This is a genomic window from Alloyangia pacifica (assembly GCF_020524285.1).
Lineage (GTDB): Bacteria > Pseudomonadota > Alphaproteobacteria > Rhodobacterales > Rhodobacteraceae > Salipiger > Salipiger pacificus_B.
On record NZ_JAIVKX010000007.1, the window covers coordinates 227,441 to 321,641 of the forward strand.

97 protein-coding genes (1 of these 97 only partly in view) are annotated in these 94,201 nt (G+C 68.1%); 54 read left to right on the plus strand and 43 right to left on the minus strand.

Annotated elements, in window-relative coordinates; all coding sequences use genetic code 11:
- Together aspS and LC039_RS11180 are read left to right on the plus strand one after the other, a co-directional pair.
- Positions 1-561 carry the 3' end of an aspartate--tRNA ligase gene (gene aspS, locus LC039_RS11175; protein WP_226624153.1) on the plus strand. The gene continues 1,221 nt to the left of window position 1, outside the view, so the window shows 561 of its 1,782 coding nt (coding positions 1,222-1,782); its start codon lies beyond the left edge, outside the window; its stop codon occupies positions 559-561.
- 17 nt (positions 562-578) lie between these two features.
- Positions 579-1,310, plus strand: a complete 732-nt coding sequence (locus tag LC039_RS11180) for a BglII/BstYI family type II restriction endonuclease (RefSeq protein WP_226624155.1) — start codon at positions 579-581, stop codon at positions 1,308-1,310.
- Positions 1,311-1,522: 212 nt separating this feature from the next.
- On the opposite strand, the gene LC039_RS11185 is transcribed toward LC039_RS11180, so the two are convergent.
- The 3 genes from LC039_RS11185 to LC039_RS11195 form a co-directional block, all read right to left on the minus strand.
- Positions 1,523-2,155 carry an MT-A70 family methyltransferase gene (locus LC039_RS11185; protein ID WP_226624157.1) on the minus strand — a complete coding sequence of 211 codons (633 nt, stop codon included), beginning with the start codon at positions 2,153-2,155 and terminating at the stop codon, positions 1,523-1,525.
- A gap of 256 nt (positions 2,156-2,411) precedes the next feature.
- A complete protein-coding gene (locus LC039_RS11190) occupies positions 2,412-2,888 on the minus strand; it encodes a hemerythrin domain-containing protein (protein ID WP_226624159.1) in 477 nt (158 codons plus the stop codon).
- Between the two features lie 86 nt (positions 2,889-2,974).
- The gene (locus tag LC039_RS11195; RefSeq protein WP_226624160.1) at positions 2,975-3,709 is read right to left on the minus strand and encodes a response regulator; all 735 of its coding nucleotides are present in this window, start codon (positions 3,707-3,709) and stop codon (positions 2,975-2,977) included.
- Between the two features lie 281 nt (positions 3,710-3,990).
- On the opposite strand from LC039_RS11195, the gene mce reads away from it, so the two are divergent.
- Positions 3,991-4,395 (plus strand): methylmalonyl-CoA epimerase, encoded by a 405-nt coding sequence (mce, locus tag LC039_RS11200; protein ID WP_226624162.1) that lies wholly within the window; start codon positions 3,991-3,993, stop codon positions 4,393-4,395.
- A 9-nt stretch (positions 4,396-4,404) separates the two neighbouring features.
- Positions 4,405-4,698, plus strand: a complete 294-nt coding sequence (locus tag LC039_RS11205) for a DUF1467 family protein (protein ID WP_226624171.1) — start codon at positions 4,405-4,407, stop codon at positions 4,696-4,698.
- A 19-nt stretch (positions 4,699-4,717) separates the two neighbouring features.
- Here the strand turns inward: LC039_RS11205 and LC039_RS11210 are convergent, their stop codons facing one another.
- Positions 4,718-5,419 (minus strand): EI24 domain-containing protein, encoded by a 702-nt coding sequence (locus tag LC039_RS11210; protein WP_226624179.1) that lies wholly within the window; start codon positions 5,417-5,419, stop codon positions 4,718-4,720.
- Positions 5,416-5,994, minus strand: coding sequence for a nitroreductase family protein (locus LC039_RS11215; protein ID WP_226624181.1), 579 nt, complete (start codon positions 5,992-5,994; stop codon positions 5,416-5,418). The genes LC039_RS11210 and LC039_RS11215 overlap by 4 nt, the downstream gene beginning before the upstream one ends.
- A gap of 258 nt (positions 5,995-6,252) precedes the next feature.
- Here LC039_RS11215 and LC039_RS11220 point away from each other — a divergent pair, with 258 nt between their 5' ends.
- Positions 6,253-6,510 carry a DUF167 domain-containing protein gene (locus LC039_RS11220; protein ID WP_226624183.1) on the plus strand — a complete coding sequence of 86 codons (258 nt, stop codon included), beginning with the start codon at positions 6,253-6,255 and terminating at the stop codon, positions 6,508-6,510.
- Here the strand turns inward: LC039_RS11220 and LC039_RS11225 are convergent, their stop codons facing one another.
- Complete coding sequence (locus tag LC039_RS11225) at positions 6,511-6,756, minus strand: hypothetical protein (protein ID WP_226624185.1); 246 nt, start codon at positions 6,754-6,756, stop codon at positions 6,511-6,513. It abuts the gene before it with no gap.
- A gap of 178 nt (positions 6,757-6,934) precedes the next feature.
- Here LC039_RS11225 and LC039_RS11230 point away from each other — a divergent pair, with 178 nt between their 5' ends.
- From LC039_RS11230 to LC039_RS11285, 12 genes are all read left to right on the plus strand, one after another.
- Complete coding sequence (locus LC039_RS11230; RefSeq protein ID WP_226624187.1) at positions 6,935-7,660, plus strand: M48 family metallopeptidase; 726 nt, start codon at positions 6,935-6,937, stop codon at positions 7,658-7,660.
- A 90-nt stretch (positions 7,661-7,750) separates the two neighbouring features.
- Complete coding sequence (locus LC039_RS11235) at positions 7,751-8,008, plus strand: DUF6455 family protein (RefSeq protein WP_226624189.1); 258 nt, start codon at positions 7,751-7,753, stop codon at positions 8,006-8,008.
- Between the two features lie 4 nt (positions 8,009-8,012).
- Positions 8,013-8,336, plus strand: coding sequence for a DUF6455 family protein (locus LC039_RS11240; protein ID WP_226624191.1), 324 nt, complete (start codon positions 8,013-8,015; stop codon positions 8,334-8,336).
- Between the two features lie 3 nt (positions 8,337-8,339).
- Positions 8,340-8,594: a DUF6455 family protein gene (locus LC039_RS11245; protein WP_226624193.1), complete on the plus strand. Its 255-nt coding sequence runs from the start codon at positions 8,340-8,342 to the stop codon at positions 8,592-8,594.
- Positions 8,595-8,837: 243 nt separating this feature from the next.
- Positions 8,838-9,842, plus strand: a complete 1,005-nt coding sequence (locus LC039_RS11250; RefSeq protein WP_226624194.1) for a TRAP transporter substrate-binding protein — start codon at positions 8,838-8,840, stop codon at positions 9,840-9,842.
- 101 nt (positions 9,843-9,943) lie between these two features.
- Positions 9,944-10,441 (plus strand): TRAP transporter small permease, encoded by a 498-nt coding sequence (locus LC039_RS11255; protein WP_226624195.1) that lies wholly within the window; start codon positions 9,944-9,946, stop codon positions 10,439-10,441.
- A complete protein-coding gene (locus tag LC039_RS11260) occupies positions 10,441-11,721 on the plus strand; it encodes a TRAP transporter large permease (RefSeq protein WP_226624196.1) in 1,281 nt (426 codons plus the stop codon). Before LC039_RS11255 ends, LC039_RS11260 begins: the two co-directional genes overlap by 1 nt.
- A gap of 82 nt (positions 11,722-11,803) precedes the next feature.
- Positions 11,804-13,321 (plus strand): 2,3-bisphosphoglycerate-independent phosphoglycerate mutase, encoded by a 1,518-nt coding sequence (gene gpmI / locus LC039_RS11265; RefSeq protein WP_226624197.1) that lies wholly within the window; start codon positions 11,804-11,806, stop codon positions 13,319-13,321.
- The gene (locus LC039_RS11270; RefSeq protein WP_226624198.1) at positions 13,318-14,430 is read left to right on the plus strand and encodes a murein hydrolase activator EnvC family protein; all 1,113 of its coding nucleotides are present in this window, start codon (positions 13,318-13,320) and stop codon (positions 14,428-14,430) included. The genes gpmI and LC039_RS11270 overlap by 4 nt, the downstream gene beginning before the upstream one ends.
- A 7-nt stretch (positions 14,431-14,437) precedes the next feature.
- Positions 14,438-15,802: a S41 family peptidase gene (locus tag LC039_RS11275; protein WP_226624199.1), complete on the plus strand. Its 1,365-nt coding sequence runs from the start codon at positions 14,438-14,440 to the stop codon at positions 15,800-15,802.
- Between the two features lie 305 nt (positions 15,803-16,107).
- On the plus strand, positions 16,108-16,590 hold the full coding sequence (locus tag LC039_RS11280; RefSeq protein WP_226624346.1) for an RNA pyrophosphohydrolase: 483 nt from the start codon (positions 16,108-16,110) through the stop codon (positions 16,588-16,590).
- Positions 16,587-17,027, plus strand: a complete 441-nt coding sequence (locus tag LC039_RS11285; RefSeq protein ID WP_226624200.1) for a hypothetical protein — start codon at positions 16,587-16,589, stop codon at positions 17,025-17,027. The genes LC039_RS11280 and LC039_RS11285 overlap by 4 nt, the downstream gene beginning before the upstream one ends.
- A 1-nt stretch (position 17,028) precedes the next feature.
- Here LC039_RS11285 and LC039_RS11290 read toward each other — a convergent pair whose 3' ends face one another.
- Positions 17,029-18,309: a lytic murein transglycosylase gene (locus LC039_RS11290; RefSeq protein ID WP_226624201.1), complete on the minus strand. Its 1,281-nt coding sequence runs from the start codon at positions 18,307-18,309 to the stop codon at positions 17,029-17,031.
- Between the two features lie 163 nt (positions 18,310-18,472).
- The gene (locus LC039_RS11295; protein WP_226624203.1) at positions 18,473-19,180 is read right to left on the minus strand and encodes a helix-turn-helix transcriptional regulator; all 708 of its coding nucleotides are present in this window, start codon (positions 19,178-19,180) and stop codon (positions 18,473-18,475) included.
- A 105-nt stretch (positions 19,181-19,285) separates the two neighbouring features.
- Here LC039_RS11295 and LC039_RS11300 point away from each other — a divergent pair, with 105 nt between their 5' ends.
- Positions 19,286-19,996, plus strand: a complete 711-nt coding sequence (locus LC039_RS11300; RefSeq protein WP_226624205.1) for a glutathione S-transferase family protein — start codon at positions 19,286-19,288, stop codon at positions 19,994-19,996.
- Here LC039_RS11300 and rnr read toward each other — a convergent pair.
- Complete coding sequence (rnr, locus tag LC039_RS11305; RefSeq protein WP_226624206.1) at positions 19,968-22,316, minus strand: ribonuclease R; 2,349 nt, start codon at positions 22,314-22,316, stop codon at positions 19,968-19,970. The two genes, LC039_RS11300 and rnr, sit on opposite strands and share 29 nt — an antisense overlap.
- A gap of 290 nt (positions 22,317-22,606) precedes the next feature.
- Between rnr and dapE the strand changes: the two genes are divergently transcribed.
- The 4 genes from dapE to LC039_RS11325 all read left to right on the plus strand — a co-directional run bounded on the left by dapE (position 22,607) and on the right by LC039_RS11325 (position 29,500).
- Positions 22,607-23,749: a succinyl-diaminopimelate desuccinylase gene (gene dapE / locus LC039_RS11310; RefSeq protein WP_226624208.1), complete on the plus strand. Its 1,143-nt coding sequence runs from the start codon at positions 22,607-22,609 to the stop codon at positions 23,747-23,749.
- A gap of 290 nt (positions 23,750-24,039) precedes the next feature.
- On the plus strand, positions 24,040-25,221 hold the full coding sequence (locus LC039_RS11315) for an aminotransferase class I/II-fold pyridoxal phosphate-dependent enzyme (protein WP_226624210.1): 1,182 nt from the start codon (positions 24,040-24,042) through the stop codon (positions 25,219-25,221).
- Positions 25,222-25,242: 21 nt separating this feature from the next.
- Entirely contained in the window at positions 25,243-28,629 is a 3,387-nt protein-coding gene (locus LC039_RS11320) for a DNA translocase FtsK (RefSeq protein WP_226624212.1), read from the plus strand.
- Between the two features lie 289 nt (positions 28,630-28,918).
- On the plus strand, positions 28,919-29,500 hold the full coding sequence (locus LC039_RS11325; RefSeq protein WP_226624213.1) for a LolA family protein: 582 nt from the start codon (positions 28,919-28,921) through the stop codon (positions 29,498-29,500).
- 100 nt (positions 29,501-29,600) lie between these two features.
- Here LC039_RS11325 and LC039_RS11330 read toward each other — a convergent pair whose 3' ends face one another.
- On the minus strand, positions 29,601-30,197 hold the full coding sequence (locus LC039_RS11330; RefSeq protein WP_226624215.1) for a lytic transglycosylase: 597 nt from the start codon (positions 30,195-30,197) through the stop codon (positions 29,601-29,603).
- Between the two features lie 222 nt (positions 30,198-30,419).
- Between LC039_RS11330 and hspQ the strand changes: the two genes are divergently transcribed.
- Positions 30,420-30,746, plus strand: a complete 327-nt coding sequence (gene hspQ, locus LC039_RS11335) for a heat shock protein HspQ (RefSeq protein WP_226624217.1) — start codon at positions 30,420-30,422, stop codon at positions 30,744-30,746.
- 61 nt (positions 30,747-30,807) lie between these two features.
- Here the strand turns inward: hspQ and LC039_RS11340 are convergent, their stop codons facing one another.
- The 7 genes from LC039_RS11340 to LC039_RS11370 form a co-directional block, all read right to left on the minus strand.
- Positions 30,808-31,851, minus strand: a complete 1,044-nt coding sequence (locus LC039_RS11340; protein ID WP_226624219.1) for a threonine aldolase family protein — start codon at positions 31,849-31,851, stop codon at positions 30,808-30,810.
- Positions 31,851-32,321 (minus strand): YcgN family cysteine cluster protein, encoded by a 471-nt coding sequence (locus LC039_RS11345; RefSeq protein ID WP_226624221.1) that lies wholly within the window; start codon positions 32,319-32,321, stop codon positions 31,851-31,853. Before LC039_RS11345 ends, LC039_RS11340 begins: the two co-directional genes overlap by 1 nt.
- On the minus strand, positions 32,318-33,250 hold the full coding sequence (locus tag LC039_RS11350; protein ID WP_226624223.1) for a bifunctional riboflavin kinase/FAD synthetase: 933 nt from the start codon (positions 33,248-33,250) through the stop codon (positions 32,318-32,320). The genes LC039_RS11345 and LC039_RS11350 overlap by 4 nt, the downstream gene beginning before the upstream one ends.
- An 11-nt stretch (positions 33,251-33,261) precedes the next feature.
- A complete protein-coding gene (locus LC039_RS11355) occupies positions 33,262-34,731 on the minus strand; it encodes a PLP-dependent aminotransferase family protein (protein WP_226624225.1) in 1,470 nt (489 codons plus the stop codon).
- A 268-nt stretch (positions 34,732-34,999) separates the two neighbouring features.
- On the minus strand, positions 35,000-35,653 hold the full coding sequence (locus LC039_RS11360) for a YggS family pyridoxal phosphate-dependent enzyme (RefSeq protein ID WP_226624229.1): 654 nt from the start codon (positions 35,651-35,653) through the stop codon (positions 35,000-35,002).
- A complete protein-coding gene (locus LC039_RS11365; protein ID WP_226624230.1) occupies positions 35,644-37,110 on the minus strand; it encodes a tetratricopeptide repeat-containing sulfotransferase family protein in 1,467 nt (488 codons plus the stop codon). The genes LC039_RS11360 and LC039_RS11365 overlap by 10 nt, the downstream gene beginning before the upstream one ends.
- Positions 37,111-37,242: 132 nt before the next feature.
- Entirely contained in the window at positions 37,243-38,274 is a 1,032-nt protein-coding gene (locus LC039_RS11370; protein WP_226624231.1) for a porin, read from the minus strand.
- 420 nt (positions 38,275-38,694) lie between these two features.
- Between LC039_RS11370 and LC039_RS11375 the strand changes: the two genes are divergently transcribed.
- The gene (locus LC039_RS11375) at positions 38,695-39,075 is read left to right on the plus strand and encodes a DUF3576 domain-containing protein (protein ID WP_413463834.1); all 381 of its coding nucleotides are present in this window, start codon (positions 38,695-38,697) and stop codon (positions 39,073-39,075) included.
- 105 nt (positions 39,076-39,180) lie between these two features.
- Here LC039_RS11375 and LC039_RS11380 read toward each other — a convergent pair whose 3' ends face one another.
- Entirely contained in the window at positions 39,181-40,440 is a 1,260-nt protein-coding gene (locus LC039_RS11380) for a glycosyltransferase (protein ID WP_226624235.1), read from the minus strand.
- Positions 40,441-40,663: 223 nt separating this feature from the next.
- Here LC039_RS11380 and leuS point away from each other — a divergent pair, with 223 nt between their 5' ends.
- The 3 genes from leuS to holA are packed head-to-tail and all read left to right on the plus strand — an operon-like array spanning position 40,664 to position 44,757.
- Positions 40,664-43,234, plus strand: a complete 2,571-nt coding sequence (gene leuS / locus LC039_RS11385) for a leucine--tRNA ligase (RefSeq protein ID WP_226624236.1) — start codon at positions 40,664-40,666, stop codon at positions 43,232-43,234.
- Positions 43,221-43,718: an LPS assembly lipoprotein LptE gene (lptE, locus tag LC039_RS11390; protein WP_226624237.1), complete on the plus strand. Its 498-nt coding sequence runs from the start codon at positions 43,221-43,223 to the stop codon at positions 43,716-43,718. The genes leuS and lptE overlap by 14 nt, the downstream gene beginning before the upstream one ends.
- Positions 43,719-43,728: 10 nt before the next feature.
- Positions 43,729-44,757, plus strand: a complete 1,029-nt coding sequence (gene holA / locus LC039_RS11395; RefSeq protein ID WP_226624238.1) for a DNA polymerase III subunit delta — start codon at positions 43,729-43,731, stop codon at positions 44,755-44,757.
- On the opposite strand, the gene LC039_RS11400 is transcribed toward holA, so the two are convergent.
- The 6 genes from LC039_RS11400 to pyk form a co-directional block, all read right to left on the minus strand.
- Positions 44,754-45,038: a YrhK family protein gene (locus LC039_RS11400; RefSeq protein WP_226624243.1), complete on the minus strand. Its 285-nt coding sequence runs from the start codon at positions 45,036-45,038 to the stop codon at positions 44,754-44,756. The genes holA and LC039_RS11400 overlap by 4 nt on opposite strands.
- A gap of 103 nt (positions 45,039-45,141) precedes the next feature.
- Positions 45,142-46,212, minus strand: coding sequence for a phenylalanine--tRNA ligase subunit alpha (pheS, locus tag LC039_RS11405; protein WP_226624244.1), 1,071 nt, complete (start codon positions 46,210-46,212; stop codon positions 45,142-45,144).
- Between the two features lie 216 nt (positions 46,213-46,428).
- The gene (rplT, locus tag LC039_RS11410) at positions 46,429-46,794 is read right to left on the minus strand and encodes a 50S ribosomal protein L20 (RefSeq protein WP_066102884.1); all 366 of its coding nucleotides are present in this window, start codon (positions 46,792-46,794) and stop codon (positions 46,429-46,431) included.
- A 17-nt stretch (positions 46,795-46,811) separates the two neighbouring features.
- Positions 46,812-47,012, minus strand: a complete 201-nt coding sequence (rpmI, locus tag LC039_RS11415; RefSeq protein ID WP_092426082.1) for a 50S ribosomal protein L35 — start codon at positions 47,010-47,012, stop codon at positions 46,812-46,814.
- Between the two features lie 136 nt (positions 47,013-47,148).
- A complete protein-coding gene (locus tag LC039_RS11420) occupies positions 47,149-48,471 on the minus strand; it encodes a methyl-accepting chemotaxis protein (protein WP_226624246.1) in 1,323 nt (440 codons plus the stop codon).
- A gap of 96 nt (positions 48,472-48,567) precedes the next feature.
- The gene (pyk, locus tag LC039_RS11425) at positions 48,568-50,013 is read right to left on the minus strand and encodes a pyruvate kinase (protein ID WP_226624248.1); all 1,446 of its coding nucleotides are present in this window, start codon (positions 50,011-50,013) and stop codon (positions 48,568-48,570) included.
- 213 nt (positions 50,014-50,226) lie between these two features.
- Between pyk and LC039_RS11430 the strand changes: the two genes are divergently transcribed.
- Both LC039_RS11430 and LC039_RS11435 read left to right on the plus strand, forming a co-directional pair.
- Positions 50,227-50,964: an N-formylglutamate amidohydrolase gene (locus tag LC039_RS11430; protein WP_226624250.1), complete on the plus strand. Its 738-nt coding sequence runs from the start codon at positions 50,227-50,229 to the stop codon at positions 50,962-50,964.
- Between the two features lie 13 nt (positions 50,965-50,977).
- Positions 50,978-51,289 (plus strand): DUF1244 domain-containing protein, encoded by a 312-nt coding sequence (locus tag LC039_RS11435; RefSeq protein ID WP_226624257.1) that lies wholly within the window; start codon positions 50,978-50,980, stop codon positions 51,287-51,289.
- A gap of 76 nt (positions 51,290-51,365) precedes the next feature.
- Here the strand turns inward: LC039_RS11435 and LC039_RS11440 are convergent, their stop codons facing one another.
- Positions 51,366-52,496 carry an SRPBCC family protein gene (locus LC039_RS11440; RefSeq protein WP_226624258.1) on the minus strand — a complete coding sequence of 377 codons (1,131 nt, stop codon included), beginning with the start codon at positions 52,494-52,496 and terminating at the stop codon, positions 51,366-51,368.
- 212 nt (positions 52,497-52,708) lie between these two features.
- Here LC039_RS11440 and LC039_RS11445 point away from each other — a divergent pair, with 212 nt between their 5' ends.
- Entirely contained in the window at positions 52,709-53,326 is a 618-nt protein-coding gene (locus LC039_RS11445) for a glutathione S-transferase family protein (protein ID WP_226624260.1), read from the plus strand.
- A gap of 30 nt (positions 53,327-53,356) precedes the next feature.
- On the opposite strand, the gene LC039_RS11450 is transcribed toward LC039_RS11445, so the two are convergent.
- Positions 53,357-54,154 (minus strand): helix-turn-helix transcriptional regulator, encoded by a 798-nt coding sequence (locus tag LC039_RS11450; RefSeq protein WP_226624262.1) that lies wholly within the window; start codon positions 54,152-54,154, stop codon positions 53,357-53,359.
- Between the two features lie 205 nt (positions 54,155-54,359).
- On the opposite strand from LC039_RS11450, the gene LC039_RS11455 reads away from it, so the two are divergent.
- From LC039_RS11455 to LC039_RS11465, 3 genes are all read left to right on the plus strand, one after another.
- Positions 54,360-55,124 carry a carbon-nitrogen hydrolase family protein gene (locus LC039_RS11455; RefSeq protein ID WP_319003717.1) on the plus strand — a complete coding sequence of 255 codons (765 nt, stop codon included), beginning with the start codon at positions 54,360-54,362 and terminating at the stop codon, positions 55,122-55,124.
- Positions 55,125-55,127: 3 nt separating this feature from the next.
- On the plus strand, positions 55,128-56,492 hold the full coding sequence (locus tag LC039_RS11460; RefSeq protein WP_226624264.1) for an aminotransferase class III-fold pyridoxal phosphate-dependent enzyme: 1,365 nt from the start codon (positions 55,128-55,130) through the stop codon (positions 56,490-56,492).
- Positions 56,493-56,586: 94 nt separating this feature from the next.
- The gene (locus LC039_RS11465) at positions 56,587-57,315 is read left to right on the plus strand and encodes a phasin family protein (RefSeq protein WP_226624265.1); all 729 of its coding nucleotides are present in this window, start codon (positions 56,587-56,589) and stop codon (positions 57,313-57,315) included.
- 52 nt (positions 57,316-57,367) lie between these two features.
- On the opposite strand, the gene LC039_RS11470 is transcribed toward LC039_RS11465, so the two are convergent.
- Entirely contained in the window at positions 57,368-59,110 is a 1,743-nt protein-coding gene (locus LC039_RS11470) for a PHA/PHB synthase family protein (protein ID WP_226624266.1), read from the minus strand.
- A gap of 180 nt (positions 59,111-59,290) precedes the next feature.
- On the minus strand, positions 59,291-60,148 hold the full coding sequence (locus LC039_RS11475; protein WP_226624267.1) for a DUF6473 family protein: 858 nt from the start codon (positions 60,146-60,148) through the stop codon (positions 59,291-59,293).
- A gap of 162 nt (positions 60,149-60,310) precedes the next feature.
- Here LC039_RS11475 and LC039_RS11480 point away from each other — a divergent pair, with 162 nt between their 5' ends.
- Entirely contained in the window at positions 60,311-61,186 is an 876-nt protein-coding gene (locus LC039_RS11480; RefSeq protein WP_226624268.1) for a 3-hydroxybutyryl-CoA dehydrogenase, read from the plus strand.
- A gap of 93 nt (positions 61,187-61,279) precedes the next feature.
- Here the strand turns inward: LC039_RS11480 and LC039_RS11485 are convergent, their stop codons facing one another.
- Genes LC039_RS11485 through LC039_RS11515 form a run of 7 tightly spaced genes read right to left on the minus strand, consistent with a single transcriptional unit; the run spans position 61,280 to position 66,709 of the window.
- On the minus strand, positions 61,280-62,167 hold the full coding sequence (locus tag LC039_RS11485) for a lysophospholipid acyltransferase family protein (protein ID WP_226624269.1): 888 nt from the start codon (positions 62,165-62,167) through the stop codon (positions 61,280-61,282).
- A gap of 36 nt (positions 62,168-62,203) precedes the next feature.
- Positions 62,204-62,485: an HPr family phosphocarrier protein gene (locus LC039_RS11490; RefSeq protein ID WP_095882339.1), complete on the minus strand. Its 282-nt coding sequence runs from the start codon at positions 62,483-62,485 to the stop codon at positions 62,204-62,206.
- Between the two features lie 47 nt (positions 62,486-62,532).
- A complete protein-coding gene (locus LC039_RS11495; RefSeq protein WP_226624270.1) occupies positions 62,533-62,931 on the minus strand; it encodes a PTS sugar transporter subunit IIA in 399 nt (132 codons plus the stop codon).
- Complete coding sequence (rapZ, locus tag LC039_RS11500; protein ID WP_226624272.1) at positions 62,928-63,851, minus strand: RNase adapter RapZ; 924 nt, start codon at positions 63,849-63,851, stop codon at positions 62,928-62,930. The genes LC039_RS11495 and rapZ overlap by 4 nt, the downstream gene beginning before the upstream one ends.
- Complete coding sequence (locus tag LC039_RS11505) at positions 63,844-64,284, minus strand: HPr kinase/phosphorylase (protein ID WP_226624274.1); 441 nt, start codon at positions 64,282-64,284, stop codon at positions 63,844-63,846. The genes rapZ and LC039_RS11505 overlap by 8 nt, the downstream gene beginning before the upstream one ends.
- A gap of 4 nt (positions 64,285-64,288) precedes the next feature.
- Positions 64,289-66,004 (minus strand): sensor histidine kinase, encoded by a 1,716-nt coding sequence (locus tag LC039_RS11510; RefSeq protein ID WP_226624275.1) that lies wholly within the window; start codon positions 66,002-66,004, stop codon positions 64,289-64,291.
- Between the two features lie 3 nt (positions 66,005-66,007).
- The gene (locus tag LC039_RS11515; protein ID WP_092426129.1) at positions 66,008-66,709 is read right to left on the minus strand and encodes a response regulator transcription factor; all 702 of its coding nucleotides are present in this window, start codon (positions 66,707-66,709) and stop codon (positions 66,008-66,010) included.
- A 382-nt stretch (positions 66,710-67,091) separates the two neighbouring features.
- On the opposite strand from LC039_RS11515, the gene LC039_RS11520 reads away from it, so the two are divergent.
- The 3 genes from LC039_RS11520 to LC039_RS11530 all read left to right on the plus strand — a co-directional run bounded on the left by LC039_RS11520 (position 67,092) and on the right by LC039_RS11530 (position 70,168).
- Positions 67,092-68,690 carry a phosphoenolpyruvate carboxykinase gene (locus tag LC039_RS11520; protein ID WP_226624276.1) on the plus strand — a complete coding sequence of 533 codons (1,599 nt, stop codon included), beginning with the start codon at positions 67,092-67,094 and terminating at the stop codon, positions 68,688-68,690.
- Positions 68,690-69,223 carry a DUF3859 domain-containing protein gene (locus tag LC039_RS11525; protein WP_226624277.1) on the plus strand — a complete coding sequence of 178 codons (534 nt, stop codon included), beginning with the start codon at positions 68,690-68,692 and terminating at the stop codon, positions 69,221-69,223. Before LC039_RS11520 ends, LC039_RS11525 begins: the two co-directional genes overlap by 1 nt.
- A 444-nt stretch (positions 69,224-69,667) precedes the next feature.
- Positions 69,668-70,168 carry a YbjN domain-containing protein gene (locus tag LC039_RS11530; RefSeq protein WP_095882332.1) on the plus strand — a complete coding sequence of 167 codons (501 nt, stop codon included), beginning with the start codon at positions 69,668-69,670 and terminating at the stop codon, positions 70,166-70,168.
- Between the two features lie 50 nt (positions 70,169-70,218).
- Here the strand turns inward: LC039_RS11530 and LC039_RS11535 are convergent, their stop codons facing one another.
- Positions 70,219-71,148, minus strand: a complete 930-nt coding sequence (locus LC039_RS11535) for an L-lactate dehydrogenase (RefSeq protein ID WP_226624278.1) — start codon at positions 71,146-71,148, stop codon at positions 70,219-70,221.
- A gap of 236 nt (positions 71,149-71,384) precedes the next feature.
- Here LC039_RS11535 and purE point away from each other — a divergent pair, with 236 nt between their 5' ends.
- Both purE and LC039_RS11545 read left to right on the plus strand, forming a co-directional pair.
- The gene (gene purE, locus LC039_RS11540; protein WP_226624281.1) at positions 71,385-71,876 is read left to right on the plus strand and encodes a 5-(carboxyamino)imidazole ribonucleotide mutase; all 492 of its coding nucleotides are present in this window, start codon (positions 71,385-71,387) and stop codon (positions 71,874-71,876) included.
- Positions 71,877-72,215: 339 nt separating this feature from the next.
- Positions 72,216-73,289 carry a 5-(carboxyamino)imidazole ribonucleotide synthase gene (locus tag LC039_RS11545; protein ID WP_226624283.1) on the plus strand — a complete coding sequence of 358 codons (1,074 nt, stop codon included), beginning with the start codon at positions 72,216-72,218 and terminating at the stop codon, positions 73,287-73,289.
- Between the two features lie 87 nt (positions 73,290-73,376).
- Here LC039_RS11545 and LC039_RS11550 read toward each other — a convergent pair whose 3' ends face one another.
- The gene (locus LC039_RS11550; RefSeq protein ID WP_226624284.1) at positions 73,377-74,516 is read right to left on the minus strand and encodes an alpha-D-ribose 1-methylphosphonate 5-triphosphate diphosphatase; all 1,140 of its coding nucleotides are present in this window, start codon (positions 74,514-74,516) and stop codon (positions 73,377-73,379) included.
- Positions 74,517-74,626: 110 nt separating this feature from the next.
- Here LC039_RS11550 and LC039_RS11555 point away from each other — a divergent pair, with 110 nt between their 5' ends.
- The 7 genes from LC039_RS11555 (at position 74,627) to LC039_RS11585 (ending at position 82,027) form a co-directional block, all read left to right on the plus strand.
- On the plus strand, positions 74,627-75,070 hold the full coding sequence (locus tag LC039_RS11555; RefSeq protein ID WP_226624287.1) for an NUDIX domain-containing protein: 444 nt from the start codon (positions 74,627-74,629) through the stop codon (positions 75,068-75,070).
- Between the two features lie 40 nt (positions 75,071-75,110).
- On the plus strand, positions 75,111-76,055 hold the full coding sequence (locus tag LC039_RS11560) for an ABC transporter permease (protein ID WP_226624289.1): 945 nt from the start codon (positions 75,111-75,113) through the stop codon (positions 76,053-76,055).
- Entirely contained in the window at positions 76,052-76,867 is an 816-nt protein-coding gene (locus tag LC039_RS11565; RefSeq protein WP_226624291.1) for an ABC transporter permease, read from the plus strand. Before LC039_RS11560 ends, LC039_RS11565 begins: the two co-directional genes overlap by 4 nt.
- Positions 76,864-78,573 carry an ABC transporter ATP-binding protein gene (locus LC039_RS11570; RefSeq protein ID WP_413463832.1) on the plus strand — a complete coding sequence of 570 codons (1,710 nt, stop codon included), beginning with the start codon at positions 76,864-76,866 and terminating at the stop codon, positions 78,571-78,573. Before LC039_RS11565 ends, LC039_RS11570 begins: the two co-directional genes overlap by 4 nt.
- Complete coding sequence (locus LC039_RS11575) at positions 78,551-79,996, plus strand: aldehyde dehydrogenase family protein (RefSeq protein ID WP_226624295.1); 1,446 nt, start codon at positions 78,551-78,553, stop codon at positions 79,994-79,996. The genes LC039_RS11570 and LC039_RS11575 overlap by 23 nt, the downstream gene beginning before the upstream one ends.
- A 60-nt stretch (positions 79,997-80,056) precedes the next feature.
- Positions 80,057-80,797: an SDR family oxidoreductase gene (locus tag LC039_RS11580; RefSeq protein WP_226624297.1), complete on the plus strand. Its 741-nt coding sequence runs from the start codon at positions 80,057-80,059 to the stop codon at positions 80,795-80,797.
- Positions 80,798-81,022: 225 nt separating this feature from the next.
- A complete protein-coding gene (locus LC039_RS11585; protein ID WP_226624299.1) occupies positions 81,023-82,027 on the plus strand; it encodes a P1 family peptidase in 1,005 nt (334 codons plus the stop codon).
- A gap of 10 nt (positions 82,028-82,037) precedes the next feature.
- On the opposite strand, the gene LC039_RS11590 is transcribed toward LC039_RS11585, so the two are convergent.
- Both LC039_RS11590 and LC039_RS11595 read right to left on the minus strand, forming a co-directional pair.
- Complete coding sequence (locus LC039_RS11590; protein ID WP_226624305.1) at positions 82,038-82,826, minus strand: SseB family protein; 789 nt, start codon at positions 82,824-82,826, stop codon at positions 82,038-82,040.
- Positions 82,823-83,419: a uracil-DNA glycosylase family protein gene (locus tag LC039_RS11595; RefSeq protein WP_226624307.1), complete on the minus strand. Its 597-nt coding sequence runs from the start codon at positions 83,417-83,419 to the stop codon at positions 82,823-82,825. The genes LC039_RS11590 and LC039_RS11595 overlap by 4 nt, the downstream gene beginning before the upstream one ends.
- Before the next feature lie 194 nt (positions 83,420-83,613).
- On the opposite strand from LC039_RS11595, the gene LC039_RS11600 reads away from it, so the two are divergent.
- Entirely contained in the window at positions 83,614-84,273 is a 660-nt protein-coding gene (locus LC039_RS11600) for an ABC transporter ATP-binding protein (protein ID WP_226624315.1), read from the plus strand.
- Complete coding sequence (locus LC039_RS11605; protein ID WP_226624316.1) at positions 84,251-85,894, plus strand: capsule biosynthesis protein; 1,644 nt, start codon at positions 84,251-84,253, stop codon at positions 85,892-85,894. The genes LC039_RS11600 and LC039_RS11605 overlap by 23 nt, the downstream gene beginning before the upstream one ends.
- Before the next feature lie 82 nt (positions 85,895-85,976).
- On the opposite strand, the gene LC039_RS11610 is transcribed toward LC039_RS11605, so the two are convergent.
- The 4 genes from LC039_RS11610 to LC039_RS11625 form a co-directional block, all read right to left on the minus strand.
- Entirely contained in the window at positions 85,977-86,552 is a 576-nt protein-coding gene (locus LC039_RS11610) for an NADPH-dependent FMN reductase (RefSeq protein WP_226624318.1), read from the minus strand.
- 221 nt (positions 86,553-86,773) lie between these two features.
- Complete coding sequence (locus LC039_RS11615; protein ID WP_226624319.1) at positions 86,774-87,700, minus strand: electron transfer flavoprotein subunit alpha/FixB family protein; 927 nt, start codon at positions 87,698-87,700, stop codon at positions 86,774-86,776.
- The gene (locus LC039_RS11620) at positions 87,700-88,458 is read right to left on the minus strand and encodes an electron transfer flavoprotein subunit beta/FixA family protein (RefSeq protein ID WP_226624320.1); all 759 of its coding nucleotides are present in this window, start codon (positions 88,456-88,458) and stop codon (positions 87,700-87,702) included. Before LC039_RS11620 ends, LC039_RS11615 begins: the two co-directional genes overlap by 1 nt.
- A gap of 397 nt (positions 88,459-88,855) precedes the next feature.
- A complete protein-coding gene (locus LC039_RS11625) occupies positions 88,856-91,171 on the minus strand; it encodes a DNA topoisomerase IV subunit A (protein ID WP_226624321.1) in 2,316 nt (771 codons plus the stop codon).
- Here LC039_RS11625 and LC039_RS11630 point away from each other — a divergent pair.
- The 6 genes from LC039_RS11630 to LC039_RS11655 all read left to right on the plus strand — a co-directional run.
- Positions 91,170-91,367: a hypothetical protein gene (locus tag LC039_RS11630; RefSeq protein WP_226624322.1), complete on the plus strand. Its 198-nt coding sequence runs from the start codon at positions 91,170-91,172 to the stop codon at positions 91,365-91,367. The two genes, LC039_RS11625 and LC039_RS11630, sit on opposite strands and share 2 nt — an antisense overlap.
- Complete coding sequence (locus tag LC039_RS11635; protein WP_226624323.1) at positions 91,364-91,927, plus strand: SH3 domain-containing protein; 564 nt, start codon at positions 91,364-91,366, stop codon at positions 91,925-91,927. Before LC039_RS11630 ends, LC039_RS11635 begins: the two co-directional genes overlap by 4 nt.
- Before the next feature lie 112 nt (positions 91,928-92,039).
- Positions 92,040-92,900, plus strand: a complete 861-nt coding sequence (locus LC039_RS11640) for an SDR family NAD(P)-dependent oxidoreductase (RefSeq protein WP_226624324.1) — start codon at positions 92,040-92,042, stop codon at positions 92,898-92,900.
- A gap of 87 nt (positions 92,901-92,987) precedes the next feature.
- Positions 92,988-93,188: a twin transmembrane helix small protein gene (locus tag LC039_RS11645; RefSeq protein ID WP_226624325.1), complete on the plus strand. Its 201-nt coding sequence runs from the start codon at positions 92,988-92,990 to the stop codon at positions 93,186-93,188.
- A gap of 2 nt (positions 93,189-93,190) precedes the next feature.
- Positions 93,191-93,766: a cob(I)yrinic acid a,c-diamide adenosyltransferase gene (locus LC039_RS11650; protein WP_226624326.1), complete on the plus strand. Its 576-nt coding sequence runs from the start codon at positions 93,191-93,193 to the stop codon at positions 93,764-93,766.
- Positions 93,767-94,082: 316 nt separating this feature from the next.
- The coding region (locus LC039_RS11655) for a GTP-binding protein (protein ID WP_263620071.1) at positions 94,083-94,201 on the plus strand (119 nt) is incomplete at its 3' end.

A 94,201-nucleotide genomic window follows, 5' to 3' on the forward strand; every position in this document is an offset into this window, starting at 1 on the left:
TTCGAGCGCGTGGCGGGCAAGGCGCGCGACGTCATCGGCGCCGAGCTGGGCCTGACCGAGACCGACCGTTTCGCCTTTGCCTGGATCGTCGACTTCCCGATCTACGAGAAGGATGACGAGACCGGCGAGATCGACTTCGAGCACAACCCGTTCTCGATGCCGCAGGGCGGCATGGACGCGCTGAATGGCGATCCGCTCGACGTGCGCGGCTACCAGTACGACCTCGCATGCAACGGCTACGAGCTGGTCTCGGGCGCGATCCGGAACCACAAGCCGGACGTCATGCTCAAGGCCTTCGAAATCGCCGGCTACGGCGAGGAAGAGGTGAAGAGCCGCTTCGGCGCGCTCTACCAGGCCTTCCACTACGGCGCCCCGCCGCACGGTGGCTGCGCCGCGGGCATCGACCGGATCGTGATGCTGCTGGCGGATGAGCAGAACATCCGCGAGGTCATCATGTTCCCGATGAACCAGCGCGCCGAGGACCTGATGATGCAGGCGCCCTCCGAGCCGAGCTCGGACCAGCTGATGGAACTGTCGCTGCGGGTCATCCCGCAGGAGTGACGGCAGGAGGAGACCCGGTGCTCGAGACGCTCAGATCCCGCGGCTTCGATGTCGAAGTGCGCAACCATGCCGCGGCGATTCTGAGCGTCGACTTCCCCGAGGAGACCGCCGAGCTGGTCGAGACGCTCTCGGAGTTCAGCATTGAACTCTCGGAGCTGATCGCCGGCGGCGGCGGCGAGTCGGGGCAGACCCAGCGGCTGCGGCGGGCGCTCAGCGCCCGGGGCTGGGAGAAGCACAACTTCCTTGTTCAGACCATCGTCGACGGGGTTGAGCGCGACTCGATCTCGCATGAGATCGACCACGTCCGCCGCGCCGGGGCGGGGCGGCTGGCGCTCGAGATCGAGTGGAACAACAAGGACCCGTTCTTCGACCGCGACCTCGAGAACTTCCAGCGCCTGCACGCGCAGTCGGCGATTTCCCTGGGGATCGTGGTGACGCGTGGCTCGACATTGCAGGACCGCATGCTGCCGCGCATCCGAAGCTGGCTGGAAGCGAACGGGCTGCAGTCCGAGGAAGACCTGCAGCGGCTCGGCATCGGCGACCGCACCGCCAAGCAGCGCGCCGCGGTCGAGGCGCAGGTGGCCAAGGGCATGTCCTTCCCCGAGGCCTTCGCGCGCAAGTTCGTGGCTGACAAGTTCGGCACCGCCACCACCCATTGGTCGAAGCTGGAAGAGCGCGTGCGCCGCGGCGTCGGCAATCCGTGCCCGCTGGTGCTGATCGGCCTGCCGGACGCGATCCTGCGGGGATGAGGTCTGTGGCCGATGTCAGAATGATGCGCTGACCCGTCCGGACCCGAGCCGAAGGCGCCGGGCGAGCGCCGGCGGTCTGGCGCTTTGTCATAGAGGCGGAACCTACGATCTTCGTCCGGATTTGGCTGGCATAAAGCCCAGATCAAGATCGATGCAGCGCCATCCCGCGGGCCGGTGCTTGCCGGGCTCGCGTGGCGCTGCTTGCGCCGCGGTTACTCCGCCGCGACGCTCGAATTGTAGCTGTAGGTCTTCCAGGTGGGCTTGTAGTCGGCGTCGGCCTGGTTGCCCCAGACTGTCCAGCCCTCGCGCACGCCGCGGCCGAACATCTCGAGGTAGGGGCCCTTCGAGCAGCTCTCGATCAGAGCGTATTGTTCGTCCGGCTTGCGCGAGTGCTCGCGCTTGCGGGTCTGGATCATGTTGACCTGACGCCGGCCCGCGTCTTCGGTCCGGGCGTTCTTGCCGCGGGTGCCGAAGAGCAGCAGCTCGGTCACGTTGCGGAAGTAGAACCCAACGCCGCGCCCGTCCGAGCCGCCATCCTTGCGAATCTTGTGCCAGACGATGTTCGACTTGTACTCGAAGCCCCAGGAGCTGAGCACCTGAAGCCCCTCGGGCAACAGCGCGTTCGGCACCCAGAGATAGCAATGCGCCGTCTCCTGCAGGTGGTCGGCCACCGGCAGGGCGCAGATCTCTTCAAGAGTCATCGTGGGATAGCGCGCCAGGCGCTTGTGTTCGGGGGCGACCTTCCCGGTGCGGTTGGTGAACCGCCACGGCGGATCCGCCATCACGGTGGCGAACCGGTCTTCCCCCAGGAATTCGGACAGATGTTGCGCGGCGCTTTGTGTCATCGTCGAAATATAGCCCCCAGATCGCGCAAATGTCACGCAGCTTTCGCGCCCCGCGCGGGGCATTCGCGGTCTTTATCAGCGCGCGAACAAAAATGGAACGGGTTGCCGTGGGGAAAGGGCCGTTTTGTCCCGGCGCCGCGCGGTTTTCCTTCGCCTCTCGGGCGCTCCTCACGCAGAGGCGCGCGCCGAGCGCGGCGGGGTCGAACTGGCCCGGGGCAGCCCCGGGCCCTCGGGTCGCGGGATCAGCCCTCCGGGATCAATCCTCGAGGTGATCTTCCTTCTTTTTCTCGATCAGCCCCAGCTCCTTTTCCTTGCGGTCGAGGAAGCGCTTGCCGTAGGCGTCGTTGTCCTCTTCGCCGACCACCTTGCGGGCGCGGGTGAAGACCTCCTCTTCCTCCTCCTCCATGTGGTGCTCGTAGTCGTGCTTGAGCGTGCGGAAGCGGGTGAGCCAGCCGGGCGAGGACATGTCCATCTCGTTCAGCTCCTCGAGGATCTCGTCCATCTCGGCGTGCTCGTGGACCGAGTGGCGCGCGGCGTCCTGGCCCCAGGTGTGCTTCATCAGCTCGGCGTAGAACTCTTCCTCCTCGGCGGCGGAGTGGGACTTGATGTCGCGATAGAAGGCATCCCAGGCTTCCCGGCGTTCGGGGCTGTCGCCTTCGGTCTGGTCGATGCGATCGAGCAGGGCGCGATGGGTTTCGTGGTCCTTGGTGATGGCGTCGTAGATCGAGGTCATGGATGCTCTCCGCGTGCAGATGGCGATTGCGCAGGCAACGCGGAGAGGGGCGGCCGGGTTCCGGACCGTGCGTCTTTGCGGCGGGGTCAGATCGCCATGCGGGTCGCAAGCCGCTGGTGCAGCAGGGCCGAGAGCTGCGCGAGCGCCGGTGCGGTCGGCAGCCGGTCGGCCCGCGCCGCGGCGAGCGAGAGCGCGGCACCCTCGAGCGCGCTGTCGCCGGCGCTGCGCGCCAGCCCGCCGACGAACTGGGCGAGATAGTCGGTGAGCCCCGGCTCCCCGTCCTCCTGAAGCAGGGCCGCGGCATGGGCGATGTCGTCCTGGTAGGCCAGCGGATCGGGGTGGATCGGATCGTCCGAGACCAACCGGATGCCGCCGGGTTTGCGGTTGTCGGGCAGGGCGGCGATGATCGCGTTCTGAAACTCGAGCAGGCTGCGCAGCGGCTTTTCCAGGAAGCCGTCGGCCCCGGCCGCGCGGAGCATGTTTTCGGCAAAGGGATCGCCGCTGATCCCGAGGATCACCGGCAGCCGCGGGCTGCGCGCGACCAGCTCGGCGATCAGCCCCGCGCCGGATCCGTCGGGCAGGCCGAGGTCGACGACGGCAACCGTGGGCCGGTAGAGCGACAGGTGGCGCCGCGCCGCCTGCAGGCAGTCCGCGCGCCGGATCCGCGCGCCGCTGCGCAGGGCCATCAGCCGCAGCGCATCGCAGGCGTAGCGACTGTCTTCCACCGCGAGCACAGTCATGCCGAGCAGCGGCCTCGTGGCGGTGGGGCGGGGCGGAAAGGGCGTGTTGCGGTCGCTGTCGATCATGTCGCTGTCGGTCATGCGCGTCGTCCTCTTGGTCGTCCGTGTGGTCTGCCGTGTGGTCGTTCTCGTGCTGTATGTCGTGGTCTGGTCGTCCGTCTGCTCGGGCGATGGTCGTGCGAGCGACGTGCTGCAAGCATGATTTCTGCCAATCATGACTTCTGCCAATCAGAGCGATGCCCCCGGGCAGCTCCATTCTGTGCCCCCCTTGGCTAATGGGCGGTTAATGGACGCACCCGGCTTGCGGGGCAGGGCCTCGGCGCGCGATAACCGGGCGACGCGAGGATTCGAGGGAGAGTGTCATGATCGGTCGTCTCAACCATGTCGCCATTGCCGTGCCCGATCTGGAGGCGGCCTCGGCGATGTACCGCGACACGCTGGGCGCCAAGGTCGGCGCGCCGCAGGACGAGCCGGACCACGGCGTGACGGTGGTTTTCATCGAGCTGCCCAACACCAAGATCGAGCTGCTCTACCCGCTGGGGGACGAGTCTCCGATCAAGGGCTTTCTCGACAAGAACCCCTCGGGCGGCATTCACCACGTCTGCTACGAGGTCGACGACATCCTCGCCGCGCGCGATCACCTGAAGGCGCAGGGTGCGCGGGTTCTGGGCAACGGCGAGCCGAAGATCGGGGCCCATGGCAAGCCGGTGCTCTTCCTGCATCCCAAGGATTTCCAGGGCACGCTGGTCGAGCTGGAACAGGTCTGAGAACGCATCATGGCAATCACCTCCGGCATCGTTCTCTTCGCGGTCATCTGGTTCATGACCTTCCTGTGCGTGATCCCCGTGCGGCTGAAGACGCAGGGGGATCTGGGCGAGGTCGTCCCCGGCACCCATGCGGGCAGCCCCGAGGTGCACAACCTCAAGCGCAAGGCGTGGATCACCACCGCGATCACGGTGGTGCTCTGGGCGATCCTGGCCAGCATCATTCTGAGCGGAAAGATCTCGGTGCGGGACATCGACGGCTGGATGTTCAACCGGATGGGTCCGCCGGTGACGGCTGGCGAGTGACCCCGCCAGCCCCGGGGACTTAGCCTGCGGGGCGTTCGCCCTGCAGCCGGTGGTAGAGATGGGTGAAGGTCGCCGCCCCGAGGATCGGGATCAGCAGGTTCACCAGCGGCACCGACAGCGGCAGCGCCATCAGTACGCCCGCGATCCAGATCGTCACCAGGTGACGGCGGCGCAGCACGGCCGCCTGCTCCCGCCCGACCCGGCGCATCGCCGCGAGGGTGAAATACTCCCGACCCAGCAGGAAGCCGTTCAGCCCCCAGAAGATGAAGGGCGCGAAGGGGGCGAAGAAGATGTAGAGCACCAGCGCCACCAGGTTCGCGCCGATCATCACCCCGAGGAAGCTCAGCGTGTCGCGCAGGGCCTCGCCCCAGCTCACCTCGCTGGCCGGGCCGAGCGCGGGGTAGTGCCGGTCCTCGACCGCCTGCGCCACGTCGTCGAGGAAGAAGGAGGTGATCGCCGAGGCGACGGGCACCATCAGCACCACCGACAGCAGCATCATTAGCGGCACCGCGCCCCAGCTGATCGCCGTATCGACCCAGGTGACCTCGCCGATCCAGGGCAGCGAAACGGTGTCACCGACCAGCCAGCCGACGACGGTGACGAAGACGAAGTAGATCAGCACGAAGAGCCCGACCGTCAGGCCGAGCCCCTTGAGCAGCACCGAGCGGAAGCGCGGGTCGCCGATCTGGCCGATCGCGGCGAGGAAGGACGCCGGGATCATGCGTCCATCCAGGTGGTGATCGCTTCGAGGTCGGGGCGCGGACGCTCGGGCGGGGCCGAGGTCTCGGTGCCGATGTGCACGAAGCCCGCGACGCGCTCGTTCTCTGCCAGTCCCAGCGTCTCGGCGACGAAGGCGCGGTCGTGCGAGGCCCAGCCGGTCAGCCAGTTCGCGCCCCAGCCCGAGGCCAGCGCGGCATTGAGCAGCGCCAGGCACACGGCGCCCGCCGAATAGGTCTGTTCGAGCGGCGGGATCTTCGGGCTGTCCTTCTGCACCTCGATCACCGCGACGCAGAGCGGGCTGTCGGCAAAGGCGGCACGGGCCTTGGCGGCCTGCTCGGGCTCGATCTCGAGCGCGGCGGCGCGGGCGGTGACCGCCTCGGCCACGCGGTCGAGCGCGCCGCGCTCCAGCACGATGAAGCGCCAGGGCTCGAGCTTGCCGTGATCCGGCGTACGCGCTGCGGCGGTGAGCAGCGGCAGCAGCGCCGCGCGGTCCGGCGCCGGTCCGGTCAGGGTCTTGGCCGGGCGCGAGCGCCGGCTGAGCAGGAAGTCCATCGCCTGCGGGTTGGGGGTGGGCATCGCCGTCTCCTCATTCAGTTGCCCCCTATGTCAGGCTTTGGACAGGCGGATTCAACCGGTTGCGATGCGCAGGGCCAGTGAAGCGCGTGCAGGGGAAGCGGGGTACGCGCCAGCCCGCCGGGACGGGCAGGAGCTCGCCGGGCGGCTTCGGCTTGCTTCCGGGCGGAGGCGCCCTCGTGGTGGTACGAGCGCCGTGTGGCTCAGGGGTTGTGCTCTTTGTCCCGTTGAATGCTAGACGTGTCCGAAAGGAGCCCCGCCATGGCCAAGACAGACCTCTCCCATCTCGCCGCACCAGGCTCGGTCTTGGAGCTGCGCGTCACGCCCAAGGCCTCGCGCAACGAGATCCGCGAGGAGGAGGGGCAACTCCGCGTCTACGTCACCACCGTGCCGGAGAACGGCAAGGCGAACGCGGCGGTGGTCAAGCTGCTGTCCAAGGCGCTGGGGGTGCCGAAGTCACGGCTCACGCTGGTCCGCGGCGCGATATCGCGGGACAAGGCCTTCCGGGTCGAGGAGTGATCATTCCTCGCTGTCGCTTCCCTGCCGTGTGTAGACGCCCTCGGGCAGGCTGATCGCGGCGGCAAGATCGCGCATCTGGGTCATCGAGAGCGTGATCTTGTTCACCCTGTCGGTGCGCGGGTCGTACTGTTCGACCGTGACGCATTCCTCGAAGGTCGAGACAATCACGTCTTCCTGCAGATGCGGCTCGCCCTCGTCGACGAGGGTGACCACGGTGGCGTCGAATTCGTGCTCGATACTGAACATGAACGCAGCCTAGACCTGCCGCCCGGCGGCGCACAATCCACAAAATGTACCAGCCTCCGGCAAAACCTGCGGCGGCACGTGGAAAGCACAATGACGCCACCGGTTGCGCGCCGCACTGGCGCCGGGCCGCGCCGCCGCCTATCCTTCCGCTATTACCCGAACCGGAGCGACCCGACGCATGCGCCGACTTCTGCCTCTCTTTCTCGTCCTCGCCTCGGGCCTCGTCTCGGCCTGTACCGTGGCGCCGATCTCCTCGGTGCCCTCGGGCGGCAGCGATCCCTTCTCCGGCACCGATTCCCGCGCCGCGCGGCAATTCTCCGAAGTGGTGCACCGGGTCGAGCCGGTGGCCGAAAACCAGTGCCGCAACTTCAGCCGCGGCGGATCGAACTGCGATTTCCTGATCGTCGTCGATGACCGTCCGGACGAGACGCCCAACGCCTTCCAGACCCGTGACAGCCAGGGGCGGCCGGTTCTGGCCTTCAACCTCGCGCTGATCCGCGAGGCGCAGAACGCCGACGAGCTGGCCTTTGTCATGGGACACGAGGCCTCGCACCACATTCTCGGCCACCTCGACCGGGTGCAGGAGGATGCCGCCATCGGCGCGATCATCTTCTCCGGCATCGCGGCGATGACCGGGGCCGACGAGGCCTCGGTGCGCTCGGCCGAGGAATTCGGCGCCTCGGTGGGGGCGCGCACCTTCACCAAGAACTACGAGCTCGAAGCGGACGAGCTGGGCACGGTGATCACCCTGCGCTCCGGCTTCGATCCGATTCGCGGCGCGCGGTTCTTCGAGCGGCTGCCCGATCCGGGCAATCGCTTCCTCGGCACCCACCCGCCGAATGCCGCGCGAATCGAGACCGTGCGCCGCACCACCGAGGCCTATCGGACCGGCGGCGGGGTGTGACGTTGATGTGCATCAAGGGCAGCGCTGTCCGGCAGTGCTAGGCTCTTTCCCGAGCAAGGCCGAAAAGGCCGCCAACAAGGGAGAAGAGCCATGCCCGGAGCGAAGGATTTCAAACGCCACGCCGGTCTCGTCGACCACATGGCCGGGGCGCTCGGTGTCGACCTCGAAGAGCAGATGATGCGCGGTCGCCTGAGTTTCTCGGCGCTTGAGGACGCGGTGCTGGCCTGCACCGGCTGCCACAAGCCCGGCGACTGCGAGCATTGGCTCGCCACGCGGGACGGCACCGTCTCTGCCACCCCGACCTATTGCAGGAACGCAGACCTCTTCCGCCAGCTGTCCGGAGGGTGACGCGATGATCTCGGCCAATATGCTGCGCGGCCCGAGGCCTTTCCCGCTTGGCGACGAGCGCACCCATTACTGGCGCGTGCAGCGCATGGCCCGCGCCACCGGCGTCGATCTCGCCGAGGCGCAGCGCCGCGGGGTGCTGCCGCAGCGCGACTGGGCCGGAATGGTCGGTCGCTGCCGCGGCTGTCTCTGGGCCGAGGGCTGCGACCGCTGGCTGGGTCACCGGGCCGGGATCGCGGAGGAGACGGACGCGCCGCGCGCCTGCCCCGAGGACTGTGTGAACCGCCGCGTCTTCGCGGCATTGCAGGAAGAACTTGAGCACGAGGTGTGAATCATGCTCGGCGATCAGGCACGGCACTTCTGGATGGCGCGCAGCGTCGCGCGGGTGATGGGGCTCAACCTTGCCGACCAGATGGACAAGGGACGCCTTCGCCCCGAGGAATACCAGGTGATGGTGGCCGCCTGCCGCGGCTGCGCGCTGGTGGAGCAATGCGAGAAATGGCTGGCGACCCAGTGCGATCTGGCCAAGGCCCCGCCGCCCGGCTGCCGCATCTCAGCGCCGCTGACACGGCTCAGGCGCGCGAGCTGAGGCGCGATCCGAGATAGGTGCACTTTTTTGAGAGGGGAGTGCATCTCACTGCGACCCGTTTCCATCTGGGCGGGTCGCTTTTTTCTGACCGATTCCTGCGGCAGGGCGCTTCGGACGGCACGCCCTGCCTGCTCAATAAACAGGCCGAGGTGTCGCGGCTGCCTTTCGTATAGGCGGTTCGCTTTGACTTGCACCCCGTGCCGCCGATAGCTAGTGGCGTCGAAAATTCTGGAGAACCCCCGCATGGTCATGACCCGCTTTGCCAGCGCCGCGCTCGCGCTTGCGCTTTCCCTCGCTTCCGGAGCCGCCTCGGCGCAGGAGTTCGTGGCCAAGATCGGCCACCTCGAAAGCACCGCGCAGAGCCGCCACGTGCACCTCGAGAAGGTCGCGGAGCTGGTCAAGGAGCGCACCGAGGGCGCGGTCGAGCTGCAGATCTTCCCGCAGGGCCAACTCGGCAACCAGCGCCAGATGAACGAGGGCGTGCAGCTCGGCACCATCGAGGGCACCGTCGCCCCCGCCGCCTTCCTCGGCGGCTTCAACCCGGCGGTCTCGATCCTCGACATCCCCTACCTGCTGCCCGAGGACGCCGCCGAGGCGCAGGCGCTGCGCGACGGCCCCTTCGGCCAGGCGCTGCTCGACACCTTTGCCGACAAGGGCATGGTGGCGCTGATGCTCTGGCCGAACGGCAAGAAGCAGTTCACCTCGAACAAGCCGCTGGGCAACCTTGCCGACTTCGCCGACCAGAAGTTCCGCGTGATGGACAGCTCGATCCTCATCGAGCAGTTCAACGCGCTTGGCGCCTCGGCCATCGCGCTGCCCTTCGGCGAGCTCTACACCTCGCTGCAAACCGGCGTCGTGGACGGCGAGGAGAACCCGCTCGACACCATCAAGAACATGAAGTTCTACGAGGTGCAGGAGAACGTGGTGATCTCGGATCACGGCGCGATGGAAGACGTGGTGCTGTTCAACCCGATGTTCTGGGAGAGCCTGCCGGCCGAGTACCAGGACGTGATCACCGGCGCCTTCGCCGAGGTCATCCCCGAGCTGACCGCGCACAAGGCCGCTGCCGTCGAAGAGGCGCTGCAGGTGATCAAGGACTCCGGCACCAACGTCCGCGTCGCCTCGCCCGAAGAGCGCGCCGAGCTGCGCGAGCTGACCTGGGGCCCGGCCTCCGAGGCCTATCTCGCCAAGGCGGGTGAGGCCGGCAAGGCGCTGCTGGCGGCCTATGAAGAGGCCACCGCCGAGTAAGCCCCGTGCCTCGCACGTAGATTTTTCAAGACCTTGAAGGCGTCCGGTTCTCCGGGCGCCTCTTTGCAAGCCGCCGCCTGACAGAGACCCGGAGACCGCACATGACATTCCTCAACCTGCTGCGAAGGGTCGAGCGCACGATCCTCGTGGTGCTGTTCCTGACCATGGTGGCGCTGTTCTTCGGCTCGGTTGTGGTGCGCGAATTCGGCGGCACCATGGCCAGCCGCTTTGCTTGGATCGAAGAGGCGGTGCGGCTGATGAACCTCTTTCTGGTCTTCCTCGCGCTCGGCCTCGCGCTGGAACGGGGCAAGCACGTCGGCATCACCAACCTGCGCGACAAGCTGCCCGAGGGCGCACGGCGCTGGCTGCTGCGCCTGATCGACACGGTGGGGCTGCTGTTCTCGCTCTACGTGGCGTGGCTGGGCGTGCAGATGGTGCAATTCGTGCTCAAATCCGGCCAGACCTCGCCGACGCTGGGGATCCCCATGGGGCTGATCTACCTCGCGCCGGTCCTCGGTTTTCTGCTGCTGGCGCTGCGCTACGGGCTCAGCCTCTTCGGTGTCATCGACCGCTTCGCGGCACAGGCGGAGGCCGAGTGATGTTGATCCTGATCGTTCTGCTCGCCGTCGCCCTGCTGCTTGCAGGCTTCGAGATGCTGTTGGTGCTGGGCGTTCCGGCGCTGGCCTACAAAGAGATGTTCTACGCCCGGCTGCCCGACCCGGCGATCGTGCAGAAGATCGTCGGCGGCATCGACCACACGACGCTGCTGGCCATTCCCTTCTTCATCTTTGCCGCCAACCTCATGGGCGCCGGGCAGATCGCCGCGCAGCTGGTGAACGTGGTGAAGGCGCTTGTCGGCCACACCCGCGGCGGCATCGGACATGTGGTGGTCGGCGGCTCGATGGCCTTTGGCGCGGTCTCGGGCTCGGCTCCGGCGACGGTCGCGGCCATGGGCCGGATGGTCTACCCCGAGATGAAACGGGCGGGCTACTCCGACAAGTTCAGCCTCGGCCTGCTGGTTGCCAGCGCCGAGACCTCGCTGCTGATCCCGCCGTCGATCACCCTCATCGTCTACGGCTGGATGACCGGCACCTCCATTTCCCAGCTCTTCGCGGGCGGCCTGGCGGTGGGCATCGTGCTCGGCCTTGCCTTCGCGCTCTTCGTCTGGCTCGAGGCCGGCAAGGGCGGCGTCACCCGCGAGCCGCGCGTGCCGTGGTCCGAGCGGCTCTGCGCGATCTGGCGGGCGAAATGGGCGCTGGGGATGCCCGTCATCATCCTTGGCGGCATCTATTCCGGGTTCATCACCCCGACCGAGGCGGCTGCGGTCAGCGTGGTCTACGCGATCGTCGTCGAGGCGGTCATCCTGCGCAGCCTGACGTGGAGCGACCTCTTCAGGATCACCGAGCGCAGCGCCATCAACACCGCGATCATCTTCGTGCTGCTGGCGATGGGCGGGCTGATCTCCTTCTTCGTGACGCTGGCGCAGGTGCCCAACTCGATCATTGGCCTGCTCGAGAGTGTGGATGCGGGCTGGATCACCTTCCTGATGGTGGCCAACCTGTGTTTCTTCATCGCGGGGATGTTCATCGACCCGAACTCGGCGCTGCTGGTGCTGGTGCCGCCGCTCTTCCCGGTGGCGCAGTCGCTGGGGATCGACCCGGTGCATTTCGGCATGATCGTCACGCTGAACATCTCGCTGGGGATGATCACGCCGCCCTTTGGGCTGGATATCTTCGTGGCCTCCTCGACGCTGGGCAAGCCGGTGTCGCAGATCATCGCCGGGGTCTGGCCCTTCGTCGTGGTCAACATCCTGGTGCTGCTGCTGATCACCTACCTGCCGCAGATCTCGCTCTTCGTGCCGAAACTGATCTTCGGCTGAGCCCGGCGCGCGGCGGCTCTCCACATCGCCGCGCCGCCCTGCTACACCTGCCGCAACCTCGCGAGAAAAAGGGCGTTTGAGCATGACCACTCCGAAACCCGTTGTCCTGACCATCCTCGACGGCTGGGGCCTGCGCGACGAGACGGCGTACAACGCCCCGGCGCTGGCCAAGACCCCGACCATGGACAAGCTCTACGCCACCTGCCCGCATGCGACGCTTGTGACCTTCGGCCCCGATGTTGGCCTGCCGACCGGGCAGATGGGCAACTCGGAAGTCGGTCACACGAACATCGGCGCGGGCCGGGTGGTGGCGATGGATCTCGGCCAGATCGATCTGTCCATCGAGGACGGGTCGTTCTTCGAGAACAAGGCCATTCTCGACTTCGCCTCCAAGGTGAAGGACGCGGGCGGCCGCGCGCATCTGATGGGCGTGGTCTCGGACGGCGGCGTGCACGGCCATATCGCGCACATCAAGGCGGCGGTGAAGCTGCTGGTCGATCAGGGACTCGAGGTCGTGCTCCACGCGATCACCGACGGCCGCGACGTGGCGCCGAAGTCGGGTGAGGCCTTCGTGAAGGACCTTTCCGAAAGCCTGCCCAAGGGTGCCAGCATCGGCACGGTGATCGGCCGCTACTACGCCATGGACCGCGACAACCGCTGGGAGCGGGTGCAGACCGCCTATGATGCGATGATCAAGGGTGAGGGCGAAAGCGCGCCCGACGCCGTGACCGGGGTCAGCCAGAGCTACGCCAAGGACAAGACCGACGAGTTCATCCCCGCCACCGTCATCGACGGCTACGAAGGTATCAAGGCGGGCGACGGCTTTTTCTGCCTCAACTTCCGCGCCGACCGGGCGCGCGAAATCCTTGCCGCCATCGGCGCGCCCGACTTCGACGGCTTCGAGCGCGAAAAGCCCGAGCTCTCGGCGCTGCTCGGCATGGTCGAGTACAGCGACAAGCACAACGCCTACATGACCACGGCCTACCCAAAGCGGGTGATCGTCAACACGCTGGGCGAATGGGTGGCCAAGCACGGGCTGACGCAGTTCCGTCTCGCCGAGACCGAGAAATACCCGCATGTCACCTTCTTCCTCAACGGCGGCAAGGAGACCCCCGAGGAGGGCGAGGACCGCTTCATGCCCAAGTCGCCCAAGGTGGCGACCTATGATCTGCAGCCCGAGATGTCCGAGCCCGAGGTGGCCGAGCGCTTCGTGGGTGCGATCGAGAAGGGCTACGACCTGATCGTCACCAACTTCGCCAACCCCGACATGGTCGGCCATACCGGCGATCTCGATGCGGCTATCAAGGCCTGCGAGGCAGTGGACGAGGGGCTGGGCAAGGTGGTGGCGGCGCTCGAGAAGGTGGGCGGTGCGATGATGGTCATCGCCGACCACGGCAACTGCGAGACCATGTGGGACGATGCCACGGACGGCCCGCACACCGCGCATACGACCAACCCGGTGCCGGTGATCCTCTTCGGCGGGCCCGAGGGCGCGACGGTGCATGACGGCATCCTCGCCGATGTCGCCCCGACGCTGCTGCAGCTGATGAACCTGCCGCAGCCCGAGGAGATGACCGGGAAGAGCCTGATCGACGGATGAAAGCCGCCGCGCTTCTCTTGTGCCTGATGGCGGGTCCGGCGCTGGCGCAGGCCCCGGGCGAGGCCGCGCGGGCCGCGGCGCGGGCGCTGGAAGAGGCGTCGGTGCAGCTCGATCAGGCGGACAGCGCGCGCGACCGCGTCAAGGCGCTGACCCGCACCGTCGAGGCCTATGAGGACGGGCTTGCCGCGCTTCGGGACGGGCTGCGTGATGCCGCCGTGCGCGAGACCGAGCTCAGCCGCCGTCTGGCCGCGCAGGAAGGCGAGGTGGCGCAGCTTCTGGGGGTGCTGTCGAGTCTCGGCAGCAGCGCCGCGCCCGAGGCGCTGCTGCATCCGGCGGGGCCGGTGGGCTCGGCGCGGGCGGGGATGCTGCTGGCGGCGGTCACGCCGGGACTGGCGCAGGAAGCGCGCGATCTGCGCGCCGACCTCGACGAGGTGGCGCAGCTGCGCGCCCTGCAGGAAAGCGCCGCGCAGACCCTGCGCGAGGGGCTGGCGGGCGTTCAGGCGGCGCGCACCGACCTGAGCCAGGCGGTGGCCGACCGCACCGACCTGCCGATGCGCTTCACCGCGGATCCGGTGCGCACCGCGATCCTCATTTCGGCGACGGAGACGCTGGAGGGCTTCGCCTCGGGCCTCTCCAACATCGCGCAGGGCGAGACGCCCAGCACCCTGCCGCCGGTCGACGCGCGGCGCGGTGCGCTGCCGATGCCGGTGCGCGGGCAGGTGCTGCGCGCCGCCGGCGAGGCCGATGCCGCCGGGGTCTCGCGCCCCGGCATTGTCGTCGCCACGCTGCCGCAGGCCATCGTCACCACGCCCACCGCCGCCACCGTGCGCTACGCCGGGCCGCTGCTCGATTACGGTCTCGTGACCATCCTCGAGCCGCAGCCGGATCTGCTGATCGTGCTGGCAGGGCTCGACGAGAGCTATGCGGAAACGGGAGAAATCCTCTCCGAGGGGGCGCCCGTGGGATTGATGGGAGATGCGGCAGGGGACGGGGCGTCACCGTCACGTGAAGGTTCCGGCGCTGGACGCACGGAGACCCTGTATATAGAGGTAAGAGAGGGCGACGCGCCCGTGGACCCGCTAGAATGGTTCGCCAGCGACAAGGGATGATCTGAGGATGAACAAGTTTCTGATGGCCGCACTGGGCGGCACCGTGGCAGGCGTCGTGGCAACGACGCAGTTCGTCGGCCCGCTGCTGGCCCAGGAAGCCGAGAAGAACACCAGCGTTTACGAGCAGCTCGACCTCTTCGGCGACATCTTCGAGCGCATCCGTGCGCAGTATGTGTCGGAAGTGGATGACAAGAAGCTGATCGAGGCCGCGATCAACGGCATGCTCACCTCGCTCGACCCGCATTCGAGCTACCTGGCGCCCGATGATGCCGCCGACATGCGCGTTCAGACCCGCGGCGAGTTCGGCGGGCTCGGCATCGAGGTCACCCAGGAAGACGGCTTCGTGAAGGTTGTCTCGCCGATGGACGGCACCCCCGCCGCCGAGGCCGGTGTCGAGGCGGGCGATTTCATCACCCATGTCGACGGCGAGTCGGTGCTCGGCCTGAACCTCGACGAGGCGGTGGACAAGATGCGCGGGCCGGTCGGCTCGGAGATCGTCATCACCGTCGTCCGCGAGGGCGAGGAAGAGCCCTTCGACATCTCGATCATTCGCGACACCATCACGCTCACCGCCGTGCGCACCCGTCTCGAGGGCGACACCGTGGTGCTGCGCGTGACCACCTTCAACGACCAGACCTTCCCCAATCTCGAAGAGGGGCTGGCCGAGCAGGTCGAGGCCGCGGGCGGCATGGACAAGGTCAACGGCATCGTGCTCGACCTGCGCAACAACCCGGGCGGCCTGCTGACCCAGGCGATCAAGGTGGCGGACGCCTTCCTCGACAAGGGCGAGATCGTCTCGACCCGCGGCCGCAACGCCGCCGACGGCGAGCGCTACAATGCCTCCGAAGGGGACCTGTCGGACGGCAAGCCGATCGTCGTGCTGATCAACGGCGGCTCGGCCTCGGCGTCGGAAATCGTTGCCGGCGCGCTGAAGGATCACCGCCGCGCCGTGGTCGTCGGGACCAAGAGCTTCGGCAAGGGATCGGTGCAGACCGTCATGCCGCTGCGCGGCGACGGCGCGATGCGCCTGACCACCGCGCGCTACTACACGCCCTCGGGGCGGTCGATCCAGGCGCTCGGCGTCTCGCCCGACATCGTGGTCGAGCAGCGTCCGCCCGAGCCGGAGGACGAAGAGAACGCGGTGCCCGGCTTCAGCCGCTCCGAGGCCGATCTGCGCGGCGCGCTGGACAATGACAGCCTGACCGAGGACGAGATCCGCCAGATCGAGGAAGACCGCGCCAAGGCCGAGGAAGCCGCCAAGCTGCGCCAGGACGACTACCAGCTGGCCTATGCGATCGACATCCTCAAGGGCCTCAGCGTGCTCGGCGACGAGCAGGCGCTGATGCAGCAGGCGCAGGCTGCCGACAAGTAAGGCTTCGGGCCGACAAGACACGGAAGGCGCGTCCCGCGGGGCGCGCCTTTTGGTTTCCGGGCTCGGCGCGTCGATACGCCCGGAATCAAGGCGAAGCCGCCGGGCGGGCGCTGGCCGGTCCCGGCGGGCTGGCGCCTTGTCATCTCGCACGGCGTTCGAAAGGTTTGCGGATTTGGCCGGGATACAAAGAGGATCACAGTCGTTGCGGCGCCACCCCACGGGCCGGTGCACGCCCGGCTCCCCTTCCAAAACCGCCTTTCCGGCGCTAGCGTGCCGCCACAACCAAGGAGCCTTTGATGAAGACCATGACCCCCGAAGAGATCGCCGCGCTGCCCTACCGCCGCAACGTCGGCGTGATGCTCGTCAACGCCGCGGGGCACGTCTTTGTCGGCCAGCGGCTCGACAGCGAGGTGCCCGCCTGGCAGATGCCGCAGGGCGGGATCGACAAGGGCGAAGAGCCGCAGGAGGCCGCGCTGCGTGAACTCGAGGAAGAGATCGGCGTCAGCCCCTCGCTGGTCACCGTCGAGGCCGAAACCGAGGGCTGGCTGTCCTACGATCTGCCGCATGACATCGTGCCGCGCATCTGGAAGGGCCGCTACAAGGGGCAGGAGCAGAAGTGGTTCCTGCTGCGCTTCAACGGCGAGGATTCGCAGGTGAACATCCAGACCGAGCACCCCGAGTTCTCCGAATGGTGCTGGTTGCCGGCGGACGAGGTGCTGGGCCAGATCGTGCCCTTCAAGCGCCCGGTCTACGAGCAGGTCATCGCCGCCTTCCGGGAGAAGCTGTGATCCGTACCGCGTTTCTGTTCCTTGTTCTGTTGCTTGGTGTCGCCAGTCCGGCCTTTGCGCTGAAGTGCCTGCCGCCGGACGTGGCGCGCGACGTGCGCGCCGCGAAGGCCGAGCAGACCGAATGGATCGCGGTGAACGGCATGCTCGAAACCGGCCCGGTGCCGCGCAGCTCCGGCGAAGTGCCGGCGCGGTTCTGGGGCTGGGCGCTGGGGCAGGGCGGCTTCAGCCGCCCCTTCGATCAGCGCATCACGCTGCGCGTCTCCTGCTACGGCCCGTGGTGCGGCGAGGCCCGGACCGGCCCGATGGCGGCGCTGCTGAAGCGCGAGGAGGGCCGGCTGGTGCTGATCGCCGACCCCTGCGGCGCCAACCGCTGGCCCGGCCCCAGCGCCCGCCAGGTGAAGGCGCTGGAAAGAAGCTGCGGCGCGGGCTGCCGCTGAGCTACCGCAGCCGGTGCAGCACTTCGAGCGAGGCGTAGCCGTCCGGCACCGCGCCCACCGCGCGCTGGTAATCGCGCAGCGCCTTGATGGTCATCGGCCCGATGCGCCCGTCGACGCCCGAGGGATCGAAGCCCGCCTGTTTCAGCCGCACCTGCAGCTCCTTGCGCTCGTCGCTGGTCAGCGCGCGCTCGTCGTCGGGCCAGCTCGAGCGGATAGGGGCGCCGCCCATGATCCGGTCCGCAAGATGCCCGACCCCGATCACATAGGCGTCGGCGGCATTGTAGCGCGAGATCACCTTGAAGTTCTTGAAGGTCAGGAAGGCCGCGCCTTTGTGCCCGGCCGGCAGCAGCAGGCTCGCCGAGCCGAAATCCTGCACCGGGCGGCCGTCCATGCCGACCACGCCGAGCTTCGCCCAGTCCGAGGGCATGCGGGTCGTGCTGCCCGCCAGCTCGTAATCGAATCCGCGCGGCAACTGCACCTCGACGCCCCAGGGCTGGCCATGGATCCAGCCGCTCTCGGCGAGGTAATGCGCCGTCGAGGCCAGCGCGTCGGCGGGGTTGTCCGACCAGATGTCGCGCTTGCCGTCGCCGGTCCAATCCACCGCCAGCGCCCGGTAGGAGGAGGGGATGAACTGCGTATGGCCCATCGCCCCGGCCCAGCTTCCGGTCATCTGCGCGGCGGTGGTGTCGCCGTTCTGGATGATGTGCAGCGCGTCGATCAGTTGGCCTTCGAAGAACTTTCCGCGCCGCGAGCCATAGGCCAGCGTCGCCAACGCCGGGATCACCGGATGCATGCCGCGATGCGTGCCATAGGCGCTCTCCATGCCCCAGATCGCCAGCACCACCTGCCGGTCGACGCCGTAGCGCGCCTCGATCTGCCGCAGCAGCTGGTCATTGGCGGCCAGCGCCGCGCGGCCGTTCTCGATGCGCGTGTCCGAGACCGCCGAGCCGAGGTAGGCCCAGAGCGTCTTGGTGAACTCGGCTTGGTTGTTGATCCTTTGCAGCGCCTCGGTGTCCAGCGGCACGTGGCGCAGCGCCGCGTCGAGCGTGCGCTCGCTGATCCCCTCGGCGCGGGCGCGGCCACGGAAGTCGGTGAGCCAGCGGGCGAATTCCTGCTGCACCTCGGTGGCCGGCACCACCTGCGCGGGCTCGGCCGCGACAAAGCCCATCGGGCGCAGCGTCGGGCGCTGCGAGATCACCGGCGCGGTAAAGTCGTCTATGCGTTCTGCCGGCGCCTGCGTGGCCATCAGGCACAGCGCGAGGCCGGAAAGGCTCCGTTTCATCTGGGGTCACCTACTGCTCGTGTTCTTATTGACCGAAAGGCTACCGCGCGCCGGGTGATTTGCGAAGGAGGGACGGCGATCACATTTCACGCCATCGGCAAGAGATCGCGGACGGGCGCGGCGCAGGGGGCGCGGGGGCGCGCCTTGCGTCCCCACAAGGGCCTCACATCCGGATCGCGCAGCTGCCCTGCTCGGCCTCCATGCGCGCCATGAAGCCGCGCAGCAGGGGCACGCGTTCGGGCCGGAAGGAGGTCTCGAGCACCGCCATCGCCGCCATCCGGTCGAGCCGGAAGGTGCGGTAGTCCTCGCGCAGCAGGCACCAGGCGATCAGGCAGTGCGAGTTGTCGAGCAGCAGCAGCGACAGCGGCTTCACTTCGCGCTGCGTCGCCGCGCCCTGCGCATCGCGGTAGTCGAAGCGGATGTGGCGCTCCTCGCGGCAGGCACAGCGCAGCCGGGCGGCGTCGATGGTTGGCGGGGCAGGGGGCGAGAAGCGGTGCGCGGTCAGCACCGCGTGGCGCAACTGGTGCGCCTGCCGCTCGGGCAGTCGGGCGCGCAGCTTGGCCAGCGCGTTTCGGGCGGCGAGCGCCAGCGCCGGGTCGGCCAGCGCCTCGACCTCGCGCAGCCCCAGCACCAGCGCCTCCAGCTCGTCCTCGTCGAACGACAGCGGCGGCAGGTGCGGATCCTCGATCAGGGTGAAGCCGTAGCCCGCCTCGCCGTCGATCACCGCGCCGAGCCCGCGCAGCGCGCCGATGTCGCGGTAGAGCGTGCGCTCCGAAACCCCGGTCTCCTGCGCCAGCGTGGCGGCGGTGACGGGGGCGGGCAGGCGGCGCATCGCCTGCATGAGCTGGAAGAGGCGTTCGGTCCGGGACATGGCACGATCATCCTGCACCGTCCTGACAGTTTCCGGCAAGAGCGGCGGCTAGGGTCCGAGGGGCCGGCAGCTCCCTTTCCTCAAAGTCCCGAAAAGGACCATCCCATGCTGACCCTGATTTCCTTCCCGCCCACCCTGGGCGAGCCGTCCAACAGCCCGTTCTGCGTCAAGGCGATGCTCTTGCTCGAGATGTCCGGCCTCGACTGGCGGCCGCGCTTCGTGCCGATGCCCGAAGGCCCCTACGGCAAGCTGCCGGTGCTCGAGACGCCGCAGTGCGTGGTGCCCGACAGCGCGCTCATCCAGCAATGGCTCGAAGCCCAGGGGGCCGAGTTCTTTCCCGGTTTCGACGCCGCCGCGCGCGGCATGGCGCATGCGGTGATGCGCATGGCCGAGGACAGCCTGCGCTGGCAGGTGGCGCATGACCGCTGGCTCGACGCCCGGGTCTGGCCGCAGTTCTTCCCCGAAGCGTTCAAGGGGCTGCCCGAGGGACTCGAGGCCAAGGTGCAGGAAGGCCAGCGGCAGGGCATGACCTGGCACGGCATCGCCCGCTACTCCGAGGAAGATCGCTGCGCGCTGGCAGAGATGGACCTCGACGCGCTGGTCGCGGTGCTGGGCGAGGGGCCGTGGCTGTTTGGCGCGGCGCCCTCGGCGGCGGACGCCTCGGTGCTGCCGGTGCTGAGCATGATCGACAGCCTGCCCGGAGTCACGGCGCTGCGCCGGGCGCTGCGCGCGCGGCAGCCACTGATGGACTACGTCGCGCGCGGGCGAGAGGCGCTCTACGCGCCGCTCAACGATCGGCTTTACGTGTCCGGCTGACCTTGCGCGCCGTCTTGGCGTCCTTGGCGCGGGCCTGCACGTCCTTGCGGCGTGCGGGCCCCTTGCCCTTGGCGCCCTTGCGCTTCGGTCCGCCCTTTCCGCCAGGTTTGCCACCGGCAGTCTTCTTGAACCGCCCGTAGCCCGAGGGCTTGCGGTGGCGCGGCGCCTCGACCGCCTCGCCAGCCAGTTCCAGCAGCTCCAGCCCGATGCCGCCGGTCACCGGCGTCACGTCCACCAGCTTCACCCGCACCCTCTGGCCCAGCGTGATCAGCGTGCCGGTGTCGGCGCCCATCAGCGTGCCCGCGTCGCGGTCGAAGTGGAAGAACTCGTTGCCGAGGTTGCGGATCGGCACCAGCCCGTCGGCACCGCTCTCGTCGAGCTTCACGAAGACCCCGAACTTGGCGATGCCGCTGATCCGGCCGCCGAATTCCGCGCCGACGCGCTCCGACAGGTAGGAGGCGAGGTAGCGGTCCGTGGTGTCCCGCTCGGCCAGCATCGAGCGCCGCTCGGTGTCCGAGATATGCTCGGCGGTTTGCTGCAGCCGCTCGATGTCCTCCTGGCTCAGCCCGTCGTCGCCCCAGCCGTGGGCGGTGATCAGCCCGCGGTGCACGATGAGGTCCGAGTAGCGGCGGATCGGCGAGGTGAAATGCGCGTAGTTGCGCAGCGCGAGGCCGAAGTGCCCGAAGTTCTCGGGGTTGTAGTAGGCCTGGGTCATCGAGCGTAGCGTGGCGAGGTTGATCAGCTCGGCGTCCTCGCGCCCCGCGGCGTCATGCAGCAGCTTGTTGAGATGCGAGGTCTTCAGCACCTGCCCCTTGGCCAGCGTCAACCCCGCGGCCAGCGCCGTCTCGCGCAGCGCGTCGAGCTTTTCCACGGGCGGCTCCTCGTGCACGCGGAACAGCAGCGGGGTGCGCTTGGCGATCAGCGTCTCGGCGGCGGCGACATTGGCGAGGATCATGAATTCCTCGATCAGCTTGTGCGCGTCGAGCCGGTCGACGAAGTTCACCGAGGTCACGGTGCCGTCCTCGCCCAGCACGATCTTGCGCTCCGGCAGCTCCAGGTCCAGCGGCTGGCGCCGGTCGCGGGCGGCGCGCAGAGCGTAATAGGCGTCGTAGAGCGGGCGGATCACGTCCTCGAGCAGCGGCCCGGTCCTGTCGTTGGGCTGGCCGTCCATCGCCGCCTGCACCTCGGCGTAGTTCAGCGAGGCGGGCGAGCGCATCAGCCCGCGGATGAACTCGTGCGAGCGCTTGTTGCCCTCGGAATCGATCACCATGCGCACGGCGATACAGGCGCGCGGCACGCCCTCGTGCAGCGAGCACAGGTCGCCCGACAGCCGGTCCGGCAGCATCGGCACGACGCGGTCCGGGAAATAGCTCGAGTTGCCGCGCTTCTTGGCCTCGCGGTCGAGCTGCGAGCCGGGCAGCACGTAGTGGGCGACGTCGGCGATGGCGACCCAGATCACGTGGCCGCCGGGGTTCTTCGGATCCTCGTCGGCCTCGGCGAAGCAGGCGTCGTCATGGTCGCGCGCGTCCGCCGGGTCGATGGTCACCAGCGGCAGCTCGCGCAGGTCGGTGCGGCCCTTGAGGCCCGCCGGCTTCATCCGGTCGGCCTCCTCCAGAACCTTGGGCGGGAAGTCGTCGGGGATGCCGTGCTGGTGGATGGCGATGAGCGAGACCGCCTTGGGCTCCGAGGGATCGCCGAGGCGCATCACGATGCGCGCCTTCGGCAGCCCCATGCGCGAGGCGCGCGGCCCGGCCTGCTCGGCCTCGACAAGCTCGCCGTCCTTGGCGCCGCCCATGGCGTCGGGAGCGACAAGCCATTCCTTGTCGGCGCCCTTGTCGATCGGCACGATGCGCCCGCCCTCGGGGCCCTTGCGGAAGATGCCGACGATCTTGCGCGGGCTGACGCCGATCTTGCGGATCAGCCGCGCCTCGTAATTGTGGTCCGCCTCGTGCACGACCTGCAGCTTGGCCAGGATGCGGTCGCCCTCGCCGAGCGCCGGGTCCGAGGCGCGCAGCACCAGCAGCACGATCGGCTCGACGCCCTCGCCGTGCCATTCGAGCGGCTGCGCGAACAGATCGCCGTTCTCGTCCGGAGCCTTGACCTGCAGCACCGACACCGGCGGCAGCCGGTCCGGGTCGCGGTAGGTCTTGTGGCGCTTCTCCAGGTGCCCCTCCGCCTCGAGCTCCTTGAGGATGCGCTTGAGGTCGATCCGCGCAGCGCCCTTGATGCCAAAGGCCTTGGCAATGTCACGTTTCGCGGTCTGGGTCGGGTGCGCCATGATCCAGTCGAGGATCTCGGCTTTCGAAGGCAGTTTGCTCATGCCGCAGCCGTAGCATGCGCCGCCGCCAGCGTCATCGCGATTCTCGCCGCCCCGGTGCCGGCCGCGACCGCGCTGGCGGCACCGCCGCGATATGCGTATTTGAAAAGAGAAGAAGCCCCGGCGCGCCCGCTTCCGGGCTTTCGCCTAGGTCCAAATATCCCGGGGGCGCCGCCGGAGGCGGCGGGGGCAGCGCCCCCTCTTTTGCTCCCCCAGGCCGCGCCGCGGTCATCGCGTTTGCACGCGCGCGCGCCGCGCTGTAGCCAAGGGCAAACCACTCCGGAGATGCGCCCATGACCACCGATCCCGTCCAGCTTACCGCCGATCTCATCCGCTGCCCGTCGGTCACCCCCGAGGAGGGTGGCGCGCTGGTGCTGCTGCAGGGCCTGCTGGAAGAGGCGGGCTTTGCCTGCACCCGGGTCGACCGGGGCGGGGTGGCGAACCTCTTCGCCCGCTGGGGCGAGAAGGGTCATGCCAAGAGCTTCGGCTTCAACGGCCACACCGACGTGGTGCCGGTGGGGGATCTGGGCGCCTGGACGGTCGATCCCTTCGGCGCCGAGGTGAAGGGCGGCATCCTCTACGGCCGCGGCGCCACCGACATGAAGTCCGGCGTCGCTGCCTTTGCCGCCGCCGCAGTGGACTTCGTGAAGGAGACCCCGCCCGAGGGCGCCATCGTGCTGACCATCACCGGCGACGAGGAGGGCGACGCGGTGGACGGCACCACGGCGCTGCTCGACTACATGGAGGCGGAAGGCGAGAAGATGTCGATCTGCATCGTCGGCGAGCCGACCTGCCCTGAAGAGATGGGCGACATGATGAAGATCGGCCGTCGCGGCTCGATGAACGCGCATTTCACCATGACCGGCAAACAGGGCCATTCGGCCTATCTGCACCGTGCGCTGAACCCGATGCCCGCCATGGCCCGGCTGATGGACCGGCTGTCGAGCCATGTGCTCGACGAGGGCACCGATCACTTCGATCCCTCGACGCTGGCGGTGGTGACCATCGACACCGGCAACCCGGCGACCAACGTGGTGCCCGCGCAGACCCGCGCGACGCTCAACATCCGCTTCAACGACACCCACACCGGCGCCTCGCTCTCGGACTGGCTGCGCGCCGAGACCGCCAAGGTCGATGCCGAGTTCGGCACGCGCACCGAGCTCAACATCAAGATCTCGGGCGAGGCCTTCCTGACCCCGCCGGGGCCGCTGTCGGATCTGGTGGCGAAATCGGTCGAGGCCGAGACGGGCCGCACGCCCGAGCTGTCGACCACGGGCGGCACCTCGGACGCGCGCTTCGTGCGGCACCATTGCCCGGTGGTCGAGTTCGGCCTGGTCGGCAAGACGCTGCACCAGGTCGACGAGAACGTCGAGGTGGCGCAGATCGGCCAGCTCAAGGCGATCTACACCCGCATGCTGCGCGACTACTTCGCCTGAAGCGCGCAGGGCGTTGCGGGGCCGGGCCGGTGCCTGCGTCGGCCCGCGCAAGGGGCGTGATTCGCCCCTTGCCTGCGGGGCCCTCCGCACTGGGAGGGCCATGCTAAGTCGCCGGGGTGACATTGGAATTCCCGACGGCCCCGCCGCGAGGCAAAAATTTTACCGCGCTGCGACATTCCCGCCACAGCCCCCGCGCCGCGTGGAGTTGCGGTAGACGAAGCCCGTTGCCTTGCGTATCCTCTGCGGCAAACGGGGCGCTCACGATCCCGACTTACAGAGGCAGTACTGGCATGTTCCCCGAACGGTTTTCGAACCTTCCGGCTTACGCGTTTCCGCGCCTGCGGGCGTTGCTCGATTCCTTCGAGCCCGGCGGCGAGGTCATCCACATGACCATCGGCGAGCCGAAGCACGCCTTCCCGACCTTCGTCGGCGAGGTGCTGGCCGAGTCTGTCCAGGAGTTCGGCAAGTACCCGCCCAACGAAGGCACGCCGGAACTCCGCGCCAATATTGCCGGCTGGATTGCCCGCCGCTTCGGGGTGACGGTGGACCCGGACACGCAGGTGACCACGGTGAACGGCACCCGCGAGGGGCTCTACAATGCCGCCATGGCGCTCTGCCCCGAGGCCAAGAACGGCCAGCAGCCGCTGGTGCTGATGCCCAACCCCTTTTACCAGGTCTACGCGGTGGCCGCGCTCTCGGTGGGTGCAGAGCCCGTCTACGTGAACGCCACCGAGGCCACCGGCCATCTGCCCGACATCGCGGGCCTGCCCGAGGACGTTCTGGCGCGCAGCGCGCTGGTCTACCTCTGCTCGCCCGCCAACCCGCAGGGCGCCGTGGCCGACCGCGCCTACTGGGAGACGCTGATCGCGCTTGGCGAGACGCATGAATTCCAGATCCTCGCGGATGAATGCTACTCCGAGATCTACCGCGGCGAGGCCCCCGTCGGCGCGCTGCAGGTGGCGAGCGAGATGGGCGCCGATCCGGAGCGTGTGGTGATCTTTCACTCGCTGTCGAAGCGCTCGAACCTGCCCGGGCTGCGCTCGGGCTTCGTGGCGGGCGGGCCCGAGAGCCTGCGCCGGATCAAGCAGCACCGGTCCTTTGCCGGGGCGCCGCTGCCGCTGCCCGTGCAGCGCGTCTCCGAGAAGGTCTGGGCCGACGAATCCCACGTCGAAGAGAACCGCGCTCTCTATCTCGAGAAGTTCGAGCTGGCGGACCGCATCTTCGGCAACGTGCCGGGCTACATGCCGCCGCGGGCAGGGTTCTTCCTCTGGTTGCCGGTCGAGGACGGTGAGGACGCGGCGCTGAAGCTCTGGAAGGAAACCGGCGTGCGCGTGCTGCCGGGCGCGTATCTGTCGCGCGACACCGAGGCAGGGAACCCGGGCAAGGGCTACCTGCGCGTGGCGCTGGTGGCCTCCCGAGAGGAAACCGAACGCGGGCTGACCCGGATCCGGGACTGCCTGTACGGGCAATAAGAAAAAACGACGAGGCGAGCGATGGCATATCAGGTGAAGGGGCGTGACCCGCTCTTCGACAGCAACATGCAGGCCGCGATCGAGAAGCGGGGCAGGGAGCTGGGCGGCATCGCCCTGATCGTTCTCGGCCTCCTGGCGGCGGCGATGATCGGCTCCTACACGCCGGACGATCCGTCGTGGCTATCGGCCACCGACGCGCCGGTGCAGAACTGGCTCGGCCGGCTCGGCGCCTCGATTGCCGCACCGCTCTACATGATCGTCGGCCTCGGCAGCTGGGGGCTGGCGCTGGTGCTGCTGGTCTGGGGCGTGCGTTTCGCCCTGCACCGCGGCGACGACCGCGCGTTGTCGCGCGTCGTCTTCGCGCCGATCTGGATCGCGCTCGCCTCGGTCTATGCCGCCGGTCTCGCCACCGGGCCGGAATGGACCCACAGCTTCGGTCTCGGCGGGCTCTTCGGCGACATGATGATGGGCACGGCGCTCGGCATTCTGCCACTGAGCGCGGGCCTTGGGTTGAAGCTTCTGACCGTGCTGCTCGGCGTTGGCCTGCTGGCGCTCGGCGCCTTCGTGCTGGGCTCCACCAAGGCGGAGCTGCAGAACATCGCGCGCTTCCTGCTGGTCGGGCTCATCATGTCCTACGCCTCGCTGCTGAACCTGCTGGGCCGCGGCGCGGGCGGGGCCATGGCCGCCGCGCACAAGGCGCAGGCGGCGCATTCCGACCGCCGCGCCCGACGCGCCGAGGAGGCCGCCGAGGCCGAGGCCTGGGCCGCCACCCGCTACGGCGACACCGAGGAGGCGCGGGACTACGAGCAGGACTACGCGCCGCAGGCCTATGATCCCGAGCCGCAGGTAGAGGCCCCGCGCCCGGCCTCGCGCGTGCGCCGCGCCGCGCCGCCGCCGCTGGAGCTTGAGCCCGAAGAGCCCGAGCTGCTCGACGAGGACGACGCCTATGCCTACGCGCAGATGCAGGCCTGGGAGCAGGCCGCGGTCGAGCCGCCCGCCCCGCGCCCCGCGCCCGAGCCGGTGAAGAAGCCGGGCCTGCTGGCCCGCATCACCCGCCGCATCGATCCCGAACCCGAACCCTATGACGACGAGGTCGAGCTCTTGCCGATCGAACCCGAAAACGGCGAGGACCGCATCCGCGCCAAGATCGCCCACGCGGTGAAAAGCCGCCGCCGCCCCTCGATGCCGTCCTTCGGCAGCGCCAGCCGCACGGCGGATCCCAGCAAGCCGCTGACCAAGGGCCGCGGCCAGGGGCCGGCGCCGCTGATCTACAAGCCGGCGCAGCTGCTGCGCGCAGAGCCGCCGCTGACCGCCGCGCAGGCGGCGCAGGAGCTGCCGTCCGAACCCCCGCTCACCGCCTCGCGTGCGGTGCCGCCGGCGCCCGAGCACATGCCGGCGCAGCAAGGCTACGCCCGGACCTCGGGCCCGGCGCCCTTCACCCATGCCGAGGATCCCTACGACGCCCCGGAAGCGGGCGCGCAGGGCTTCGACGACTACCGCGATTTCGACGACTACGGCGACGAGGCCCCGGTGGCCTACGAGGCGGCGCCCGCGGCGCAGCCCCGCGCCGATGACCGCTATGGCGCGCAGCCGGCGGCTACGGAGGCGTATGCCGCCGAGGACGATTACTCGGACGATTTCACCTCCGATGGCTATGACGACAGCTACGACGACGGCTACGGCGGTGCCGCCGCGGCGGGCTACGACATGGAAGACGACGGCGACGAGGACGACGACGTTCAAAGCTGGTCTGCCGAGGGCGCCGCGCGCCTGGAGATCCCCGTCGCCGAGCCTCGCAAGGTTGTACAGAAGCCCGAGCCCAAGCCCATGCAACCCTCGCGCCGCGCCCAGGCCGAGGCGCAGCCGGCCCTGCACTTTGCCGAGAACGCCATCGACTACGAGCTGCCGCCGCTGCACCTTCTGGCCAGTGCCGACAACATCCAGCGCCACGTGCTCTCCGACGAGGCACTGGAAGAGAACGCGCGGATGCTGGAAACCGTTCTCGACGACTACGGCGTGAAGGGCGAGATCGTCTCGGTCCGCCCCGGCCCCGTGGTCACCATGTACGAACTCGAGCCCGCGCCGGGCCTCAAGGCCAGCCGCGTCATCGGCCTCGCCGACGACATCGCCCGCTCGATGTCAGCGCTCTCGGCGCGTGTTTCGACCGTGCCGGGCCGCTCGGTGATCGGCATCGAACTGCCCAACGACAAGCGCGAGATGGTCTCCTTCCGCGAGATCCTCTCGAGCCGCGACTACGACAACGGCACCCAGCGCCTGCCTCTGGCGCTCGGCAAGGACATCGGCGGCGATCCCGTGGTGGCCAACCTCGCGAAGATGCCCCACCTGCTGATCGCCGGCACCACCGGCTCGGGCAAGTCGGTGGCGATCAACACGATGATCCTGTCGCTGCTCTACAAGCTCACCCCCGAGGACCTGCGGCTGGTGATGATCGACCCGAAGATGCTGGAACTCAGCGTCTACGACGGCATCCCGCACCTGCTGAGCCCCGTCGTCACCGACCCCAAGAAGGCCGTGGTGGCGCTGAAGTGGGTCGTCGGCGAGATGGAGGACCGCTACCGCAAGATGTCCAAGATGGGCGTGCGGAACATCGACGGCTACAACGGCCGCGTCGCCGAGGCGCTGAAGAAGGGCGAGATGTTCAAGCGCACCGTCCAGACCGGCTTCGACGACGAGACCGGCGAGCCGGTGTTCGAGACCGAGGAGTTCGAGCCGCGCAAGATGCCCTACATCGTCGTCATCGTTGACGAGATGGCCGACCTGATGATGGTCGCGGGCAAGGAGATCGAGGCCTGCATCCAACGCCTCGCGCAGATGGCCCGCGCCTCCGGCATCCACCTGATCATGGCCACGCAGCGCCCCTCGGTGGACGTGATCACCGGCACCATCAAGGCCAACTTCCCGACCCGCATCTCCTTCCAGGTGACCTCGAAGATCGACAGCCGGACCATCCTCGGCGAGATGGGCGCCGAGCAGCTTCTGGGCATGGGCGACATGCTCTACATGGCCGGCGGCGCGCGGATTACCCGCTGCCATGGCCCCTTCGTGAGCGACGAAGAGGTCGAGGAGGTGGTGAACCACCTCAAGGCCTTCGGCCCGCCGGAATACGTCAACGGCGTGGTGCAGGGCCCGGACGAGGAGAAGGCCGAGAACATCGACGCGGTGCTAGGGCTCAACACCGGCGGCAACACCGACGGTGAGGATGCGCTCTACGACCAGGCGGTGGCCATCGTCATCAAGGACCGCAAGTGCTCGACCTCCTACATCCAGCGCAAGCTCGGCATCGGCTACAACAAGGCCGCGCGCCTGGTGGAGCAGATGGAGGACGAGGGCGTCGTCTCGGCGGCCAACCACGTCGGCAAGCGCGAGATCCTCGTGCCCGAGCAATAAGCGCCTGTCCGGTGCCGCGCTGGTGGCACCGGAGGGAAATGCGTATTTTGGAAGAGAAGAAGCCCGGGGGTCTGCGCTCCCGGGCTTCTTCTCTTCCAAAATACGCCGAGGGCGCCCGCAGGGCGGGGGCGGAGCCCCGTCTTGCGCGAAGGTGTGCCGCCGCGAGGACGCCGGGGCTTTGATCGCCCGGCTCCACGCCCTAGATTGGCTTCAACGCCTGCCTGATATCGCATAACCGCCGCGCGGCATGCGACAGAAGGGCAGACCACGGGCTAGAAGGACCTGACGAATGATCCGCACTTTCATCGCCGCACTCACGGCACTGGTGCTCACCACGCTGCCGGCAGCGGCGCAGCAGCTGTCGCTGGGCCAGGTGTCGCAATACCTGAACTCGATCCAGTCCGCGAAGGGCCAGTTCACCCAGATCAACGGCGACGGCTCGATCTCCACCGGCACGATCTCGATCAAGCGCCCCGGCAAGGTGCGCTTCGAGTACAACCCGCCGGACCAGGCTCTGGTGCTGGCCTGGGCAGGGGCGGTCTACGTCTTCGACAAGAAGATCGGTGGCCAGCCTGAGACCTACCCGCTGAGCCAGACGCCGCTGTCGATCATCCTCGCGCGCAACGTGAACCTCGGCCGCGCGGGCATGGTGACCGGGCACAGCTACGACGGCACCGCCACCACGGTGACCGCGCAGGACCCGGAACATCCGGACCGCGGCACGATCCAGATGAAGTTCACCGGCAACCCGGTGCAGCTGCGGCAATGGGTGATCACCGACGGCAACGGCAGCAAGACCACCGTGGTGCTGGGCGCGCTGGACGACGCGCAGCTGCCGAACTCGGTCTTCGACGTGAACCGGGTGAAGTAGGCCGGTCGACATGAGGCCGGGGCGGCGCTGCAGCGCGGTTCCGGGGAAAGCGATAAGGCCGGGCTGATGCCCGGCCCTTGTCATGTCATCGCCCGGCGGGTCACCAGCGGCGCGCCTGGCGGCAATTGGCCAGCTGCACCTCGTAGACCACGGCGCGGTTGCCCACGTCCTCGGCCACGCGCAGCAGCCAGGACTTGCCGTTGTAGGTGCCGCGCGAATAGCCGCCGCGGCCCTCGTGGTAGGCGAGGTACTGGTTGCGCGCGTCACGCAGGCTGATCCCCAGCCGCTCGCGGCTGCCGGCCATGTACCAGCCCATGAAGTCCGCCGCATCGCGGATGTCGTCGCGGTCGGCGCGCCAGCGGCCGGTTTCCTCGAGGTATTCGTCCCAGGTGCCGTCGAGCGCCTGGCTGTAGCCAAAGGCCGAGCTCTGCCGGCCGTAGGGAATCACCCCGAGCGCGTAGCGGAACGGGGTCCGCGCGTCCGAGATGAACTTGCTTTCCTGGTAGATCGTCGCCATCTGCACGTGAACGGGAACACCCCATTTGCGCTCCGCGGCGCGGAAGGCGCGGATGTACTGGGGGCGCTCACGGATAATGGCGCATGCGTCTTCTAGGTCGTTCGGGGCGCGGCCTGCACCGCCACCACCGCAGGACGCGGCCAATAAGACCAGCGTCGCCGCGCGAAGCCATCTGCTCATCTGCCTCTCGCTTTTTTCTGCTCTTCTGGAAGTCTTTTTGCCTTTTGTTGACAGGGATTTTACCGCAAAGCCAGCCACGTTGGAATCACAATTCCTTCAATCCGGCTGGGCGGAGTTCCGCCGTACTGTCGGCCCGAGGTCCACAGTGTGTTTCCACCGATGCCGGGCTAGGTATTGGACTTATTGCCGCAAAAATGTCAAAAATTGTTCTCAGAGGTGAACATGCACACATCGCGCGCAAAATATCATCTGGGCCAGGTCGTCCGCCATCGCAAGCACCCGTTCCGCGGCGTGGTCTTCGATGTCGACCCCGAGTTCAGCAACACCGAGGAGTGGTACGAGGCCATTCCCGAGGACTCGCGCCCGCGCCGTGAGCAGCCCTTCTATCACCTTCTGGCCGAAAACGATGAAAGCTTCTACGTGGCCTATGTGTCCGAGCAGAACCTGATCGCAGACTACTCGGGACAGCCGGTGGAGCACCCCGACATTCCCGATCTCTTCGGCGCCTTCGTCGATGGCAGCTACGAGCTGCATTTCCAGCTGAACTGAGGGGCAAGAGCCTTCGAAGGCTCTTGCAGATTTCTTCGAAGAAATCTGGACGGCGCCGAGCTCAGGCGGCGTCGCGCAGAAGATCCAGGAAGGCGCTGACGTCCGAGGGCTGCAGCGACCAGTCGCAGACCAGCCGCCCGGTGAGCAGCTCGGCATCGTTGCCTTCGAGATCGCCCGAGGGGTAGTAGACCGCCCCGGCCTCCAGCACCTTGCGGTGTGCCGCGCGCGGCATCTCGAAGAATATCATGTTGGCGTGGGTGTCATTGTGCACCGTCAGCCCCATCCCCTTCAGGCCTTGCATGAGCTGGTCACAGCGCGCGTTGGCCTTCTCCGCCAGCTCCTTCCAGAGATCGCCCTCGAGGTAGGCGTCCATCTGCGCCGCGAGGTAGCGGTGCTTGGAGAAGAGATGCGCGCCGCGCTTGCGGCGGTACTCGAATTCCTCGGCCCTGGCGGGATCGAAGATCACCACCGCCTCGACGCCCATCAGCCCGTTCTTCGTGCCGCCGAAGACGCAGATATCGACACCGGATTTCCAGCTCATCTCGGCCGGGGTGGAGCCGAGCTTCACCGCGGCATTGGCGAAGCGCGCGCCGTCGAGGTGCACGGGCAGGCCGTACTCACGGGCCACGGCGGTCAGCGCGCGCAGCTCTTCGAGGGTGTAGTAGTTGCCCTTCTCGGTGAGCTGGGTGATCGACACCGGGCCGCGCTTGGGGCCGTGCACGCCGCGGGTGCCCTCGCCCTCGAACGCCGTCCGCAGCGCCTCGGGGGTCATGCGGTCGCCACCCTTGACCAGCGTCAGCTTGGCGCCGCCGGAGTAGAACTCGGGCGCGTTGCACTCGTCCTCGTGGATATGGGCGACCGGCGAGCAGAACACCGTGCCATAGGGCGGGCAGAGCGTCGCCAGCGCCAGCGAGTTCGCCGCGGTGCCGGTGGGCACCAGGTAGACCGCCGCCTCGGGCGCCTCGAAGAGGGTGCGGATGCGATCGGCGACCTGTTGCGACAGCGCGTCCGACCCATAGCCCGAGGTGTGGCCCTCGTTGGCGCGGGCGATCGCCTCGAGCACCTGCGACGGGACGGGGCCGGAATTGTCGGAGGCAAAGAACATCAGGTGGGCTCCTCGATAATGTAGTCTTCCCAGTCGTCCTCGCCGACCTCGAACTCGGGCACGGTGCGGCCGCGCATCGACACGCCGGCGGCATGCACCGTCTCGGGATCGCCCGAGATCAGCGGGTGCCAGTCGTAGAGCGGCTTGCCCTGCCACAGGAGGCGATAGGCGCAGGTCTCGGGCATCCAGTAGGCGTGCTCGTCGATGTTGTCGGGGCGCAGGACGATGCACTCCGGCACGAACTGGTGCCGGATCTCGTAGTTGGAGCAGAGGCAGGATTCGTCGTCGAGCAGGCGGCAGGACACGCAGGTCAGCGCGACCTCTCCGGTTTCCTCGTCCTCGAGCTTGTTCAGGCAGCACTTGCCGCAGCCGTCGCAGAGCGCCTCCCACTCCTTGTCATTGAGCTTGGTGAGCGGCTTCTTCTCCCAGAAGCGCGGGGCCAGCCCCTTGCGGTCGATGTGGTCGGTCATAGGGCGTCCAGAACGCGGCGGGCCTTGGCGCTGTCGCGGTCCATCTGCGCGACCAGCGCCTCGAGCCCGTCGAACTTCATCTCGGGGCGGAGGAACTCGACCAGCCCGACAGACAGCACGGCGCCGTAGAGATCGCCGGAGAAATCGAAAAGGTAGGTTTCAAGGTTGGCGCTGTTCTCGCCGAACATCGGGCGCACCCCCAGCGAGGCGACGCCGTGGTAGCTGCCCTTGCGCGGTCCGGACAGCACGTCCACCAGCACGGCGTAGACGCCGAAACGCGGCGGATGCAGCCCCTCGATGCTCATGTTGGCGGTGGGAAAGCCCAGGGTGCGGCCCAGCTGGTTGCCGCCGATCACCTCGCCCTCGATCCGGTGCCAGTGGCCGAGCTGCGCCTGCGCGGCGCGCGGATCGCCCTCGGTCAGCGCAAGGCGGATCGCGGTGGAGCTGATCTCGCGGCCCTCGGTGCCGAGCAGATCGGCCACGGTCACGCCAAAGCCCATCTCGGTGCCGAAGCGCTGCAGGTCCCGCACCGTGCCCTTGCGGCCCTTGCCGAAGCAGAAGTCGGCGCCGACCACCACGTGGCTCAGGCCAAGCCCATCCACCAGCACATCGCGGGCGAACTGCTCGGGGGTCAGCGCGGCGAGGGCCGCGTCGAAGGGAAGCTCGAAGAGCCGCTCGACGCCCAGCTTCTCGAGCCGCGAGGCGCGGGCCTTGGCGGACATCAGCCGGAACGGCGGGGCGTCGGGGGCGAAGAATTCACGCGGATGCGGCTCGAAGGTCAGCACGCCGAAAGGGGCACCGTTGCCCTTCTCCCGGGCCAGCTCGATCACCGCGCGATGACCAATGTGCACGCCATCGAAATTGCCGATGGCGACGCTGGCGCCCCGGTCGCGAGGCTCGGTTGACTGGTAATCCCGGATGGTCCGCATGGGGCAAAGCCCTAGCCCCGACTGCGGGGACGTGCAAGCGCCTGTGCAATGCGTTCCAACCCCTCCGCGATGCGCTCCGAGGGGATGGAACTGTAGCCGAGTCGGTAGAAATTCCGCGGCCCGTCCCGGCGCTGGAAGAACGGCGCTCCGGGCTCGATCAGCACGCTGTCGTGCTGCAATTGGCTGGAAAGCGCGGCGGTATCGACGTGCGCTGGGGCGCGCATCCAGAAGGACGAACCGCCATGGGCGGCGACCCCCGCCACCTCGAGCCCGTTGCGGGCGATCTCCTGCTCCATCATCTGCCGCCGCTGCCCCAGCGCGCGGCCGATTCGCCGCACCAGGCTGTCGTAGTGACCCAGGCTCAGAAAATGGGCAGCGGTGCGCTGGATGTGTCCCGGCGGGTGGCGCAGCACCGAGGCGCGCAGGGCGCGGGCCTCGCGGATGAACGGCTCGGCGCCGACGAGATAGCCGAGCCGCAGCCCGGGAAAGAGCGACTTCGAGAAGCTGCCGACATAGACCACCCGCCCGTCGCCATCGAGGCTCTTCAGCGCCGGGGTCGGGGGCTGCAGGTAGGCCATCTCGAACTCGTAGTCATCCTCGACGATCACCGCCTCGAGGGCGCGCGCCCGCTCGAGCAGCGCGTGGCGCCGCGCCAGCGGCAGGGTGGCGCCGCTGGGGCATTGGTGGCTGGGGGTGGTGAAGATCACGTCGGTGCCCTCGGGCACGGCCTCGGGCGGCAGGCCCTGGGCGTCGACGCCGACGGCCGAGAGCCCGCAGCCGGTCTGGCCGAGCAGCACGCGCAGCGCCGGGTAGCAGGGATCCTCCACCGCCGCCCGCCGGTCCGGCGAGAGCAGGATCTGGCTCGCCAGCCAGAGCGCATTCTGCGCGCCGAGGGTGATCAGGATCTCCTCGGGCCGGGCCTGGATGCCGCGCCGGGGCAGGGTCTGGCGGGCGAGGAACTCGACCAGTTGCGGGTCGTCCCGGTCGTAGTAGTCCTGCGTCAGCGCGCCGAAGTCCCGCGCCCCCAGCGCCTGCACCGCGCAGAGCCGCCAGTTGGCATGGTCGAAGAGCTTCGGATCGGCCTGCCCGTAGATGAAGGGATAGCGATAGCTGGCCCAGTCGGCAGGCCGCTCGGGCACCGCGCCCGCCGCGAAGCGCCGCCCCATGGCGCGCTGCCAGTCGACCCGCTCGGTCCGCGGCGTCTCGGGAAAGTCCGGCGGCTCCGGCGCGCCTTCGGAAATGTAGTAGCCCGAGCGGTCGCGCGCGGTCAGGTAGTCCGAGGCCTGCAGCTCGGTATAGGCCAGCGAGACGGTGATCCGGCTGACCCCGAGATGCGCCGCCAGCCGCCGGGTCGAGGGCATCTTCTCGCCGCGGCGAAACCGGCCCGAGAGCACGCCCTCGGCCACCATCTGCTGGATCCGTGCCTGCAGCGTGCCCTGTTCGCCGGGGCGCAGGAAGAAGGTCTCGACCGGGATTGCCATCGGGGCACTCTATCGCGCGCGTGGAAGAGGGGAAGGGGGCGCGGCCCAACCGATGCTTGCTGCGCCGACCGTGACTATCGCGGCCCCTCGGGAACCTTGGGAGGCAAATATTGAGGTGGCAGGGGCGCTGCCCCCTCGGCGCTGCGCGCCTCACCCCCGGGATATTGTCGTCTAGACGAAGGCGCGGCGCGCGCGGTTTCTTCTAGGTCCAAATATCCCCGCCGGAGGCAGGCCAACCGGTGCTGCGCACGCAGCGCCGGGCACGGGTTCAGCCGTAGTCGCGCTCGCCGAAGATCGCCGAGCCGACCCGCACATGCGTGGCGCCGAAGGCGATGGCCTGCTCGAAGTCGGAGCTCATGCCCATCGACAGCCCGTCCAGCCCGTTGCGCTCGGCGATCTTCGCCAGCAGGGCGAAATGCAGGCTGGGGGTCTCGTCCACCGGCGGGATGCACATCAGGCCCTTGAGCGGCAGATCGAGATCGCGCACCTCCTTGATGAAGGCGTCGGCCTCGGCGGGCAGGATGCCGGCCTTCTGCTCTTCCTCGCCGGTGTTCACCTGCACGAAGAGATCGGGGCAGGCGCCCAGTTCCTGCGCCAGCCGCGCGAGCGTGGTGGCGAGCTTGGGGCGGTCGACCGAATGGATGGCCGAGAAGAGCTGCATCGCCTGCCGGGCCTTGTTGCTCTGCAGCGGGCCGATGAGATGCACCTTCGCGTCGGGGAAGCGCTCCTGGAAGGCCGGCCATTTGCCGGCGGCCTCCTGCACCTTGTTCTCGCCGAAGAGCCGGTGGCCTTCCTCCAGCACCGCCTCGACGCGCTCGTTCGGCTGCACCTTGCTGACCGCGATCAGCTGCGCCGAGCCGGGCGCGCGGCCCGCCTGCTTCTCGGCCTTGGCGATGCGCTCCTTGATGTCGTTCAGTCCCATGGTTCCTCTCCCCAGGCCTCGATGAAAGGCGCCAGTTCGGTTTCGTATTTCTTCCAGGCCTGCGCCGAGCCGCGGTAGATCGGCTGGCGCGCCTGGCTGACGCTGAGCGTCTTCACCGCGCCCTGCGCCGCCTGCGTGTCGAGGCAGGCGGGATCCCACGCCAGCCCCGCCGCGGCGATGAGCGCGCGGGCCTGGGGCTCGGGGTCGGCGACCAGATCCTCGTAGCGGATCTCGTGGAGGCGACCGGGCAGGGCCTCTTTCCAATGCGCCACGTTGGCGCGGAAGCGCTTGATGGCGGTGGCGATCTCCGCGAGGTCGGTGGCGTAGCGGTGGGTGCCGAGCACGAAGTGGTTCTTGTAGATCGACAGGGCGATGTCGCGCGGATCGCGGTGCACCACGATGATCTTCGCGCCGGGCAGCGCATGGTCCAGCAGGCCGAAGATCAGGTGGCAGAGGATCGACTTGTCGGTGATCGCCCCGGTGCTGCGCCCGGTGTCGCGCGCCGCAAGGCGCATGTAGTGCGCGGCAAAGGCGGCGATGCGCTCCGGCGGTTCCTGCGCAATGGGGCGCATCAGCTCGCCCGCGCCGAAATAGCCGTAGGCGAGCTTCAGCGCGTGGCCCAGCTCGCCGCCCGCCGAAACCTCGGGGTGGGCGCCGAGAATGCGCTCGACCAGCGTGGTGCCGGAGCGCGGCATGCCGGTGACGAAGATCGGGCGCAGGGCGGGGGCGCTTTCGGACGCGGGGGCGAGGCCGTCCTGCGCCCGTCGCACGGCGGCAAACTCGCGCGCCTGCGCGGCGCTGTCGAAGGGCGCGGCCTTGCGCTGCAGCGCGTTGGCGCGGGTGAGATAGGGGAAGACCCTGGCGGTCTGACCGGTCTCCTCCATCGCCTTGGCCAGCGCGAATCCCAGGTGCATCCGCTGCCGGTCCGACAGGTCGCGCTTGGCCCAGAGCGTCTCCATGGCGCGCAGCAGAGGATCTCCGGCGGCCAGCTTCTTGGTGGCGAGGAAGATGCGGTAGAGCTCGGTTTCGCCCGGGTGGCGCTTGATCAGCGCGCGGAACAGCTTTTCCGCCTCGTCGAAGCGGCCCAGAAGCTGCAGGTAATGGGCCTTGTCGGCGCGCGGCTTGATCGCCTTCGGCTCCGCCGCGATCTGCCGGTCGAGCGCGGCCAGCGCGTCCTCGGGGCGGTCCAGTGCGCGGTAGCGTTCGATGGCGGTGGCGGTGACCTGCGGCTGGCCGGGAGCGAGTGCCACGGCGCGGTCGAGGTAGCGCAGGCAGGCTTCGCGGTCGCCCTGCTCGTAGCAGATCTGCGCAAGTTGGAAGGCGAGGTCGCCGCGGGTCGGCTCCGAGGGAAGCACCTGCTCCAGCACGGCGCGGGCCTCGCCGAGCCGGCCCTTGGCAAGGGCGGGGCGGACCTTTTCGAGCAGGCTGGCCTTGCGCGCGGCCGAGAGTGGCAGCATGGGGATCCCTCGTCGTTCGTCCGGGCCGGTGCCCGGCGGTGATCTTGCGGGACCGTTCTGCCCGTTGAGCGCGCAAAAGAAAAGAGCGGGCCGAAGCCCGCTCTTCCCTTATCTGACTAATCTCAGGTGAGATTAGAAGGACATTGCCAGGCCGAGCGAGTAGGTGTCGTCGTCCGAGCCGTCAGCGAATTCGCTGTAGCCGTAGCCGGCCTGAGCAACGAGACCGCCGCCGAGGTCGTAGTTCACGGCCAGGCCGTAGCCCGACTGGGTCTCGCCGTCGAAGTCGTACTCACCGTAGTTGATGCCGAGCGACAGAGCGTTCACGGAGTAGCCGAAGCCCACACCCCAGTGCTCGCCGTCGGACAGGTCGTAGTCTGCTTCAACGCTGTCTTCGATGTTGATGTCGCTGTAGGTCGCGCCGACTTCGAAGCCGCCTGCGAAGCCAACGGTCACGCCGAGGCCCCAGACTTCCGCGAACTCGTCGAGGGTGATGTAGCCGAGGCCGGCGTTCAGGTCGAGGCCCGACATCTCGGTCGAGTAAGCCACACCTGCGGACCATGCGGTTTCGCCGGTGTCAGCATAGTACTCTGCGGGATCGGTGTCGGTGGCCGGGGTACGGATCACGTCTTCCGGCTTGGAGCCGTTTGCGATCTGCATGGCCGACGCGGAGAAGGTGAAGCCTTCGAACGCGTAGTCGAAACGAGCCTGCTGGCCGTCTGCACCGTTCAGGGTGCCGCCATCGTAGTCGCCGCCGGCGTTGAAGCCTGCGTGGATGGTTTCGTCGTCGGCCATCGAGCCTGCGCCGCCGAGGTTCATCTCGGGAACCACTTTGTCGTAGGACGAGTCGGTGTCACCCATGGTGAAGGTCGCGCCGCCGTAGGACACGAACAGAGCTTCGCCGCCCTGGGTCCAGGGGTCGGAGAACGACTTCTGGGATTCGTCGAGGTCGATGTTCGCACCGAAGACCAGGCCGTTGTCGGCTTCGCCGGACATGGTGAAGGTCAGGTCGATGTCGGTGAAGAACTGAACTTCGTCGTTGCCGACGTCAAAGCTTTCGCCCGGGTTGTAGACGCCCATTTCGGCGTAGCCCGACAGCGTGACTTCTGCCGCGGCGACGCCTGCGGTTGCAACCAGCGCGGTGGAAGCAAACAGAATCTTTTTCATTGTTTCCCTCATGTGTTCTAAGGCACGTACCAATCCGGGTAGCCCGGCCTTGATGGCCACTTCTATGCGCTTGGCCCGGTCGATCTGGCAACCCGTCGCTGGGGCAGGCGTCCACGAAGCGAACCAGTGATGCCCAATTGCCACAAATATATCACGGTCCTGAAACGCGTCCGGAGAGGGCTCCGCGGCGGCGTGCCGACCGCGCCCGGCGCGGGCCGGAAGCCTTGGATTGACGGCTTGTGATACGCGGTGCCGCCGAGTATGCAGGGGGCAAAGAAGCGGACGGGCAGGAGCTTAGGTTTCATGGAATATAAGCGGTTTGCAAATGGCTGCGCCCTGGTTGTGGTTGCGCTGGGTCTGGCTGCCTGCAGCCAGGGTGACACGCGTCAGCCGGTGCAGACGCGGTCTGCCGACGAGATCATGGAAGCCGACGTCTACAAGGGCCGCGGCGCCCCCGACTCGACGATCTGGGACATTTTCAAGGCGCGTCCCGACGCGGGCCAGGTCGGCGCGGTGAACAAGTACATCTGGAGCGCTTCGCTGCAGGTGCTCGACTTCCTGCCGGTGGAAAGCGTCGATCCCTTCACCGGGGTGATCACCACCGGCTACGGCACGCCTCCGGGCGGCGGCACCGCCTATCGCGCCACGATTCTCGTGTCCGACCCGGCGCTGGACGCGCGCTCGCTGAACGTCGCGCTGACGACCCGCTCGGGTCCGGCCAGCGCCTCGGCGGTACATGCGGTCGAGGATGCCATCCTGACCCGGGCGCGGCAGCTGCGGGCGATCGACAGCAAGATCTGATCAAGATGCGACCGCGGCAGCCCGGCCGCGGGGAACAGCAAAAGGCCCGGACATCTGTCCGGGCCTTTTGCGTGTTGCGGGCAGGGTAGGGCGGGTCTGGCCGTCTCAATCGCGCGGCGGGCGCGGCGCCAGAGCGGCGAGCCGCTGCACCCAGTCGACGTGCAGGGGCAGGCAATGGCTGCGCAGGTCGTAGGTTTTCCGGATGTGGGCGCGGGCGGCGGCGCCGAGCCTTGCGCGGGTCTGCGGATCGTCGAGCAGGGCGCAAAGCCGGTCGACCAGTGCCGCGCGATCGAAGAAATCCACCAGCCAGCCGGTCTCGTCCTCGGAGAGTGCCTCGCGCACCGGCGCGGTGTCGCTGGCGAGGATGGCGCAGCCCGCGCTCATCGCCTCGAGCAGCGACCAGCTCAGCACGAAGGGATAGGTGAGGTAGACGTGCACCCGGCTCACCTGGATCATCGAAAGGTAGCGCCCGTAGGGCACGCGCCCGAGGAAATGCACCCGCGCCCAGTCGGCGTCGGAGATCTGCCCGCGCACCTCGTCGATGAAGATCTGCTTCCAGCTTTGTCCGTCCGGAGCCTTGGCGCCGTAGCTCACCTCGTCGCCGCCGATCAGGGTGATCTGGGCGTTCGGGCGGCGGCGCAGGATCTCGGGCAGGGCGCGCATGAAGATGTGATAGCCGCGGTAGGGCTCGAGGTTGCGGTTGATGAAGGTGATCACCTCGTCGTCGCGGGTGAGCACCTTGCCGCCGCCCAGGTCCAGCCGCGCGTCCGGGTTCGGAGCCACGAGGCCGGTGTCGATGCCGTCATGCGCCACCGTGAGCCGATCCTGCCAGGCCTCGGGAAAGGAGCCGGCCTGGAAGCGGGTCGGGCTGATCCCGGCGTCCATGACCTCTTCGTGCATGCGGTTGTTGAGGTTCTTCATGCGGATCCGCTGCACGTCGCGGAGCGTGGTGCCCCGGGCGAACTCGGGATCGAAGCTGAGGAAGTCGGGCGTGGTCCGGTGGTAGAGCTCGCAATAGAGTCCAAGCCGGGCCTCGGGCCAGACGTCCTTGAGAAACAGGCTCTCGCCCCAGCCGTGGTGGGCCAGAATCACGTCGGGCGTGTAGCCGTCCTTCTTCAGGGAAAGCGCCGCGTTGCAGCAGCTCACGCCGCGTAAAATCTTGGTCTCGAAATCCATCAGGTAGGGGTGAATGCCCTTCGTGCTGCCACCCCGGATCGGGTAGGGCAGGATCCTGACGCCGTTCCAGGTCGTCGGCTCCTTGACCTTGGGAGTCAGCGCGGTGACCTCATGCCCGAGGCGCACGAGCTCGGGGGCAAGATGCTTGTACTGGCCAGGGAAATTCTGGTGGATGCAGAGTATGTTCATAGGGTCTGTAAGCGGCTTAACAACACTCCGAGTGTTTCACGACAGTGGGCGGCTGCCCATTAGGAAACCGTTCACGCCCAATATTTGCCGGGCGGAGGTTGCTGAAATGTCGCCCGCCGTGGCCGTGCGGCCAGTCCCGGCACTGGACGTCCGGCGGGGCCTGCCCTATCACCCGGCAAGACCCATCCGCACCGACCCCATCCGCTCCGAGGGACAACAGATTATGTCGCGCTACGACCCCGCCACGATCGAGCCGAAATGGCAGGCCGCCTGGGAAGACGCCCTGACCTTCAAGGCCACCCGCTCGGCCGACAAGCCGAAATACTACGTGCTCGAGATGTTCCCCTACCCCTCGGGCCGCATCCACATCGGCCACGTGCGGAACTACACGATGGGCGACGTGATCGCCCGCTACAAGAAGCAGAACGGCTTCAACGTGCTGCACCCGATGGGCTTCGACGCCTTCGGCATGCCAGCCGAGAACGCCGCCATGGCCTCGGGCGGTCACCCCAAGGACTGGACCTATTCCAACATCGACACGATGGTCGAGCAGATGAAGCCGCTGGGCTTCGGGCTCGACTGGTCGCGCATGTTCGCCACCTGCGATCCGGAGTACTACGGCCAGCAGCAGGCGCTGTTCCTCGACATGCTCGACAAGGGCCTCGTCTACCGCAAGAACGCCGTGGTGAACTGGGATCCGGTCGACATGACCGTGCTCGCCAACGAGCAGGTCGAGAACGGTCGTGGCTGGCGCTCGGGCGCGCTGGTCGAGCGCAAGGAACTCACCCAGTGGTTCTTCAAGATCTCCGACTTCTCGGGCGAGTTGCTCGACGCGCTCGACACGCTCGATGACTGGCCCGCCAAGGTGAAGCTGATGCAGGCGAACTGGATCGGCCGCTCGCGCGGGTTGCAGTTCTCCTTCGACACGCTGGATGCCCCCGAGGGCTTCGAGAAGATCGAGTGCTACACCACCCGCCCCGACACGCTGCACGGCGCCTCCTTCGTCGGTATCTCGCCCGACCACCCGCTCGCGAAAGAGCTGGAGCAGGACAACCGCGAGCTTGCCGCTTTCGTCGCCGAGTGCCGCCGCATGGGCACCTCCGAAGAAGAGCTGGAAAAAGCCGAGAAGCGCGGCTTCGACACCGGTCTCAAGGTGCGTCACCCGTTCGACCCGAATTGGGAGCTGCCGGTCTACATCGCCAACTTCATCCTCATGGACTACGGCACCGGCGCGATCTTCGGCTGCCCCGGCCACGACCAGCGCGACCACGACTTCTGCAGTAAGTACGGCCTGCCGATCGTCGAGACCTTCGTGCCGCTCGAGGGTGAGATCGACATCCAGGCAGAGCCCTTCGTTCCCGCCAAGACCGAGAAGGTGCGCTACACCCGCCTCGTCGCCGGCGCGGAAGTGCAGACCGGCGAAGAGGGCGTCAACGCCGCCGTCGACTTCTGCGAGAAGAACGGCATCGGCGAGGGCGTCACCAAGTACCGCCTCCGCGACTGGGGCCTGTCGCGGCAGCGCTACTGGGGCTGCCCGATTCCCGTGGTCCACTGCGAGGCCTGCGGCGTGGTGCCCGAGAAGAAGGAAAACCTGCCGATCAGCCTGCCCTATGACGAGGACGGCAAGGCGATCGACTTCTCGGTGCCCGGCAACCCGCTCGACCGTCACCCCTCATGGCGCGACTGCGCCTGCCCGTCCTGCGGCGCCCCGGCGCGGCGCGAGACCGACACGATGGACACGTTCGTCGACTCGAGCTGGTACTTCGCCCGCTTCACCTCGCCGCGCGCCGAGACGCCGATCGACATGGCCGAGGCCGAGTACTGGATGAACGTCGACCAGTACATCGGCGGCATCGAGCATGCGATTCTCCACCTCCTGTACTCGCGCTTCTTCGCCCGCGCGATGCAGCTCACCGGGCACCTGCCCGAAAAGAGCAAGGAGCCGTTCAACGCACTCTTCACCCAGGGCATGGTGACCCACGCGATCTACCAGACGCGCAATGCCGACGGTCGCCCGGTCTACCACTACCCCGAGGCTGTCGAGCTGCGCGACGGCAAGGGCTTCCTCGAGGATGGCACCGAGGTCGAGATCATCCCCTCGGCCAAGATGTCGAAGTCGAAGAACAACGTGGTCGACCCGGTGGCGATCATCGGCCAGTACGGCGCGGACACCGCGCGCTGGTTCGTGCTGTCCGACAGCCCGCCTGAGCGCGATGTGGAATGGACTGCCTCGGGCGCCGAGGCGGCCTCGAAGCACCTCGCCCGCGTCTACCGCATCGCCGCCGAGATCGCCGAGTCGGACGCGCCCGAAAGCGCCGACGACAAGGCGCTGCTGCGCGAGATGCACAAGGCGATCCACGATGTCACCATGGGCGTCGAGAGCTTCGGCTTCAACGCGGCCATCGCCAAGCTCTACGGCTTCACCGCCGTGCTCGGCAAATCGCAGGCGGGCGCCGCTGCCAAGAAGGAAGCCGCCAAGGTCCTCGCGCAGCTCATGTCGCCGATGACCCCGCACCTGTCCGAGGAAATCTGGCAGCTGCTCGCCGGCGAGGGGCTGATCGCCAACGCACCCTGGCCCAAGGCCGACGAGGCGATGCTGGTCGAGGACAGCGTCACCCTGCCGATTCAGGTCAACGGCAAGCGCCGCGGAGAACTCACCGTTCCCAAGGACATGGCCAAGGAAGAGATTGAAAAACTCGTCCTCGCGCACGAAGCTGTGGTGCGGACCCTCGAAGGGGCCGCCCCGAAGAAGCTCATCGTTGTGCCTGGCCGGATCGTCAATGTGGTCGCCTGATCGAAGAACCCTGCTTGCAGCCTGCGGCGCCCTGGCGCTCGCGGGCTGCGGCTTCACCCCGGCCTACGGGCCGCAGGGGGGCGGGCAGAAGCTGCTCGGGCAGATCGCCTTTGTTGATCCCGGCTCGCCCGACGCCTATCTCTACACTCGCCGGATCGAGGAACGCCTCGGCCGCGCCGCACCCGGCGCGCCCTACCGCCTCGACACCTCGCTGAAGACCGAGACCTCGGGCCACGGCTCGCTCGCCGACGGCAATACCACCCGCATCCGGGTGATCGGTACTGCCAGCTTCACGCTGCGCGATGCGGTGACGAACGAGGCGCTGACCTCCGGCGACACCTCCTCCTTCACCGGCTATTCCACCACCGGGTCCACCGCCGCGACGCAGGCCGCCGAGCGCGATGCCGAGGAGCGGCTGATGATCATGCTCGCCGACCGGGTCATCGACCGGCTGCTGCTCGCCGCGGCGGATCTGCCGCAGTGACGGGGGTCTCGTGAAACTCGGCGGCCGCGACGCACAGGCTTTCTTCCGCAAGCCGGATCCCACGCGCTCGGGCGTCCTGCTCTACGGCGAGGACGCGATGCGCGTGGCGCATCGGCGGCAGGAGATCCTCACCGCCCTCGTCGGCCCCGAGGCCGAGGCGGAGATGCGCCTGACCCGCATGTCCGGCGCCGACCTGCGCAAGGACCCGGCGATGCTGCTCGACGCGGTGAAGGCGCAGGGCTTCTTTCCCGGCCCGCGCGCGGTCTTCGTCGAAGAGGTCACCGACGGGCTCGCCAAGACCATGGGCGCGGCGCTCACCGACTGGCGCCCCGGCGATGCGCAGATCATCGTCACCGCCGGGCAGCTCACCGCCAAATCCGCCCTGCGCAAGCTCTTCGAGGCCGCCCCCGAGGCGCTGGCCATCGGCATCTACTCCGACCCGCCGGGCCGCGACGAGATAGAGGCCGCTCTGAACAAGGCCGGGCTGACCCAGGTCGACCGCGCCGCCTTCGACGCGCTCGAGCACCTTGCCCGCGCGCTGGAGCCCGGCGACTTCCGGCAGGTGCTGGAGAAGCTGGCGCTCTACAAGCTCGACGACCCGGCACCGCTCGCCCCCGAGGAGGTGGCCGCCTGCGCCCCCGCCTCGATCGAGGCCGAGCTCGACGACATCCTCAACGTGGTGGCCGAGGGCCGTTCGCCCGAGATCGGCCCGCTGATGCAGCGGCTGGAAGGGCAGGGGGTCGCGCCGGTGACACTGCTGATCATGGCGATGCGCCACTTCCGCGTGCTCTACGCGCTGGCCTCGGCCCAGGGCGGCCCGCAGGCCGGGGTGCAGCGTCTGCGCCCGCCGCTCTTCGGCCCGCGCCGCGACCGCATGCTGCGGCAGGCCTCGGGCTGGAATGCCGATCGCCTCGAGGATGCGCTGGGGATGCTGATGGAGACCGACCTCTCGATTCGCTCCGCCGGCGCCCGCGCCCCGGCCATGGCGCTGGTCGAGCGCAACTTCGTACGCCTCGCCTGGCTCGCCTCGCGGCGCTAGCCGTCCTGCTCGCGCTCGGCCAGCCGGTCGAGCTGCCCCATCCGCCAGAGCTTGATCTCGCGCGCCAGCCGCAGCGACGGCTTCACCATGAACAGCACCGAACCGACGGTGAAAAGCCAGATCGCGGCGGTCTCGTACTGCTTCCAGAAGAACAGCACCGAGCCGAGGGTGAAACAGAGCGCGGCGCCGAAATCCACCGCCGTATGGGCGATCTCGAAGAGCGCGTAGACGCGGCGTGTGTCCGCGTTGCGCTCGCGGTTGCGGTGATCGAAGAGCTTCATGCCGCAGAAGATGGCGCGCGCGCCGAAAAGGGAAAGGCCCGGCGCAGATGCACCGGGCCCTGAAACTCTCGCCGCGCTGCGCCTCGGCGCAACAGGTCCGCGCTTAGCGCGACAGGCCCCCATGCAGCGTCGGCACGTCCAGCGAGGCAAAGCCGTAGTGGCGCAGCCAACGCAGGTCCGAATCGAAGAAGGCGCGCAGGTCGGGGATGCCGTATTTCAGCATGGCGATCCGGTCGATGCCCATGCCGAAGGCGAAGCCCTGCCATTCGCTCGGGTCGATGCCGCCGGCCTGCAGCACCTTGGGGTGCACCATGCCCGAGCCGAGCACTTCCAGCCAGTCGTCGCCCTCGCCGACGGTGACCGAGCCGTCCTTCCACTGGCACTGGATGTCCACCTCGGCCGAGGGCTCGGTGAACGGGAAGTGCGAGGCGCGGAATCGGGTCTTCACCGAACGGCCGAAGTAGGCCGAGAAGAACTCTTCCAGCACCCACTTGAGGTTCGCCATGGAGATGTCCTTGTCGATGGCAAGGCCCTCGACCTGATGGAACATCGGCGTGTGGGTCTGGTCGTAATCGGCGCGGTAGACACGGCCCGGGCAGATGATCCGGGTGGGCGCGCCCCCGGCTTCCATCGAGCGGATCTGCACCGGCGAGGTATGGGTGCGCAGCACGTGCGGCGGGCGCTCGTCGCCCGTCGCGCGGTGCATGTAGAAGGTGTCCATCTCGGCGCGCGCCGGGTGGTGGCCGGGAATGTTCAGCGCGTCGAAGTTGTACCAGTCGGTCTCGACCTGCGGACCCTCGGCGACGGCGAAGCCCATGTCGGCGAAGATCGCGGTGCATTCCTCCCAGACCTGGCTGACCGGGTGGATGCTGCCGCGGCGCGTGCCGCGCGCGGGCAGCGTCACGTCGAGCCATTCCGCCGCGAGGCGCTCGTTCAGCGCCGCATCGGCCAGCGCCGCCTTCTTGGCGCCGAGGGCGGAGTTGATCTCGTCCTTCAGCGCGTTGAGCTTCGGCCCCATGACCTGGCGCTCCTCGGGGCTCATCTTGCCGAGGCTGCGCATCTGCAGGCTGATCTCGCCCTTCTTGCCCACGGCCTGCACCCGCAGATCCTCAAGCGCGGCTTCATCCGCCGCCTTGCCAATCAGGTCGATATACTTGTCGCGCAGGTCGTCCATTCCGGGCCTCTTCCGAGCATCTCTTCGGGTCCGTCCACTACCGGCTGCCGGTCGCGCGCGCAAGCCTGTGCCGGCTCCCTCGTTCTTCTAGGTGAAAATATCCCGGGGGAGCCGCGCATTGCGCGGCGGGGGCAGCGCCCCCATGTGGCGGTCGCAAACGAAAAACGCCGCCCCCAAAGGAGCGGCGTTTCCGAAAAGTCAGCCGTTGGCGCCAGATCAGGCGGCCAGCGCGCCCTTCGCCTGGTCGACGATGGCGTTGAAGGCTTCCGGCTCGTGCACGGCGAGGTCCGCCAGCACTTTACGGTCGACTTCAATGCCGGCCAGGTTCAGGCCGTTGATGAACTTCGAGTAGGTCAGAGCCTCGTCGTGTGCGCGCACGGCCGCGTTGATCCGCTGGATCCACAGGGCGCGGAAGTTGCGCTTGCGGTTCTTGCGGTCGCGGGTCGCGTACTGGTTGGCCTTGTCGACGGCCTGGGCTGCAACCTTGAAGGTGTTCTTGCGGCGGCCGTAGTAACCTTTGGCTGCCTTGATGACCTTCTTGTGACGGGCGTGGGTGACGACACCACCTTTGACTCGTGCCATTGTTCAGCTCTCCTTAATCAGCGGTCGTAGGGCATGTAGCCCTTGACGATTTTCGCGTCGGGAGCCGACAGCGTGGTCGTGCCGCGCGCGTCGCGGATGAATTTCGTGGTGCGCTTGATCATGCCGTGGCGCTTGCCGGCCTGACCAGCGACGATTTTGCCGGTCGCGGTGACCTTGAAGCGCTTCTTGGCGCTCGACTTCGTCTTCATCTTGGGCATTTTCGTCTCCTTAACGAAGTGCGTACAGGCGCGACTCGGCATGCCGCAATGGGCCGGCCGCGCGGTTAGAGGCGCCCCTATAGGCGGCGAAGGGGTTTATTGCAAGCGTGAATCATGGCGAGGCGCGGGGCAGGGCTCAGGCGGCGGCCTGCCCGTTCGCCCCTGTGCCGCCGGTGTCGGACCCGGGCGGTTCCTGATGCACTGCGCTGCTGTGGCCCGCGCCGGCTTCGCGCCGGAACTCGGCGATCTTGCTGTTGATCGCGTCCAGCCGGGCCTGGAGGGCGCGCACGTGGTCGGCGGCGCGGTTCACCGCGGCGGCGTTTTCCTGGGTGATCGAATCCAGCTGCTGCTGCACCGATCCCACCTGCGAGACCGACTCGCTCTGTTCGCCGGTGGCCTGTTCGATCCGCGCGAAACCCGAGACCACCGCCTCCATCACCGAGACCAGGTCCACGAGGCTGGCCTCCATCCGGTCCGAGCGCTGGGCGATGGTCTGGATCCGGGCGACGATCTCATTGATCGTCTCGGCGACCTCGGCGGCGGCCTCGGTGGTCTGTTCGGCCAGGGCGCGGACCTCGGTGGCCACCACGCCGAATCCCCGGCCATACTCCCCGGCGCGCGCCGCCTCGACCGAGGCGTTGAGCGCCAGCAGCTTGGTCTGCAGCGCGATCTTGTCGATGACATTGATGAAGTTGCGGATGTTGCCGGTGCTCTGGTCGACCTCGGTCACCGCATCGCGGGTGCGTCGCACCTCGTCCTGCGCGGCGCGGGCGCGCGCGTCCGCCTGTTCGGCGGAGCGCGCCGAGGAGCGGGCGTTCTGCGCGGTGTCGGCCACGGTCTCCGTCAACTCGGTCAGTGAGGCGGTGTTCTCCTCGAGCGAGGCGGCCTGGTTCATCGTTCGCTCCGACAGGCTGTCGAAGGTTTGCCGCAGCTCCGCGGCCATGACGGCCAGCGCGCCGGTATCGGTACCGATGCCGCTGAACAGCCTGTCGAGAAGGGCCTCGCGCTCCCGCGTGGCGCGCGCTTCCTGCGCGGCGAAGAAATGGTCCAGGGTGACCGCGGCGTCGCCCATGGTGGCGAGCTGTACCAGCGCCGTGGCGGCGGGCAGGTCGAGGGGCAGCGCCGCCGCCCGCTCCAGAACCAGCCCGAGGATGCCGGCCTGGTAGTGGGCATAGCCGATCATATAGGCCGGGTAGTCGAGCCCGGCGTCGATGAGATTGCGCGCGATGCCGGCCTGCACGGCCTCATACGCGGGGGAGAAATCGCCGCGCAGGATGTAGCCGAACTTCTGCCGCTCGACCTCGACGACATCGGCAGGCACGTCGCCGGGGGCGATGGTCAGGGCGGCGGCATAGACGCCGCGGATCATCGGCTCGAAGCCCGGCGCGATCACGGCGTGCAGCGCCGCGCCCTGGCGTTTCTGCTCGTCCGTCCAGCTTTCGGAAATGGCGGGGTGCATGGGCTCTCCGGATCACGTCCCCGCAGCCTAGGCTGCGCAGGCTAATCCGGAGTTAAGCCGCGCCCGGCCCCGTGGAGGGCGGGCGCGGCAGGGGGCTTACTCGGGGTCGGTCGAGTAGATCAGCCGTTCGTCGCAGGGGGCGACGCGCAGGATGTTGGTGGTGCCCGACATGTTGAAGGGCACGCCCGCGGTCACCACGATCTGGTCGTCGGTGCCGGCATAGCCCTGCGCCCGTGCCGCGCGGGCAGCATTGACCACCGCCTGCTTGAAGCGCTCGAGCTCGCCGGTCATCACGCAGTTGGTGCCCCATGTCAGCGAAAGCCGCCGCGCCGTGCCGCGCAGCGAGGTCATCGCGATGATCGGCACCCGTGGGCGCTCGCGCGCGACCAGCGCCGCGGTGGTGCCCGAGGAGGTGAAGCAGCAGATCGCCTTGACGTTGGCGGTCTCGGCGATCTCGCGCGCCGCGGCGACGATGCCGTCGGCGACGGTGTTGCGCGCGACATTGCGCGAGGCCTCGATCACCTCGGTGTAGGTCGGGTCCTTCTCGACGCTGATCGCCACGTTGTTCATCGTGGTCACCGCCTCCACCGGGTACTGCCCGGCGGCCGACTCGGCCGAGAGCATCACCGCGTCGGCGCCCTCGTAGATCGCCGTGGCCACGTCCGAGACCTCGGCGCGGGTGGGCATCGGGCTCTCGATCATCGATTCGAGCATCTGCGTCGCCACGATCACCGGCTTGCCGGCAGCGCGGCACTTGCGGATCAGCCGCTTCTGGATCGGCGGCACCGCCTGCACCGGCAGTTCCACGCCCAGATCGCCGCGCGCCACCATGATGCCGTCCGAGACCGCGAGGATTTCGTCAAAGGCCTTCACCGCCGAGGGCTTCTCGATCTTCGACAGGATCGCGGCGCGGCCGTCGCAGAGCTTGCGCGCCTCCTCCACGTCCTCGGGGCGCTGCACGAAGCTCAGCGCCAGCCAGTCGACGCCGAGCGCCGCGGCGAACTCAAGGTCGGCCCGGTCCTTCTCCGAGAGCGCTGCCAGCGGCAGCACCACGTCGGGCACGTTGACGCCCTTGCGGTTGGAGATCGTCCCGCCGGCCTCGACGATGCAATTGGCGAAATCCTCGCCGCATTCCTCGACCCGCATGCGGATCTTGCCGTCGTTCACCAGCAGGTGCGCGCCGACGCCGAGCGCCTGGAAGATCTCGGGGTGGGGCAGGCAGACGCGCTTGTCGGTGCCCGGCGTCTCGTCGAGATCGAAGCGGAAGGGCTCGCCCCATTCCAGCTCCTCCGAGCCGTTGGCGAACTCGCCGACGCGCAGCTTCGGCCCCTGCAGGTCGGCGAGGATGGCGATCGGACTGTCGAGGTCCTTCTCCACCTGCCGGATCGCGCGGTGCAGCTTGGTGATGTCCTCGTGGCTGCCGTGGCTCATGTTCAGGCGGAACACGTCCGCCCCGGCCTCGTGCAGCGTGCGGATCATCTCGTAGGTGTTGCTCGCCGGGCCAAGCGTGGCCACGATCTTCACTTTGCGCAAACGTCTCATCTGGAACTCCTCGACCTCCTGCGGCGGCCACGCCGGGCCGCCTTGCTGTGGAGCTGCGTATTCTCACCCAGCGTAGTGGTTCAAAGTTAAACTATCCACCAGCACACCGTGTAGTTATCGCTAACAGCTGCGATGTTTATTGTCGAATTCCCTTCGCGACGCAACTGATCTAGACATGGCTCGCCATAGATGACGGCAAATTGCGAAGGGATCATGACCCATACCTCCTATCATATCGAAGGCGCCGATCGGAAAGGCAGGTTCGTCGTCACCTGCGATCATGCGACCAATAGCGTGCCGGACGAGCTCGGGGGAACCCTCGGCCTGCCGGCGGCCGACATGGCCCGCCACATTGCCTACGATATAGGCGCGCTCGGCACCGCGCGCGCCCTCGCCCTTGCCCTGGACAGCCCGCTGGTCTGGTCGGACTTCTCGCGCCTCGTCATCGACCCGAACCGCGGCGAGGACGATCCCACGCTGCTGATGCGGCTCTATGACGGCTCGGTGATCCCCGGCAACCGCCACGCCGGGCCCGAGGAGCGGGCCCGCCGGATCGAGGCCTACTGGCGGCCCTACCACGACGCCGTGGCCGGGCTGCTCGAGACCCGCCCCGAGGCGGCGCTGGTCTCGGTGCATTCCTTCACGCCGCGGCTGCGCGGCCGCCTGCCGCGGCCCTGGCATCTCGGCATCCTGCACGCCTGGGACGCGCGCCTGTCGGACGCGCTGCTTGAATTGCTGGCGCAGCAGCCCGATCTGGTGGTGGGACGCAACCAGCCCTATCCGGGCCATCTGCCGGGGGATTCGGTGCACCAGCACGCGCTCGCCCACGGCCGTCACAACACGCTGGTCGAGCTGCGCAACGACCTCATCGCCGAGCCGCAGGCGCAGGCCGACTGGGGCGCCCGGCTCGCCCCGCTGCTGAAGACCGCGCTTGCCCGCGCGCCCGACTGAAAGGAGACAGACCATGGACGACAAGACCCGCACCGAGCTCGAGGCCGCCGCCTTCCGCCGCCTGCGCCAGCACCTGATGGAAGACCGTCCCGACGTTCAGAACATCGACCTGATGAACCTCGCCGGCTTCTGCCGCAACTGCCTGTCGCGCTGGTACGAGGAAGCCGCCACCGAGCGCGGCATCGAGATGAGCAAGGCCGAGGCCCGCAAGATCTTCTACGGCATGCCCTATGACGGGTGGCGCGCGCAGCAGGACGCGGCGACGCCCGAGCAGAAGGCCGCCTTCGAGAAGGCCTTCGCGGAAAACGTCACCAACAAGTCGTAAGCTCCGCGCTTCGTCTAGACGGAAATATCCCACGGGGGTCCGGGGGTGTGAAACCCCCGGTCCTGCCCGCTCCGCCTCAAGGCGCGTCGGGGATCTTCCCGGCGATCCAGCGCGCGAACTCGTAGTTCGGCCGCTCCAGGTGCGACAGCGCGCCGGGGGCGGCAAAGCGCGACTGCATACCCTTCCAGACCCGTTCGGTACACCCCCGGTCCTCGTCGTTCACCGCGTCGAGCAGGGCCTTCAGCGCCTCGAAATGCGCGGTGGCCTCGGGGTCGGCGATGAAATCCGGGTGCAGCCCGCCGCCAAAGAGGATCTTCACCTGTCCCGGCCCGTCCGGGGTGAGGCACAGGTACCAGAAATAGCCCGGCGTCAGGGTGATCAGCAGCGAGGGGTAGACCGCCAGCAGCCAGGTCCGGTAGCGCTCCTCGCCCTGCAAAGCGGTGTTGCCGGGATGGGCGATCGACAGGGCGATGGAGTCGTCCTTCAGGATGTGGTGGTAGTTGAAGCCCTCGAATCCCTCGGGACAGGTCATCTTCTTCAGGTCCACCGCGCCGCCGATGGTGCCGCCGTGGCACATCGGCAGGTGGTAGCTTTCCATGAAATTCTCGGCGAGAATCTTCCAGTTGGTGTTCCACCGGTGCTCCTCGCGGAAGGTCTCGACGTAGTCTTCCATCGCGAGGTAGCCGACAAGGTCATCGACCTCGCGCAGCGTCTCGCCGGGCTCGGGCAGGTCGGGATCGAGTGTGACCATGATCCAGCCCTTCCAGTCGACGCAGCGCACCGCCGGAAGCCGGGTCTGTTCCTTGCAGAAGCTGCCGTTCAGCTCCATCGCCGGCGCTCCGCGCAGCGACCCGTCGAGGTTGTAGCTCCAGGCGTGGTAGGGGCAGGTGATCGTGCGGACGCTGCCGCGCCCCTCCAGCAGCACTGACATGCGGTGGCGGCAGACGTTGGACAGCGCCCGCAGAATCCCGTCCCGGTCGCGCAGCACGAGGATCGGCTCGCCCGCGATCTCCATCGTCAGGTAGTCCCCCGGCGCCTTCAGCGCGTCGACACGCCCGGCGCAGAGCCAGCTCTTGGCGAAGACATGCGCCTGCTCGAGCGCGAGGAAGTCCTCGGAGGTGTAGACCGAGACCGGCATGGCCTGCGCCCTCTCGAAGGGCACGGCGACATTGGCGCGCAGTTCGGCGGCGGCATCGTGGAAGGTCATCTTGCGACTCCGGTGCGGCCCCGGGGAGCCGTTGAGAAACCGTTAATGGACGGCGCGCACCGAGCCCGCAAAACGCGCGCCAGTCAAGTCAAACCGCCGTGCCTTTGCGGAGCTGCCATCAGCCCCGGTGATCGAGGGCCGCACGAAACACCGTTTGACCGTCCCCGCGGGGACGGCGTTTTCTGGGCGCGAACCAGCACGGGACAGCGCTCATGACGAAGATCACCCTCTACGGACACCCAGACAGCGGCCACGCCTGCAAGGTGGCTCTGGCCCTCGCACTGGCCGGGATCGCGCATGAGACGGTCTTCGTCGACATCTGGGCCGCGCCCGAGACACGCCCCGCGGCTTTCCTCGCCGCAAGCCCGCTGGCGCAGGTGCCCGCGCTGGTGATCGAGGGCGAGGCGATGACCCAGTCCGGCGCCATCTTGCTTGAGATCGCCCGCCGCTGGCAGGTGCTGGGCGGCGAGAGCCCCGCCGGGATGCGCCGCGGCACCGAACTGCTGATGTGGGAGGCGAACCGCATCGGCATGTGTCTGCCGCAGCTCATCGAGTCCCGCCGTCCCGGCGGGGACAGCTTCCCTGGCGGCAGCGTGGCGTGGCTCACCGGGCGCTATGAGGTCGACCGCGACACCTTCGACCGTCTGCTGGGGGAGGGCCGCTTCTTCCACGGCGACACGCCGGGGATCGGCGACTGCGCCATCTGGGGCTACATGCAATGGCTGGACAAGGCCGGGGTTGCCCCCTCCGAGGCGATGGCGGGCTGGATCGCGCGCATGCAGGCGCTGCCGCAGATGCGTCCCCGCGGGGACGACTGGTTCCCCGCCTGATATCGCCCGCCCGATTGCCCGCCTGCCGCGTCAGGCGCCCTCGGTCAGCAGCGGCAGGATCAGCGAGAAGAGCTCGGCCTGCGAGGAGATGGCGCACTTGCGGTAGATCTGCTTGCGGAAGACCTTCACCGTCTGCGGGCTGATCTCCAGCCGCAGGGCGATGGAGGTCGTCGAATGCCCGCGCAGGATCAGCAGCGCCACCTCGGCCTGGCGCGGGCTGAGGCCGATGCCATGGGCGTCCCTGAGCGCGCGGATCAGCCTATCGGAGAGTGGCGCGTTTGTGTCCGCGCCTGCGGACGACAGGCCGCCCCATTGCTTTTCGCACAGGGCGCAGGCGATCGGGGCGATCGCTCGGGCCCGCTCCATGTCCCGCGATGAAAAGCTCCGCCCCGATGTGGCGTCCCGTCCGAGACAGACGTGGACCGAGACGCCCGCGGCCGGATTGGCCACATAGGCGATCTCGTCGATCAGCGTGGTGCTGCGGTAGTAGGCGGCGAAGTACTCGTGTCTCAGAAAGGCGTCCGGCGCGATGTCGCGCAGCCGGTAGAGCCCCGCGGGGACCTTGCGCAGGTGCAGGTCGTGGAACGGATCGATCAGGTAAGCGCCGGAAAGGTAATCGCCTTCGAGGCGCGCGTGCACCTTGGGGTCGCGCGACTGGGTGAACAGGACCCGCGGTTTCCGAGACTGGAAGTAGGCCAGCATCGTGGTGTTGTCGATGTCGTAGCTTTCGCTCAGCCAGCGCGACAGGGCGGGGGCGAAGGCCTCGGACCCGAGCGCGTTGATCGCTAGGCCGAGTTGGACCTCGGGGCTGCCTGCCTGCTGCTGCATCATACCTCTTTGGGGGTATATACCCCCAAATTTGCCGATTTATACCCTGATCTTCGAGAAATCGGGGGTATAAGCAAGGAGAATCGATGGCGGCCATTTCCAGACCCGTTGCGACGCCTCCGGCATGTGCCCGCGTCTGCATCGAGGCGGCGCAGGAACTTGCTGCCGTACCCCGGACCCTTCTCAGACCATGAAGAGCTTGAAGATGATGAAACTTGCCCTCTACCAAGCGCCGCCGGTCGGCGATGATCTCGAGGCCGGCTTTGCCCGGCTCGCGGCCAACCTGCGTGCCGCCGCTGCCGCCGGGGCGCGGCTGCTGATCGCGCCCGAGCTCTTTCTGCCCGGCTACAACCAGCCCGAGCTGCACGGCGCCCTGTCGCAACCGCGCGGCGGGCCGTGGTGCCAGCGACTTTCGGCCATGGCGCGCGAGGCCGGCTGCGGTCTCTGCCTCGGCTGGGCCGAGCGCGACGGCGAGACCGTCTACAACGCCGCCACCTGCTGGGATGCCACCGGCGCGGAGGTCGGGCATTACCGCAAGATCCAGCTCTTCGGCCCGATGGAAAAGGCCAGCTTTGCCGCGGGCGACGCCTATTGCGTGTTCGAGCTCGAGGGCATGACCGCCGCGATGCTGATCTGCTACGACGTCGAGTTCGCGCCGCACGTGAAGGCGCTCGCCGAACGCGGCGCCGAGCTGATCCTCGTGCCCACCGCCAACCCGGCAGGCTTCGAGCATGTGTCCAACGTCTTCGTGCCCGCACGGGCGGCGGAATCGGACGTGACCATCGCCTATGCCAATTTCTGTGACACCGACGCCGGGCTCCTGTTCGGCGGCGGCTCCGTCATCGTGTCCCCCGATGCCCGCCTCATCGCGAAGGCCGGGACCGGCGAGACGCTTCTCATCGCCGAGGTCGGCGCGCCCGTGGCGCCCGAGCTCCGCTCCACCCAACTCCAGGACTACAGGGACGTCTGACCCATGGCTCTCGATCTCGACACTTCCACCGATGGCGTGCTGACCGCCGACACCAACCTCGTGCAGAGCTGGGCGGATCTGAATGCGCTCAAGCAATCTGGCGCGCGCACGGTCATCGTCAGCGCCGAGGGCGCCATGGTGCGCGACAGCGAGGGCAACGAGCTGATCGACGGCATCGGCGGGCTGTGGTGCGTCAACGCCGGCCACCGCCGCACCGAGATCATCGACGCGATCAAGCAGCAGCTCGACACGCTCGACTTCTACTCGACGTTCTACAACTTTACCCATCCCGCCGCCGCGGCGCTGGCGGTGAAGCTGGCCGAGCTGGCGCCGGGCAATCTCAACAAGGTGCACTTCGGCAACTCCGGCTCGGTGGCCAACGAGACCGCGATCCGCATCCTGCACCATTACTACAACCGCCTCGGCCAGCCGCAGAAGAAGCGCATCCTGTCGCGCCACGGCGCCTACCACGGCTCCACCAACCTCGCGGTGGCGATGACCACGCCGGGCTACTCCGAGGGCTGGGACAAGTCGGACGGGGTCGTTCACCACCTGCGCTGCCCGCACCACTGGCGCGAGGGCGGCGAGATGACCGAGGAGGAGTTCCTCGGCGCGCTGAAGCAGGACCTGCTGGACACCATTCAGCACTACGGTGCCGAGACCATCGCCTGCATGATCGCCGAGCCGATCATGGGCGCGGGCGGCGTCATCGTCCCGCCCGAGGGCTACCACGCCGAGATGGCCGCGATCTGCCGCGCCCATGACATCAAGTACGTGACCGACGAGGTGGTGACCGCCTTTGGCCGGCTCGGACATTTCTTTGCCTCGAAGGACGTCTTCGGCGTGCAGCCCGACATCATCAACACCGCCAAGGGGCTCACCTCGGGCTATCAGCCGCTCTCGGCCACCATCATGTCGGACGAGATCCACGAGGTGATCTCGGGCCCCGGCGGCATGTTCTTCCACGGCATGACCTACTCGGGCCACCCGGCCGCCGCCGCCGCGGGGCTGGCCAATATCGCGCTGATGGAACGCGAGCAGATCCCGCAGCGGGTGCGCACCTCGGGCAAGAAATTCGAGGCGCTGCTGCGCCAGCTCGAAGAGTTCGACGTGGTCGGCGAGGTGCGCGGCAGCCACTTCATGATCGGCATCGAGTTCGTGAAGGACAAGGCGAGCAAGACCCCCTTCGCCCCCGAGGATCTGATCGGTCTGCGGGTCGCGCGCGAGGCGCAGAAGCGCGGGCTGATCGCGCGGCCGCTGGGCAATATCCTGATCCTGTCGCCGACGCTGATCATGGACGACGCGATGATCGACCGGGTTGCGGACATCCTGCGGGAGAGCATTGCTGCATTGCAGAGCAGCCTGTGACAAATTGACCGTGGGCGGGGCGTGCAGCGTCCCGCTCGCGCCTGACCTGTGGTAAGGGTGGGGCAGTACTATCCTGCTTGGAAGGAGCCCAGACATGGATAAGCCGACCCCCCGCAAGACCTCCACGCGTGGCCAGACGAGTTCGTCGCGGGGCACTGCCACCCGCCGCCGCACGCCGGTGAAACCCGCGGAGGTGAGCCCGGTCAGTGCCGCAACTTCCGTGACAAAAGAAACACCTGAGGTGACCGAGGCCGCGCCCGCGCCGGCCCCCGAGACGCCGAAGACACCGGCTCCCGCGCCGGTGGAAGCCGCCGCCCCGGCGCCCGAGAAACCCGCGCCGAAACCGCGCGCCACGCCGCGCCGCAGCGCCGCGAAACCCGCCGAATCGAGCAAGCCCGCGGCAAAACCCGCGCCCAGGGCCGCCGCGCCGAAACCGGCTGCGGCAAAGCCCGCCGCCAAACCGGCCCCGAAGTCGGCCGCCAAGCCCGCTGCCGCCAAACCTGCGCCCGCCACGGCTGCGCCCGCCAAGGCCGAGGCGCCGGCCGAGGGCAGTTTCCGCATGAGCTGGAATCTCGAGCCCTATGCCGCGACCGCCATGCTCGACACGATGCTCGACATCGGCGCCGAGATGCAGAGCTTCACCGCCGAACGGGTGCGCGAGGACGTGGCGACACAGCACCGGATGCTGCACTGCAAGTCGCCCGCCGAGCTGATCCACATCCAGAGCGCCTTCTTCCAGAAGGCCAGCGAGGATTACCGCGCCCATTGGGGCCGGCTCGCCGAGCTGGGCGGCAAGCTGCCGTTCTTCCCCGGTCAGCCCTGACTTCCAGAACATGCGCCCGCGGCTCCGAACTGGGCGCCGCGGGCGTTGCCGCTCAGCCGAAAACGTAGCTGCCCGGCGCGGCGCCCAGCGAGGGCAGGGCATCTTTTTGCGCCGCGCGCGCGTCTCCCTTGGCCTGCGCGTTCAGCCAGCGGGTCCATTCCAGCCACCACGACCCGTCCTGCACCGGCGTTGCCGCGACCCAGTCCTCGTGGTCGGCGGCGTGCAGCGGCACCGGGCCGATGCGGTAGTGGCGGCGCGGGTGGCCTGGCTCCGAGACGATCCCAGCGTTGTGCCCGCCGCTGGTCAGTACGAAGGTCACCGGCCCGTTGACGAACCGCCCGATCTTCCAGACCGAGGGCCAGGGGGCGATGTGGTCCCTTTCGGTGCCGACGGCGAAAACCGGCAGGCGGATGTCGGCGAGTGCGACCGGATCGTCACCGATCTCGAAGGTTCCCAGCGCCAACCGGTTGCGCAGGAAGAGCTGGCGCAGGTACTCGGAATGCATCTTTGCCGGCATGCGCGTGGTGTCGGCGTTCCAGGCGACGAGGTCGATCATCGCCGCGCGCTCGCCCAGCAGGTACTCGCGGATGGTGCGCGACCAGATCAGGTCGACCGAACGCAGCATCTGGAAGGCGCCGGCCATCTGGTCGGAGCGCAGGTAGCCCTGCTGCGCCATGATGTCCTCGAGGAAGGCGACCTGGCTGTCGTCGATGAACAGGGTGATCTCTCCCGCCTCGGTGAAATCCACCTGCGCCGCCAGCAGGGTGAGCGAGGCCAGCCGGTCGTGCCGCCCCTCGCGCGCCAGCGTCGCGGCGGCGATCGACAGCAGCGTGCCACCGAGGCAGTAGCCCGCCGCATGCACCTTGGTGCCGGGCACCGCGCGCTCGATGGTGTCCATCGCCGCGAAGATGCCCTGGGTGAGGTAATCCTCCAGCCCCATCTGTGCCTCGCCCTCGCCGGGGTTGAGCCAGGAGATCATGTAGACCTCGAAGCCCTGCTCGGTCAGGTGGCGCACCATCGAATTCCGCTCGGAGAGATCGAGGATGTAGTATTTCATGATCCAGGCCGGGACGATCAGCAGCGGCTCGGCCTGCACCGTCTCGGTGACCGGCGTGTATCGGATCAGCTCCATCAGCGGCGTGCGGTGGACCACCTCGCCGGGGGTGGCGGCGAGGGTCTCGCCGACCTTGTAGTCGCCGGTGTCGGGCGTGCCGCCCTGCGCCAACTGGGCGAGGTCCTCCAGGTAATTGTGCAGCCCGCGCATCAGGTTGGCGCCGTGCTCCTCCTGCGTGCGCTTGATCACCACCGGGTTGGTCGGGGCGAAGTTCGAGGGCGCCACGGCATCGAGCAGCTGGCGGGCGGCGAAATTGGTCAGCTGCGCGTGGCGCGGGTTCATACCCTGCACGTCCCGGGTCGCGCTGTCCCACCAGGCCTCGGTGAGCTGGAAGCAGCGCGCGGTGAGGTCGAAGGGCCAGTGCTGCCATTCGGGATCGTTGAAGCGCCGGTCCTCCTGCAGCCGCGCGTGGGCGAAGGGCGCGGTCCCGAGGCAGCAGCCGACCGCGTTCTGCGCCATGCGCGCCGCGCCGGCAACGGCCTCCTCGTGCAGCATCGCCTGTTTCGCCGGCGAGCCCGCCAGGTGCACGGCCCAGTCGAACCAGGCGGTGGCCAGCGCCATGGGCGACAGCCCGCCGGTGAAATTTCCGATGGCCGCATGGAAGGCGCGGTCGATGCCGCCATGGCGATCGCTGGAGTCGGGCGCGGGGTCGGCGGGGGAGGGGAGGGCGGCGTGTTTCATGAACTCTCCAATGACGCGCGGGCGCGGCGCCTGCCTTGATCAGGCGCAAATCGGCGCAATGTCATAGCCACTGTGCGGGGCACGCATGACAGCAGGAAGACGGCCAAACGTCGCGCGGCGCCAAGGCCCTTCGAAAGACCTTGCGCCTCTCTTTGAAGAGAGCTGCCGCGGGAGATGCCTTCAGCGCAGGGTCCGCTCGAGCACCGGGATCAGCGCGGCGGCGATCTCCTGATGGGCGGCGGGGCTCAGGGCCTCGGCGGCCGCGGCGGCCTCGAAATCGGCAAAGACCATGCCTTCGGTCCCGGTCTGCAGGCTGGCGTCGGAAAGCGGCCGGTCGATCACTGCGGCCACGCGCGGGCGCAGGGCCTCGATCATCCCGCGCTCGATGAAGAGCGGCGCCGGGGCGAGCGCGTTCACATGGGTGTCGGGCGGCAGGTGGCCGGCGGCCCAGAGCAGCACCGCGCGCCCGCCGAGCAGGGTCAGCAGCTGCTTCATCCGGGCCACCCAGGCAAGGCGCAGCTCGGCGGTGACCTCGGCAAAGCGCTCCGGCGAGACCTCCAGCAGCCGGCCCAGCATGTGCAGGGTGAAGTGGAACTCGGTGAAATCGACCTCGGGGAAGAGCTGCTGCAGCCGGTCCGAGGCGTGCAGGAAGCGGTCGTTGCGCCGTGGATGCACGCCGTAGTAGCGGTTCGACATGTTCTGGGCCCCCATCACCTGGATGACGCAGAGCTCGGCGCGGGCCGCGAGGCTCAGCACCGCCGGATCGCCGAGATAGAGATCGATCCCGGCGTTCACCACGCCGAGGTTGACGCTGGGCAGGGCAGGGGCCGCCGCGTCCTCGCGGGTGGCATCCAGCGCGGTTTCGACCAGCGCCGGAAAGGGGGTTTCGACGAAGCGCCCGAAGGTCTCCGCCCCGCCCAGAAAGGCGACGTAGCGCCCGTCGAGCCCGCGTTTGGGCCCGCGGAACAGCAGCCGCGACTTGCCATATCGGCACGGAAGATACTCCAGCGCACCCTGAAAGGATCCGGCAACGGACATGACGCCCCCCCAATCTGATTCCCATTCACCCGGTGTCAGGATCAGCATCGCGCCCCAACAATTCGCTAATGCGAAAATCCGTGCAAAAATTGCCGGGCCACCGCTTGCGGCGGGGCCGGGCGGGCGCATAAGGTTGCCGCGCATCAGAGCAGGATAGGGCCCATGGAAATCAAGAGCATCGGTGTCATCGGCGCGGGCCAGATGGGCAATGGCATCGCCCATGTCATGGCGCTTGCGGGCTACGAGGTGCGCCTGTCGGATGTCAGCCAGGAGGCGCTGGACGCCGCCGTGGAGCTGATCACCCGCAACCTCGACCGCCAGGTCAGCCGCGAGAAGATCTCGGGCGAGGCGCGCGACACCGCGCTGGCGAAGATTTCCACCACGCTCGACACGATCGAGATCGCCCATACCGACCTGGTGATCGAGGCCGCCACCGAGCAGGAAGCGGTGAAGACCAAGATCTTCGAGGGGCTGGTGCCGCACCTGCTGCCGCACACGATCCTGACCTCGAACACCTCGTCGATCTCGATCACCCGGCTCGCCTCGCGCACCGACCGGCCCGAGAAGTTCCTCGGCTTCCACTTCATGAACCCGGTGCCGGTGATGCAGCTGGTCGAGCTGATCCGCGGCATCGCCACCGACGAGCCGACCTACCGGGCCTGCCTCAAGGTGGTCGAGAACCTCGGCAAGACCGCCGCCTCGGCCGAGGATTTCCCGGCCTTCATCGTCAACCGCATCCTGGTGCCGATGATCAACGAGGCGGTCTACACGCTCTACGAGGGCGTCGGCAACGTGCGCTCGATCGACATGGCGATGAAGCTCGGGGCGAACCATCCGATGGGCCCGCTGGAGCTGGCGGATTTCATCGGTCTCGACACCTGCCTCGCGATCATGAACGTGCTGCACGACGGTCTGGCGGACACCAAGTACCGCCCCTGTCCGCTGCTCACCAAGTATGTCGAGGCCGGCTGGCTCGGCCGCAAGACCAAGCGCGGCTTCTACGACTACCGCGGCGACGAGCCCGTCCCGACGCGCTGAGGCGCGGCGCCCGGCCGCGCGTTTCTTCTAGGTGCAAATATCCCGGGGGTGAGGCGCGCAGCGCCGAAGGGGGCAGCGCCCCCTTCGTGCATGCTAGCCCTTCAGCGCCAGCGTCTTCTCGCGCAGCCAGGCGACGAACTCGCGCTGGTTGCCGTTCCAGCCGCGCACCTCCTCGGGGCTGATCGCCGGGCCGACCACGGGTTTCTGCGGCCGGCCGCAGGCGTGGATCACCTCGTGGATCAGCAGGCCCTGGCGTAGCGTCGGCGAGATGCGGTTGGCCATCTGGTAGGCGCGGCTGTTCTGGCCGGGGAAGTAGATCGGCACCACCGTGGCGCCGGAGCGCTGGATCATCTTGGCGGTGAACGGGTTCCACACCGCCTCGATGGCATTGCCGAACATCGTCTCCGAGGAGGCCACGACCCCCGAGGGGAAGAGCGCGATGACGCCGCCGTTCTTGAGGTGGTCCATGGCGGTGGCGCGCATTTCGAGGCTCTGCTCGCGCGCGGTTTCCTCGTGCGGGAAGGGCACGGGGATCATGAAGTCGGCGATCTCCTGCACCCCGGTCAGCAGCGAGCGGGTGAGGATGCGGTAGTCGGTGCGCACCCGGCCGATCAGCTCGGCGAGCACCATGCCGTCGACCAGCCCGTGCGGGTGGTTGGCAACGACGATCACCGGGCCGTCCGCGGGAATCCGCGCGATCTGCTCGGCCGGGGTCTGCAGCTCGATGCGCATCATCCGCAGCGCCTGCGCCCAGAAGGCCTGCCCCTCGGGCACGCCGGCGTGCTCGAAGCGGCGCACGAGGCGGATCAGCGGGATCTTCCCGGTCATCCATTCCAGCGCGCGGATGGTATTGGCCTTCCACGGGTTGGTGAAGGTGTTGGCGTAGCTGAGCTTGCGCTTGTCGTAGGGCGCCGGCGGGGAGGCCGCAGGCCGCGCCGGGGCGGTGCCCTCCTCGGCGGGGGCGTCAAAGCTGTCAAGCATGTGCCTACCCTGCTTTGTCATGCACCCATCCGGGCGTCAGTTGTCTTCGCCGAAGCGGTTGGCAACCAGAGCCTCTAGCGCATCGGCGAGCGCCTTGGCGTCGGGGCCCGAAGTTTCGACTTCAATAGAGCTTCCCTTGGAAGCTGCCAACATCAAAAGCCCCATGATGCTGTCGCCGCCGGCGCTCATCCCGTCCTTGGACACTTCGGCATGGGCATCGAAGCCCTCGACCACCTCGACCAGCTTGGCCGAGGCACGGGCGTGCAGCCCCTTTTCGTTGACGATGTTCAGCACGCGGCGAACAGAGGTATCACTCATCTTCAATCTCTTGGTTTCGGGGCCATCTCGCGCAGCGTGGCGCGGGGTCAGACCGGGTCGGGCCTGACGTTCTGGCTGTCAATATACTTGCGGCCCGCCTCGAGCGCGCCGCGCACCGCGTCGGGCACCGGCAGCTGCCGTGTCTTGGCGAGCTTGATCAGCATCGGCAGGTTCATGCCGTAGAGGATGCGACGGTTCTCTGGCTGGCAGGCGAGCAGGCTGAGGTTCGACGGCGAGCCGCCGAAGAGATCGGTCACCAGCACGACGCCGTCGCCGGTGTCGACGCTGTCCGCGGCGGCGCAGATCTCGGATTGCTTCTTGGCGCGGTCATGTTCGGCCTCGATGGAGATCGCCATGATTCCGGGCTGCGCCCCGACCACGTGTTCCACGGCCGAAAGGTATTCCTTTGCCAGCCCACCATGCGCCACGATCACGATACCGATCACGCCTGCGACCTCTCGTCCTGTCCAGTTGCCACGCCCTTGGCGGCTTGGCCGCGGCGTTCCAGTTCTCGGTGCCTAGTTGACACCTGCCAGCCCTGGTCTGCAAGGGCACGCGCGACGGTTTCGGTTACGGTGACGGAACGGTGTTGCCCACCTGTACAGCCGAAGCCGAAGGACAGATGCGCCTTGCCCTCGTCCGTACAGGCCGGAAGGAGAAAGAGCGCGAGGTCGATCACCTTCTGCACGAATGCGTCGAAACGTGCGTCGGCCCGCACATGGGCCTGCACCGGGGCGTCGAGCCCGGTCAGCCCGCGCAGCTCGGGCACCCAATGCGGGTTGTCGAGGAAGCGGCAGTCGAAAACCGTGTCTAGCCCCTGAGGCAGGCCGCGCTTGTAGGAGAAGCTCTCGACCGAGACCGCCAGCTGCTGTGCCTGCTCGGCGGCAAACCAGGTGGCAAGCTGGGCGCGCAGCTCGTGCGGGCTCAGCTCGGAGGTGTCGATCAGGATGTCGGCGGCGGCGCGGGCCCGTTCTAGCAGCGCCAGTTCGCGGGTGATGCCCTCGGTATAGGCGCTGTCGGGGGCGAGGGGATGGCGGCGGCGGGTCTCGGAATAGCGCCGCGCGAGCACGGTCGGCGCGGCGTCGAGGTAGAGCAGCTGCGGGGCGACCTCGGGCTGCTGCGTCAGCGAGGATTGCAGCGAGAGCAGCCCCTCGACGGTGAAGTCGCGGTTGCGGATGTCCACGCCAAGCGCCAGCGGGCGGTCCAGCGCGGGGCCCTCGAGGAGCCGCGGGATCAGCCCCAGCGGGATGTTGTCGATCGCCTCGAATCCGAAATCCTCCAGCGCGTTGATTGCGGTGGAGCGCCCGGCGCCCGAGGGGCCGGTGACCAGCACGACATGCTGGGGTCCTTTCGGTGAGTCATCCATCCTTCGGATCCCTTCTGGCACCCTTCAGATATTGAACGAGCGCTGCGGGAAAATAGGGATGCGCGGCATTGTGAAGCAAGGGGAGATTTCGCGACTGCAGCATGATCTCGCGGGGCTGCGGCAGGCGGTCGGTTTCGGGCGTGTCGAGGTCGAGCACCGCCGCCACCTCGGCGCGGGGCAGGTGGTCGGCCTGCAGCAGCCCCAGCCCGCGCGCCTCGATCAGCCCGGCAAGCGGGGCAGGGGGGCTGGCCCAGAGCGTGTTTCCCTCGAGGGTCAGCACGACGCGGTCGTCTGCCACAAGCTGCGCGCCGCGGGCCATCATCTCGAGCGCGAGGCCGGATTTTCCGGCGCCCGAGGCCCCGCGGATCACCAGCGCGCGCCCGTTCACCGCCACCGCGGTGGCGTGCAGGATCAGCGGGTCCGGGGCGGTCATCGGATCAGATCGGCAGGCCGACGACGAAGCGGGCGCCGAGCGGCTCGGAGGTGATGTCGGCCTCTGTCGGGCGGATGTTCTCGGCCCAGATCACCCCGCCATGCGCCTCGACGATCTGCTTGGAGATGGCGAGGCCGAGACCGGAGTTGTTGCCGAAATCGTTCTCGGGGCGCTGCGAGTAGAAGCGCTTGAAGATCTTCTGCAGCGCCTCTTCGGGGATGCCGGGGCCGGTGTCCTCGACCACCACCAGCACGCGGTTGTCGCGGCGGCGGGCCCAGACGCGGATCGCGTCGCCATCCTCGCAGAAGGAGATGGCGTTGGTGATCAGGTTGACGAAGACCTGCGCGAGCCGCGGCTCCAGCCCGTTGATCTTGATCGGCTTCTCGGGCAGGTCGGTGATGAACTCGATGCCCTTCTTGCGGGCGTCCTCGCCGAGGAACTGGCCGAGGTTGCCGAGCATCTCGAGCAGGTTGAACTCCTGCTCCTCTTCCTTGACCAGCTCGGAGTCGAGCCGCGAGGCGTTGGAGATGTCCGAGACCAGACGGTCGAGGCGGCGCACGTCGTGCTCGATCACGTTGAGCAGCTTGTCGCGGTGCTCGTCCTTCTTGACGATGCGCAGGCTGCCGATGGCCGAGCGCAGGCTGGCGAGCGGGTTTTTGATCTCATGCGCCACGTCCGCGGCGAACTGCTCGTTGGCGTCGATCCGGTCGTAGAGCGCCGCGACCATGCCGCGCAGCGCGCCCGACAGGCGGCCGATCTCGTCGGGGCGGGCGGTCAGGTCGGGGATGCGGATCCGGCGCGAATTGCCCTGCGACTTGTTGCGGTCGCGGCCGATCTCGGCGGCGTCGGCAAGGTCGGAGATCGGGTTGGCGATGGTCGAAGCCAGTACGAGGCTCAGGCCGATCGACACCAGCGTGGCAATGACGAACATCTGCAGCACGCGTTCGCGCTCGGCGCTGACCGCGAGGTCGATCTCGGGCGCGGCGGCGACAAGTGCCACGCTGCCGATGACGCTGGGGCCCTGCCGGATCGGCGCGAAGGCGGTGAACAGCGTCTCGCCGGTCTCGCCGGTACCGGCGAGGATACGCGCGGTTGCCGGATCGCCCGCCTCGATCTGCTGGCGCAGCCGGTCCTCGAGCCCCAGGGCCTCGGTGTTCTGGAAATAGGCGAAGATGCCGGAAATGCCCTGCCAGAGCTCGCCGAGGAAGGTCGAGATCATCGTCTCGCGGCCGGAGGGGCCGTCGGGCAGGGCCGGGGGGGCGCTGGCCTCGCCAACGAGGGCATTGGCCGTGTCGAAGATCAGCACGTCGGTGCCGCGGCGCAGGGTGAGGCTGTCGAGGGTCGCGGCAACATCGAGCCCGCCGGGCGCGCCGAGGCTGACCGGCGCATCGGCCCCCAGTTGCATCTCGAAGACGTCGGCGACCAGCTCGGCCTGCGCAAGGGTCGCATCGGCGCGCTGCTGCGCCAGCGTATCGCGCGAGGAATTCAGCCACAGGATGCCAGCAGCCAGCACGTTCAACGCGATCAGGTTGAACGTGATGATCTTCCGCGTGAGGGGAGAGCGATTCAGGGAAAACAGCGAACGCCGCGCACGGCTGTCGCGCAGTTCCTTTTCCACGGTGCTGTCGGGCGCGATCCAGTCATCGCCCAGAACAACATCTGCATCCTGCCTGTCGCCCGACTCGTCGTCGCGCATCGAGATCCTTTCGGCCAGGGCCATCGCTTACTCTTCGTTGTAACGATACCCGATGCCGTACAGCGTTTCGATGGCCGAGAAATCCTCGTCCACGGTCCGCATCTTCTTGCGCAGGCGCTTGATGTGGCTGTCGATGGTACGGTCGTCGACATAGACCTGATCGTCGTAGGCCACGTCCATCAGCTGGTCGCGCGATTTCACGAAGCCGGGCCGCTGGGCCAGGGCCTGCAGCAGTAGGAATTCGGTGACCGTGAGCGAGACATCCTTGCCCTTCCAGCTCACCGCGTGGCGCAGCGGATCCATGGTGAGCGAGCCGCGGGTCATCAGCTTGGTGTCTTCGGTATCCCCAACCACTTCACCAGCCTGAGCTTCCTGACGGCGCAGGAGCGCGCGGATCCGCTCGACCAGCAGGCGCTGGCTGAACGGCTTCTTGACGTAGTCGTCCGCGCCCATGCGCAGGCCGAGCACCTCGTCGATCTCGTCGTCCTTGGAGGTCAGGAAGATCACCGGCATGCGCGATTTCTGGCGCACACGCTGCAGGAGATCCATCCCGTCCATCCGCGGCATCTTGATGTCGAAAACGGCCATGTCGGGCATCTTCTTGCTGAACGCATCCAGCGCAGACTGCCCGTCATTGTAAGTTTCAACCTCGAACCCTTCCGCCTCGAGTGTCATGGACACGGATGTCAGGATGTTCCTGTCATCGTCCACCAGGGCGATTTTAGACATAGCACTTCATCCTTGTACTGCTCTGTTATGCCTTCTTTTTCCGGCAAGTATGCGAAGTTTCGGATTCATCAACAATCCCATACCGCGAATCAGTACACAGCTGCGACTTAATTGCAGCGCAGATAAGGTAAGGAATGGCTAAAATGCCTCACCTTGCTAGCACAAGTTGCAAGAACCGTGACCTATGGTAACGCTAGCCGGGAAGGGTGCTAACGCTAAAGCCGCATTGGTTGCGCTAACTCCTTGGATGCCTTCTGTTCTTGTCCGATCCTCGCATGTTAAAGGCTCTGATACCGGTGGCGGGCGCTGCCGGTGGACGGCAGCGCTTTTGCCGCCCCAATGACTACCGCCGCCCGGACGTGCGGCTACAGGAGCTTGGCAGATGACATTTGGACGGGTGAACCCGCAATTCCGGCTTGAAGATCAGGGGATCGAAGGGCTGGGCAATGTCTATTACAATCTTATGGAGCCCGCGCTGATCGAGGCCGCCCTGAAGCGCGGCGAGGGCACGCTGGGCAAGGGCGGTGCCTTCTACGTGACCACCGGCAAGTTCACCGGCCGTTCGCCGCAGGACAAGCACGTGGTGAAGACCCCCTCGGTGGAAGACAACATCTGGTGGGAAAACAACCGCGCCATGTCGCCCGAGGGTTTCGACGCGCTGCATGCCGACATGCTCGAGCACATGAAGGGCAAGGACTATTACGTCCAGGACCTCGTCGGCGGTGCGGATCCGGCGCATTCGATCAAGGTGCGCATGGTGACCGAGCTGGCCTGGCACGGCCTGTTCATCCGCCACATGCTGCGCCGCCCCGAGCGCGAGCAGCTCGACGAGTTCCTGGCAGATTTCACCATCATCAACTGCCCGAGCTTCAAGGCCGACCCGAAGAAGCACGACTGCCGCAGCGACACCGTCATCGCGCTGAACTTCGACAAGAAGACCATCCTCATCGGCGGCACCGAATATGCCGGCGAGAACAAGAAGTCGGTCTTCACCCTGCTGAACTACATGCTGCCGCTGAAGGGCATCATGGCGATGCACTGCTCGGCCAACCACGCGCCGAACAACCCGGTCGACACCGCCGTCTTCTTCGGCCTGTCCGGCACCGGCAAGACCACCCTCTCGGCCGATCCCGAGCGCGTGCTGATCGGCGATGACGAGCATGGCTGGTCCGACCGCGGCACGTTCAACTTCGAGGGCGGCTGCTACGCCAAGACGATCAACCTGTCGGCCGAGGCGGAGCCCGAGATCTACGCGACCACCTCGAAATTCGGCACGGTGATCGAGAACATGGTCTTCGACGAGGAGACCTTCGAGCTCGACTTCGAGGACGACAGCCTGACCGCCAACATGCGCTGCGCCTACCCGCTCGAGTACATCTCGAACGCGTCGTCCACCGCGCTCGGCGGTCACCCCAAGAACATCATCATGCTGACCTGCGACGCCTTCGGTGTCCTGCCGCCGATCGCGCGGCTGACCCCGGCGCAGGCGATGTACCACTTCCTGTCGGGCTTCACCTCGAAGGTGGCGGGCACCGAGCGTGGCGTGACCGAGCCGCAGCCGACCTTCTCGACCTGCTTCGGCGCGCCCTTCATGCCGCTGCGCCCGGAAGTCTACGGCAACCTGCTGCGCGACAAGATCGCCAAGCACGGCGCGACCTGCTGGCTGGTAAACACCGGCTGGACCGGCGGCGCCTATGGCACCGGCCACCGCATGCCGATCAAGGCAACCCGCTCGCTGCTGCACTCGGCGCTGAACGGCTCGCTGGCGAAGGTCGAGTTCCGCAAGGATCCGAACTTCGGCTTCGAGGTGCCGGTCTCGGTCGAGGGCGTGCCCGAGCTGCTGCTCGATCCGCGCCGCACCTGGTCGGATAAGGACGCCTTCGATGCGCAGGCGCAGAAGCTGGTGAACATGTTCGCCGAGAACTTCGCGCAATACGTGCCCTACATCGACGAGGACGTGAAAGCCGCCGCGATCGGCTGATGCGCCTCGCAGCGATCCTCATGATGCTGGCCGGACCCGCTCTCGCGGGGTCCGGCCTTTCTTTTGCCGAGCCGCCGGTGCTGCTGATCGAGCGCGGGGTAATCTGCCAGGTCACCACCGAGGGCGCCCGCCCGGCGCCCGAGACCGAGCAGGGGATCATCAACCTCATCGAGCCAGGGCGACGCGTCGATGTCGCTACCGAGGTGGTCCCCGCCGCGCTGGGGATCAGCTTCGGCATCCGCTTCACGCTGGCCGAGAGCGCGGCGCCGCTGGCGCTGCGGGTGATCGTCACCCATCCGCCGATGGGCGCGCGCGGGGTCGAGGTCGAAAGCTGGAGCACCGGCGCCGCGCCCGGCGCGCCGAGCCTGAGCCTCTTCACCTTCGAATATGCCTACGAGATGGTCGAGGGCGACTGGACGATGGCGCTGGAGGCCGGCGGCGAGCGGTTGCTGGAGCAGCACTTCACCGTGGTGCCCGCCGATGCCGCGCGGCCCGTGCTCGCCGCCTGCGACGGCCCTGCGGCGATGTCCTGACGCAGGGTCAGATTTCGGGACATTCCCCAGAGAGCGGCAGTTTTCCGGGTCTCGGAGCGCCAACGCCGCACATGCGCGGCCCCACAGGGGCAATTCAGGCCGTGTTGGCCGTCGGAATTTTCCCGGAGTGCGCACGCCTTTTTCCAATTTTATCCACAGCCCCTCTGCGCGACTCAGGTTGCTGAAAAGACTCGAAACCTTGAGTCCGGCCCCCTGCAGACTCCCCGGAGTTGCCCACAACGGGAGGAATCTGCATCTTGATTAAATAACAGATCACTCCACAAGTTATTGGGTGTGTCTCTAATATTTCGCTTTACAGAAGGTGCCAGCCACAGGCACGATATATGGTAAGAGACGAGGGCTTACCCCCAACATCTCTACGAGCAGGCACCTAGCATCCGGGGCGCTGCCAAGCCCCGAAGCTACAACCATAAGAGGTGGCGCATGGCACTGTCCGAAGACTTTCTGAGCGAAGAGCTGCATCCCATCGACATCGTCGAGACCCTGGCCGAGACCAACGACTGGGATTTCGACCGCGTCGGCGAAGACCAGATCGCCATGGCGGTCGAGGGCCAGTGGCGCACCTATTCGATCACCCTCGCATGGTCGCCCTACGACGAGACGCTGCGGATGATCTGCAGCTTCGAGATGGAGCCGCCGACGGACTCGCTGCCCGAGCTCTACGCGGGGCTCAACGCGGTCAACGACCAGTGCTGGGCAGGCGCCTTCTGCTACTGGGCGGAGTCCAAGCTGATGGTCTACCGCTACGGGCTGGTGCTCGCCGGCGGCCAGGTCGCCAGCGCCGAGCAGATCGATACGATGATCGGCGCCGCGGTAATGACCTCCGAGCGCTACTACCCCTGCTTCCAGTTGATCAACTGGGCCGGCAAGAGCGCCGAAGAGGCGCTGCAGATCGCCATGGCGGAAGCCTACGGCCGCGCCTGAGCGCGGCCCCTCGACAAGCTGCGGAGGGCTCGTCCGGCCCTCGCAGTTCCCTAATGGATACCCAGCGCGGTTTCCTTCAGCATCTCCGCCGAGGCGCGCAGCGCCGCCGCCTCGGACGGGTCGAGATCGGGGGTCAGCGTCGACAGCACCCCGCCCGCGCCGACCACGCGGGGCAGGCTGAGCGCCACCTCCTCGACCCCCTGCACCTGCGGCGTGACCACAGAAACCGAGAGCACCGCCCGCTGGTCGTCGCGCACCGCCTGCACGATCCGCGCCAGCCCGGCGCCGATGCCGTACCAGGTCGCCCCCTTGCCCTCGATGATGCGATAGGCGGCGCGGCGCACCGCCTCGTCGATGCGGGCGCGGACGTCTTCGGTGATCGGCGCATGGACCTGCTCGGCGAACTCGCCGACGGTGATCGCCCCGGCGCGGGCCGAGGCCCAGCCGAGCACCTCCGAGTCGCCGTGCTCGCCCAGCACGTAGGCGTGCACCGATTGCGCCGCGATGCCGAGGTGATCGCCCAGCAGCCAGCGGAAGCGCGCGGTGTCGAGGATGGTGCCCGAGCCGATGACCTGCCCGGCGGGAAGGCCCGAGGCGCGCAGCGCCACCTCGGTCATCACGTCCACCGGGTTCGAGGCGACCAGCAGCATCGCCTCTGGGGCCGCCTTCTGCACGCCCGCGATCACCTGGGCGAAGACCTCGGCGTTGCGCGACAGCAGGCTCAGGCGGCTCTCCCCGGGCTTCTGCGCCACACCTGCGGCGAGGATCACGATCGCCGCGCCCTCGAGCCGCTCGTAGCCGCCCGAGCGCACCTGGCAGGGATGGGCGAAGGGCACCGCATGGGCGATGTCCTCGGCCTGTGCGCGGGCCAGCGCCTCGCTCTTGTCCACGAGGACGATCTCGCTCGCGCCGCCGCGCAGGGCAATGGCGTAGCCCGCGGCCGAGCCGACCATGCCCGCACCCACGATTCCGACTTTCATGGCGGTCTCCCTTTCGCCGGTGATGGCGCTACCTTGGCACGGGCCGGGCGCCGGACCAAACGTGCAGGGCGGGGAAGTTGCAGGGACGCCGGGGTTTTTCGCCGCTTGCCCAGCCCGCGCGCATTCCCGTGTCGCGGCATGGACATACCATGGACACCGGGCCATGGACACGGGGGGCGACGTGGCTATAGTGCCGCCCTCACGAGACGGATCCAGCAGGCGAAAGAGGCCCGGACATGACGGAACAGGTGAAGGTCGGCATCATCATGGGCAGCCAGTCGGACTGGCCCACGATGCAGGAAGCGGCGCAGATGCTCGACGAGCTGGGCGTGGCCTACGAGGTCAAGATCGTCTCGGCGCACCGCACGCCGGACCGGCTCTGGACCTACGGCAAGGCAGCTGCCGGGCGCGGGCTGCAGGTGATCATCGCGGGCGCGGGCGGTGCCGCGCACCTGCCGGGGATGATGGCCTCCAAGACCCGCGTGCCGGTGATCGGCGTGCCGGTGCAGACCAAGGCGCTCTCGGGCGTCGACAGCCTCTACTCGATCCTGCAGATGCCGCGCGGCTTCCCGGTCGCGACCATGGCGATCGGCGCGGCTGGCGCGGCCAACGCCGGCCTGATGGCGGCGGGCATCCTCGCGCTGCAGGATGCGGCGCTGGCAGAGCGGCTCGACGCCTGGCGTCAGGCGCTGTCGGACTCGATCCCCGACGAGCCCGTGCGGGACTGACCTCGCCGCCTCTTGGCCCGGGGCAAGGCCGAAGGCTGCCGGGCGAGTGGTCGTCCATCGTGGCACCTACGGTGCGAGCCCGATGGACGCCGCCGCCGCAACGCGCTGGCGCTTTTGTCTCGGGGCTCCGGAGAACAGCGTCACGCGGACTTGGCCGCCGCAAATCGCCTACCGGAATCGTCGCAGCGCCACCTGACGGACCAGCGTCCCCGGCTCGGGAAGCTGCGTCTGGTGAGGTCTCATGGGCGCACTCCGCCACCGCGCCACACAAAGGGGTGTTGCAAGCCGCGCCAATCCGCAGGAAAAGCGGCGAAACCCGATCCAGTCCCGGAGGCCCCCATGTCTGACGCTCTTCCCCAAGGTGCAACCATCGGCATTCTCGGCGGCGGACAGCTGGGACGGATGCTTTCCGTGGCCGCCAGCCGCCTCGGCTACCGCACGCATATCTTCGAGCCGGGCGCCGAGCCGCCCGCCGGCCACGTCGCCCACGCGGTGACCACCGCCTCCTATGACGACAAGCCCGCGCTGACCCGCTTCGCCGAGTCGGTGGACGTTGTGACCTACGAGTTCGAGAACATCCCCACCGAGGCGCTCGACACGCTGCAGGCGCTGCGCCCGATCCGCCCCGGCCGCGAGGCGCTGCGCGTCAGCCAGGATCGGATGACGGAAAAGGAATTCCTCGCCGGTCTCGGCCTGCGCACCGCGCCCTTCGCGGCGGTCGACAGTGAGGCGGATCTCAACAATGCGCTCGAACTGATCGGGGCGCCGGCCATCCTCAAGACCCGACGCTTCGGCTACGACGGCAAGGGCCAGGCCCGCATCCTGTCGAAGGATGACGCCGCCGATGCCTTCGAGGCGATGAACGGCGCCCCGGCGATCCTCGAGGGCTTCGTCGACTTCAGCCACGAGGTCTCGGTGATCGCGGCGCGCGGTGTCGATGGCGAGGTCGCCTGCTTCGATCCCGGCGAGAACGTGCACCGCGACGGCATCCTGCGCACCACCACCGTGCCCGCCCGGCTGACCCCCGCGCACCGGCAGGACGCGATCCTGCTGGCCGGCCGCATCCTCAATGCGCTAGACTACGTCGGCGTCATGGGGGTGGAGCTCTTCGTCTGCGCTGACGGGCTGGTGGTCAACGAGATCGCACCGCGGGTGCACAACTCGGGCCACTGGACGCAGAACGGCTGCAGCGTGGACCAGTTCGAGCAGCACATCCGCGCTGTCGCGGGACTGCCGCTGGGCGACGGCGGGCGGCACTCGGACGTGCAGATGGAGAACCTGATCGGCGACGACATGGACCGGGTGCCCGAGCTGCTGCGCGAGGCCGACACCGCGCTGCACCTCTACGGCAAGGCCGAGGCTAAGCTGGGCCGCAAGATGGGCCACGTCAACCGCATCGTCCGCGGCGGCTGACACTTCTGAAGCTGAAGGCGGGGTGTCGGGTCGGTCTCGGGCCGGAGAGTCGGCCGGAGGACCTCGCGCGAGACTTTCGCCGGGGCCTCAGCTAATGAAGCGCCCGGCCACATCCCCGCTCATGTAGGCCACGCGGCCCCCGGCAATCGTCGCCACGATGCGCCGGCTGTCCCGCTCGCGGATGATCAGATCGGCGCGCAGCCCGTCCTCGATCCGGCCCCGGTCGGTCAGCCCCAGCAGCCGCGCGGGCCCCTCCGAGACCAGCTTCCACGCCGCGACCTCGTCCAGCAGACCGAGCTCTACGCAGCGCCAGGCCGCGCGGGCCGGGGCGGGGTAATGGTAGTCCGAGGCCAGCGCGTCACACAGACCCATCCCCACCAGCTCCAGCGCCGAAACATTGCCCGCGTGGCTCGCCCCGCGCACCACGTTCGGCGCACCGAGCACGATGAAGTCGCCAGCCTCGCGCGCCGCCTGCGCCGCCTCGACCGTCTCGGGGAACTCCGAGACCATCGCGCCGCGTGCGCGCCAGTCCGCGCGACCGCCTGCGGTGCGGTCGTCATGGCTGCCCATGGTCACGCCGCGCGCCGCCAGCCGGGCGCAGAGCCCGTCCAGCGCCACCGGAACCTCGTCGCCGCGTGCGTGCAGCCCCATCATCAGCGCCAGATGCGCCTCGGGGCTGCGGCCGCTCTTCAGCGCCTGCCCGGTGAGCCGCGGCGGCTTGCGCCCCTCGGCGAGGCGCTGGTGCGGCAGGTGGTCGTTGAACACCACGTAGGAGATGCCCCAGCGCTGCACTGCCTCCTCGGCCCCGGCGAACCCGCCCAGGAAATGCGTCTCGAGCCGCAGCTGCAGGCGCAGGTCGACGGGCACGGTGGGGGCGACCTCGGTGACGGCGGCAAAGACCTCCCTTGCGAATTCCGGCCCGCGCATCCCGCCTTCCCAGGACCAGAACTGCGCCAGCGCAGCGGTGGTGATGCCGCAGGCCGCCAGCTCGGCAGCGCAGGCCTGCACCCCGGAGGCACGTTCGCGCAGCGCTCCCCGGCGCGGCGCCATGTGCCGCTCGAAGCCGTCGCCATGGGCGTCGACGATCCCCGGCAGCACCTCGAAGCCGGAAAGGTCCACCGCCTTGCCGGAGCCGCCGCCGATGCGCCCCCCGGAGATCGGGAGGGGCGCGTCGCTCCAGCCCTCGGGGCGCAGGACGGCGGCGTTCTGAAGGGTCAGGTCGAGCACGGGCAGGGGCCTTTCTTCGGGCCGGTCGGGGGCAGGGCGGGTCGGCGCTTGAGATACGTGCCCGCCCGGCCCTATGAAAGGGGCAAAAGGACACGCCCGAAGGGAAGCCAATGCCGAAGTCCCCCCGCCTCGCCGCCCGCGCCGTGCTGCTGCACGAGGACCGGCTGCTGCTGGTGAACGCCTGGCCCGGCGGCAAGAGCGACCTGTGGTGCGCCCCCGGCGGCGGGGTCGAGACCGGGGCCTCGCTGCCCGAGAACCTCGCCCGCGAGCTGCGCGAGGAAACCGGGCTCGAGATCAAGGTGGGTCCGCCCTGCCTGGTCAACGAGTTCCACGATCCCGCCAGTGGCTTCCACCAGATCGAGATTTTCTTCCGCTGCCACATCGTGTCGGGACGGATCGACGCCTCCTGGCGGGATCCCGAGGGCGTGGTGACCGAGCGCCGTTTCGTCACCCGCGCCGAGATGGAAGGGCTGCGCTTCAAACCCAGCAGCCTGCCGCATGTGGCCTGGGGGCGGGGCTTCGGCTACGACCCGCTCGAGCTGATCCAGCATTGAGCGTCTGGACCGTGCCGCGCCCCGCGCCTAACGTGGCCCCATGCTAGGCTACGCGCTCAAACGTCTGACCTCGCTGGCGGTTTCGCTGCTGGTGGCGTCGCTGGTCATCTTCCTGGTGGTCGAGGTCGCCCCCGGCGATCCGGCCAGCTACATGCTCGGGATGAACGCCCAGCCCGACACGGTGGCGGCGCTGCGCAGCGAGCTCGGGCTCGACCTGCCGAAATGGCAGCGCTACCTGAGCTGGCTCGGCGGGATGCTCTCCGGCGACTTCGGCACCTCTTACACCTACCGCACGCCGGTGGCGGAGATGGTTGCCGAGCGCATCACCGTCTCGCTGCCGCTGGCGCTCTACGCGCTGGGGCTCTCGACGCTGATCGCGCTGCCCGCGGGCATCTACGCCGCCGCCCGCCGCGGCAAGGCGGGGGATGCCGGGGTGATCGGTGCCACGCAGCTCGGCATCGCCATTCCCAACTTCTGGTTCGCCATGTTGCTGGTGCTGCTGTTTGCACTGAAGCTGCGCTGGTTCAGCGCCGGCGGCTTTCCCGGCTGGGATGATCCGCTCATGGCGATGAAATCCCTGACCCTGCCCGCGGTGGCCCTCGCGCTGCCGCAGGCGGCGATCCTGGCGCGGGTCATGCGCTCGTCGCTGATCGACATCCTGTCGGAGGACTTCATCCGCACCGCCCGCGCCAAGGGGCTCTCGCGGCGGCAGGCGCTCTGGCGACACGGGCTGCGCAACGCGCTGATTCCGGTGCTGACCATCCTCGGGCTGCAGTTCTCCTTCCTGCTGGCGGGGGCGATCATCATCGAGCAGGTGTTCTTCCTGCCCGGCCTCGGTCGGCTGATCTTCCAGTCGATCACCCAGCGCGACCTGATCGTGGTCGAATCGGTGGTCATGCTGCTGGTCTTCGCGGTGATCGCGGTGAATTTCCTCACGGACATGGCCTATGCCATCGCCGATCCGAGACTGAGGCGCCCGCGATGAAACCCTCCTTGATCCTCGGCGCGCTGCTGACGCTGACCTTCATCCTCGCCGCGCTGATCTCCTATCTCTGGACCCCGGGCGACGTCGAGGCGGTGAACATCGCCGCCCGCCTGCAACCGCCGTCTGCGGCGCATTGGCTGGGCACCGACCACCTCGGCCGCGACATGCTGAGCATGGTGATGACCGGCGCGCGCACCTCGCTCGCCGTCGCGCTGGTGGCGGTGGGGCTCGGCATGGGGCTCGGCGTGCCGCTGGGGCTGGCCGCCGCGGCGCGGCAGGGCGGCTGGCTCGACGAGCTGGTGATGCGCACCAACGACCTGATCTTCGCCTTCCCCTCGCTGGTCATCGCCATCCTGATCACCGCCATCTTCGGCCCCGGCGCGCTCAACGCCATCCTCGCCATCGGCATTTTCAACATCCCGGTCTTCGCCCGGCTCACCCGCGGCGCGGCGCTGAGCTTCTGGCGCCGCGAGTTCATCCTTGCCGCCCGCGTTGCCGGCAAGGGCGTGCCCCGCATCAGTGCCGAGCACATCCTGCCCAATCTCGCCAACCTGCTGATCGTGCAGGGCACCATCCAGTTCTCGCTCGGCATTCTCGCCGAGGCGGGGCTCTCCTACGTCGGTCTCGGCGCGCAGCCGCCGGTGCCGAGCTGGGGCCGGATGCTGGCCGACGCGCAGACCATGGTATCCCTCGCGCCGCATGTGGCCATCGTGCCCGGCCTTGCAATCCTGCTCACGGTGCTCGGCCTCAACCTGCTCGGAGACGGGCTGCGCGACGCCCTCGATCCCCGCCTGAGGCCCTCCCGCGCATGAGTCTTTCTTCTAGGCAGAAATATCCCGGGGGGCGCGGCGCGCCAGCGACGCGCGGGGCAGAGCCCCCGGTCCGGCAGGCACCAGAGGCGCTGCTGCACGTGGAAGGGCTCACCCTCACCATCGGCGGCACCGCGATCCTGCAGGACGTCTCTATGTCCCTGCCGCAGGGCCAGATCCTTGCGCTCACCGGCGAGTCGGGCTCGGGCAAGTCGATGACCGCGCTCGCCGCCATCGGGCTGCTGCCCGAGCGGGCCGAGACCTCCGGCCGGCTGCGGCTCTCGGGGCGCGACCTGCTGACCCTGCCGGAGCGGGAACTCTGCGCCCTGAGGGGCCGCGAGGTGGGCATGGTCTTCCAGGAGCCGATGACCGCGCTCAACCCGGTGCAGCGCATCGGCGACCAGGTGATGGAGACGATCCTGATCCACAGGGCGATGTCCCGCGCCGGCGCCCGTGCCCGCGCCGCCGAGGTCATGGCCCGCGTCGGGCTCGACCCCGAGCGCATCCCACCGACGCGCTACCCGCACGAACTGTCTGGCGGGCAGCGCCAGCGCGTCGGCATCGCCATGGCCATCGCGCTGCGTCCGAAGCTGCTGATCGCCGACGAGCCGACCACCGCGCTCGACGTGACGACGCAGGCGCAGATCCTCGAGCTGCTCACCGGGCTGGTGCGCGAAGAGGGGATGGCCATGCTGATGATCACCCATGACCTCGCCGTGGTGGCGGGCATGGCGGACCGGATCGCGGTGATGAATGCCGGGCGCATCGTCGAACAGGGGCCCACGGCGCAGGTTCTGGCCGAGCAGCGCCACCCCTACACCCGCCAGCTCTTCGAGGCGTCCCGCCATAAGGCACCGCTGGCCCCGATCACACCCGGAGAGACCCAGCTCAGCGTGCAGGACGCGGTCCGCGACTACCCGCTGCCGCGCGAGCATCCCTTCGCGCCTCGCCGCGCATTCCGGGCGGTGAAAGGCGTCAGCTTCGACATCCGCCGCGGCGAAAGGATCGGCCTCGTGGGCGAGTCCGGCTGCGGCAAGTCGACGCTCTCCCGCGCGATCCTCGGGCTGGAGCCCCTGCAGGCGGGGCAGATCTCCCTCGATGGCAAGCCGATCCTCTCGCACGGCAAGCCCGACCCAGCGCTCCGGCGCCGCGTGCAGGTGGTGTTCCAGGATCCCTACGGCTCGTTCAACCCGCGCCACAGCGTCGGCCGGATCATCGCGGAGCCGTTCCACCTGTTGCCCGATCCGCCCAAGGGCGCGGCGCGGCAGACGGCCATTGCGGCGGCGCTCACCGCCGTGGGGTTGAAGCCCGAGCACGAGGAAGCCCCGATCCACGCCTTCTCCGGCGGGCAGCGCCAGCGCATCGCCATCGCCCGGGCGCTGATCATCGAGCCCGAACTGGTGATTTTCGACGAGGCGGTCTCGGCGCTCGACGTGCGGGTGCGGGCGCAGATCCTCGATCTGGTGGCCGAACTGTCTCGCACGCGGGGCCTCAGCTATCTCTTCGTCAGCCACGATCTTTCGGTGGTGCGTTCGATCACCGACCAAGTGCTGGTGATGCGCGAGGGCGAGATCGTCGAGCGCGGCGCGACTGCCGAGGTGTTTGACAATCCCCGGCACTGGTATACCAAATCCCTCATGGAGGCGGCGCCGAGACTTCCGGCGCCGGAGATGGGAGGAGATGACGATGCCGGAGGGGAGCCCCTTTGACAGCGCCTGCGTGCTCATTGGCGGCACATGGCGCGAGACCGCGGACACGCTGCCGCTGAGCGATCCGTCCACGGGCGCCGAGATCGGGCGCATCGCCCGCGGGGGCGCTGCTGAAATCGACGAGGCGGTGGCCGCGGCGCAGGCCGCGCTGGATGGCGAATGGGGGGCGATGACGGCGCTGGAGCGCGGGCGCATCCTCACCCGGATCGGTATGCTGGTGCTGGAGAACGTCGACCTGCTTGCCCGGATCGAGGCGCAGGACGTGGGCAAGCCGCTTTCGCAGGCGCGGGCCGACGCGGTGGCGCTGGCGCGCTACTGCGAGTTTTACGGCGGCGCGGCGGACAAGATCCACGGCGAGACCATTCCCTATCTGGATGGCTACACCGTCTACACCCTGCGCGAGCCGCACGGGGTGACCGGTCATATCGTGCCGTGGAACTACCCGATGCAGATCATCGGCCGCTCGGTCGGCGCGGCGCTCGCCATGGGCAATGCCTGCGTGCTGAAACCGGCCGAGGACGCCTGCCTGACCGCCCTGCATTTCGCCGATCTGGCGCAGCAGGCGGGGCTGCCGGCAGGGGCGCTCAACGTGGTGCCGGGGCTCGGCTCGGAGGCGGGCGCGGCCCTGTCGTCCCATCCCGGCGTGCAGCACATGAGTTTCACCGGCTCGGTCGCCACCGGCGCCGCCGTGCAGCGCGCGGCCTCGGAAAACGTGATCCCGGTGACGCTGGAGCTTGGCGGCAAATCCCCGCAACTGGTCTTCGCCGATGCCGATCTGGATGCGGCGCTGCCGTTCCTCGTGAATGCCGGTCTGCAGAACGCCGGACAGACCTGCTCGGCGTCCTCGCGCATTCTCGTGCAGCGCGAAGTGCTGGACGAGGTGATGACCCGTATGGCCGCCGCATACGAGGCCAAGCTCGTCGGCCCCGCCATGGACGATCGCGACATCGGTCCGCTGATCAATGCCGCCCAGAAGCGCCGCGTCGAAGGGTTCCTGGAGCAGGGAGCAGAGCTGCCGGTGCTGGCGCGGGCGCGGCTGGCCGAGGGCTTGCCGGAGGGCGGGCATTACGTCGCCCCCTGCCTCTACGGTCCGGTCCCGGCGGAGCACGCGCTGGCGCAGGACGAGATCTTCGGCCCGGTGCAAGTGGTTATCCCCTTCGAGGATGAGGCGGACGCGCTGCGCATCGCCAATGGCACGGCCTACGGCCTTGTCGCCAGCGTCTGGACCCGCGACGGCGCGCGGCAGATGCGGCTGGCAAAGAAGCTGAAGGCCGGGCAGGTGTTTCTCAACAATTACGGCGCCGGGGGCGGGGTGGAGCTGCCTTTCGGCGGGGTTGGCAAGTCCGGTCATGGACGGGAGAAGGGCTTCGAGGCGCTTTACGGCTTCTCGGTGCTGAAGACGGTGGCGGCGCATCATGGCTGAGCCTGCGGTTGCAGGACATGGCTGAGCGCCGCAGGTGAGGATTTGAGGGAGGAGACAGGCATGAGACTGGATGGAAAGACCGCCATCGTGACCGGCGCGGGCTCGGGCTTCGGCGCGGGCATCGCGCGGCGCTTCGCGGCAGAGGGCGCGCGGGTGATGGTCGCCGATATCAATATCGAAGGCGCCATGGAGGTTGCCGCCGAGTTCGGCGGCGTGGCGCATGAGGTGAACGTGGCCGACGGTGCCTCGGTCGAGGAGATGGCGCTGCGCGCCGGGGCCGAGCTGGGCCGGGTCGACATCCTGGTGAACAACGCCGGGGTCACCCACCTGCCGGGCTTCATGGAGGAAATCGACGAGGCGGATTTTGACCGGGTGATGGCGGTCAACTGCAAGTCGGTCTACCTGACGGCCCGCGCCCTGGTGGCAGGGATGAAGGCGCGCGGCGCGGGGACTATCCTCAACGTGGCCTCCACGGCGGGGGTCTCGCCGCGCCCGAAGCTGAACTGGTACAACGCCTCGAAGGGCTGGATGAACACTGCGACGAAGGCCATGGCGATCGAGCTGGCGCCCTTCGGCGTGCGGGTCAACGCGCTAAACCCGGTGGCGGGCGACACGCCGCTGCTGAAGAGCTTCATGGGCGAGGACACGCCGGAGATGCGCGCCAAGTTCCTCTCGACCATCCCCATGGGCCGATTCTCCACCCCCGAGGACCTGGCGAATGCGGCGCTCTACCTGTGCTCCGACGAGGCCTCGCTGGTGACCGGCGTGTGCATGGAGGTCGACGGCGGGCGCTGTATCTGAGGCCGCTTGAAGAGGGGGCGCCGCCCCCGCCGCGGCTGCGCCGCGCCTCCCCCGGCGTATTTGCAAAGAGAAGAAGCCGGGACTTCGGGCTTTCCTTCCGCGCCCCGGCGGAATAACGCGTCTGACCGTTCATCAATTTCGCAAAAGCGCCTGCGACAGCGGGCGCTCTTGTTCTTTTGCCGCAGTGCAGCAAAATGTTTACCAGTGGCTGCAAGGAGTGGACTCATGCGACCCGGTCCCCTGAACCTGATCACCGACGTGCCCGGCCTCATGGTGGGCAATGCCGAAGACTCCTTTCTGAAATCCGGTGTTTCGGTGGTCACCGCCGCGGCGCCCATGGTGGCCTCCGTTTCGGTCATGGGGGGCGCCCCCGGCACGCGCGAGACCGACCTGCTGGCGCCGGACAAGACCGCGCCGGGGGTCGACGCGCTGGTGCTCTCCGGCGGCAGCGCCTTTGGCCTCGCGGCGGCGCAGGGAGTGATGGACGCGCTGCACGAGGAGGGGCGGGGTTTCGAGGTCTTCTCGGCCCGGGTGCCGATCGTCCCGGCGGCGATCCTCTTCGACCTGCTCAACGGCGGCGACAAGCACTGGGGGGTGAACCCCTATCCCGCGCTCGGGCGGCAGGCGCTGGCCAACGCAGGGAGCAGTTTCAAGCTCGGCTCGCGTGGCGCGGGCTGCGGCGCGCAGACCGCGCAGCACAAGGGCGGGCTGGGCTCGGCCTCGCTGGTGCTGGAGGGCGGCATCACCGTCGGCGCGCTGGTGGCGGTGAACCCGATGGGCAGCGTGACCACGCCGTCGGGACGGCACTTCTGGGCGGCGCCCTTCGAGATCGGTGAGGAGTTTGGCGGGCTCGGGCCGGAGCCCGCGCCGGGGTTCCACGAGATGCCCGAGAGCCGCAAGGCCGGGGCGATGGCGGCGCTGGGCAACACGACGATCGCCGTGGTTGCCACCGATGCGCAGCTCGACAAGGGGCAGGCGCATCGCATGGCGGTGGCGGCACAGGACGGCATCGGTCGCGCCATCCTCCCGGCGCATTCGCCGCTGGACGGCGACCTGGTGTTCGCCTGTTCCACCGGCGGCAGGACGCTTGCCGACCCGGTGCGGCAACTGGCGCAGATCGGTCACGCGGCGAGCCTCTGCCTCGCCCGTGCCATTGCCCGCGGCGTCTGGGAGGCGACCCCGGCCATGGGCGACACGCTGCCGACGCTGCGCGAGGAGCTGGGGCTCTAGGGCGCGCCGATCAGCGCAGGATCGGCGGGCTGTCGGGGTCGGAGCCGGGCGCGATGCGCTTGACCCGCTCGGGCTGCTCGATCTCCGGCAGCTCGAAGCGCAGGCCGACGCGGGTGAGGCTGGCCGCCAGCTCGTCGCTGTCGCGCAGGAAGAGTACGTCGAGCGCGCCCGCCTCGATGCCCGAGAAGACCAGCGCCTCGTTCACCGCGCGGGCGAGCGCGTCCTCGGCCCCCGGCGCGGTCCCGGCGAAGGCGAGGATGTGGCCGCGTCCGCCGCCCTCGTAGGTGGCCCCGGCCAGCCAGGCGCAGCGTGCGAAGCCGGCGGCGGTGGCGAGCTTGGTGTCGAGCGCCGCGAGCAGCGCCTCGGGTAGGCCGACGGGCCTGGTGACTTCCTCGATATGCGCCTCGCCCTCGCTCGGGCCATGGCCGAGGGTCGCGGCCAGCCAGTCGACCGCCTCGGCGGGCAGCAGGGTCGAGGCCTCGGAAACCTCGATGTTCACCGCCAGCCCGATGCCCTGACCGGCCAGCATGTTCGCCACGGCGCGGCCCGAGAGCGCGGCATAGGGCGCGGCGCGGCCGACGAACTGCGACAGGCGCTCCTCGCGGTCGAAGACCAGCACGAAGCGCGCGTCGCCGAGGTCGAAGAGCTCGGGCTCGATCTGGTCGCCGTCGATCTCGCGGGTCAGCAGCAGGAAGAGCTCGCCATCGGCCAGGCGCTCGTAGAAGCGCAGGCGGGCGTTGTCATCCTCGGGGGCGGCCTCCATCGCGCTGAGCGCGGCGTCGAGCGGTGTAGTCGTCATGTCAGGACCTCGCGGACACGGGCGCGCAGGACGGGCAGGAGCTCGGCCTCGAACCACGGATTGCGTTTGAGCCAACCCGTATTGCGCCAGGACGGGTGGGGCAAGGGCAGAGCGTGGGGAAGATACCCGCGCCAGCCGGCGACGGTCTCGGTCACGCCGGTCTTCGTGCCGAGATGGTAGCGGTGCGCGTGGCCGCCGATGTAGAGCCGCAGCGGCAGCGGGCCGAGTGCCTCGAACAGCGGGTCGTGCCAGGTGGCGCGGCAGATCGGCGGCGGCGGCAGGTCCGCCCCCTTGGCATCATAGCCCGGAAAGCAGAAGGCCATGGGCACGATGGCAACGCGGGACTGGTCCCAGAATTCCTCCTGCGACAGGCCGAGCCAGTCGCGCAGCCTGTCGCCCGAGGGGTCGTCGAAGGGCCGGCCCGACTTGTGCACGCGCATCCCCGGCGCCTGCCCGGCGATCAGCAGCCGCGCGCCGGGGCGGAACCAGGCCACCGGGCGCGGGGCATGGCGGGTGGCGGTGGCGGCGAAGCGCGCGGCGCAGAGGCGGCAGGCGGAGATGTCGGTCTTGAGGCTGCTCAGGCGGTCGGGCATGGCTCAGAGGTAAGGCGTCGCGGTCCGGCCCGCCAGTGCCGCGAGGCGTTGCGGCGCGAGCACGGCGTCGCCCAGCGGGGCGCTCAGGCGGCAGGCCTTTCAAATTTTGGTCATATTCTAAACCAAATCGAGGGGTAGGGATCCCTTATTCCACGCGCCGCTAGTATGATCGACGCGTTGGCAGGGGCAGTGAAATGATCGAGTTCGACATGGTCAGCAAGTCCTTCTGGACGGGGGAACGCCGGAAGGTGATCCTTGACCGTGTGTCGTTCCAGGTCACCGTCGGCGAAAGCATCGGCATCCTCGCCCCGAACGGCACCGGCAAGACCACGTTGATCCGCATGATGGCGGGGCTGGAAAAGCCGGATGAAGGCGAGATTCGGCGAAGCTCGCGCGTGTCCTTCCCGCTCGGGTTCATGGGCGGCGTGGTCTCGAAGATCTCGGCCCGCGAGAATGCCCGCTTCATCGCCCGCATGTACGGGCTCGATCCCGAATACGTCGAGGCCTTCTGCCGGTGGCTCTGCGGGCTGGGCGAGTATTTCGATCAGCCGATCGGCACCTATTCCTCGGGGATGAAGGCGCGGTTCACCTTCTCGCTGATGCTGGCGCTGGACTTCGACATCTACCTCATCGACGAGGGCATGCCGAGCTCGACCGACGTCGAATTCAACCGCAAGGCCGGAGAAATCCTTGCCGAGCGGCTGCGCACCACAACCATCGTGATCGTCTCGCACCAGCCGGCGATCCTCGAGAAATTTGCCCGTCGGGCGGCGGTCCTGATGGACGGGAAACTGCACCAGTTCGACACCTTGGAAGAAGCGAAACGGCTGTATGACTACGAAACCCAGGGCTAAGAAATTCCGCATCCGCCGCCCCGAGGCGGGGCAGGGTCCGTCGGCGGCATCGCGGGCGGAGGCGGACGCGCGGCCGGGTGCCGGGCAGCCGGACACGCCGCAAGAGGATGACCGGGCGCCGGAGGCCGGCGGCGCGGAGCCCAAGGCGGCGGGCACGACCACCGATCTCGAGGCGATCCGCAACGAGGGGCTGACCGGCCGACAACTGCGGCTTGCCCGGCGGGTGGCGCAGAAGAACGGCTTCGAGCCGGCCTCGGATTACGACGCGGTGCGCATGCTGCGGGCGCGGGGGATCGACCCGTTCCAGCGCAGCTCGATGCTCGAACTGGTGGTGCCGAGCGCGGGCAGCGGCGGCGGTGACGGAAAGGGGCCGGAGGCCGGGCTGCCGGTGCTCCCCGCCGGCTCGGAGGGCCTGCCGGAGCCGGTCGCGGCCAAGACCCAGCTGCCCTCGACCCAGACCGCCAGCCCCGCCGAGCGCCGCGCCGCCGAGATCATGAAGATCCAGCAGGAACTGGCCCGGCGCCGCCGCAAGAAGCAGATGATGCTGCTGAGCCGGCTGGCCTTCTTCGTGATGCTGCCGACCATTCTCGCGGGCTATTATTTCTATGTGATGGCGACGCCGATGTACGCCACAAAGTCCGAGTTCCTGATCCTCAAGGCCGAGAATTCCGCCTCCTCGATGGGCAGCCTGTTCTCCGGCACGCAGTTCGCCACCAACCAGGATGCGATCGCGGTGCAGAGCTACCTGATGTCCAAGGACGCCATGCTGCGGCTCGACCGCGACGAGGGGTTCAAGGCGCATTACCAGCAGGACTGGATCGACCCGCTGCAGAGGCTCGACCCGGATGCGTCGAACGAAGACGCCTACGGCGTCTACCAGCGCAATATCGAGATCGGCTACGATCCGACCGAAGGCGTGGTGAAGATGGAGGTGCAGGCCGCCGACCCCGAGACCGCCGCGCGCTTCAGCCGGGCGCTGATCGGCTATGCCGAGACCCGGGTGGACAACCTCTCGCTGCGCAAGCGCTCCAACGCGGTGTCCGACGCCGAGGTCGGGCTGGAAGAGGCGCAGGCCGAGCGCCAGGATGCCCAGGAGAAGCTGGTGCGCCTGCAGCAGCAGGGCTCGGTGATCGACCCCGAGGGGCGGATCGCGGCGCTGCGCACGCAGATCAGCAACGTCGAGGTACAGCTCCAGGAAAAGCGCCTGACTCTGCAGGCGCTGCTCGACAACGCCCGGCCCAACAGCTCGCGCGTGGAGGGCGCGCAGGGCGATGTGCGGCGGCTCGAAGCGCTGCTGGAAGACCTGAACAGGCAGATGACCAGCGCCACCACGGGCGAGGATTCGCTGGCCGAGAAGGCGGTGCAGATCCAGCTTGCGCAGGCGGACCTGGCCACCCGCGACCTGATGCTGCAGACGGCGCTCGAACGGCTCGAACAGGCCCGCCGCGATGCCGAGAGCCAGGCGCGCTACCTGACCACGTCGGTGGAGCCGGTGGCCTCGCAGGACCCGAGCTACCCGCGCAGCTTCGAGAACACGATTCTCGCCTTCCTGATCTTCTCGGGCATCTACCTGATGATCTCGCTCACCGCCTCGATCCTGCGTGAACAGGTCGCGACCTGAGCGGAGCACGCGGAGGGTGCAAAACAAAACGCCCGGCCAAGAGGCCGGGCGTTTCGCTGTCTGACGGATGCGTCGGGGCCGATCAGGCCGCTTCGGCGCGGGCCGGCTTCAGCGCCTCGCCCCAGACCGACAGCTCGGCGAACATGCCCTTCAGGCCGTCGACGACCGGCTGCTCGGGGCGCAGCACGCCGTCTTCGCCGATGTAGTTGAACACGAAGGGCACCGGCACCGACTGCGGCAGCGCCATGACGTTCATGTTGACCAGAAGCTGGCGCAGCTCCTGCGCGGCGCGCATGCCGCCCGAGACGCCGCCGTAGCTGACCACGGCCGCGACCTTGCGTTCCCATTCCACGGCGAGCGCCTGGATGGCGTTGACCAGCGCGGCCGAGGGGAAGCTGTTGTATTCCGGGGTCAGGAACACGAAGGCATCGGCGTCGGCGATCTTCGCGGCCCATTTCTTGGTGTGCTCGTGCTCGTAGGCTTGGGCGCGCGGGTGGCCGGCCTCGTCGAGCAGCGGCAGGTCGATTTCCTTGAGGTCGACGACTTCGACGTCGAAGCCGTTCTGCTGCTTGGCGATCTCTTCGACCCATTTGCCGATGATCGGCACGATGCGGCCGGGGCGGGTGGAGCCAAGGATGATTTTTACTTTGAGAGACATGGGAGCTGTCCTTCTGCGTTCATGAGGGAGGTGGCGGCCGGGAGGGAATGGCCGTGCCTTGGCGCATTACCTACGCTCGATCGCCGCCGGGACAATTGTCCCGAACGCACAGCGCGGGTGCATTGGTGCACGGGCGCGCAGCGAGATCCCGCTTTCGAAGCCGGCGGACGTAAAAAGGCCCGCCGGTTTGGCGGGCCTTTTTCTGGTCTCTGTGGTGGGGCTCAGACCTTGTCGGTCAGCTCCGGCACGGCGGTGAAGAGGTCGGCGACGAGGCCGAAGTCGGCGACCTGGAAGATTGGCGCCTCTTCGTCCTTGTTGATCGCGACGATCACCTTGGAGTCCTTCATGCCCGCGAGGTGCTGGATCGCGCCCGAGATGCCCACGGCCACGTAGAGGTCCGGCGCCACGACCTTGCCGGTCTGGCCGACCTGCCAGTCGTTCGGGGCGAAGCCGCTGTCCACCGCGGCGCGCGAGGCCCCCACGGCGGCGCCGAGCTTGTCGGCGAGCTTCTCGATCAGCGCGAAATCCTCTTCCGAGCCGACGCCGCGGCCGCCCGAGACGACGATCTTCGCCGAGGTCAGCTCGGGGCGATCGCTCTCGGCCATCTTGTCCTCGACCCATTCGGACAGGCCTGGGTTGTCGCCCGCGCCGATGGTCTCGACGGCGGCCGAACCGGTGGTGCCGGCGGCCTCGAAGGTGGAGGTCCGGAAGGTGATAACCTTCTTTTCATCCTTCGATTTTACCGTCTGGATGGCGTTGCCGGCGTAGATCGGGCGCTCGAAGGTGTCGGCGTCGACCACGGCGGTCACATCGGTCAGGATCATCGCATCGAGCAGCGCGGCAACGCGCGGCAGGATGTTCTTCGCGTCGGTCGTGGCCGGGGCGACGATGTGGCTGTACTCGCCGGCAAGCGACACGATCAGCGCTGCGACCGGCTCGGCCAGACGGTGGCCGTAGAGCGCGTCTTCGGCGACCAGCACCTTGGCCACGCCGTCGATCTTGGCGGCTTCCTCGGCGGCGGCTGCGGCGGAGGCACCAGCGGCCAGCACGGTGACATCGCCCAGCTTCGCCGCGGCGTTCACCGCCTTGGCGGTTGCGTCGAGCGCCAGCGCGCCGTCGTTGATTTCTGCAAGAAGGAGAACGGCCATCAGAGTGCCCCTGCGTCTTTCAGTTTCGCCACGAGCTCGTCGACCGAGCCCACCTTGATGCCGGCCGCGCGTTCCGCGGGCTCCGAGGTCTTGACGATCTCGAGGCGCGGGCTGACGTCGACGCCGAAGTCGGCGGCGGTCTTCTCGTCGAGCGGCTTCTTCTTCGCCTTCATGATGTTCGGAAGGCTCGCGTAGCGCGGCTCGTTGAGGCGCAGGTCGGCGGTGACGATGGCCGGGAGCGCGATCTTGATGGTCTGCAGACCGCCGTCCACCTCGCGCGCCACGGTGGCGGCATCGCCCTCGACGTCGAGCTTGTTGGCATAGGTCGCCTGCGCCCAGCCCAGCAGGCCGGAGAGCATCTGGCCGGTGGCGTTCATGTCGTTGTCGATCGCCTGCTTGCCCATGATGACAAGGCCCGGGGCCTCTTCCTCGACGATCTTCGCGAGGATCTTGGCGACGGCGAGCGGCTCGATGTCGGTGTGAACGTCCTCGGCGGCGGTCACCAGGATGGCGCGGTCGGCGCCCATGGCCAGCGCGGTGCGCAGGGTTTCCTGGCTCTGCTTCACGCCGATCGAGACGACGATGACTTCCTCGGCCTTGCCGGCCTCCTTGAGGCGGATGGCCTCTTCGACCGCGATCTCGTCGAAGGGGTTCATCGACATCTTGACGTTGGCAAGATCGACGCCCGTGCCGTCCGCTTTCACGCGGACTTTCACGTTGTAGTCGATCACGCGCTTCACAGGCACAAGCACCTTCATGAGCGGTTCTCTCCCTAGGTTTCGCCGCGCCTTGCACGGCACTTCGTGGTTCTCCCGAGGGGTGATAGCGAAGTGAACGCGGCGGAAACAGAGGCAATTTGCGCAACCGCAGCAAAACGCCGCGCCACTTGCGCGAGGTCAGCCGGGCGGGGCGCGCGAATGTCGCGGCGGAATTTCGAACGGTCGGAAACGCTTTTCCCAGGCGTTTTCGGCCTGCTCAGGAAATGGGCACACGAAAAGCCATCTCGCTTCGGACCGGCGTGGCGCGGCTCAAAGATGATTCGTGCAGCCGTCATTTCGGCCGCCTCCGGAGGGGCTGGAACGGCACAGGGCCGCGCGTGGCGGCCCTGTGATCCTCTCTGCCGAAGGCTGCAGCCCGCGGGCAAATCTGCTTCGGTCAGGTGAAGGTATTGTCCCGCGGGAAGCCGCGCGGCGCCATGCGGCCGGCGGTGGCGCGCTTGGCGATCCATTCGGCAAGGTCGCTCTGGGTGCGGGTGCGCCCGGCCGGATCCTTCCAGCTGAGGCCGTCGGCCAGCGTGAAGGTGGTGATGTCCGACAGGCCACCGTCCTTGTATTTCTGCAGCCGCACGCCCTTGCCGCGGCCCATCTCTGGCAACTCGTCGAGCATGAAGATCAGCACCTTGCGGTTCTGGCCGACCACGGCGACGGCGTCGCCCTGCACCGGCTTGCAGACCTTGGCCACGGTGTCGTCGCGCACGTTGAGCACCTGGCGGCCGGTGCGGGTCTGCGCCAGCACGTCCGCCTCGGGCACCACGAAGCCGTCCCCGGCAGAGGAGGCGACCAGCAGCTTGCGGTCCGGCACGTGGCTGAAGATGTCGATGATCTGCGCCTCGTTGGGCAGGTCGACGATCAGCCGCAGCGGCTCGCCCATACCGCGCCCGCCGGGCAGGTTGGCGGCGGAGAGCGTGTAGAAACGCCCGTTCGAGCCGAACACCAGCAGCCGGTCGGTGGTTTCGGCGTGGAAGATGAAGCGCGGGCCGTCGCCGTCCTTGAACTTCAGCTCGGAGCCGAGGTCGATGTGTCCCTTCATCGCGCGGATCCAGCCCATCTGCGAGCAGACCACGGTGATCGGCTCGCGCTCGATCATCGCCTCGAGCGGAACGTCCTCGGCCTCGCCGGCCTCGGCGAAGCTGGAGAGGCGGGCGCCGCGGTCGAGCCCCTTAGTGAAGGCCTTCTTCACCTCGCGCAGCTCGGCCGAGATGCTCTTCCACTGCAGGTCCTCGCTGGCCAGCAGGTCTTCGAGCCCGGCGCGCTCTTCCATCAGCTTGTCACGCTCGGCGACCAGCTCCATCTCCTCGAGCTTGCGCAAGCTGCGCAGGCGCATGTTGAGGATGGCCTCGGTCTGCACCTCGGTCAGGCCGAACTCCTCCTCGCCCGACACCGGGGCGGGGGAGACGTAGTCGGCCTCGGAGGTGGCGCGGGCGATCTTGCGGCCCCAATCCTCGCGCATCAGCGCGGCCTTGGGATCCTCGTCGTAGCGGATGATGTCGATGACGCGATCGAGGTTGAGGAAGGCGATGATCAGCCCTTCCAGCACCTCGAGGCGATGGTCGATCTTTTCCATCCGGTGCCGCGAGCGGCGGCAGAGCACGTCGCGCCGGAAGTCGAGGAAGGCGCGCAGCACCTCCTTCAGCGAGCAGACCTTCGGGGTCACCCCGTCGATCAGAACGTTCATGTTCAGCGAGAAGCGGATTTCCAGATCCGAGTTGCGGAACAGCATGTTCATCAGCACGTCGGGATCGACGTTCTTGGACTTGGGCTCCAGCACCATGCGGATGTCTTCGGCGCTCTCGTCGCGGATGTCGGCGAGGATCGGCACCTTCTTGGTCTGGATCAGCTCGGCGAGCCGCTCGACCAGCTTGGACTTCTGCACCTGGTAGGGGATCTCGGTGACCACCGCCTGCCATTGGCCGCGGCCGAGATCCTCGACCTCCCACTTGGCGCGCAGCCGGATCGAGCCGCGGCCCGTCGCATAGGCCTGAGCGATGTTCTCGCGCGGCTCGACGATCACCCCGCCGGTGGGGAAATCGGGGCCGGGCACGTAGTTCAGCAGCGTCTCGTCGGCCGCATTCGGCGACTTGATGAGATGCAGGGAGGCGTCGATCAGCTCGCCGATGTTGTGCGGCGGGATATTGGTCGCCATGCCCACCGCGATGCCCGAGGCGCCGTTGGCCAGCAGGTTCGGGTAGGAGGCGGGCAGAACCACGGGCTCTTCGAGACGGCCGTCGTAGTTCGGACGGTAGTCGACCGCGTCCTCGTCGAGGCCCTGCAGCAGCGCCTCGGCCATGATGGTCATCCGCGCCTCGGTGTAGCGCGAGGCCGCCGGGTTGTCGCCGTCGATGTTGCCGAAGTTGCCCTGACCGTCGACCAGCGGGTAGCGGATGGTGAAGTCCTGCGCGAGGCGCGCCATGGCGTCGTAGATCGCCGCGTCGCCGTGCGGGTGGAAATCCCCCATCGTGTCGCCGGAGATTTTTGCCGACTTCAGGAAGCCTCCGGTGGAACTAAGTCGCAGCCGGCGCATTGCATAAAGGATACGACGATGCACGGGCTTGAGCCCGTCCCGCGCGTCTGGCAGCGCCCGGTTCATGATCGTCGACAATGCATAGGTCAGATAGCGCTCGCCGATCGCCCGGCGCAGGGTTTCTGCCACGTTACGAGGGTTCATGTTGGGGTCATCGACGATATCATTCATGCATATTGTGATACCCGCGCCGAAAAGCGCGGGCAAGCGATCCTCCGAGGGAAATCTGCTTCGTGCAAATTTTTCCCGGTTTCCGCTTAAGCAGAATGCCGAAATCAACTATGGTGTGTGTGACGCCGAGTATTTCAGCGGTGCGTTTGCGGCCCTTTTCAGCCAGCCCTTTCCTGTTCCGGAGATTTCATCATGAAAAGCCTTATGGTCACAACCTTTGCCCTTCTTGGCTGGGCCTGGTACTCGCTCTCAGGTGGTGCGAACTTCGAGCCTGGAATGCATTCCGTCGAACTGCCGAATCTGATTGCCGGGGGCTTCGTGACGAGCGCCGAGGCACGGCCCGCCGCGGCCCCCGAGGTCACCCGCGCCAGCACCGCCTCGCTGGCGGACGTGTCGGCCCCCGAATCGGCCGCCCCTGTCGCAGGAGGTGTCACCGATGACGTCATCGACGTCGCCCTGGCGGCAGTGCCCGATCAGCCGATCTCGGCCAGCTTCGATCCCGAAAGCTCCGCCGGCTCCGCGGCTCCGGCGGTAGCCTCAGCCGCGACCCCGTCCGACCTGCGCCAGGTCACTGGCTCGCGCGTCAACCTGCGCTACGGTCCCGGCACCGACTACTCGGTGGTCGGCCAACTCGCCGAAGGCGACGAGGTCGAGGTGCTCTCCGATCCCGGCGACGGCTGGGTGAAGCTGCAGGCGCGGAACGGCGGCACCGCGGGCTGGATGTACGACGCCTATCTTTCCGCCGACGCCAACTGATCTCCCCGCGACCCGGGCATCTCGCCGCCCGATGAATTGCAGCCCGGTGAATTGCAGCCCGCCGCCGCCTCGCCTATGCCGTCGGAAACTCCGGCAAGGCAGGGCAGGCACCATGGCGCAGGACGAGGGCGAGACTTCCAGACCATCCATTCTGATCACCGGCTGCTCGTCGGGCATCGGCGAGTCCGCCGCGCGCGGTCTGCGCGCCCGTGGCTGGCGGGTCTTCGCCAGCTGCCGTCGCGAGGAGGACTGCGCTCGCATGCGGCTGATGGGCTTCGACAGCCCGCGGCTCGACTACACCAATGAGGCTTCGATGCAGGCGGCGCTGGCCGAGGTGCTGGCGGCCACCGGTGGCACGCTCGACGCGCTCTACAACAACGGCGCCCACGCCGCGCCCGGCGCGCTCGAGGATCTGCCCACCGGCGCGCTGCGCGAGATCTTCGAGGTCAACCTCTTCGGCTGGCACACGCTGACCCGCATGGTGATTCCGGTGATGCGGGCGCAGGGGCACGGGCGGATCATCAACTGCTCTTCAGTGCTGGGGATCGTGCCCATGCCCTGGCGCGGGGCCTATGTCTCGACCAAGCATGCGCTGGAGGGGCTGACCGATGTGCTGCGCATCGAGATGTCGGATACGCCGATCAAGGTCGTGCTGATCGAGCCCGGTCCGATCACCTCGCGCATTCGCGCAAACTCGGTGCCGCATTTCGAAAAATGGGTGGACTGGGAGGCCAGCCCGCGCCGCGCGCAATACGAGGGCTCTTTGCTGAAACGGCTCTATGCGTCCTCGGGCGGCAAGCCGGACACCTTCGAGCTTCCGGGCTCGGCGGTCACGGAAAAGCTCATCCTCGCGCTCGAAAGCGACCACCCGGCGCCGCGCTATTACGTGACCACCGCGACCCACATCATGGGCACGCTGCGGCGGCTGCTGCCGACCCGCCTGCTCGACCTGCTGATCGCCCGGGCGCGGTAAGGGTGCGCGAAGGTCGCAGCCGCGCGTCCTTCGCTTTTCGGCGTGAACCGGCTATGTGGGGGCATCGAGGGTAGGGAGGCAAAACCCATGCGTGAGGATCCGCTGTTTCTGGTCGTCGCCGTCGTGATGATGGCCGTCGTGGGCATCCTGCTCTTTGGGATCGGCTCATTCGCCAAGGGCGGGGCCTTCAACAAGAAGTACGCGAACAAGGCCATGCGCTGGCGCATCATCGCGCAATTCGCCGCCGTGGTGCTGATCCTGCTGTTCGTTCTTATCCGGAGAAGCTGACGATGATCGTGCTCAACAAGATCTACACCCGCACCGGCGACAAGGGCGACACCGCGCTGGTCGATGGCACGCGTGTGCCGAAATACTGCGCGCGGGTCGAATCCTACGGCACGGTGGACGAGCTGAACGCGGTGGTCGGCCTTGCGCGGCTGCAGGCGGAGGGCGACCTCGATACGGCGCTGGCGCGGATCCAGAACGATCTCTTCGACCTCGGCTCCGATCTCGGCCGCCCCGACATGTCGCGCGACGCCGAGGCCGGCTACCCGGTGCTGCGGGTCACGCAGGCGCAGGTCGAGCGGCTCGAGGCCGAGATGGACGCGATGACCGCCCAGCTCGAGCCGCTGCGCAGCTTCGTGCTGCCGGGCGGCTCGCCGGCCTCGGCCTTCCTGCACCAGTGCCGCACCGTCGCCCGCCGCGCCGAGCGCCGCTCGGTTGAACTGGCGGCGGCGGAAGAGGTGAACAACCATGCGGTGAAATATCTCAACCGGCTCAGCGACTGGTTCTTCTGCGCGGCGCGCATGGCCAATGACGGCGGCACCGCGGATGTGCTCTGGGTGCCGGGGGCGCACCGCGACTGAGGACCGGGACTGAAGACCGCGACTGCGGGACGGGATGCTGCCCCCGCCGGCCTGCGGCGGACTCGCCCGGGATATTTCGGCCTAGAAGAAGGTCGGACGGCCCGTCCGAAGGGCAGCGGCGCGTGCTCGGGCCCGCGGATTTGCCCCTGCGGCATCGGCGGTGCGGGGCCGGGCGCGCGAAACCGTGACCGAATAAGCGCGCCTGCTGGCGCGCAGATATCAACAGACGCTTGATTTTCTGCTCCCGACCCAATAAACGGCCCGCGATGCGAAACCGGGTCGCAGTCGACCCCCTAGAGGTGAGACGTCTGGAAAGATGGCAAAGGAAAAGTTTGAGCGCGGCAAGCCGCACTGCAACATCGGCACGATCGGTCACGTTGACCACGGCAAGACCACGCTGACCGCAGCAATCACCAAGTACTTCGGTGACTTCCG

What these genes read in the sequence shown, in the direction of transcription:
- LC039_RS11520 (WP_226624276.1), top strand. Translation starts at nt 67,092, where the DNA reads ATGACATTTGGACGGGTGAACCCGCAATTCCGGCTTGAAGATCAGGGG.
- pyk (WP_226624248.1), bottom strand. Translation starts at nt 50,013, where the DNA reads ATGAGACGTTTGCGCAAAGTGAAGATCGTGGCCACGCTTGGCCCGGCG.
- LC039_RS11300 (WP_226624205.1), top strand. Translation starts at nt 19,286, where the DNA reads ATGCTGACCCTGATTTCCTTCCCGCCCACCCTGGGCGAGCCGTCCAAC.
- LC039_RS11375 (WP_413463834.1), top strand. Translation starts at nt 38,695, where the DNA reads ATGGAAGCCGACGTCTACAAGGGCCGCGGCGCCCCCGACTCGACGATC.
- LC039_RS11225 (WP_226624185.1), bottom strand. Translation starts at nt 6,756, where the DNA reads ATGTTCAGTATCGAGCACGAATTCGACGCCACCGTGGTCACCCTCGTC.
- LC039_RS11230 (WP_226624187.1), top strand. Translation starts at nt 6,935, where the DNA reads ATGCGCCGACTTCTGCCTCTCTTTCTCGTCCTCGCCTCGGGCCTCGTC.
- LC039_RS11595 (WP_226624307.1), bottom strand. Translation starts at nt 83,419, where the DNA reads ATGCCCGACCGCCTGAGCAGCCTCAAGACCGACATCTCCGCCTGCCGC.
- LC039_RS11535 (WP_226624278.1), bottom strand. Translation starts at nt 71,148, where the DNA reads ATGAAAGTCGGAATCGTGGGTGCGGGCATGGTCGGCTCGGCCGCGGGC.
- LC039_RS11400 (WP_226624243.1), bottom strand. Translation starts at nt 45,038, where the DNA reads ATGAAGCTCTTCGATCACCGCAACCGCGAGCGCAACGCGGACACACGC.
- LC039_RS11235 (WP_226624189.1), top strand. Translation starts at nt 7,751, where the DNA reads ATGCCCGGAGCGAAGGATTTCAAACGCCACGCCGGTCTCGTCGACCAC.
- LC039_RS11570 (WP_413463832.1), top strand. Translation starts at nt 76,864, where the DNA reads ATGAGTCTTTCTTCTAGGCAGAAATATCCCGGGGGGCGCGGCGCGCCA.
- LC039_RS11320 (WP_226624212.1), top strand. Translation starts at nt 25,243, where the DNA reads ATGGCATATCAGGTGAAGGGGCGTGACCCGCTCTTCGACAGCAACATG.
- LC039_RS11505 (WP_226624274.1), bottom strand. Translation starts at nt 64,284, where the DNA reads ATGACCGCCCCGGACCCGCTGATCCTGCACGCCACCGCGGTGGCGGTG.
- LC039_RS11515 (WP_092426129.1), bottom strand. Translation starts at nt 66,709, where the DNA reads ATGTCTAAAATCGCCCTGGTGGACGATGACAGGAACATCCTGACATCC.
- LC039_RS11190 (WP_226624159.1), bottom strand. Translation starts at nt 2,888, where the DNA reads ATGACCTCGATCTACGACGCCATCACCAAGGACCACGAAACCCATCGC.
- LC039_RS11580 (WP_226624297.1), top strand. Translation starts at nt 80,057, where the DNA reads ATGAGACTGGATGGAAAGACCGCCATCGTGACCGGCGCGGGCTCGGGC.
- LC039_RS11530 (WP_095882332.1), top strand. Translation starts at nt 69,668, where the DNA reads ATGGCACTGTCCGAAGACTTTCTGAGCGAAGAGCTGCATCCCATCGAC.
- LC039_RS11545 (WP_226624283.1), top strand. Translation starts at nt 72,216, where the DNA reads ATGTCTGACGCTCTTCCCCAAGGTGCAACCATCGGCATTCTCGGCGGC.
- LC039_RS11435 (WP_226624257.1), top strand. Translation starts at nt 50,978, where the DNA reads ATGGACGACAAGACCCGCACCGAGCTCGAGGCCGCCGCCTTCCGCCGC.
- LC039_RS11575 (WP_226624295.1), top strand. Translation starts at nt 78,551, where the DNA reads ATGCCGGAGGGGAGCCCCTTTGACAGCGCCTGCGTGCTCATTGGCGGC.
- LC039_RS11510 (WP_226624275.1), bottom strand. Translation starts at nt 66,004, where the DNA reads ATGGCCCTGGCCGAAAGGATCTCGATGCGCGACGACGAGTCGGGCGAC.
- LC039_RS11315 (WP_226624210.1), top strand. Translation starts at nt 24,040, where the DNA reads ATGTTCCCCGAACGGTTTTCGAACCTTCCGGCTTACGCGTTTCCGCGC.
- LC039_RS11350 (WP_226624223.1), bottom strand. Translation starts at nt 33,250, where the DNA reads ATGCGGACCATCCGGGATTACCAGTCAACCGAGCCTCGCGACCGGGGC.
- rapZ (WP_226624272.1), bottom strand. Translation starts at nt 63,851, where the DNA reads ATGGATGACTCACCGAAAGGACCCCAGCATGTCGTGCTGGTCACCGGC.
- LC039_RS11210 (WP_226624179.1), bottom strand. Translation starts at nt 5,419, where the DNA reads ATGATCCCGGCGTCCTTCCTCGCCGCGATCGGCCAGATCGGCGACCCG.
- LC039_RS11620 (WP_226624320.1), bottom strand. Translation starts at nt 88,458, where the DNA reads ATGAAGGTGCTTGTGCCTGTGAAGCGCGTGATCGACTACAACGTGAAA.
- purE (WP_226624281.1), top strand. Translation starts at nt 71,385, where the DNA reads ATGACGGAACAGGTGAAGGTCGGCATCATCATGGGCAGCCAGTCGGAC.
- LC039_RS11470 (WP_226624266.1), bottom strand. Translation starts at nt 59,110, where the DNA reads ATGAAACACGCCGCCCTCCCCTCCCCCGCCGACCCCGCGCCCGACTCC.
- rplT (WP_066102884.1), bottom strand. Translation starts at nt 46,794, where the DNA reads ATGGCACGAGTCAAAGGTGGTGTCGTCACCCACGCCCGTCACAAGAAG.
- LC039_RS11295 (WP_226624203.1), bottom strand. Translation starts at nt 19,180, where the DNA reads ATGTCCCGGACCGAACGCCTCTTCCAGCTCATGCAGGCGATGCGCCGC.
- LC039_RS11555 (WP_226624287.1), top strand. Translation starts at nt 74,627, where the DNA reads ATGCCGAAGTCCCCCCGCCTCGCCGCCCGCGCCGTGCTGCTGCACGAG.
- LC039_RS11605 (WP_226624316.1), top strand. Translation starts at nt 84,251, where the DNA reads ATGACTACGAAACCCAGGGCTAAGAAATTCCGCATCCGCCGCCCCGAG.
- pheS (WP_226624244.1), bottom strand. Translation starts at nt 46,212, where the DNA reads ATGGACGACCTGCGCGACAAGTATATCGACCTGATTGGCAAGGCGGCG.
- LC039_RS11330 (WP_226624215.1), bottom strand. Translation starts at nt 30,197, where the DNA reads ATGAGCAGATGGCTTCGCGCGGCGACGCTGGTCTTATTGGCCGCGTCC.
- LC039_RS11475 (WP_226624267.1), bottom strand. Translation starts at nt 60,148, where the DNA reads ATGTCCGTTGCCGGATCCTTTCAGGGTGCGCTGGAGTATCTTCCGTGC.
- hspQ (WP_226624217.1), top strand. Translation starts at nt 30,420, where the DNA reads ATGCACACATCGCGCGCAAAATATCATCTGGGCCAGGTCGTCCGCCAT.
- LC039_RS11245 (WP_226624193.1), top strand. Translation starts at nt 8,340, where the DNA reads ATGCTCGGCGATCAGGCACGGCACTTCTGGATGGCGCGCAGCGTCGCG.
- lptE (WP_226624237.1), top strand. Translation starts at nt 43,221, where the DNA reads ATGTGGTCGCCTGATCGAAGAACCCTGCTTGCAGCCTGCGGCGCCCTG.
- LC039_RS11525 (WP_226624277.1), top strand. Translation starts at nt 68,690, where the DNA reads ATGCGCCTCGCAGCGATCCTCATGATGCTGGCCGGACCCGCTCTCGCG.
- LC039_RS11485 (WP_226624269.1), bottom strand. Translation starts at nt 62,167, where the DNA reads ATGCTTGACAGCTTTGACGCCCCCGCCGAGGAGGGCACCGCCCCGGCG.
- rpmI (WP_092426082.1), bottom strand. Translation starts at nt 47,012, where the DNA reads ATGCCCAAGATGAAGACGAAGTCGAGCGCCAAGAAGCGCTTCAAGGTC.
- LC039_RS11450 (WP_226624262.1), bottom strand. Translation starts at nt 54,154, where the DNA reads ATGCAGCAGCAGGCAGGCAGCCCCGAGGTCCAACTCGGCCTAGCGATC.
- LC039_RS11365 (WP_226624230.1), bottom strand. Translation starts at nt 37,110, where the DNA reads ATGCTGCCACTCTCGGCCGCGCGCAAGGCCAGCCTGCTCGAAAAGGTC.
- LC039_RS11455 (WP_319003717.1), top strand. Translation starts at nt 54,360, where the DNA reads ATGATGAAACTTGCCCTCTACCAAGCGCCGCCGGTCGGCGATGATCTC.
- LC039_RS11270 (WP_226624198.1), top strand. Translation starts at nt 13,318, where the DNA reads ATGAAAGCCGCCGCGCTTCTCTTGTGCCTGATGGCGGGTCCGGCGCTG.
- LC039_RS11630 (WP_226624322.1), top strand. Translation starts at nt 91,170, where the DNA reads ATGCATATTGTGATACCCGCGCCGAAAAGCGCGGGCAAGCGATCCTCC.
- LC039_RS11625 (WP_226624321.1), bottom strand. Translation starts at nt 91,171, where the DNA reads ATGAATGATATCGTCGATGACCCCAACATGAACCCTCGTAACGTGGCA.
- LC039_RS11640 (WP_226624324.1), top strand. Translation starts at nt 92,040, where the DNA reads ATGGCGCAGGACGAGGGCGAGACTTCCAGACCATCCATTCTGATCACC.
- LC039_RS11345 (WP_226624221.1), bottom strand. Translation starts at nt 32,321, where the DNA reads ATGACCGACCACATCGACCGCAAGGGGCTGGCCCCGCGCTTCTGGGAG.
- LC039_RS11490 (WP_095882339.1), bottom strand. Translation starts at nt 62,485, where the DNA reads ATGAGTGATACCTCTGTTCGCCGCGTGCTGAACATCGTCAACGAAAAG.
- LC039_RS11255 (WP_226624195.1), top strand. Translation starts at nt 9,944, where the DNA reads ATGACATTCCTCAACCTGCTGCGAAGGGTCGAGCGCACGATCCTCGTG.
- LC039_RS11585 (WP_226624299.1), top strand. Translation starts at nt 81,023, where the DNA reads ATGCGACCCGGTCCCCTGAACCTGATCACCGACGTGCCCGGCCTCATG.
- LC039_RS11260 (WP_226624196.1), top strand. Translation starts at nt 10,441, where the DNA reads ATGTTGATCCTGATCGTTCTGCTCGCCGTCGCCCTGCTGCTTGCAGGC.
- LC039_RS11440 (WP_226624258.1), bottom strand. Translation starts at nt 52,496, where the DNA reads ATGACCTTCCACGATGCCGCCGCCGAACTGCGCGCCAATGTCGCCGTG.
- LC039_RS11635 (WP_226624323.1), top strand. Translation starts at nt 91,364, where the DNA reads ATGAAAAGCCTTATGGTCACAACCTTTGCCCTTCTTGGCTGGGCCTGG.
- LC039_RS11360 (WP_226624229.1), bottom strand. Translation starts at nt 35,653, where the DNA reads ATGGGACTGAACGACATCAAGGAGCGCATCGCCAAGGCCGAGAAGCAG.
- LC039_RS11565 (WP_226624291.1), top strand. Translation starts at nt 76,052, where the DNA reads ATGAAACCCTCCTTGATCCTCGGCGCGCTGCTGACGCTGACCTTCATC.
- LC039_RS11290 (WP_226624201.1), bottom strand. Translation starts at nt 18,309, where the DNA reads ATGAAACGGAGCCTTTCCGGCCTCGCGCTGTGCCTGATGGCCACGCAG.
- mce (WP_226624162.1), top strand. Translation starts at nt 3,991, where the DNA reads ATGATCGGTCGTCTCAACCATGTCGCCATTGCCGTGCCCGATCTGGAG.
- LC039_RS11370 (WP_226624231.1), bottom strand. Translation starts at nt 38,274, where the DNA reads ATGAAAAAGATTCTGTTTGCTTCCACCGCGCTGGTTGCAACCGCAGGC.
- gpmI (WP_226624197.1), top strand. Translation starts at nt 11,804, where the DNA reads ATGACCACTCCGAAACCCGTTGTCCTGACCATCCTCGACGGCTGGGGC.
- LC039_RS11480 (WP_226624268.1), top strand. Translation starts at nt 60,311, where the DNA reads ATGGAAATCAAGAGCATCGGTGTCATCGGCGCGGGCCAGATGGGCAAT.
- LC039_RS11560 (WP_226624289.1), top strand. Translation starts at nt 75,111, where the DNA reads ATGCTAGGCTACGCGCTCAAACGTCTGACCTCGCTGGCGGTTTCGCTG.
- LC039_RS11275 (WP_226624199.1), top strand. Translation starts at nt 14,438, where the DNA reads ATGAACAAGTTTCTGATGGCCGCACTGGGCGGCACCGTGGCAGGCGTC.
- LC039_RS11195 (WP_226624160.1), bottom strand. Translation starts at nt 3,709, where the DNA reads ATGACCGACAGCGACATGATCGACAGCGACCGCAACACGCCCTTTCCG.
- LC039_RS11380 (WP_226624235.1), bottom strand. Translation starts at nt 40,440, where the DNA reads ATGAACATACTCTGCATCCACCAGAATTTCCCTGGCCAGTACAAGCAT.
- LC039_RS11220 (WP_226624183.1), top strand. Translation starts at nt 6,253, where the DNA reads ATGGCCAAGACAGACCTCTCCCATCTCGCCGCACCAGGCTCGGTCTTG.
- LC039_RS11420 (WP_226624246.1), bottom strand. Translation starts at nt 48,471, where the DNA reads ATGCACCCCGCCATTTCCGAAAGCTGGACGGACGAGCAGAAACGCCAG.
- LC039_RS11610 (WP_226624318.1), bottom strand. Translation starts at nt 86,552, where the DNA reads ATGTCTCTCAAAGTAAAAATCATCCTTGGCTCCACCCGCCCCGGCCGC.
- leuS (WP_226624236.1), top strand. Translation starts at nt 40,664, where the DNA reads ATGTCGCGCTACGACCCCGCCACGATCGAGCCGAAATGGCAGGCCGCC.
- LC039_RS11280 (WP_226624346.1), top strand. Translation starts at nt 16,108, where the DNA reads ATGACCCCCGAAGAGATCGCCGCGCTGCCCTACCGCCGCAACGTCGGC.
- LC039_RS11250 (WP_226624194.1), top strand. Translation starts at nt 8,838, where the DNA reads ATGGTCATGACCCGCTTTGCCAGCGCCGCGCTCGCGCTTGCGCTTTCC.
- LC039_RS11240 (WP_226624191.1), top strand. Translation starts at nt 8,013, where the DNA reads ATGATCTCGGCCAATATGCTGCGCGGCCCGAGGCCTTTCCCGCTTGGC.
- LC039_RS11205 (WP_226624171.1), top strand. Translation starts at nt 4,405, where the DNA reads ATGGCAATCACCTCCGGCATCGTTCTCTTCGCGGTCATCTGGTTCATG.
- LC039_RS11615 (WP_226624319.1), bottom strand. Translation starts at nt 87,700, where the DNA reads ATGGCCGTTCTCCTTCTTGCAGAAATCAACGACGGCGCGCTGGCGCTC.
- LC039_RS11460 (WP_226624264.1), top strand. Translation starts at nt 55,128, where the DNA reads ATGGCTCTCGATCTCGACACTTCCACCGATGGCGTGCTGACCGCCGAC.
- LC039_RS11430 (WP_226624250.1), top strand. Translation starts at nt 50,227, where the DNA reads ATGACCCATACCTCCTATCATATCGAAGGCGCCGATCGGAAAGGCAGG.
- LC039_RS11340 (WP_226624219.1), bottom strand. Translation starts at nt 31,851, where the DNA reads ATGTTCTTTGCCTCCGACAATTCCGGCCCCGTCCCGTCGCAGGTGCTC.
- LC039_RS11325 (WP_226624213.1), top strand. Translation starts at nt 28,919, where the DNA reads ATGATCCGCACTTTCATCGCCGCACTCACGGCACTGGTGCTCACCACG.
- LC039_RS11185 (WP_226624157.1), bottom strand. Translation starts at nt 2,155, where the DNA reads ATGACACAAAGCGCCGCGCAACATCTGTCCGAATTCCTGGGGGAAGAC.
- LC039_RS11215 (WP_226624181.1), bottom strand. Translation starts at nt 5,994, where the DNA reads ATGCCCACCCCCAACCCGCAGGCGATGGACTTCCTGCTCAGCCGGCGC.
- dapE (WP_226624208.1), top strand. Translation starts at nt 22,607, where the DNA reads ATGACCACCGATCCCGTCCAGCTTACCGCCGATCTCATCCGCTGCCCG.
- LC039_RS11650 (WP_226624326.1), top strand. Translation starts at nt 93,191, where the DNA reads ATGATCGTGCTCAACAAGATCTACACCCGCACCGGCGACAAGGGCGAC.
- LC039_RS11355 (WP_226624225.1), bottom strand. Translation starts at nt 34,731, where the DNA reads ATGGCAATCCCGGTCGAGACCTTCTTCCTGCGCCCCGGCGAACAGGGC.
- LC039_RS11445 (WP_226624260.1), top strand. Translation starts at nt 52,709, where the DNA reads ATGACGAAGATCACCCTCTACGGACACCCAGACAGCGGCCACGCCTGC.
- LC039_RS11645 (WP_226624325.1), top strand. Translation starts at nt 92,988, where the DNA reads ATGCGTGAGGATCCGCTGTTTCTGGTCGTCGCCGTCGTGATGATGGCC.
- rnr (WP_226624206.1), bottom strand. Translation starts at nt 22,316, where the DNA reads ATGAGCAAACTGCCTTCGAAAGCCGAGATCCTCGACTGGATCATGGCG.
- LC039_RS11590 (WP_226624305.1), bottom strand. Translation starts at nt 82,826, where the DNA reads ATGACGACTACACCGCTCGACGCCGCGCTCAGCGCGATGGAGGCCGCC.
- LC039_RS11465 (WP_226624265.1), top strand. Translation starts at nt 56,587, where the DNA reads ATGGATAAGCCGACCCCCCGCAAGACCTCCACGCGTGGCCAGACGAGT.
- LC039_RS11600 (WP_226624315.1), top strand. Translation starts at nt 83,614, where the DNA reads ATGATCGAGTTCGACATGGTCAGCAAGTCCTTCTGGACGGGGGAACGC.